Source organism: Fredinandcohnia onubensis (assembly GCF_002734215.1).
Lineage (GTDB): Bacteria > Bacillota > Bacilli > Bacillales > Bacillaceae_L > Ferdinandcohnia > Ferdinandcohnia onubensis.
This window is the reverse complement of record NZ_NSEB01000015.1, coordinates 1-115,343: the sequence shown is the minus strand read 5'-3', so window position 1 is coordinate 115,343 and position 115,343 is coordinate 1. Positions and strand designations below refer to the sequence as shown.

The 115,343-nt window shown below is 37.3% G+C and carries 107 protein-coding genes, 2 pseudogenes and 5 riboswitches (1 of these 114 running past the window's edge); of the genes and pseudogenes, 17 read left to right on the top strand and 92 right to left on the bottom strand.

Annotated elements, in window-relative coordinates; translation table 11 throughout:
• From CKK03_RS18440 to xylA, 4 genes are all read right to left on the bottom strand, one after another.
• Nucleotides 1–1,120, bottom strand: the 5' portion of a protein-coding gene (locus tag CKK03_RS18440; RefSeq protein ID WP_099363992.1) for a PLP-dependent aspartate aminotransferase family protein. 680 nt of this gene lie to the left of the window's left edge; only the first 1,120 of its 1,800 coding nucleotides appear in the window; its start codon is at nt 1,118–1,120; the stop codon falls past the left edge of the window.
• 97 nt (nt 1,121–1,217) lie between these two features.
• Nucleotides 1,218–1,329: riboswitch (SAM riboswitch) on the bottom strand.
• 238 nt (nt 1,330–1,567) lie between these two features.
• A riboswitch (SAM riboswitch) is annotated at nt 1,568–1,673 on the bottom strand.
• A 97-nt stretch (nt 1,674–1,770) separates the two neighbouring features.
• The gene (locus CKK03_RS18435; RefSeq protein ID WP_099363991.1) at nt 1,771–2,754 is read right to left on the bottom strand and encodes an aldo/keto reductase; all 984 of its coding nucleotides are present in this window, start codon (nt 2,752–2,754) and stop codon (nt 1,771–1,773) included.
• Nucleotides 2,755–2,803: 49 nt separating this feature from the next.
• On the bottom strand, nt 2,804–4,303 hold the full coding sequence (gene xylB / locus CKK03_RS18430) for a xylulokinase (protein ID WP_099363990.1): 1,500 nt from the start codon (nt 4,301–4,303) through the stop codon (nt 2,804–2,806).
• 69 nt (nt 4,304–4,372) lie between these two features.
• Entirely contained in the window at nt 4,373–5,695 is a 1,323-nt protein-coding gene (xylA, locus tag CKK03_RS18425) for a xylose isomerase (protein WP_099363989.1), read from the bottom strand.
• 279 nt (nt 5,696–5,974) lie between these two features.
• Between xylA and CKK03_RS18420 the strand changes: the two genes are divergently transcribed.
• Nucleotides 5,975–7,120, top strand: a complete 1,146-nt coding sequence (locus tag CKK03_RS18420) for an ROK family protein (protein ID WP_099363988.1) — start codon at nt 5,975–5,977, stop codon at nt 7,118–7,120.
• Between the two features lie 97 nt (nt 7,121–7,217).
• On the opposite strand, the gene CKK03_RS18415 is transcribed toward CKK03_RS18420, so the two are convergent.
• The 17 genes from CKK03_RS18415 to CKK03_RS18335 form a co-directional block, all read right to left on the bottom strand.
• A complete protein-coding gene (locus tag CKK03_RS18415; protein ID WP_099363987.1) occupies nt 7,218–7,886 on the bottom strand; it encodes a P-II family nitrogen regulator in 669 nt (222 codons plus the stop codon).
• Complete coding sequence (locus CKK03_RS18410) at nt 7,876–9,366, bottom strand: DUF1538 domain-containing protein (RefSeq protein WP_099363986.1); 1,491 nt, start codon at nt 9,364–9,366, stop codon at nt 7,876–7,878. Before CKK03_RS18410 ends, CKK03_RS18415 begins: the two co-directional genes overlap by 11 nt.
• Nucleotides 9,367–9,466: 100 nt before the next feature.
• Entirely contained in the window at nt 9,467–10,030 is a 564-nt protein-coding gene (locus tag CKK03_RS18405) for a tyrosine-type recombinase/integrase (RefSeq protein WP_099363985.1), read from the bottom strand.
• Between the two features lie 198 nt (nt 10,031–10,228).
• A complete protein-coding gene (locus CKK03_RS18400; RefSeq protein ID WP_099363984.1) occupies nt 10,229–10,840 on the bottom strand; it encodes a DUF4352 domain-containing protein in 612 nt (203 codons plus the stop codon).
• Between the two features lie 134 nt (nt 10,841–10,974).
• Nucleotides 10,975–11,661, bottom strand: a complete 687-nt coding sequence (locus tag CKK03_RS18395; protein WP_099363983.1) for a hypothetical protein — start codon at nt 11,659–11,661, stop codon at nt 10,975–10,977.
• Between the two features lie 471 nt (nt 11,662–12,132).
• Nucleotides 12,133–13,305 carry a sulfite reductase subunit alpha gene (locus CKK03_RS18390; RefSeq protein WP_099363982.1) on the bottom strand — a complete coding sequence of 391 codons (1,173 nt, stop codon included), beginning with the start codon at nt 13,303–13,305 and terminating at the stop codon, nt 12,133–12,135.
• Between the two features lie 503 nt (nt 13,306–13,808).
• Nucleotides 13,809–14,630, bottom strand: a complete 822-nt coding sequence (locus CKK03_RS18385; protein ID WP_099363981.1) for an alpha/beta fold hydrolase — start codon at nt 14,628–14,630, stop codon at nt 13,809–13,811.
• A 142-nt stretch (nt 14,631–14,772) separates the two neighbouring features.
• Nucleotides 14,773–16,158 (bottom strand): LLM class flavin-dependent oxidoreductase, encoded by a 1,386-nt coding sequence (locus CKK03_RS18380; RefSeq protein WP_099363980.1) that lies wholly within the window; start codon nt 16,156–16,158, stop codon nt 14,773–14,775.
• Nucleotides 16,159–16,178: 20 nt separating this feature from the next.
• Nucleotides 16,179–16,730 (bottom strand): NADPH-dependent FMN reductase, encoded by a 552-nt coding sequence (ssuE, locus tag CKK03_RS18375; RefSeq protein WP_099363979.1) that lies wholly within the window; start codon nt 16,728–16,730, stop codon nt 16,179–16,181.
• Between the two features lie 183 nt (nt 16,731–16,913).
• Nucleotides 16,914–17,087, bottom strand: a complete 174-nt coding sequence (locus CKK03_RS18370; protein ID WP_099363978.1) for a YezD family protein — start codon at nt 17,085–17,087, stop codon at nt 16,914–16,916.
• Between the two features lie 134 nt (nt 17,088–17,221).
• Nucleotides 17,222–17,321: riboswitch (SAM riboswitch) on the bottom strand.
• Between the two features lie 484 nt (nt 17,322–17,805).
• Entirely contained in the window at nt 17,806–18,321 is a 516-nt protein-coding gene (locus CKK03_RS18365; protein WP_099363977.1) for a hemerythrin domain-containing protein, read from the bottom strand.
• A 368-nt stretch (nt 18,322–18,689) separates the two neighbouring features.
• Nucleotides 18,690–19,538, bottom strand: a complete 849-nt coding sequence (locus CKK03_RS18360; protein ID WP_099363976.1) for a polysaccharide deacetylase family protein — start codon at nt 19,536–19,538, stop codon at nt 18,690–18,692.
• A gap of 8 nt (nt 19,539–19,546) precedes the next feature.
• Nucleotides 19,547–19,990: a poly-beta-1,6-N-acetyl-D-glucosamine biosynthesis protein PgaD gene (locus CKK03_RS18355; protein ID WP_099363975.1), complete on the bottom strand. Its 444-nt coding sequence runs from the start codon at nt 19,988–19,990 to the stop codon at nt 19,547–19,549.
• On the bottom strand, nt 19,954–21,132 hold the full coding sequence (gene pgaC, locus CKK03_RS18350; protein ID WP_245864208.1) for a poly-beta-1,6-N-acetyl-D-glucosamine synthase: 1,179 nt from the start codon (nt 21,130–21,132) through the stop codon (nt 19,954–19,956). The genes CKK03_RS18355 and pgaC overlap by 37 nt, the downstream gene beginning before the upstream one ends.
• Before the next feature lie 191 nt (nt 21,133–21,323).
• The gene (locus CKK03_RS18345; RefSeq protein WP_099363974.1) at nt 21,324–22,190 is read right to left on the bottom strand and encodes an MBL fold metallo-hydrolase; all 867 of its coding nucleotides are present in this window, start codon (nt 22,188–22,190) and stop codon (nt 21,324–21,326) included.
• Nucleotides 22,190–23,611 carry a Na+/H+ antiporter NhaC gene (nhaC, locus tag CKK03_RS18340; RefSeq protein ID WP_099363973.1) on the bottom strand — a complete coding sequence of 474 codons (1,422 nt, stop codon included), beginning with the start codon at nt 23,609–23,611 and terminating at the stop codon, nt 22,190–22,192. The genes CKK03_RS18345 and nhaC overlap by 1 nt, the downstream gene beginning before the upstream one ends.
• A gap of 201 nt (nt 23,612–23,812) precedes the next feature.
• On the bottom strand, nt 23,813–25,240 hold the full coding sequence (locus tag CKK03_RS18335; RefSeq protein WP_099363972.1) for an alanine/glycine:cation symporter family protein: 1,428 nt from the start codon (nt 25,238–25,240) through the stop codon (nt 23,813–23,815).
• A gap of 204 nt (nt 25,241–25,444) precedes the next feature.
• Here CKK03_RS18335 and CKK03_RS18330 point away from each other — a divergent pair, with 204 nt between their 5' ends.
• Nucleotides 25,445–27,142, top strand: a complete 1,698-nt coding sequence (locus tag CKK03_RS18330; RefSeq protein WP_099363971.1) for a choice-of-anchor I family protein — start codon at nt 25,445–25,447, stop codon at nt 27,140–27,142.
• Between the two features lie 124 nt (nt 27,143–27,266).
• Here the strand turns inward: CKK03_RS18330 and CKK03_RS18325 are convergent, their stop codons facing one another.
• The 10 genes from CKK03_RS18325 to CKK03_RS18280 all read right to left on the bottom strand — a co-directional run bounded on the left by CKK03_RS18325 (nt 27,267) and on the right by CKK03_RS18280 (nt 37,964).
• Nucleotides 27,267–28,121 (bottom strand): glycerophosphodiester phosphodiesterase, encoded by an 855-nt coding sequence (locus CKK03_RS18325; RefSeq protein ID WP_099363970.1) that lies wholly within the window; start codon nt 28,119–28,121, stop codon nt 27,267–27,269.
• Between the two features lie 111 nt (nt 28,122–28,232).
• Nucleotides 28,233–29,600, bottom strand: a complete 1,368-nt coding sequence (locus CKK03_RS18320) for an ABC transporter substrate-binding protein (RefSeq protein WP_099363969.1) — start codon at nt 29,598–29,600, stop codon at nt 28,233–28,235.
• Nucleotides 29,601–29,638: 38 nt separating this feature from the next.
• On the bottom strand, nt 29,639–30,454 hold the full coding sequence (locus tag CKK03_RS18315) for a carbohydrate ABC transporter permease (RefSeq protein WP_180271308.1): 816 nt from the start codon (nt 30,452–30,454) through the stop codon (nt 29,639–29,641).
• The gene (locus CKK03_RS18310) at nt 30,451–31,344 is read right to left on the bottom strand and encodes a carbohydrate ABC transporter permease (RefSeq protein WP_245864206.1); all 894 of its coding nucleotides are present in this window, start codon (nt 31,342–31,344) and stop codon (nt 30,451–30,453) included. Before CKK03_RS18310 ends, CKK03_RS18315 begins: the two co-directional genes overlap by 4 nt.
• Before the next feature lie 47 nt (nt 31,345–31,391).
• A complete protein-coding gene (locus tag CKK03_RS18305; protein ID WP_099363967.1) occupies nt 31,392–32,513 on the bottom strand; it encodes an ABC transporter ATP-binding protein in 1,122 nt (373 codons plus the stop codon).
• A 291-nt stretch (nt 32,514–32,804) separates the two neighbouring features.
• On the bottom strand, nt 32,805–34,130 hold the full coding sequence (locus CKK03_RS18300; protein WP_099363966.1) for a TrkH family potassium uptake protein: 1,326 nt from the start codon (nt 34,128–34,130) through the stop codon (nt 32,805–32,807).
• A 34-nt stretch (nt 34,131–34,164) separates the two neighbouring features.
• Entirely contained in the window at nt 34,165–34,842 is a 678-nt protein-coding gene (locus tag CKK03_RS18295) for a potassium channel family protein (protein ID WP_180271307.1), read from the bottom strand.
• Between the two features lie 67 nt (nt 34,843–34,909).
• A riboswitch (cyclic di-AMP (ydaO/yuaA leader) is annotated at nt 34,910–35,056 on the bottom strand.
• Nucleotides 35,057–35,261: 205 nt separating this feature from the next.
• Nucleotides 35,262–35,684 (bottom strand): VOC family protein, encoded by a 423-nt coding sequence (locus tag CKK03_RS18290; RefSeq protein ID WP_099363964.1) that lies wholly within the window; start codon nt 35,682–35,684, stop codon nt 35,262–35,264.
• A gap of 107 nt (nt 35,685–35,791) precedes the next feature.
• Entirely contained in the window at nt 35,792–37,033 is a 1,242-nt protein-coding gene (locus CKK03_RS18285; protein WP_099363963.1) for an MFS transporter, read from the bottom strand.
• Nucleotides 37,034–37,394: 361 nt separating this feature from the next.
• Nucleotides 37,395–37,964, bottom strand: a complete 570-nt coding sequence (locus CKK03_RS18280; protein WP_099363962.1) for a hypothetical protein — start codon at nt 37,962–37,964, stop codon at nt 37,395–37,397.
• Nucleotides 37,965–38,575: 611 nt separating this feature from the next.
• On the opposite strand from CKK03_RS18280, the gene CKK03_RS18275 reads away from it, so the two are divergent.
• The 3 genes from CKK03_RS18275 (at nt 38,576) to CKK03_RS18270 (ending at nt 41,369) form a co-directional block, all read left to right on the top strand.
• Nucleotides 38,576–40,516, top strand: coding sequence for an endonuclease MutS2 (locus CKK03_RS18275; protein ID WP_099363961.1), 1,941 nt, complete (start codon nt 38,576–38,578; stop codon nt 40,514–40,516).
• Between the two features lie 123 nt (nt 40,517–40,639).
• Nucleotides 40,640–40,798, top strand: a complete 159-nt coding sequence (locus tag CKK03_RS23820) for a hypothetical protein (protein WP_180271306.1) — start codon at nt 40,640–40,642, stop codon at nt 40,796–40,798.
• A 136-nt stretch (nt 40,799–40,934) separates the two neighbouring features.
• A complete protein-coding gene (locus CKK03_RS18270; RefSeq protein ID WP_099354411.1) occupies nt 40,935–41,369 on the top strand; it encodes a CBS domain-containing protein in 435 nt (144 codons plus the stop codon).
• Between the two features lie 78 nt (nt 41,370–41,447).
• Here the strand turns inward: CKK03_RS18270 and CKK03_RS24020 are convergent.
• A pseudogene (locus tag CKK03_RS24020) lies at nt 41,448–41,639 on the bottom strand (branched-chain amino acid transporter permease); the annotation flags it as partial.
• Between the two features lie 216 nt (nt 41,640–41,855).
• Here CKK03_RS24020 and CKK03_RS18260 point away from each other — a divergent pair.
• Nucleotides 41,856–42,629 (top strand): SGNH/GDSL hydrolase family protein, encoded by a 774-nt coding sequence (locus CKK03_RS18260; protein ID WP_099363959.1) that lies wholly within the window; start codon nt 41,856–41,858, stop codon nt 42,627–42,629.
• A gap of 379 nt (nt 42,630–43,008) precedes the next feature.
• Nucleotides 43,009–43,734 (top strand): CAP domain-containing protein, encoded by a 726-nt coding sequence (locus CKK03_RS18255; RefSeq protein WP_099363958.1) that lies wholly within the window; start codon nt 43,009–43,011, stop codon nt 43,732–43,734.
• Between the two features lie 172 nt (nt 43,735–43,906).
• On the opposite strand, the gene CKK03_RS18250 is transcribed toward CKK03_RS18255, so the two are convergent.
• From CKK03_RS18250 to CKK03_RS18235, 4 genes are read right to left on the bottom strand one after another with little or no spacing between them, the layout of a single operon-like run.
• Nucleotides 43,907–45,010, bottom strand: coding sequence for a D-TA family PLP-dependent enzyme (locus CKK03_RS18250; protein ID WP_099363957.1), 1,104 nt, complete (start codon nt 45,008–45,010; stop codon nt 43,907–43,909).
• 36 nt (nt 45,011–45,046) lie between these two features.
• A complete protein-coding gene (locus CKK03_RS18245) occupies nt 45,047–46,156 on the bottom strand; it encodes a threonine synthase (RefSeq protein WP_099363956.1) in 1,110 nt (369 codons plus the stop codon).
• Between the two features lie 14 nt (nt 46,157–46,170).
• Nucleotides 46,171–46,548, bottom strand: coding sequence for a RidA family protein (locus CKK03_RS18240; protein WP_099363955.1), 378 nt, complete (start codon nt 46,546–46,548; stop codon nt 46,171–46,173).
• Nucleotides 46,549–46,603: 55 nt separating this feature from the next.
• A complete protein-coding gene (locus CKK03_RS18235; protein ID WP_099363954.1) occupies nt 46,604–47,251 on the bottom strand; it encodes a helix-turn-helix transcriptional regulator in 648 nt (215 codons plus the stop codon).
• Nucleotides 47,252–47,574: 323 nt separating this feature from the next.
• Here CKK03_RS18235 and CKK03_RS18230 point away from each other — a divergent pair, with 323 nt between their 5' ends.
• From CKK03_RS18230 to CKK03_RS18220, 3 genes are all read left to right on the top strand, one after another.
• Nucleotides 47,575–48,795: a dicarboxylate/amino acid:cation symporter gene (locus CKK03_RS18230; RefSeq protein ID WP_099363953.1), complete on the top strand. Its 1,221-nt coding sequence runs from the start codon at nt 47,575–47,577 to the stop codon at nt 48,793–48,795.
• Between the two features lie 80 nt (nt 48,796–48,875).
• Nucleotides 48,876–49,553 (top strand): cysteate racemase, encoded by a 678-nt coding sequence (cuyB, locus tag CKK03_RS18225; RefSeq protein WP_099363952.1) that lies wholly within the window; start codon nt 48,876–48,878, stop codon nt 49,551–49,553.
• 162 nt (nt 49,554–49,715) lie between these two features.
• Nucleotides 49,716–50,075, top strand: a complete 360-nt coding sequence (locus CKK03_RS18220) for a Lin0512 family protein (RefSeq protein ID WP_099363951.1) — start codon at nt 49,716–49,718, stop codon at nt 50,073–50,075.
• Between the two features lie 80 nt (nt 50,076–50,155).
• On the opposite strand, the gene CKK03_RS18215 is transcribed toward CKK03_RS18220, so the two are convergent.
• The 16 genes from CKK03_RS18215 to CKK03_RS18140 form a co-directional block, all read right to left on the bottom strand.
• The gene (locus tag CKK03_RS18215) at nt 50,156–51,685 is read right to left on the bottom strand and encodes a Na+/H+ antiporter NhaC family protein (RefSeq protein WP_099363950.1); all 1,530 of its coding nucleotides are present in this window, start codon (nt 51,683–51,685) and stop codon (nt 50,156–50,158) included.
• A gap of 363 nt (nt 51,686–52,048) precedes the next feature.
• Nucleotides 52,049–53,239 carry a M20 metallopeptidase family protein gene (locus CKK03_RS18210; RefSeq protein ID WP_425432880.1) on the bottom strand — a complete coding sequence of 397 codons (1,191 nt, stop codon included), beginning with the start codon at nt 53,237–53,239 and terminating at the stop codon, nt 52,049–52,051.
• A 39-nt stretch (nt 53,240–53,278) separates the two neighbouring features.
• Nucleotides 53,279–54,475, bottom strand: coding sequence for a hypothetical protein (locus tag CKK03_RS18205; RefSeq protein WP_099363948.1), 1,197 nt, complete (start codon nt 54,473–54,475; stop codon nt 53,279–53,281).
• A gap of 442 nt (nt 54,476–54,917) precedes the next feature.
• Nucleotides 54,918–55,226, bottom strand: a complete 309-nt coding sequence (locus tag CKK03_RS18200; RefSeq protein ID WP_099363947.1) for a hypothetical protein — start codon at nt 55,224–55,226, stop codon at nt 54,918–54,920.
• 677 nt (nt 55,227–55,903) lie between these two features.
• Nucleotides 55,904–56,524 (bottom strand): YdhK family protein, encoded by a 621-nt coding sequence (locus CKK03_RS18195; RefSeq protein WP_099363946.1) that lies wholly within the window; start codon nt 56,522–56,524, stop codon nt 55,904–55,906.
• Nucleotides 56,525–56,671: 147 nt separating this feature from the next.
• Nucleotides 56,672–56,932: a metal-sensitive transcriptional regulator gene (locus CKK03_RS18190; RefSeq protein WP_099363945.1), complete on the bottom strand. Its 261-nt coding sequence runs from the start codon at nt 56,930–56,932 to the stop codon at nt 56,672–56,674.
• Between the two features lie 76 nt (nt 56,933–57,008).
• Nucleotides 57,009–57,239, bottom strand: a complete 231-nt coding sequence (locus CKK03_RS18185) for a rhodanese-like domain-containing protein (RefSeq protein ID WP_245864195.1) — start codon at nt 57,237–57,239, stop codon at nt 57,009–57,011.
• A 129-nt stretch (nt 57,240–57,368) separates the two neighbouring features.
• Entirely contained in the window at nt 57,369–58,145 is a 777-nt protein-coding gene (locus CKK03_RS18180; protein ID WP_099363944.1) for a sulfite exporter TauE/SafE family protein, read from the bottom strand.
• Nucleotides 58,146–58,202: 57 nt separating this feature from the next.
• Nucleotides 58,203–59,330 (bottom strand): MBL fold metallo-hydrolase, encoded by a 1,128-nt coding sequence (locus CKK03_RS18175; RefSeq protein WP_099363943.1) that lies wholly within the window; start codon nt 59,328–59,330, stop codon nt 58,203–58,205.
• A gap of 51 nt (nt 59,331–59,381) precedes the next feature.
• Nucleotides 59,382–59,957, bottom strand: a complete 576-nt coding sequence (locus CKK03_RS18170; protein ID WP_099363942.1) for a sulfurtransferase TusA family protein — start codon at nt 59,955–59,957, stop codon at nt 59,382–59,384.
• Between the two features lie 92 nt (nt 59,958–60,049).
• On the bottom strand, nt 60,050–60,346 hold the full coding sequence (locus tag CKK03_RS18165; protein ID WP_099363941.1) for a rhodanese-like domain-containing protein: 297 nt from the start codon (nt 60,344–60,346) through the stop codon (nt 60,050–60,052).
• Between the two features lie 21 nt (nt 60,347–60,367).
• Nucleotides 60,368–60,727: a rhodanese-like domain-containing protein gene (locus CKK03_RS18160; RefSeq protein WP_099363940.1), complete on the bottom strand. Its 360-nt coding sequence runs from the start codon at nt 60,725–60,727 to the stop codon at nt 60,368–60,370.
• A 39-nt stretch (nt 60,728–60,766) separates the two neighbouring features.
• Nucleotides 60,767–60,994, bottom strand: a complete 228-nt coding sequence (locus CKK03_RS18155) for a sulfurtransferase TusA family protein (protein ID WP_099363939.1) — start codon at nt 60,992–60,994, stop codon at nt 60,767–60,769.
• Between the two features lie 249 nt (nt 60,995–61,243).
• Complete coding sequence (locus CKK03_RS18150) at nt 61,244–62,938, bottom strand: FAD-dependent oxidoreductase (protein ID WP_099363938.1); 1,695 nt, start codon at nt 62,936–62,938, stop codon at nt 61,244–61,246.
• 167 nt (nt 62,939–63,105) lie between these two features.
• A complete protein-coding gene (locus tag CKK03_RS18145) occupies nt 63,106–63,501 on the bottom strand; it encodes a DsrE/DsrF/DrsH-like family protein (protein ID WP_099363937.1) in 396 nt (131 codons plus the stop codon).
• Nucleotides 63,502–63,795: 294 nt separating this feature from the next.
• A complete protein-coding gene (locus tag CKK03_RS18140) occupies nt 63,796–65,013 on the bottom strand; it encodes an amidohydrolase (protein WP_099363936.1) in 1,218 nt (405 codons plus the stop codon).
• Nucleotides 65,014–65,202: 189 nt separating this feature from the next.
• On the opposite strand from CKK03_RS18140, the gene CKK03_RS18135 reads away from it, so the two are divergent.
• On the top strand, nt 65,203–66,402 hold the full coding sequence (locus CKK03_RS18135; RefSeq protein WP_099363935.1) for an iron-containing alcohol dehydrogenase: 1,200 nt from the start codon (nt 65,203–65,205) through the stop codon (nt 66,400–66,402).
• A gap of 177 nt (nt 66,403–66,579) precedes the next feature.
• Here the strand turns inward: CKK03_RS18135 and CKK03_RS18130 are convergent, their stop codons facing one another.
• From CKK03_RS18130 to CKK03_RS18055, 16 genes are all read right to left on the bottom strand, one after another.
• The gene (locus CKK03_RS18130) at nt 66,580–67,581 is read right to left on the bottom strand and encodes a DUF3231 family protein (protein ID WP_099363934.1); all 1,002 of its coding nucleotides are present in this window, start codon (nt 67,579–67,581) and stop codon (nt 66,580–66,582) included.
• On the bottom strand, nt 67,581–68,684 hold the full coding sequence (locus CKK03_RS18125; protein ID WP_099363933.1) for an NAD(P)-binding protein: 1,104 nt from the start codon (nt 68,682–68,684) through the stop codon (nt 67,581–67,583). The genes CKK03_RS18130 and CKK03_RS18125 overlap by 1 nt, the downstream gene beginning before the upstream one ends.
• 270 nt (nt 68,685–68,954) lie before the next feature.
• Nucleotides 68,955–69,587: an FMN-dependent NADH-azoreductase gene (locus CKK03_RS18120; RefSeq protein WP_099363932.1), complete on the bottom strand. Its 633-nt coding sequence runs from the start codon at nt 69,585–69,587 to the stop codon at nt 68,955–68,957.
• Nucleotides 69,588–70,091: 504 nt separating this feature from the next.
• Nucleotides 70,092–70,535 (bottom strand): SRPBCC family protein, encoded by a 444-nt coding sequence (locus tag CKK03_RS18115; protein ID WP_099363931.1) that lies wholly within the window; start codon nt 70,533–70,535, stop codon nt 70,092–70,094.
• A gap of 14 nt (nt 70,536–70,549) precedes the next feature.
• Nucleotides 70,550–71,326 carry an SRPBCC domain-containing protein gene (locus tag CKK03_RS18110; protein WP_099363930.1) on the bottom strand — a complete coding sequence of 259 codons (777 nt, stop codon included), beginning with the start codon at nt 71,324–71,326 and terminating at the stop codon, nt 70,550–70,552.
• Between the two features lie 224 nt (nt 71,327–71,550).
• Nucleotides 71,551–72,321 carry an SDR family NAD(P)-dependent oxidoreductase gene (locus CKK03_RS18105; RefSeq protein WP_099363929.1) on the bottom strand — a complete coding sequence of 257 codons (771 nt, stop codon included), beginning with the start codon at nt 72,319–72,321 and terminating at the stop codon, nt 71,551–71,553.
• 513 nt (nt 72,322–72,834) lie between these two features.
• On the bottom strand, nt 72,835–73,434 hold the full coding sequence (locus tag CKK03_RS18100) for an HAD-IA family hydrolase (protein ID WP_099363928.1): 600 nt from the start codon (nt 73,432–73,434) through the stop codon (nt 72,835–72,837).
• 148 nt (nt 73,435–73,582) lie between these two features.
• Nucleotides 73,583–73,882 carry a hypothetical protein gene (locus CKK03_RS18095; protein ID WP_099363927.1) on the bottom strand — a complete coding sequence of 100 codons (300 nt, stop codon included), beginning with the start codon at nt 73,880–73,882 and terminating at the stop codon, nt 73,583–73,585.
• 193 nt (nt 73,883–74,075) lie between these two features.
• Nucleotides 74,076–74,558, bottom strand: coding sequence for a peptidoglycan recognition protein family protein (locus tag CKK03_RS18090; RefSeq protein WP_425432882.1), 483 nt, complete (start codon nt 74,556–74,558; stop codon nt 74,076–74,078).
• 15 nt (nt 74,559–74,573) lie between these two features.
• Nucleotides 74,574–76,976, bottom strand: a complete 2,403-nt coding sequence (locus CKK03_RS18085; RefSeq protein ID WP_099363925.1) for a tetratricopeptide repeat protein — start codon at nt 76,974–76,976, stop codon at nt 74,574–74,576.
• 242 nt (nt 76,977–77,218) lie between these two features.
• Nucleotides 77,219–81,685 carry a hypothetical protein gene (locus CKK03_RS18080; protein WP_099363924.1) on the bottom strand — a complete coding sequence of 1,489 codons (4,467 nt, stop codon included), beginning with the start codon at nt 81,683–81,685 and terminating at the stop codon, nt 77,219–77,221.
• Nucleotides 81,663–82,409 carry a DUF6063 family protein gene (locus CKK03_RS18075; protein ID WP_099354439.1) on the bottom strand — a complete coding sequence of 249 codons (747 nt, stop codon included), beginning with the start codon at nt 82,407–82,409 and terminating at the stop codon, nt 81,663–81,665. The genes CKK03_RS18080 and CKK03_RS18075 overlap by 23 nt, the downstream gene beginning before the upstream one ends.
• Complete coding sequence (locus CKK03_RS18070; protein ID WP_245864192.1) at nt 82,406–83,920, bottom strand: hypothetical protein; 1,515 nt, start codon at nt 83,918–83,920, stop codon at nt 82,406–82,408. Before CKK03_RS18070 ends, CKK03_RS18075 begins: the two co-directional genes overlap by 4 nt.
• Nucleotides 83,911–84,978 carry a Wadjet anti-phage system protein JetD domain-containing protein gene (locus CKK03_RS18065; protein WP_245864204.1) on the bottom strand — a complete coding sequence of 356 codons (1,068 nt, stop codon included), beginning with the start codon at nt 84,976–84,978 and terminating at the stop codon, nt 83,911–83,913. Before CKK03_RS18065 ends, CKK03_RS18070 begins: the two co-directional genes overlap by 10 nt.
• A 232-nt stretch (nt 84,979–85,210) precedes the next feature.
• Nucleotides 85,211–87,436: an FIMAH domain-containing protein gene (locus CKK03_RS18060; RefSeq protein ID WP_099363921.1), complete on the bottom strand. Its 2,226-nt coding sequence runs from the start codon at nt 87,434–87,436 to the stop codon at nt 85,211–85,213.
• Between the two features lie 397 nt (nt 87,437–87,833).
• Nucleotides 87,834–88,469, bottom strand: a complete 636-nt coding sequence (locus CKK03_RS18055) for a DUF3888 domain-containing protein (protein WP_099364108.1) — start codon at nt 88,467–88,469, stop codon at nt 87,834–87,836.
• Between the two features lie 296 nt (nt 88,470–88,765).
• Between CKK03_RS18055 and CKK03_RS18050 the strand changes: the two genes are divergently transcribed.
• On the top strand, nt 88,766–88,945 hold the full coding sequence (locus CKK03_RS18050) for an aspartyl-phosphate phosphatase Spo0E family protein (protein WP_180271305.1): 180 nt from the start codon (nt 88,766–88,768) through the stop codon (nt 88,943–88,945).
• Between the two features lie 156 nt (nt 88,946–89,101).
• Here the strand turns inward: CKK03_RS18050 and CKK03_RS18045 are convergent, their stop codons facing one another.
• The 9 genes from CKK03_RS18045 to CKK03_RS23800 form a co-directional block, all read right to left on the bottom strand.
• Complete coding sequence (locus CKK03_RS18045) at nt 89,102–89,557, bottom strand: hypothetical protein (protein WP_099363919.1); 456 nt, start codon at nt 89,555–89,557, stop codon at nt 89,102–89,104.
• Nucleotides 89,558–89,775: 218 nt separating this feature from the next.
• The gene (locus CKK03_RS23810; RefSeq protein ID WP_180271304.1) at nt 89,776–89,952 is read right to left on the bottom strand and encodes a hypothetical protein; all 177 of its coding nucleotides are present in this window, start codon (nt 89,950–89,952) and stop codon (nt 89,776–89,778) included.
• Nucleotides 89,953–90,091: 139 nt separating this feature from the next.
• Nucleotides 90,092–90,298: a hypothetical protein gene (locus CKK03_RS18040; protein WP_099363918.1), complete on the bottom strand. Its 207-nt coding sequence runs from the start codon at nt 90,296–90,298 to the stop codon at nt 90,092–90,094.
• A gap of 588 nt (nt 90,299–90,886) precedes the next feature.
• Nucleotides 90,887–91,336, bottom strand: a complete 450-nt coding sequence (locus CKK03_RS18030; protein ID WP_099363916.1) for a GNAT family N-acetyltransferase — start codon at nt 91,334–91,336, stop codon at nt 90,887–90,889.
• Nucleotides 91,337–91,451: 115 nt separating this feature from the next.
• On the bottom strand, nt 91,452–92,018 hold the full coding sequence (locus CKK03_RS18025; protein ID WP_099363915.1) for a DJ-1/PfpI family protein: 567 nt from the start codon (nt 92,016–92,018) through the stop codon (nt 91,452–91,454).
• A 712-nt stretch (nt 92,019–92,730) separates the two neighbouring features.
• Entirely contained in the window at nt 92,731–92,907 is a 177-nt protein-coding gene (locus CKK03_RS23805) for a hypothetical protein (RefSeq protein WP_180271303.1), read from the bottom strand.
• Nucleotides 92,908–92,961: 54 nt separating this feature from the next.
• Complete coding sequence (locus CKK03_RS18015) at nt 92,962–93,150, bottom strand: hypothetical protein (protein WP_099363913.1); 189 nt, start codon at nt 93,148–93,150, stop codon at nt 92,962–92,964.
• Between the two features lie 922 nt (nt 93,151–94,072).
• Nucleotides 94,073–95,080, bottom strand: a complete 1,008-nt coding sequence (locus CKK03_RS18000; RefSeq protein ID WP_099363910.1) for a DUF3231 family protein — start codon at nt 95,078–95,080, stop codon at nt 94,073–94,075.
• 172 nt (nt 95,081–95,252) lie between these two features.
• Nucleotides 95,253–95,393 carry a hypothetical protein gene (locus tag CKK03_RS23800; protein WP_180271302.1) on the bottom strand — a complete coding sequence of 47 codons (141 nt, stop codon included), beginning with the start codon at nt 95,391–95,393 and terminating at the stop codon, nt 95,253–95,255.
• A gap of 362 nt (nt 95,394–95,755) precedes the next feature.
• On the opposite strand from CKK03_RS23800, the gene CKK03_RS17995 reads away from it, so the two are divergent.
• The gene (locus CKK03_RS17995; protein WP_099363909.1) at nt 95,756–96,220 is read left to right on the top strand and encodes a hypothetical protein; all 465 of its coding nucleotides are present in this window, start codon (nt 95,756–95,758) and stop codon (nt 96,218–96,220) included.
• A gap of 143 nt (nt 96,221–96,363) precedes the next feature.
• Here CKK03_RS17995 and CKK03_RS17990 read toward each other — a convergent pair whose 3' ends face one another.
• From CKK03_RS17990 to CKK03_RS17980, 3 genes and pseudogenes are all read right to left on the bottom strand, one after another.
• Nucleotides 96,364–96,735 (bottom strand): hypothetical protein, encoded by a 372-nt coding sequence (locus CKK03_RS17990; RefSeq protein WP_099363908.1) that lies wholly within the window; start codon nt 96,733–96,735, stop codon nt 96,364–96,366.
• Between the two features lie 149 nt (nt 96,736–96,884).
• Nucleotides 96,885–97,292, bottom strand: coding sequence for a GNAT family N-acetyltransferase (locus CKK03_RS17985; protein WP_099363907.1), 408 nt, complete (start codon nt 97,290–97,292; stop codon nt 96,885–96,887).
• Between the two features lie 100 nt (nt 97,293–97,392).
• A pseudogene (locus CKK03_RS17980) lies at nt 97,393–97,514 on the bottom strand (IS1595 family transposase); the annotation flags it as partial.
• 345 nt (nt 97,515–97,859) lie between these two features.
• Between CKK03_RS17980 and CKK03_RS17975 the strand changes: the two are divergent.
• Entirely contained in the window at nt 97,860–98,156 is a 297-nt protein-coding gene (locus CKK03_RS17975; protein ID WP_099363906.1) for a hypothetical protein, read from the top strand.
• A gap of 22 nt (nt 98,157–98,178) precedes the next feature.
• A complete protein-coding gene (gene yidC, locus CKK03_RS17970) occupies nt 98,179–98,970 on the top strand; it encodes a membrane protein insertase YidC (RefSeq protein ID WP_099363905.1) in 792 nt (263 codons plus the stop codon).
• A gap of 103 nt (nt 98,971–99,073) precedes the next feature.
• Here the strand turns inward: yidC and CKK03_RS17965 are convergent, their stop codons facing one another.
• From CKK03_RS17965 to CKK03_RS17910, 12 genes are all read right to left on the bottom strand, one after another.
• Nucleotides 99,074–99,577, bottom strand: coding sequence for a carbonic anhydrase (locus CKK03_RS17965; RefSeq protein WP_099363904.1), 504 nt, complete (start codon nt 99,575–99,577; stop codon nt 99,074–99,076).
• 60 nt (nt 99,578–99,637) lie between these two features.
• The gene (locus tag CKK03_RS17960) at nt 99,638–102,265 is read right to left on the bottom strand and encodes a DUF2309 domain-containing protein (RefSeq protein ID WP_099363903.1); all 2,628 of its coding nucleotides are present in this window, start codon (nt 102,263–102,265) and stop codon (nt 99,638–99,640) included.
• 26 nt (nt 102,266–102,291) lie between these two features.
• A complete protein-coding gene (locus CKK03_RS17955) occupies nt 102,292–103,794 on the bottom strand; it encodes an NADH dehydrogenase subunit 5 (protein ID WP_099363902.1) in 1,503 nt (500 codons plus the stop codon).
• Nucleotides 103,795–103,946: 152 nt separating this feature from the next.
• Nucleotides 103,947–104,312 (bottom strand): Na-translocating system protein MpsC family protein, encoded by a 366-nt coding sequence (locus CKK03_RS17950; RefSeq protein ID WP_099354449.1) that lies wholly within the window; start codon nt 104,310–104,312, stop codon nt 103,947–103,949.
• A 268-nt stretch (nt 104,313–104,580) separates the two neighbouring features.
• A complete protein-coding gene (locus tag CKK03_RS17945; protein ID WP_099363901.1) occupies nt 104,581–105,324 on the bottom strand; it encodes an amino acid ABC transporter ATP-binding protein in 744 nt (247 codons plus the stop codon).
• A gap of 18 nt (nt 105,325–105,342) precedes the next feature.
• Nucleotides 105,343–106,089 carry an amino acid ABC transporter permease gene (locus CKK03_RS17940; RefSeq protein WP_099363900.1) on the bottom strand — a complete coding sequence of 249 codons (747 nt, stop codon included), beginning with the start codon at nt 106,087–106,089 and terminating at the stop codon, nt 105,343–105,345.
• Between the two features lie 65 nt (nt 106,090–106,154).
• Entirely contained in the window at nt 106,155–106,991 is an 837-nt protein-coding gene (locus CKK03_RS17935; RefSeq protein WP_099363899.1) for a transporter substrate-binding domain-containing protein, read from the bottom strand.
• Between the two features lie 99 nt (nt 106,992–107,090).
• A riboswitch (Lysine riboswitch) is annotated at nt 107,091–107,272 on the bottom strand.
• Between the two features lie 150 nt (nt 107,273–107,422).
• Complete coding sequence (locus CKK03_RS17930) at nt 107,423–108,571, bottom strand: UxaA family hydrolase (protein WP_099364107.1); 1,149 nt, start codon at nt 108,569–108,571, stop codon at nt 107,423–107,425.
• A 13-nt stretch (nt 108,572–108,584) separates the two neighbouring features.
• Nucleotides 108,585–108,884 carry a UxaA family hydrolase gene (locus CKK03_RS17925; protein ID WP_099363898.1) on the bottom strand — a complete coding sequence of 100 codons (300 nt, stop codon included), beginning with the start codon at nt 108,882–108,884 and terminating at the stop codon, nt 108,585–108,587.
• Between the two features lie 48 nt (nt 108,885–108,932).
• Nucleotides 108,933–110,201, bottom strand: a complete 1,269-nt coding sequence (larA, locus tag CKK03_RS17920) for a nickel-dependent lactate racemase (protein ID WP_099363897.1) — start codon at nt 110,199–110,201, stop codon at nt 108,933–108,935.
• An 83-nt stretch (nt 110,202–110,284) separates the two neighbouring features.
• Entirely contained in the window at nt 110,285–111,394 is a 1,110-nt protein-coding gene (locus tag CKK03_RS17915; RefSeq protein ID WP_099363896.1) for a 2-keto-3-deoxygluconate permease, read from the bottom strand.
• A complete protein-coding gene (locus CKK03_RS17910) occupies nt 111,372–112,541 on the bottom strand; it encodes a glycerate kinase (RefSeq protein WP_099363895.1) in 1,170 nt (389 codons plus the stop codon). The genes CKK03_RS17915 and CKK03_RS17910 overlap by 23 nt, the downstream gene beginning before the upstream one ends.
• Nucleotides 112,542–112,686: 145 nt before the next feature.
• Between CKK03_RS17910 and CKK03_RS17905 the strand changes: the two genes are divergently transcribed.
• Together CKK03_RS17905 and bcaP are read left to right on the top strand one after the other, a co-directional pair.
• Nucleotides 112,687–113,793: a CdaR family transcriptional regulator gene (locus CKK03_RS17905; RefSeq protein WP_099363894.1), complete on the top strand. Its 1,107-nt coding sequence runs from the start codon at nt 112,687–112,689 to the stop codon at nt 113,791–113,793.
• 114 nt (nt 113,794–113,907) lie between these two features.
• A complete protein-coding gene (gene bcaP / locus CKK03_RS17900) occupies nt 113,908–115,308 on the top strand; it encodes a branched-chain amino acid transporter BcaP (RefSeq protein WP_099363893.1) in 1,401 nt (466 codons plus the stop codon).
• Nucleotides 115,309–115,343 lie beyond the last annotated feature (35 nt).

The window sequence follows — 115,343 nt, the reverse complement described above, 5'->3', positions numbered from 1 at the left end:
CTCCAACATTAGCCACATGCGACCATAACGCAATGTTATTAATGACTTTCTTACCAGTTTCCCTACCGCCTTTAATGCCAAAGTTTACGATAGAACCATATCCAGAACGCAAATATTTAGTAGCTAGTTCATGTGCTGGATGCTCTTCAAGACCAGGGTATGAAACCCAATCAACCGCAGGATGGTCTTTTAAGAATTTTGCAACTTTCAGTGCATTTTCATTATGCTTTTCGATTCTTAGGTGTAATGTTTCAAGACCTTGTATCAATAGGAATGCACTATGTGGGCTTAATGAAGAACCAAAATCTCTTAAAAGCTGAACTCTCAGTTTTGTACTAAATGCTAATGTTCCAAATTCATTCGCATATTTTATTCCGTTATAACTTTGATCTGGCTCTGTAAATCCTGGAAACTTTTCACTGTTCCAATTAAAACGGCCTCCATCAACGACTAACCCACCAATTGTCGTTCCATGTCCACCTATCCACTTTGTTGCGGAGTGAACCACTATGTCAGCACCATATTGGATTGGTTTACAAACATATGGAGAAGCAAATGTATTATCAATAATAAGCGGTACTCCATTTTCATGTGCAATCGCTGATACTGCTTCAATATCTAAAACATGCAAGCTTGGGTTTCCGATCGTTTCAGCAAATACGGCCTTTGTTCTCGGCGTAATCGCTTTTCTAAAATTTTCAGGATCTGTTGGATCGACGAAATGAGTCTTGATTCCATATTTCGGAAGCGTAACCGCGAAAAGATTGTAAGTTCCGCCATATAAATTCGAAGCTGCTACAATTTCGTCTCCTGCTTGTGCAACGTTCATAATGGATAGAGCAATTGCGGCCATTCCTGAAGACGTTGCTACAGCTGCGACACCATCCTCCAACAACGCGATCCGTTTCTCAAGCACATCAACAGTCGGGTTACCGATTCGAGAATAAATATTACCTGACTCATCAAGACTAAATAGGCTTTGAGCATGATCTGTATTATGAAATACGAAAGAACTTGTTTGATAAATCGGCACTGCACGTGAACCAGTTGTCGGATCTGGCGATTGACCACCATGTAAAAGTATCGTTTCATCATCATAAGTATCATATTGTTTTGTCATTGTTTAAACCTCCAAGTTTAATTTTCTACAAGTTTGCTAGATAAGTACTGACTTTATGTAAAAAAAAGGCCCCCTCAAAATAAGAAGAGGGGGCCTCAACTTATCTTTCAGATGCACACGCACCTGCAGGAATTAGCACCTTTTCAAGCTTTCACTTGAAGGTTGCTGGACTTCATCGGGCCTGTTCCCTAAGTCTCTCTGGATAAGATTTTTTATTCAAATGGCGTATTAACGCGTTAATCCTTCAATCATATAAAGTATTATAGAATACTTTATTTTTTCAGTCAATTTATTTTTTAGAAAAATATATCTATTTATAAGATTTTTTCTATTCTATTTAGTTAATTATTGGATACGTGCTACTTCTTCTACCCTAAAACAAAAGCCCCTTCTGATAGACCAGAAGGGGCTCATGAATATACAAACTAATACTCACATTCGTCCACCTTCTCATCTTCGGAATAAAAATACTCCTCTGAACTTGGCACCGGGCATTCAAATGCTGGTTGCCGAGGCTTCGTAGGGTCAGTCCCTCCACCTCTCTTAATAAGAAGAATTGCTTTATTTAACTTTATTAGTAATTTTAAACATTTTAGATAATTTAGTCAACGGTTTTTTTATGAAATGTTTTTTAGGTATGGACCTCAAAGTTAATAGGCACCTCTAATGAAATCTTTTACATTTTCATTGTAGAAGTTCTGGATTTTTTCCTTTTCATCATCAGTAAATGGTTGAGTTTCCAGTGTAGATAAATTGTCTTGAACTTGTTTAATATTTTTAAATCCAGGAATAATACATGTAATCTCTTTATGGTCCAAAATCCAGCGCTGTGCTGCACTAGCCATTGAGTTCCTTCCTTCTGCTATCCACTTTAATTGGTCAGCAAGTTCAACCCCTTTTTTAAAACCAAGTCCGGCAAATGTTTCCCCGACATTAAAAGCCTCACCATTTTCATTATAACGACGGTGATCACCCTCTTCAAAAACATGTTCAGTAGTAAATTTACCAGTGAGCAAACCACTCGCAAGTGGCAATCTTACAAGTAATCCAACGCCTTTCTTATATGCCTCCGGGATTAAAGCTTCCAACGGTTTTTGACGGAACATATTAAAAATAATCTGCAGGCTTTTCACATTTGGGTTCTCCAAGCAAATGATCCCTTCCTCAACTGTCTCCACACTCACACCATAATGTCTGATTTTCCCTTCCCTTTGCAAACGGTCAAGTACTTCAAACACACTGCCATCCTGTAATATCTCTGTAGCTGGACAATGAATTTGATACAAATCTATTACATCTCGCTTTAAACGACGAAGGCTGTCTTCACAGTAGCGGCTTACTTCCTCATAACTATAATTTTGCGGATCAAAAATATCACCCTGACGACAGAATTTTGTGGCAATATGTATACTGTCTCCCTTGCCTTTCGTTGCCTTGGCCAACAACTCTTCACTGTGCCCGTCACCATACACATCGGCTGTATCAAAAAAGTTTACACCTTGATCCATTGCAAATTCCAAAGACCGAAGTGCTTCAGTATCACTCGTTTTCCCCCAAGCACCGCCGATCGCCCAAGTACCAAAGCTCACTTCACTAATTTTTATTCCAGTGTTCCCAAGTTTACGATAATTCAATGATACCTCTCCCTTCAAAAATACCCTACACGAAATTACGGGGGTACTTTTACTTCCTAAATTCTCTCAATTGCTTATTGAGATCCTTTGTTTGTCTGTAGACTTGTTGATACAACGCAAATAATTTTTGATACGCTTCCACATTTTCTGGAATTGGTTCATATGTTTTTGAAGTTTGTAGGAATGTATCTGCACATTCTTTTAGTGATTCAAACCATCCACTGCCATATGCAGCAAGCATAGCTGCTCCCATTCCTGGACCTTGTTCAGATGTTAATTTCTCTATTTTTGCGTTAAAAATATCCGCCTGCATTTGTAGCCAAGTTTCGTTTTTCGCACCGCCGCCAATTGAAATAATGGTATCTATCGTTTTGCCACTATTTCTGAAAATCACAATCGACTCGTTTAAAGAAAATGTAATTCCTTCAAGGACTGCACGAGCAAAATGTTTTTGTTCATGGGCTGTATCAACGCCTATGAAACTACCGCGGATATTTGAATCAGCATGTGGTGTTCTTTCGCCCACAATATAGGGCGTAAATAAAAGACCGTTGCTGCCTGCAGGCACTTCATCGACACCCTCTAAAAATTGATCAAAAGCTTCTTCTTTTGCAAACGTATCCTTGAACCAACTTAGACTGTAACCTGCCGCAAGAGTGACACCCATTGTATAATACGTGTTTTCTTCGCCATGGTTAAAATAGTGAACCTTACCTTCAAAATCAAGGTCATTTCGTTCTTCATAAGACAACACCACACCTGAGGTTCCGATACTACAGAGGGTTTTGCCTTCTGATAAAATTCCTGAACCAATCGCTCCACAAGCATTATCCGCACCGCCAGCAAATACCTTAGTGGCCTTAGAAAGTCCTGTTACCTCAGCAAATTCAGGGATGACCGTACCAACAAAGTCGTGTGACTCCACTAAAGGCGGACAAAATTCCGGCATAAGTCCAAATGCATCTAATACTTCCTGACTCCATTCACGTTTTGCCACATCTAACATCAATGTCCCCGCCGCATCTGAGTACTCCATGTGAATGGCACCTGTAATACGATAACGCAAATAATCCTTAGGAAGCATGTACAGATTAGAGCGTTCGAATATTTGCGGCTCATTTTCTTTTACCCAAAGAATTTTCGGCAATGTAAAACCTTCTAATGCAGGGTTCTTTGTTACTTCCAATAGTTTTTCCTTACCAAAAGTCTCATAGATTTTCTCACATTGCTTTGTCGTTCTTGTATCATTCCATAAAATGGCGTTCCTCAACACCTGATTTTCTTTATCTAGTAAAACGAGTCCATGCATTTGTCCAGAGAAGCTAATTCCTTCAATATCATTTACGTCTCCATCGAATTGAGCAATGAGTTCTTTTAGACCTGCAGTTGTCTTTTCAACCCATTCTTCCGGATTTTGTTCACTATAACCTGATTTCTCAATAATAAGAGGATATGACTTCGATACCTCACCAGCCACTTCTCCGTTTTGATTTACTAGTAAAATTTTTACAGCGCTTGTTCCGAGGTCCACACCGATTATATATTTCATCCGTATCATCCTTTTCTGCAAAAATGTGCTGGAGTAGCATACATCCAGCACATTCTTGGTTTCTATTCATTAAGCATTTAAAGTTTCTAGTAGATATTGGTTGATTAACGCTTTTAAGCGTTCTGTTCTACCTGATGTATTTTTAATTTCAGTTAATCCAAGTGCATATGCTTCTAGCTCTCGGAAGTTGGTTTTTCCTTCTACGATATCTAAGCCAATGCCTTTCGTATAACTGCTATAGCGCTCTTCTACAAAGTTATCAAGCACTTTATCTTCGATTAGTTTGTTAGCCACTTTTAAGCCTACTGCAAAAGCATCCATACCTGCAATATGTGCGTGGAAAAGATCATCTGTATCAAATGAACCTCTTCTTACTTTTGCATCAAAGTTTAGACCACCATTGCCTAGTCCACCATTTTGCAGAATTTCATACATAGCTAATGTGTTTGTATAGAGGTCTGTTGGGAATTCATCTGTATCCCAGCCAAGCAATGTATCCCCTTGGTTTGCATCAACTGAACCAAGCATACCATTAATACGAGCTGTTCTTAACTCATGCTCAAATGTATGACCAGCAAGTGTTGCGTGGTTTGCTTCAATATTGAACTTGAAGTAATCTGTTAGGTCATATTTTTGTAAGAATGCTAGACCTGTAGCTACGTCAAAATCATATTGGTGCTTAGTAGGCTCTTTTGGTTTTGGCTCAATTAAGAATGGAACATTTAATCCAATTTCCTTCGCATAGTCAACGGCCATGTGGAAGAAACGAGCTAAGTTGTCCATCTCAAGCTTCATATCAGTGTTTAAAAGTGTTTCGTAACCTTCACGGCCACCCCAGAAAACATAGTTTTCTGCACCAAGTTCTTTAGCAACTTCTAATCCTTTTTTCACTTTCGCTGCAGAGTAAGCAAATACATCTGCATTTGGAGAAGTCGCAGCACCATGTGTATAACGTGGGTTTGTGAACATATTAGCTGTGTTCCAAAGTAATTTTACTTTGCTATTCTTCATGTAATCTTTAATCATTGCAACAATGACATCAAGATTTTCATTTGTTTCCTTCAATGTACTTCCTTCTGGAGAAACATCAACATCATGGAACGCAAAGAAAGGAACATCTAATTTTTCAAAAAGCTCAAATGATGCTTCAACACGAGCTTTTGCTAAGTCTAACCCCTTAAGGTGATCCCAAGGACGTATTGCAGTCCCTACGCCGAATGGGTCTGTGCCGTTAGCTGTAAATGTGTGCCAGTATGCTACAGAGAATCGAAGAAGTTCCTCCATTGACTTGCCATTAACCTTTTCTTCTGGATTGTAATATTTAAATGCAAAAGGATTTGTTGATTTCGGTCCTTCAAATTGAATTTTATTAATTGATTCAAAATAAGCCATTGGTTATTCCTCCTAGTATTTTTGTAGTTTCATATGTAAGTGCTTTTATTTGATGACAAAAGGTTCAAAGCCTATAATCTTTTCCTACCAAAATTATAGCACCGCTCCCCTTCTTTGTCTATCGAACAAACTAAGTGTATAGATAATATTAAAAATAATCAATCTTTAAAATATAGTCTTAAATCCAAGACCTCAACCAAAACAAGTTTAATCTTAATATACTCATTAGACTAAGCTTTATGATAAAATAAACACACTAACACATAAGGAGTTTAAATCATGGGAACGATGACATGGAATCAACAGGTTGTGAAGAAAAATAATAAAGCACTAGTCTTGCAATTGCTCATGGAAAAAGAGCCGATTTCACGGGCTGACATTGCTCAAATTTCAGGCTTAAATAAAACAACAGTTTCTACATTAGTAACTGAATTATTAGAGGAAGAGCTAATTTTCGAATCAGGTCCAGGGGAGTCAAGCGGCGGGCGTCGCCCTGTTATTCTTCATTTTAATAAGGCAGCTGGGTATGCAATTGGGATAGATATCGGAGTGAACTATGTACTAACGATCCTTACCGATTTAAAAGGAACTATTCTTATTGAAAAGAATTATTCCGTAAATCGTACCACTTACGCGACAATCATGAGCATTGTTCAAGGCATGATTCAGTCGTTAATGGATCAAATGCCTAAGAGTAGGTACGGAATTGTCGGAATCGGTGTTGGCGTTCCTGGAATCGTGAATAATGAAGGCTCCATTCTTCTTGCGCCAAACCTTGGTTGGAGTAATATACAAATTAAAGAAGATCTTGAAAAACTATATAAAGTTCCTGTTATCATTGAAAATGAAGCCAATGCCGGTGCAGTAGGTGAACAGCAATTCGGCGCTGGTCAAGATCACGAAAACATCCTTTATGTCAGTGCTGGAATTGGTATAGGTGTCGGTATCATTGTCAACAAAGAGCTTTATAAAGGAAGAAATGGATTCTCCGGTGAAATGGGACACATGATTATTGATATGAATGGGAAACACTGTAACTGTGGAAGCAGAGGTTGCTGGGAAGCTTATGCATCTGAGCAAGCATTACTTGAAATGGCCGAACCAGGCACCCAGTCATTAGATGAACTAATCCAGTTAGCAGCCAATAACGATGAAATAGCGATAAATCTATTTAAAGAGATAGGAAATTATTTAGGTCTTGGTATTAACAACATCATTAATACATTCAACCCAGAGGAAGTTATCATCGGAAACCGACTAGCACAAGCAAAAGAATGGATTGAAGCACCCATCCAGAATGCAATTGAAAAACACACACTTGCATTCCACCAAACCGACCTGCAACTCCACTTCTCAAAACTAGGAAAATACTCAACCTCCTTAGGCGTATCAGCCTTCGTCGTTGACAACTTTATCAAAGGGTAATGGGACAGAGGGACAGGTCCATCGTCCCATTTTTCCCTTATTTTTACAAAAAAGGTGCCCACCCGACTCTTTAACACGTCAGTGCTGGCACCTCATTTTACTTATAGATTCCGTACGTTTTTTTAACATCTTGTATAAAAATGATTCCATTACCTGGTTCATCGATTTTAATTTTTTTCCTGATTGATTCTACAATTGCATCAGTGCTGTCTGTCTCGGACAAAATCAATACAATCTCTTTTTCCGGTTCTATTTCCATTGAAAATAGTTTACTTGTTTCATGGATTCCAGAACCCCTTGCATTCATGATTGTACCACCCTTAGAACCAGCTTCGACCGCTGCATCGATCACATCTTCCGCATTACCCTTTTCTACAATCACCGTAATCGCATGATACATTGGATTGTCAGCACCTTCCTCTTCTTTAATTTCTCCACTTTTACAGCTACTTGCTCCAACAATATGACCAACAGAAGTCGTAAATGCTATGCCATGATTGGGTTTGGAGAATTTAAATTTTTTATCGAGTTGATCTAGCGCTTGTTCCGCTATCTTACTATTAGAGACCATTAAGACAATTTCTTTTCTAACATCGTTTAAAGCTAAGAATTCTAAGAGGCGATTTTTTATCGTGCCTGTTCCTAACAACACTGTGCCCCCTGATATCCCGTTTTTCTTAGCTGTTTGCATGATTTTACTTCCCATGCCATGATTTACAATAATGCAAATCAGTTCAAAGTCGGCTGATTCAGAATTACCCAACATTCTTCTCCAGTCCTCCTTTTTTTGATTTTAATTTAAATACAAATCCTAACACCTGTAAAGCAATTAATGGTGTTAACGCTACCATCGCAATCATTCCAAATCCATCTATTAGGACATTGGCACCTTCAATTGCCTCTGCTGCACCTTGAATAAACGCCAAGATAAAAGTGGCTGTCATTGGACCAGAGGCAACACCGCCTGAATCAAATGCAATCCCAACGAATAATTTCGGTACGAAATAAGTCATCGCTATAGCAATCATATACCCAGGTAGAAGATAATGCCATAACTGTAATTCGGGAATTAATATCCTCAGTATCGACAACGCGACCGCAATACCAACTCCTATGGATAAAGAAAACATAACCGTCTTTCTCGGTACATACCCACTTGTAACATCTTCTATTTGATGTGTCAACACGTGAACAGCAGGTTCTGCCAATATTGTTACAAGCCCCAAGATAAAAGCTACAATAACAAGATATGCTTTACTGTCTAAAGATGCAATACTGTACCCAACTGCAGTACCGACATCCATAAATCCGGCATTTACTCCAACTAAAAACAGGACAAGTCCGATAAATGTGAATAAGAGCCCCATTAAAATTTTCCGAACTGCTTTCTTAGACTTCTTAAACGAGATTTTTTGAAAGATAAGAAAAAGAAGTAAGATAGGTAGTAACGCAATAATGATTTCAAACGCTATGATTGGAAATTTATGCAAGAAAGGTCCAATAATAGAGCTTGAAACCTCAGAGTCTTCCAAACTTCCTGATATTTTATCCGTTTTAGCAATGATGTTCATGATCATGACAGAGATAATCGCACCTGTAGAAGCAACGGCTACCAGTCCAAAGCTATCTTTTTCAGACGCTTTACTATCCTTTTTTAGCGTAGAAACCCCTAAGGCAAGAGCTAAAATAAACGGAACGGTCAATGCACCAGTCGTTGCTCCTGAAGCGTCAAATGATATGGCTAAAAATTCTGGTGAAGTGAATATGGCGAGTACAAAGATGAGTAAATACAAGATGGATAACAATTTATATAAAGGAAAGTTGTAAACAATTCTTGCAAGACCAACCGCAATTAAAGCACCAATTCCAATTGAAACGATCACAACAAGACTGCTCTTAGAAATTAATCCGGATGTAACAAGATCAACCTGTCCGGCGAGGATATGTAAATCAGGTTCAGCAATTGAGATGAAAAACCCTAGCGCTAATCCAGCTATCACCACAATCCATATTTTATTAGATTTTGTAATACTTGCTCCCATCGACTGGCCAATTGGCGTAATTCCTAGATCGACTCCAAATAAAAAGATAGACAATCCAATAATGATTAAAATCGCTCCAATGATAAAGCGAGTTATTAGTGTCATATCTAAGTGAACCAACGTAAAGTTTAGTATCAAGACGATGGCTGTAATAGGGAGAACCGCATACAAAACTTCTACGAGTTTAGAAACTAAAACATGCAATTTAGATCATTCCTTTCTATTAGATTTGGGTTAACCTGAAAAACTAAAATAATTGATATCTCTTGATTTACAAAAATGACGGTTCATATAAAATTTTGGATTATAGATTAACATCCACTTTTATAATATATTTTTCATTTTTATCAATACCGATATAATGTAACGTTTCTGCAGAGGATTGGTGGCGATAAATTTTTGATAGGATGGAAACGGCTATCCCCTTACGATATGCATGATACCCAAAGGTTTTTCTTAAAGTGTGGGTACCGATTTTCCCTGGAATCCCAACTTCTTTTGCCGCGTGATTAATAATTCGATATGCTTGCTGACGAGTAATCGGCTTATCATGCTTTTTTGATTTAAATAAATAATCACTCTCCTCCAAATCAACTTGGTTTAAATACTTCCTTAATTCTGTTTTCACACTAAGGTTAAGATAGAAATCAGTTATTTCATCTGTGGAAGAACCTTCTATCGAAACAAATTCCTTTATATCCTCCCCATCCCAGATATCACTGACTTTTAAAGAAAGCAATTCACTAACCCTCATCCCGGTGTTGATCCCAAAGACAAAGAACAACAAATCCCGCTGCGAATGTTGACTCAATACTTCCTTCATAACCTTAATATCAGCAACCTTTTTTATAGGTTCAACAAACTCCATAGGATTTTCCTCCAATTACCAATGTTACTTAACCATATTTTAACACCAACTATGTAACACCACAATAAAAAATGGGTCGCAGGGACAGGTCCCTTGTCCCAGGCATATCCCAGATTTTGTGAAATCAGAACTTTTGTATAAAAAAAAGGACCTCCACATAAATGGAAGGCCTTCTTTGCAAAACGAGCTTTATGCCCCTTATTGCAGGGTGATTTCTCCGGTCTCTGTTCCCCAGAAACCGGTTTGTACTTGTAGGACAAGATTTGAAGTACCTGCTGGGATATCAAAAACCACTTTTCCTTTGTTCTCAATGCCGGGGTTCACATCTTGCAGGAAGAAATTATTGTCTTCGTTCGCCCAGATTCCCGCTTCTGAATCCGCTTCGTATGTGATATCCCCAGACATTAACTTAAAAAATGAGGAATCTGTTGTGATCGCTTCTTTTCCTTCATTTTTTACAACTACATCCAAAATAAAAAACTCTCCTGAAGAATTTTTTCCGTACTCACCACCAATATTTGTAGCTGTACTTGTACCGGTCACAGTAAACACAACATCACCAACCATTAAAGGTTGTCCGATACCAACTGTCTGTACCTCTTCTTCGGGTTCCTCTATTTCTACTACTACCTCCTCTTTAACTTCATCTTTTTCGATAGACTTTTCTTTTTTAGGTGTAGTAGAGGCTTGTTCCGTCCCTTCCTCTCCGCCCCCACTAGCAATCGCACCGATTATAATCACAACCAAAATCCAGACCCAAACCTTTTTGTAAAACGGTTTTCTTACTTTCACTTTCTTTTCTTTCGTCATTTTCTAACATCTCCTTATATATAAATGTTCAAATCGATGGAAATTTTTTTAGAGTAGCCCGTATTTTCGCGCAGAAAAGTAGAACTTGCCCAATTGACTTTCTTCAGTCGGCAAATTTAAATAATCTAGGATTTTTACTGATTTATCCTAATATTGTTATCGATTAAATGGTCAAACGTTATTTTTAACATGTCGGGATAATGTCTAGAGAAGAATTCTCCGGTTGTAATGGTAATATCACTTTGGTAAAAGCTTATGAGTTTTGAGATTATGGGGGCTCTTATTTTATCGGGAATAACAAAAAAATCAAATAGCGAAAAATATCCGCCATTTGCTAAGGGGAGAACGATACCTGCAAGAACGTCATTACTGTCTGGTTGTTTAAACCCTTCCTGGGATACAACTACTATTTTATTTTCGCGGTAATCAAAAATATCAAATAAGTGGTATAAACCATCTGATATCATTTCTTCAATATAAAAGAAACTAGGAATTACATATTGCCACTTTAGTAACGTACTTTCTAACAGGGGTTTTTTCCTAAACTTTCTTCTATTCTTATGCAAAAACATCTGGTAAATGGTTTTGTGTTCAGGTAAAAAACCACGTGAACAAAAGACCTTCCACCAATAATAATATGGATAAAAGTATTCTCTTTCTCCCTCGGTAAAAGGAAATTGATCGAAAAATCGTTCTGCTTCTGGAAGAATTATTTTATCGTAGTTTTCAAAGGAGAAAATGAGTATATCCTCAGCAACCTCCATTAACTCTTCATTCACACCTTTTGAGAAAGATACAACATTTTTAGATGGGTTAGCCAAAATGATCTTCCTTCCTATTCACTTTTTATAAACACATTAAAGCATACCACGTCACAATATTCTTAACATGCATAAAACCGGACACCAAAAAATAAAAAATGCACCTCATTTGATAGATTTGTATATTTTCGGAAATTAGAGCATGTGGGATCGTCAGTTCAATTTAGAGTAGTTTTTGGGCAAATTGTTATGAAGTGGTGGGCTAAATCCATGTAGTGGAATTCGATTGAGGCAAAAGAAAAATTCTTAAAAAATGGTTACGTACAGCAAAATGACTTATAAATATTCTTTATCTGTTTGCATAACATACCTCCTCTCAAATCTATTTTTATATATTCGCCAAACCGAACCCATTTCCTTCCTAAAGTAAATATTTTGTCAAAAAATATTTTTTATTGTCGAAGAACTGGAAACAGCACAAACCGTGAAAAAACCCCTCGCCAAGTGCGAAGGGTTTTGTAAACTTGATAATTAATATACGTCGCGTAGGTAACGACCTTGTGTTTTCATTTCTTTTAGGTATGCTTCTGCAGCTTCTCGGTCCACGCTGCCTTCTTTTTCAATGATTGTGAGAAGGGCTTCATTCACATCTTTTGCCATATGTTCTTTATCTCCACAAACATAGAAATAAGCACCGTTGTTAATCCATTCAAATAATTCTTTGCCATGCTCAAGCATTTTATGCTGTACATATACTTTTTGAGTAGAGTCACGTGAGAAAGCAACATCGATTTTTGTCAAGATTCCGTCTTGTTGGTATTTTTCCAATTCGTCTTGATACAAGTAGTCAGTCGCTTTATGCTGATCTCCAAAGAACAACCAAGAACGACCTGTTGCCTTATTTACAGCAAGCTCTTCGATAAATGAACGGAATGGCGCAATCCCTGTTCCAGGACCAACCATGATAATATCTTTATCTAATTCTTCTGGTAAATGGAAGTGTTTATTGATTTGAACAAAGACTGGAAGTGTATCGCCTTCCTGAACTCGTTCCGCACATTGAACAGAGCAAACACCTTTGCGTTCACGACCGTGCGCAGTATAACGCACTGCACCGATTGTTAAATGAACTTCGTCTGGATGTGCCGATAGACTACTCGCAATGGAATAAAGTCTAGGTACCATTTGTCTTAATAATGCAACGATATCTTGGGCAGAAGCCTTCCACGGGCCAAAGTCACGTAGCATATCAAGTAAGTCCCGTCCATCGCAATATTCTTTTATGGCTGCTGTATCTTCCACAAGTTTTTGCAGATCTTCATTATCTGTGAATGCTGCCGCCCCTTGTAATATTTTCTTTGTAAGTAATGTGATGTCTAAATACGTTATCAATGCTTCTTTGAGCGGCATTGTTTCGCCTTTACGACCAACTGTTACAACCTCATCTGCATCCCACTTCATTTCCTCAAGAAGGGTTGCGACTAATTCTGGATCATTTGAGGGAGCAATTCCGAGTGTATCACCAGGAATATAAGAGAATCCTGAACCTTCTAATGATAGTTCAATATGTCTAGTTTCCTTGCTAGAACCTTCCCCATTTAAGTTGATGTTCTTAAGAACTTTTGCTTGAAATGGATTTGTTCTTGAAAATGTTGTAGGAACAGGCTTTTTCGGATCTTTTTCGTTATCTATAGTTCGTTGCATTTTCTAAAAACCTCCAACAGTTATATATATAGTTAGAATAACACATGTACAAGTTATCTTGTGTGCATTTTGACACATTTTCGGCACTTTTTCATTATACTACCAAAAAAGGACGCAGCCCAATATATTCGCTTAGTCTTTACATAACCCCAGTTCTTTAATGCTATATTTTTTGCATAACAGGGTAGCACCCCAAGCATTCGCATTTGTTCGAGTTGAAGCAAAGTGGTTCTTTGATATTATATTGTACCATTAGAAACATTTGTGCATCAGAAGCATTAGAAAATGCAGGATAGGATGTTATTTGAGCTATTTACTACTTGGTGTAAAATATATGTGGTTACTGATACTTCTTAGGACGCATTAGACAAATCCTGTGTCCATAGATGGATTCTTTTAAGTTTGGGACAATGGACCTGTCCCTCCGTCCCAAAAAAAGAGAGCTCAAGGGCTCTCTTTCGATTTAAATGCTAACTTTTAGATTGTGTTCCATTGTCAGATTCTTATTTTTCATGTAGAAAATCTTTAACAATCGCATTAAACTTTTCACCATGCTCCCAAAACATCATGTGGCCACCTAGAATCTTCACTTGAGATTCTGGTGTTAATTGTTCTGTATACTTTATGGCAATATCCGCCCAGTGCTCTGCGACAACCGTTAAGGTAGGAACGGCTTTACTAGCTTGTTTGGCTTCCTCTCGATAATCTGAAAACATACCTGAAGCAAATAAATTACCTGCGATGTAATATGGTGTTTTCAAAGATTGCTCTACTAACCAGGTTAGCTCTTCTATCTCAAGTTCTCTCTGCACCATTACTTGGGTGATATAACTGGTTATGAACTCTCGATGTCCTGTTGTATTTCGTAAGTAACCGTTATAGATTGCTGCAATATCATCTAGCTTGCCTTCAACCCAATCTTCATCATTTACCGATAAAGATTTAGGCGGCATATCCACAAGTATTAAAGATCTAATGTGTTCTGAGCCATTTTGCTTCAAATATTCCCAAACTGTAAAACAACCAAACGACCAGCCTACTAGAGTTGCATTTTTCACATCTAATGCTTGCAGAACGGAAGCCAAATCAGAACCATGTGTGACATAATCATTTCCATGAGGAGTTATCGTTGATCTTCCATGGCTCCTTGGGTCTATTACGATTACCCGATTTGTTTTTGAAAAATACTGAACTTGCTTAATAAAAACCTCTGTCGTGAAAGTAAAACCTGGAACGAAAACAATAGGTTCCCCTTCGCCAACATCTTGTACAAACAATTCGACCCCCGGATCGACTTCAATATATTTCCCCTCATTAGTACTCATCATAACTCCTCCTATATTAAGCTTTTAAACACTATATTCATCTATTCAGATCTAAATTCCTTTTATATCGTGAATCAAAAAATGCCAAATAGAAAAGCCTCCGAAGCGTTTCGAAGACTTAACTGGTACTATTTTTTACAGCTTATTTTACTGCTAGTGCTGGAGTCTTGGAGTATTGCTTTCCAGGATGATGGGCAGGCAACTGGCTCCCTTGACCAAATAGGCTGTCTCTAAGTGTGTCACCTTCGTATTCTTTTCGTACTAGACCCCTTTCTTGTAATACCGGTACAACAAGTTCTATAAAATCTTTAAATGTTCCAGGTGTAATCGCGTAAGCAATGTTAAACCCATCTACTCCGGTATCTTCCACCCAGCTTTCTAAATCATTTGCTACCTGTTCTGGGCTTCCAACAGTAACAGGACCTAGGCCGCCAATTCCAGTATATTTTTTGATCTCATCAATCGTCCAATTTTTATCTGAATCAATTTTTGTAAAGTTCTCAACTGTCGATTGAATCGCGTCGTTTTTAACATACTTAAGATTTTCATCTGGACCATATTCTGAAAAATCGATTCCAGTCCAGCCACCCAAAAGTGCTAATGCTCCTTCATAGCTTACGTGTTTTTGATATTCATTGTATTTTTCTTGCGCTTCTTCTTCTGTTCGACCAACGATTGGCGTAATACAAGCAAGTATTTTTAATTCCTCAGGTGCTCTGCCAGCCTTTTTTGCTTCTTCTCGCAGTTTCTGGACAGAATGCTTTGCTGCATTTTTAGTAGGTGCACCGATGAAGATTAATTCTGCATGTTTACCAGCAAAAGCGCGCCCCTTACTAGAAGTTCCGGCTTGGTAAAGTACTGGTGTTCTTTGTGGTGACGGCTCACAAAGGTGAGCACCTGGAACCTTATAATACTTACCTTCATGGTTGATGTCGTGAACTTTACTTGGATCTGCGAAAATTCGATTCTGTTTGTCTAGTAAAACGGCATCATCCTCCCAACTTCCTTCCCATAATTTATAGCAAACTTCTAAGTATTCATTGGCAATATCATAGCGCTCATCGTGTTTAATTTGATCTTCCAACCCCATATTCACAGCGGCACTTTTTAAATATGAAGTTACAATATTCCAGCCTACACGCCCTTTTGTAATATGATCCAGAGTCGACATCCTGCGAGCAAATGTATATGGATGCTCATGGGTAACAGATGCAGTCACCCCAAATCCTAAATGCTTCGTCACCGCTGACATTAACGGTACAACAAGGGATGGGTCGTTAACAGGCGTTTGTGTACCTTGTCGGATTGCAGCATCTCTAGAACCTTGATACACATCGTATGGCCCTAGTACGTCTGCTAGAAATATAGCATCGAATCTACCCTTTTCTAAAAGCTTTGCAAGTTCAATCCAATACTCGCTGTCTTTATAACGATGAGATTGATCCTCCGGATGCGTCCATAGGCCTGGGGATTGATGTCCCACACAATTCATATCAAACGCATTTAAATAAATTCTTTTCTTAGTCATTTTAAATAGCTCCTCTTCCGTTAGTTTTTTAAGGCAAAATCTTTTTTCTTATTAACCGTTTCGGTAAAGTAATAAAGCTCTTTTTTCAATCTAGCTAACACATTTTCATCTGTTATTGGGTTGACTACTTTTGTTTTATCGATTTGGCAATCTTGGAAGTACACTCCTTGTTGGCTTTGCCCCTTTAATGCAGCCAATAATGGTTTGAGGCTGAACTCGATTGCAAGTAAGTGGGCTGGGCTTCCACCTGTCATGATTGGTAAGACTGTTTTCTGCGCCAACACATCTTGGGGAAGCAAATCTAGGACTGCTTTTAAAACCCCGGTGTAGGCTGCCTTGTATACAGGCGACCCGACAATTACTCCATCAGCCCCTTGAAGGAGTAAAGTCAGTTCCTTAAGTGCAGGACTATCAAACCTCAGATTAAAAACGTCCTCAAATGGAATATCTCTAACAGATACATGTGTGACCGAGAAACCCTCTTGTTTCAGCTTTTTCCCAACATACTGTAGGACTAAATCCGTTCTAGAACTCTCAGACGGACTTCCTGATAAAACTACGATTTCACTCATGTTAATCATCCTTTCGTTTGTGTTTTCTTTGTTCATTTAAATGAGTTTAATTTTGAATATCTATAAAGCATTTCCCTCTCCGCCAAGATAAAAATCAAATAAAAAAAGGCATCTTTATCTAAAACGTCTTATATGGACGCTTTGAAAATAAAGATGCCTTTAGTTGTCTAATCGGCATATTATTTACTTAGTTGTGGTTTGGGTTGATGTAGATTTTTGCAAGGAAAAACGCTTCTTTTCTGTTGCATCGATTTGGGTAATTTCCCCATTGTGAACCGTGATCACAATAGATCCAAAATCCAATTTCTCCAAGGTCGATAAAATATGCTTCACCTTTGATTCATCAAGCTGCGCCATACAACTCCCCCTTGTTCAAGATGTATATGATTCATTGCCATTGGTTGACCAGTATGGCAATCAGTTCTTTGGCCCAAAAACAAAAAGCCCTCTTCATTTAAGAAGAGGGCATACGTGAATAATTTCATACACTCTTCCTATCTTTCAAGCTTTACGCTTGCTGGAATTGGCACAGTACAATTGTCTGTTGCCGAGGCTTCGATGGGCCAGTCCCTCCACCTCTCTGGATAAGAATAAAATGGTAATTTAGTTGTTGATATATAAATTACACGGAATTTTTGTTTCTGTCAATCGATTTCCGTGAAAATTTTTAAAAGGTAGAAATTTTAGTTATTTCGTCATAGTAATTATTATGACTTTAATAGATTTGACGGTAAACATACCTCCAAAATAATGTTTATGCTAGGACTTTTGTATATACTTGGAAAAAGTTAATTCTTAATAGCTCTTTTTGATATGACTATTGGATAAAACTGGTATTTAATGTAATATAAACGCTGCTTATAATACTACTTTTGGATTATTTTGGAAAAAACACATAGCATAAACGCTCTTTTTCTTATGACTTTTGGATGAAACTGGTAATACACGTAGTATAAATACTGTTTATACCATAACTTTTGGAAATCATAGGAAAAACCTGCCTTATATATTGGGTGCAAACCACAAATAAAGACCTCGAATTATTATATAATTCGGGGCCTCCGTTTATGCTATTTTATAAATCTCGAAGCAATCGTTCGAGCTCATCTTTTTCTTCAGCGGACAATATTCTTTCAGCCAATGGAAAAAGCATATTTTCTTCCTTCGCGAAGTGTTGTGTTAAGGTTGCATAAGCTTGGACTGCGTAAACTGTAATAGTTTGCGCATCATATTCGTTGATGTTCGCTCCTGCTTGAGTAGCTTCATCAAGGTAATCCCGTAGATGCTGTTCAGCCTTACGATGATCATATTCCATTGTTTCGATGGTTCGATCTTTATCACCGAGACGACGTTCCATGATTGGGAACAGTACTTCATCCTCACGTTTCGAATGTGCCGTAAGCTCATTATTAAAAGCTGAAACGTGCTTGTATAATTCTGAAAACAATTCAAGTACTTCGGGGCCTGATTCGTATTCTATTTCTTCCGCTATCTCGTAAAAACGGTCCATGTTTGCCCGCAATGACTTGTGCTCATCCTTTAATTGTTGCAGCGGAGGACTAAGCTTCACGTTTGGATCCTCTATTAGCATTCTACTTCATCCTTCCCCCAGCCATTTGTATCTTCCTAAAGCATACGCTAATTTCTCGAAAACTTTAGTGATAGGAATCACTACATGCAAATTCACCCCACATCATGTCCTCAAATACGCTCGTAAGATGATAGATTTAAGAGGCTAATCTACTAACTTAAAATGTAGTTTTTAAGATATTGGACAAAGGTGGTAACTTATCGGACAAGGTTCAAAGTATTTAGGACACAATTCCAAATATATCGGACAAAAATCACAATTTATCGGACTTAACCTACCATTGTGACGACCACACTATAAACCCTTTAATCTCAATACCATAATTGCAAAAAAAGGTGGGACACGGGACCTGTCCCTGTGTCCCACTCTTAATTGATCCATTGCTGGACGATTTCGTCGAATACGGGCTGATTGACGAGAATGCGGTTCATCCAGTAGTTGTCATTTTCGGAAGTGATTGAGCGTGGGGCAAGAATTGATGCCGAACTGTAACCTGATTGTTTGATAGCATCTACAAGATCTGCTCGGCCATTTCCAAATGGATAGGCGAAATCCTTTACCTCCACATTCAATTGTTCTTCAATTGTATCTTTACTAAGTTGAAGGTCTTTTTGGAAATCTCGGTAGTTTCCTTCAAGGAAAAACACTGGGACATCTTCTGAAAAATAATGCATGTCAAAGGTGTGTGAACCAATTGTTGCGAGCCCACTATTTATCATGGTTTGGAGTTGTTCCCATGATGCCATCTCCAAATTGGAGTAATCCTTTCCAACTTGGCCAGCAATGATAAATAAAGTAAAAGGAATATTATTTTCCTTTAAAATAGGAAAGGCATTTTCATAAACAGACACGTCAATATCATCGAAAGAAATCCAAATACATTTTTCAGGAAAAGTTTCTGTTTGCTTTGCCTCCCTTAGTTCATCCGGAGTAACAAAGGTTGCACCTTGCTCTTTTAATTGTTTCATTTGAGTTTCAAACTGCTCTGTGTAGACACTGAATTTCGTTGATTCCTCAGCCTGAGTGGCTAAGCCAATTATGTTATAAAATAAGTTCTCATTCCGAACACGATGATATGTCAAACCTAAGCATCCATCTTTGTCTAGTTCCTCGGGAAACGTCATTGCAGGATCAGTAAAATCCTTTGTAGAAATAAAATAAATAACCCCTCCAACAAGAGCAAAAAACAGAAGGAGAATCAAGAAGTTCTTACTCATTTCATCACCTAAACAAGATCCCGGATTGGATTTTTCTTCAATGTAATGTCTTTTGCATTTTGCAAAGAATCATAGTCTTCTTTACTAATTAAGCCGAGTGCTAAAACCTCTTCTTCAGAGGTTGGTTGCGGATATTTTCTTCTCACCAAATGACTAAACCTTTTTGTATTGTAGTACTTCCACAACCATAGTCCTAAATAACATGCGATAAAAATAGCAAATACTGTATAAATGAATTCTCTAATTTCAATATTTGTTGTTTTAAATAACATCTTCACAACATTTAAATATTCATTATTATTGTTAAAAAGGGCGCTGATAAAAAAGAAGATGACAAATAAACAAAACATCCATATTAAAAGGGAGAAAAAACCTATGATCACTTCATGAACCCAATTGCGTTTTGTTTTAATAATTAATTCACTCTGTTTCCTCTGTCTGGGCTTGTCCAAGTCGCATAACCACCTTTGATTCGAGAATTTATTGCTTTCGGAAACGCAAACACCACAATAACTGCATTTAAAACCCAATAAATGACCGGATACCAAGCTGCCCATAGATAGTACTTCAAAATTCGGTCATATGGAGAATCCACTTTAATTGAAATCCACAATTGAATTAAGCTTAAGAAAATCAGCGAAAATGAAGAAAAGGTGATCCAAATGAATAGCTCTTGAACGCTCGTAGTGGTAACGAAATAGTAGATTGTCACAAAAATCCAAGAGTACGACCATAATAGACTTACCCATTGCTCGATATAAATGGGCCAAATTCTTCGGTGCTTCCAGTTCAGCAATATTCTCCAATGTCTTAGAATTACCTCTTGTCCACCTTGAGCCCATCGAATTCGTTGTTTCCATATCCCTTTAATCGTTTCAGGTACAAGCATCCAGCACAGGGCTCGTGGTTCATATCGGATATCCCAAAACTTCTCCTGAAGCTTCCAAGATACTGAAATATCTTCGGTAATCATATCGCGGTCCCAAAGGCCAACATTTACTAGAGCTTTTTTTCGAAAAGCCACTACCACACCTGATACTGTCATAATTTTACCCAATGTACGCTGGGTTCTTTTTATCGCACCTATAATCGACGCATATTCCACAATTTGCAATCGGCTAAGTAATGTATCACGATTACGTATCCTTGGGTTACCTGTTACAGCTCCTAATCTCTCACCACGATTAAAAAATTGGTGAATCAAATAATAAGGAGCATCAGGGTCCAAAATGGCATCTGAATCAATACAAATTAAATATTCCGCTTTAGAAGCATGAAGGGCAATATGTAAGGCATTGGCTTTCCCCCTATTTTCCTTACAATCAATGACTCGAAGTTCTTGAAAGTGAGGGGCTAATCTATGAAGAATTTCAGCTGTACGATCAGTACTTCCATCATTCACAACAATGATTTCTTTATGCGGATAATTCACTTTTACAATATGTTTAACGGTTTCCTCAATCGTATCTTCCTCGTTATAACACGGGATTAAAATACTAACAAATGGCCACTCAACCTGGTCGAAGTCCACCTTATTCTTTCTTTCCCGGTACCTAAAAAAGAGGCTCGCACCTGCTATCCAAAATAAGGACATAACCAAAGGGTACCAAAAAATAAATTGTGAAAGAGATGCTACCAAACTCTCCATATCATCAACTCTGTTTCCTAAAAAAATAAGTAACTGTAGTCTATGTAATTCCGGATACATTTATAATGGAACAGGTCCACTGCCTAGTTTCTTCCTCCTAATAAAAAAAGTGGGAGGCGATAACCGCGTCCCACACTTCATATTCTAAATTCCATTTCTTCATCTGCAATATAGAAGCCTTTTGCTTCGATTTCTTTTCTTAATGCCCCGCCTTTGTATAATACTGGGTTTGAATGATTAAGATGTGTAAAATAAATTTCCGTTTCTCCTACTAAATCCTGAAGCAACTCCATTGTCTCTGTCATTAGTGGATGGGGAACCTGTCGATAATCACGCCCAATATTCGCTAAATCCTGTGGGGAATGAAATGTGCCATCAAGGAAACAAATGTCCGCCTCTTTCACCGCTTCTCGAATATCAATTTCCCATTCTTCCCATCGATCAATATCTGGAATAAATAAAACCTTTTTATTCGGTCCTTTGATCCAAAAAGCAAACGTCTCAGAAAACTCATTACGATGCGGAACGGTTACCGGAGTCACTGTTACTTCTGAAGAAACATTCACTTGATGTCTATCCTTGATTTCTTGAACAACAATGTTCTCAAGCGCCGTTAGCTGGCTCCAAGGAGCATCTTTTTCCAGTAACTTTTTCATTTTTGACCCTGCCATTACGGGTAATTTTCGGGAATTAATTGCTTCTTTCCCTAAAAACATCAAACCTGGATAATGGCCGATATGAGCATGCGTTAGAAAAATACTGCTCATCAATTTCGATTCCATTCCATATCTCATTTGTAATCGCGCCATTTGTTCCCGCAAATCAGGAGTAGCCTCAATTAAATGCCATTTATTCTCTTCTGGTAATATAATCGCTAATGATGCCGCCGTTCTTTTATACTTTGGATCTTCCATTGCCCTTTTACAATTTTCACAAAAACAATTGGCCTGTGGTAAACCACCATCTTGCGCAGTCCCAACCACACTTAAAATAACTTCACTCACTATACAACTTCCCTTTCTACTTGTGCCAGTTCTTTTTCTTGGCTGTAATCCTTTCTAGCAATCGTCCATCCGGTGAAACCAAACAACAGATTTACTAATGGAACAAGATAAATAAAGAAAGCATACGGGATAAACTCCCATGCACTGACACCTAAAATGCTCGTTGCAAACACCGCTGGAACACTCCAGGGGATAAGGTTAATTCCTACAGTCCCCATGGACTCGACTGTTCTAGAGAGGTTTTTTGTATCAATATTCATATCTTTATACTTTTTAACGAAGGTTCTTGCTGGTAAGATGATTGCCAAAAACTGAGCCCCACTTGCTAGCGCAACAACAAAGGTTGATAAAAGTGTTGAACCAATGAGTGCTCCAGTCGTTTTTACCTTTTTCATCATTTTACCTGTTAGCATTTCAAAGGTTCCCGTTTCTTCTAATATACCACCAAGCGCGGTAGCAATCATAAGCATTCCAACGGTCCCAAGCATCGATGTAAGTCCGCCTCGATTCAACAAGGAGTCAATTTCACCAATCCCCGTTTCAATCTTAAAGCCACTTGTCATAAATTGAACAATTGAACTTACCGAGATTCCTTGAACAACAACAGCTATAACCGCACCTAATAAACCGACACCCATCAATGCTGGTAATGCAGGAGTACGCTTTAGCATTAAAATGATCGTTAATATCGGTAGCAATAATAACAACGGATGAATGACGAACGCTTCGTCTAAGCCAGACATAATGGCTTCAATCGTCCCATTACCAATACTTGTGTTATTAGCAATCTCAAAACTGCCAAACACCCAAAATAACAGAAGAGATACTACAAATGCAGGAATCGTGTCCCAAAGCATGTGTTTAATATGACTAAATAAATCCGTATCTACTAAAGCTGCAGCAATATTGGTCGTATCTGATAAAGGTGAAAGTTTATCCCCTAAATAGGCACCTGAAAGGACAGCCCCTGCAACGAGTGCGGATGAGAATCCCAATCCTTCTCCAATCGCCATGAAGGCTAGTCCTACAGTTGCGATCGAAGTAAAGGATGTTCCTAGAGTAATCGAAACTATACCTGTTATTAACGCAACGAACGGAACAAACCAGGACGGATCTAAAATCGAAACACCATAATAAATCATTGTTGGAATAACACCACTCGCAATCCAAGACCCAATAATCGTCCCGATCACCATTAATATAAACACGGCCGGTAAAGCTCTTGTTACTCCATTTACCATCATTTGTTGAACGTCATTCCAACTCCATCCGCAGCTAATTGCAACGATGGATGCCAAAATCACTCCTACCATTAATGGAAAATTCATTCCTGCATTCCAGATAAAAATAGAGCAAGCTGCAGTAATGATTAAACCTAATAATGGAATGATTGCTTTCCAAATTGTAAGATTTGATTTCACCGTTTCCCCCACCAGTCCATAAAAAATTAACATTTCACTTTAATAGTTTAGAAGATTCTAACGTCGCTTTATCACTTTAAAGCTTTTATGCTTTTAAGCTTTTTACTGCGATAATCATAATTTATTTTGTTTGATTAGTCAATGTCCTTATCTTTGATGTACATAAAAAACGAATTCCATATTCGGAATTCGTTTTAATTATTATTGCAAACGGCTTTTCCCCTCTTCTCCCCAACATTCCACATCTCCCAGGTTTGATACGTTTTTCTTGTAGAATATTGGGTCTTTGCCTTGTTTTCGTTGGACTACATAATCATGAATAACTTGCTTGACTATCTTCCAAAGCAGTAGAATTGCCAGTAAGTTAATGATGGCCATGATTGCCATAAAGAGATCTGCTAAATCCCAGACAATTTGTACTTTTGCAATTGAACCAAATAGCACAAAGACTACAACCAAAATACGGAATAGATTTAAACCAATTTTTGATTCATTAATAAATTCAATATTTGTCTCACCATAATAGTAATTCCCGATAATCGAGCTGAACGCAAACAGAAATACAGCTATAGCTAAAAATATCCCTGCCCAATCGCCTAAATTCTCGGCTAAAGAAACTTGAGTTAAGTTAACAGAAGCAGCGTCGGATTGAAGATACGCATCACTTAGTAATACGATAGCAGCTGTTGCCGTACAAACTAATAATGTATCAATAAAAACCCCTAGGGTTTGAATTAGTCCTTGTTTGACTGGGTGAGTAACAGATGCAGTTGCCGCTGCATTCGGGGCAGAACCCATTCCCGCTTCATTTGAGAATAAACCACGTTTTATCCCGTTCATGATTGCTGCCCCTAGCAACCCAGCAAAGGCTTCTTCCAACCCAAAGGCAGATTTAATGATCAACATCAACACATTGGGGAGCTCTATAATATTTATGATGACAACAAGGAGTGCGATGATGATATACAGAACTGCCATAACTGGAACAATAATTTGAGTGACACTTACAATACGTTTTAAGCCACCAAAGACGATAATACCTGTTATAACCGCAATTATTATTCCCACGACAACCCGATTAGTACCGAAGCTTTCTTCAAACGCAATGGTTATCGTATTGGCTTGTACCGCATTAAACACAAAACCATATGTAAATGTAATAACTACGGCAAAAATAATCCCCATCCACCTTTTATTTAGGCCTTTTTCTATATAATAGGCGGGACCACCACGATACAACCCAGTATCGTGATCCTTGATTTTATATACTTGTGCGAGTGTACTTTCAACTAGTGAAGTTGCACCACCAATTAGCGCAATCATCCACATCCAAAAAATAGCACCAGGTCCCCCAAGGGCAATTGCCGTTGCAACTCCAGCAATATTTCCTGTCCCAATCCGAGAAGCAGCAGAGATTGTAAAAGCCTGAAAAGAAGAGATCCCTTTTTTCCCTGATTCATCTCTTGGAGTTTTTTCCGTAATCACTTTAAACATATCTGAAATTAATCGGAATTGAATAAAACCTGTTTTAAAAGTAAAAAAAAGACCCACTCCAACCAACAATATAATTAATAAATACGAATATAAAAATGTATTAATTTCACCTAATGTACTACCAAACCATTCCATCGATTCCCCTCCTACAGTTATAATTGCTAATCCCTAGATTCCTTATACATTTTTCGGGGATGAGACGTTGCGGTTTGAATTTTTAATAAACAATCAAACAATCCTTTACAATTACTCAATAGTGTTGAAATAATGCTAGGTTACAATTGCTATATCTGTCGAATCACCGGATTTAGATAGAATATGATACGTGGAGGCAATACGATGAAAAGTAATTCAAAGCTCAAAATGTTCAGTAAGGTATTATTAGCAGGTTTTTTGCTTAGTTCAGTAAGCCCAATTAGTGGTAATCCTGTACATGCGAAAACGGATTTTTCAACTCCCAATGAAGTAAATAAAATTGCAGGCTATAGCATAGGGTTAACCAATGAAGATGGTGGCGTTGCTGAAATAGTTAAATATAATGCTGCCAACCAAAAGTTCTATGTTATTAATGGCCATGGACAGACTATTGATATTGTGAGTCTTAAAGATTTAAGATCTACAGACACAGTAGTGGAACTACAAAAAGAAAGATCTATTAATATTGCTGACGTCGTGAACTCCGATACGTTTACATATGGTGACTTAACAAGTATTGATATTAATAGCTCACGTAATGTAATTGTTGCTGCTGTTCAAGATGAGGATTATACAAAAAACGGAAAAATTGTGGTAATGAATCCTGATGGCGAAATTCAAAAAACCTTTGATGCAGGTGTTCAACCTGACATGGTTAAAATAACAGCTAATGGAAAGTACATTTTATCAGCGAACGAAGGCGAACCGCGTGGAGGCCTGCATACGGAAGACCCTGAGGGATCGATTACAATTGTGGAAGTGACTTCAGGAAAAGTTACACATCTTACTTTTGATGATCCAAGTGTGATTGATGATGATGTGCATATTCGTAAGAATGGGACAAAAGTAGATACTAGTAAAGATTTTGAGCCTGAATACATTGCGGTTTCAAAAGATGGTAAGAAAGCATATGTTACCCTTCAAGAGAACAATGCTATTGCGACGATTGATGTTGAAAAAGGCAAAGTTTTATCAGTTAAATCCCTTGGTTATAAAGACCATTCCATGGTAGGGAATGAATTAGATGCAGCTAGGGATGATGAGATCAACATTGAAAAACTTCCGATTTTGGGTGCTTATATGCCAGACGGGATTGCACATGTAACCATCCGTGGCGTCGATTATCTTATTACAGCAAACGAAGGGGATGCAACAGAGTGGCCAGAGGATAAATCAGATTTTATTAATGTTGCAGACTTTAAAGATGTAAAGGAAAAAATTTCGCTAAACACAGATTTATTTAAAGGAATGACAGCAAAAGAAGCACAAGACGCATTTGAGAAAATGAAAGACCCTGAGAATGATTATAGTAAACTTGAAGTACTAACTGATCGTGGAAATGATGCTATTTATACTTTGGGTGGCCGTTCATTCTCGATTTGGAAGGCTGATACAATGGAGCTTGTTTATGATAGTGGAAGTGATTTCGAAAAGATCACTGCACAACGTTTTCCAGGAGAATTTAACTGGTCTAACGACGATGATACCTTTGAAAAGCGAAGTGCCAAAAAGGGACCTGAGCCTGAAGATGTGAAGGTAGGCGTAATTGGAAATCAAGTATATGCATTTGTTGGGCTTGAGAGAATTGGTGGCGTCATGACATATAACATTACCGATCCACAAAATCCTCAGTTTACAGACTATACAAATACTAGAGATTTTTCGCAGGCAATAGCTGGTGATGTGGCACCTGAGGGACTTGAATTTATTGCTCATAATGAAAGTCCTACTGGAAATCCACTTGTTTTAGTAGGTAACGAGGTAAGCGGCACTGTTTCTGTTAATGAAATCCAAGTAAAGCAAGGGAAGCTTAATAAAAACCACCCCATAAAAGATAGATAACTTTTATCAAAAAAATGAGCCTAATTTCTCAATCAATCGAGAAGTCAGGCTTTTTTGATTACTATTGAGAGTCCTTTTGTATAGATAAGTGTGGGACACGGGACCTGTCCCCGTGTCCCATCATTTATACTAATTTCATCATTTCATTTCTAATCCGGATTGCTCTATCAGGATAATCGGTAATGATAGCATTGACTTGCAGGCTAAGTAATTTTTCAATTTCCTTAGGTTCATTGACCGTCCAAACCCTTACCTTATCAAAGAGATGGCGAAAACATTTCTCATTATCTTCATTAACCTTTTTGTTAAGATAATGAACGACTTCTAATGGGAAATACATTGGGAATTGCTTGCTTATTTGTAACACTTGCTGGAACATTTCCCCCTTTGGTAGGAGAATCGATTTGTTTAAGTGAAATGCGTCTAAATCTAATACAGTCATATAATCATCGGGAAGGGAAATGCCTTCATTTAACAACCAGGCTATTTGCGAATTGGGATCTAGCTGCTTAATTCTTAATAGCGAAGGCAAATGGAATGATGAATAGATAATTTCTAGATTCTTTCCATACTGATGAACGATATGTAGGATCTTCTCCTCGATTCCTTCATAAGGTACCAAATACGTTTTTAGCTCGATATTAAGTTCTATTTTGTATGGCGCGAGTAATTCTAGAACCTCTTTAAGAGTGGGAACTTGCTCGTCATCCCAAGCTTCTTCATATTCATGAAAGTGAGTAAACGGTTTTCCAGCGCTGTGTTGTTTGATTTCAGCTAAGGTTAAATCCTTTATCCACCCCGTTCCAGTTGTTGTTCGTTCGAGCGTCTCATCATGGATCACAACAACTTCCCCATCCTTTGTTAAATGGACATCTAATTCCAAACCATCAACACCCTGATCAATCGCTTTTTTTAAACTAAGTAAAGTATTCTCTGGATATGTCCCCTTTGCTCCGCGGTGTCCATAAATTTTTGTCATCGAAAGTCACCCTTTACATACGTTTTTAAAAGTGTATTATCCGTACTCTTCTTATAATACTTTTTGTAAAAAAATGGTGGGACACGGTACCTGTCCCCGTGTCCCAATCATTTATTTTGCTCTTGCTTTGTTTGCCTGTTCGATTGCTTTGTTGAATTGGTCTACTGCAGTCGTATAGGCTTCATCTACGGATCCGCCATTATATACGGATTCAAGGGCTGTTTCCATTACTTTTCTTCCTTGTGGAAGCATATCCATTAAAGCACCTTGAGTTGCAAATGATGATTCAGTTGCTTGTAATTGATCGACTGTTACACGTAATTGTGGTTTTTCCGCATGAGCATCTATGACCAATTGTTCCTCGTACGCATCTGGGTTGATCGCAAAGTAACCTGTACCAACATGCCATTTCGCTTGTACTTCAGGCGTTTGTAAATACTTCATAAATTCCCATGCAGCCTTTGTTTCTACTTCTGGTTTTCCATCAATCATCCAAAGACTTGCTCCACCAATGACTACCCCTTCACGTTCCTTATTTTCAGGGTGTGGAAGGAATGCAATTCCTACTTCAAATGGAGCATTATCGATGACATCTCTGGCACTAGCTGATGATTGTAAGAACATCGCTACATCTCCCGCTAAAAATCCGGCAACCATGTTATCTCCATTCGTGCCATAATTCGCAAATGTACCGTCATCTACCATTCTCTTAACCCATTCAAAAATGGACTTTCCTTCTTCTTCTGTCCAACCAATTTCAGTTGGTGTTTCTGAACGCCCATTGTCATTATTCAGTAATAAAGCTCCTTGATTCGCTAGTAATTGCTCCCATAACCATCCATATGCTTGTAAAGCGAAGCCTTTCATTTCCGGATTTGATTCAGCAATTGCTTTACCAGCAGCTTCTACTTCTTCATAAGTTGCTGGAGGTGTCTCAGGGTCTAATCCAGCAGCAGTAAATGCATCTTTGTTATAATACATAACCGGTGTAGACGAGTTAAAAGGCATTGAATAAAACTTTCCATCTAATGAGTAGTAGTTAATAATGTTCTCTTCTAATCCACTCATATCATATCCATCCGCATCTACTAATTCTTGAATCGGAATAATATTGCCACTATTAATCATCGACATTGTTCCGATTTCGAAGGTTTGAATCATTGTTGGTGCACTATCAGTACCCGCAACAGCATTAAATTTTGTTAATGATTCATCATATGTACCTTGATATTCTGCGTTTACTTGAATTTCCTCTTGTGACTTGTTGAAGTCATCCACAATCGTATTTAATGCTTCTTGGCCTGCACCACCCATAGAGTGCCAAAATGTTACAACCTGTGGACCACTCATTTCTTCAGAATCTGAGCTTTTATCTGAGCCTGATTTTTGGTTGCCATCGCCAGAAGTAGATTCACCTCCAGCACAAGCTGCTAACAGTAAAACCAAACCTATTGCAAGGAACATCATGAATTTTTTCATGTTTCTTCATCTCCTTTATTATATGTTCGAGAAAGCTGTTATTTTACAGCGCCCTCTGTTAAACCTGTTTGTAACTTCTTTTGTCCAAGGAAAAGCAGTATTAACGTTGGGATAATGACAATCACAGCACCTGCCATGATAACACCCCAGTCATTTAACTGTTCTTGTGTTTGTAATTGTTTCAAGCCAATTTGCACCGTACGAACCGTATCGTTCGTAGTTGCAAGAAGTGGCCATAAATACATATTCCAGGATGTTAGAAAACCGTATACCCCTAATGTGACTAAGCTCGTTCTTGATACAGGCAAAACGACAGTTAAGAAAAATTTAAAATCACCAATCCCGGCAATTTGGCTCGCTTCCCTTAATTCTTTAGGAATTTGTTTAAAGTGCTGTCGTAACAAAAATGTTCCAAACGTCGTTGCAAAGAATGGAATAGTTAAGCCTGCGTAGTTATCAAGCCAACCTAGATCACGGATAATGTGAAAGTTTGGAATAATTGACGCCTCAAAAGGAACCATCATTGTTGCAATAAAAATATAAAAAAGAACATCTCTTCCTTTAAACTCTAAAAATACAAAAGCATAGGCTGCTAGACTCGATAACGCCAGTTGTCCAAGCATAATGACAATCGACACTATAAAACTATTAAACAAATACTTGAATAACGGAAAACGTTCAAAAGCAGCAACATAATTATCTGCTGAAAGCTTGGTCGGCATACTAGCAGTTAATATATCTTGGTTCGTCATGAAACTCATGACAATTGCCATAATGGCCGGTCCTGCTATTAAAAGTGCTGAAATGATCAATAACATATAGAAGGTTACTTTTCTTCCCAATGACATCATCATTGATAGTGAACCCTCCTCTCACCCAGCATAAATTGCAGAGCAGTCATTGCTAAAATTAGAATAAATAACACGATTGCCTGTGCACTTGCCGTTCCGAATTGATAATTCACAAATGCCTCTCGGTAAATCGAATAGACGATTAAATTCGTTTCATTTGCTGGGCCACCCTGTGTTAAAATATCGATTTGACCAAACGTTTGGAACGAATTGATAATCGAAACAGTAATCACAAAGAATAATGTCGGTGAAAGCATCGGGAGCGTAATTCTTCTAAACTTATAAAAATACCCTGAACCCTCAATATCCGCACTTTCATATAAAGAAGTCTCAATGGATTGTAAGCCACCTAGCAAAATTAAAAATGTAAAACCTATATTCATCCAAATAGTAGTTATGGCAATAGCGACCATTGCCCATTTCGGATCTGTAAGCCAGCCAATGGATTCAGCACCTAACATGTTGAGGATTTGGTTCAATAACCCCATAGTTGGATTAAATAAGTACAACCAAAATACGGAAGCTGCAGCAACCGATATACCCATCGTTGACGTAAAAACAGTTCGGAAAAAGCCAATCCCTTTTAGTTTTTCATTCGAAATGACGGCTAAAAACAAACTGATTATAATAGTTGCAGGTACCGTATAGATGACAAACAAAAAAGTATTTTTTAAGCTTTTTAATAAAATAGGATCGGAAAACATGAATAAGTAGTTTTCCAAGCCTACAAATACGGTAGTAGCTCCTTTTGCATCTGTTAAAAAGAAGCTTAAATAAATGGTTTTAAACAATGGATAAAACAGAAAAACTCCAAACAAAACAATAGATGGTAATAAAAATAGAACTCCTTTTAATAAACTCGTCATTCGCTTTTGTTTGTTAGCTCTCTTCATTTGAGCAGTATAGTTTTTTTCATTTTCAATGATTGGACTGATCATACTCATATTGCTACAACCTCTTGTTTCTTTCCCAGTTCAGCAGATTTAAGAAGATTTCCAGTGTCACCATCAAAGAATAATATGTATTCTGGCATAATTTGCACAGGAACCATTTGTCCAAAGTGGATGTTCCACTGCCCTGGCCATTTTGCCGTCCATAATTCAGAACCTACATCAAAAGCGATTGATGTTTCATTTCCTAATTGTTCAATATTCACTGCTTCTAAGTATGTAAGATAATTTTCTTTTTCAATGCCCGAGATGAGATGTTCTGGGCGAATACCAACTACGAGATTTCGGTTTCTCGGTATATCCTTCACAATCGTTGGATCAATTGAAATTTTTAATTGATTTTCGATTATTAGTTGTGTCCCATCCTCTGAAATGACAGCCTTTCCTAGATTCATTTTTGGTGAACCAATAAAAGAAGCAACAAATAAATTTTGCGGTTCATTATATAAATTAATAGGTTGACCGACTTGTTGAATCTTCCCGTCATTGAGGACCATAATTCGGTCACCCATTGTCATCGCTTCGACTTGGTCGTGGGTAACATAGATCATGGTTAGCCCCAGACGTTTTTGCAGCCTCCGAATTTGAACTCGCATATTCGCACGAAGCTTAGCATCCAAATTAGATAGCGGCTCGTCCATTAAACATAAAGGGGCTTGGCTTACAACCGAACGTCCAAGTGCAACGCGTTGTCTTTGTCCACCAGAAAGCTCTCTTGGTTTCCGTTTTAGCAATTCGCTTAACCCTAACATTTCGGCAGCTTCTTTCAGCCTTCTTTGCTGTTCTTTTTTATCCACTTTTTTAGCTTTTAACCCAAACAGAATATTTTGCTCAACAGTTAAATGTGGATATAAGGCGTAATTTTGAAAGACCATAGATAAATCTCGATTTTTTGGAGGGAGATGATTCACAACTTCATTGTTAATCTTCAAGATTCCACCAGAAATTTCTTCAAGTCCTGCAATCATCCGAAGCAATGTACTCTTACCAGACCCAGAAGGACCAACAAGTACGAAAAACTCACCTTCCTCTATTGAAACAGTGATGCCATCCAATACATCCTTTTGTTTATCATAGGATTTAGAGATGTCAGTTAACTCAACTCGACTCATGCCCAACCTCCTTTCTAATTACATCAACATTTAACCACAAATCGTGCTATAAAAAAGCGAATTTACTGTTTCCTGACAATCTCTTAAATTTACTTAATAAATTAAACGAATCTTTACACTAAACAGGCCAGATGCACTATTTACAATGGGACACGTGCATTGTTCCAGAACGATGCACACCTCTATTTGTAAAAAAATGGTGGGACATGGAACCTGTCCCCGCGTCCCAAAATAAAAAACCCTGATACAGGAAATTTCTTTCACGGTTCAGGGTCCTTTTAGAGTGTTAATTTATCCAGTTAGAATGTCTCCATTAGGATATTTTATTTTATTGACTTTAGGTTTCGCTAAGGAAAAGGCAAGGGTAAGTGGGCCAATTTTGCCAAAGAACATCATAAATATAATCACTAGTTTTCCGATGAATGAGAGTGAAAATGTTAATCCCATTGACATTCCGACCGTACCAAAAGCAGATACTACTTCAAATAATGAAACCAGAAATGGTGCATTCTCTGAAATCGTTAATATGAACACAGCTCCTAATACAAATAAAAGACTCATAGTTGAGATTGCTAAGGCTTTGATCATCATTGTTCCAGGTAATGTTCTTTTATAAAGAACTACGTCTTGTTTTCCCTTAAGAAACGACAAGGCTCCAAAGATGATAACCAGAAAAGTGGTTACTTTTATTCCTCCACCTGTTGAGGCACTGCCCGCTCCAATAAACATTAAAATAATCATTAAAAAGGCAGTTGATTCATTTATACTTGCAATATCTAAGGTGTTAAACCCTGCAGTTCTTGGTACGACACCCTGAAAGTAAGCTGCCCATAATTTATCTGGCAACGAAGGTAAACCCGCTAATGTTTTCGGATTATTATACTCTAATACAAACACCAGAATTATTGCTACAACGTTAATAATAAAAGTACCAATTATCATAAGTTTGGAGTGGAGACTTAGCTTTTTAAAACGTTTATTATGCCAGACATCCATCAATACAGTAAACCCAATTCCACCTGTAATAAACAGAAAGGTAATTCCAATATTGACTGTTGGATCCCCTGTATAACCCATTAAACTATCTGACCATAATGCAAAACCAGCATTGTTAAACGCAGATATGGAGTGGAAAAAACTATAATATATGCCCTTCCACCATCCATATTCGGGAACCCACTTAATGGATAAAATAAGCAATCCAATAATTTCAATTGAAATTGAAAAGATAAATAAGTTTTTAACTAGTTTAATAACTCCTCCAAGCGAAGTCTGATTTAATGATTGCTGTATAACCATTCTTTCTTTTAACCCAATTTTTTTACCAAGCATCATATAGATTAGTACAGCAAAAGACATAATTCCTAATCCACCAAGTTGAATTAAAGACACAATTATTACCTCACCGAATGTTGTAAACACACTTGGAGTATCCACTACTATCAGTCCTGTCACTGTCATTGCAGAAGTTGCGGTAAATAAAGCATCAATCCAACTAATCGATGTTGTCGTTGCTATAGGCAGTTTTAACAATAGTGAGCCAACTAATATAAAAAACAAAAATATAAAGATTAAAAGTTGGTAAGGAGACAGATTTATATGTTGTATAAATTTCATAGATTTTTCTCCCCAATCCTATAAATCAAGTAAACTACAAGCCTTTTTCTTCAAAACGTTGTAAATCTAAATTACTTCCCATTACAACCAACGTATCACCCTGATGAAGGATATCATTGGGTAAAGGTGAAATATTGATTTGCTCTCCCCTTTTAATCGCTAATATTGTACAACCGTACTTTGCACGAATATTCAATTGAATTAACGATTTATGATTTATTTTCTCAGTGGCTTTTAATTCCAGTATGCTATAGTCTTTTGACAGCTCAATAAAATCAATGATATTTTCAGAATTAAGTTGGTGCGCAACTCTTATTCCCATATCTTGCTCCGGATGAATGACTCGGTCCGCACCAATCTTTTCTAATATTTTGTGGTGGTATGAATTTTGTGCTTTTACCCAAACCACGATCCCCATCTCTTTGAGTAACAAGGTACAATGGATACTTGATTGCATATCTTCTCCTATAGCGACAATGGCAAGGTCAAAGTTTCTTATTCCCAAAGATTTGAGTGTATTTTCATCCGTTACATTTGCAACTACTGCTGTGGTTGAATCATTGATCATATTATTTACTCTGTCTTCGTTAATATCGATTGCTAAAACTTCATTACCTAACATGTTCAATTCCCTACACACTGCACTCCCAAATCGACCTAAGCCAATAACTACGAATTGCTTTTTCAACAACCTCTCCTCTTTTCCTTCCATAACACCAATACAAAAAAGACCATCACAAATAGAATGGTCTTAGGCTGAACCTTTGACCTTTCTCTCGATATGGATACTTTAACGCTTACGAGGTTAGCTGTCGGATTAGGAATTGAGAGTATCCCTTCTTACTCTGTAAGATTCACCCCAAGATAGGCTGACCCTATCAAAAAAATGGTTCCCCCGCTCAAAAATGATTCAGCGAATAAAAGGTGTTCGGATTATTTATTTGAATTAATAATGAGAATTTACTCCCATTTTACTTTGTTGTCAATAATAAATTTTAGACTAAAAAGATATCGTGTTTAGACGTGCCCACCTTGCACTCGACTTCTTACATAAGAAAAAGGCTGTATGTTTAAAATTTACATACAGCCTCTTCAAATCCTTGTAGCATATTCATTTTTTGAACCAATAACCTAGTCCTCAATCTCCCAAGCTGGGTTCCAGACAACTTCCCATAAATGGCCATCCGGATCCTGGAAGTGACCGGAATACCCGCCCCAAAACGTATCATGTGCAGGATCTGTTATTGTAGCACCTGCATTTTGGGCCAGCTCCAATACCTTATCCACTTCTTCTTTACTATTTACATTGTGACCTAATGTAAATTCAGTAGGACTTGCTGGAGTCTTTGTAACCTTTGCCTCATAAGCAATATCCTCTCGTTTCCATATTGCAAGCTTCAAACCAGATTGCAAGTCAAAAAAAGCAACTGCTCCATGCTCAAATTCCTTCCCCACAATACCCTCTGTTGGGAATCCTAATCCATCACGATAAAATTCTAATGCTTTCTCCAAATCATTTACACCTAACGTAATTACGTTGACTCTGGCTTTCATAATTGAATGATGCCTCCTTTTAGGACTGGAGCGACAGGTGTGTCATCACAGTCTCCGCTATCCTATTTGTAAAAAAATGGTAGGACGCGGGACCTGTCCCCTTGTCCCTATGATTCTGCGATTGTAGGCTTTCCTGCTTCAATTAATACTTTGTTTCTGCTCATGAAAATGGCTAGTATAATAATGAATATTCCAGTTCCTAGAAGGAGCCATTCTATTTTGATGATATCTGCAATTGGGCCAAATATAAGCATTCCTAGTGGCATCATTGAGGTTGAAATCATCCCCATCACACCGAACACTCTTCCTAAATAATCTTCTTCTACTTTCTCCTGCAACAAAACGGTTGCGGGTGTATTAAAAATCGGCATGGCGACGCCGAATAAAGCCATGAAGGCAAAATAAACCCAAAAGTTTGGAACAATACCAAGTGCAAATGTGCAGACACCCATGATTACACTAGCAAATCCCAATGTTTTAATTTTGTTTTCGAAGCCTCCCCAGGAAGCGATTATTCCTCCTCCGACCATCATGCCAATGGAGAAGGCGATTTCGATTGCTGATAATCGCCAAACGTCATCACCAAAACTACGCGTAACTTGCAGCGGTGTCAGGAAGGCTGCCGGTGCCATTAACACAAAGAACACTGCAAAGAATAGGAAAAAGCTCTTCAGAAACGTATGGTTATTCACATATTGTAACCCTTGTTTAAAATCACTAAAGTAGCTCGTTGTTTGTTTTTCTGCTGCCTTCTCATGTACAGAAATTTTTAAAGCAAGCAGTGTGATTATTGCAATTGCTGCCGTTATAACATCAATAAAGAAGATCGTTTCAATAGTCGCAAAACCTAATAGTGCGGCACTTACCATTGGAGATACAAACATGATAATAGCCTGAATACTTCCATTCACCCCGTTCACCTTTGTTAATTTATCCTTAGGAACAATTTGCGGTAAAATAGCACCGACTGCAGGCATTTGAATTCCGGTTCCAAAGGCACGGACTGCTGCCATCACAAATAACAGCCAAATTGCATCAAATCCCATATAAAAGAGAATTGCAAGGATTAAAGTTGCAGTGGCAATAAGTCCATCAGCTAAAATGATTAACATTTTGCGGTTATATCGATCCGCCCAAACCCCTGCCACTGGCGACAAAATAAAGGCTGGTATAAAACCACATATAATATATAACGTCATCATCAAACCGGATTCCGTCGTTAACGTTATATGCCACATAATGGCGTATTGAACCAGAGATGATCCAAAGAGGGAAATCGTCTGGCTACTTAAAAAGAGAATAATATTCTTGAACCAATTCTCCTTAAGATTATTTTCTATTGTATTCATTTACTAACAACTCATTTCTATTCAGATTTATTGAACGCTTCACCTACATTCACATACTTCGTGTCACTTATGTCACAGATACTTTTTTAGACAACAAAAAAGAGGGAATCCTCGTCCCCTCTTTTAGATAACCGTAAAATATAGGTTTTCTTAAAAAATGACAGATCAATCCCGTTGCTCTGAACGTAGGCAGAGCTTCAAACGTATTAAATTAACGAGTGAAAAGTGGGAAACGTAATCTGATTGATGCTGTCACAAGGAAAACCTCCATTTCTTTATAATCGATATCATCATAACAAAATCGCATTTTAAATACAATTACTTTTTGGGGGATGTCATGTCAAAAGCAAGAATATTTCACTTAAACTGGGATAATACGAAAAGGAACTGATTTTTTCTCTATATTTTTAGTAGGATAATGAGCTAACTTCCCCTCATATTTCAATCGTAGTAACGAAATAGCCATTAAGTCATTTGGTTCAATAAGTGAAGCTGGTTTTCCAAAATCAATGCTGGTACATTCATTTAGTACAGATGCTACAAACTGAGAACAGAAAAAAGCCCTCTTTCTTTTCAGTGGTCTATTGAACACAACTCCAAATAACCCCAAAAAGTTATAGCGATAAGATTCCTTTTGTGCTTCAATTTCGCTAATATATCGTCTCATCTTTTGGATTTCAGCCTCTGTGACTGTAAAAGAATAGATAACACAATCAGCTTGATTAAATAATCCTTTTTTTATATCCTCTCTTACAAATCCTCCAATAAATGGATTTCTAGCAGTCTTTCTACCAAAACTATATACCTCAGACAATTCAGCATCGAAGGAAATCGAAGCATGATTATATGGTTTTTTCGTATATAGCTTTATCAATCTTGTAAATACTGTCCCCGTATCTGTTAAAAGAATATATACCTTCTTATCTCTCAAAATGATTCTCCCCTTTATTTATCAAAAGCTACCTTATTAATTCCAATATACATACGAAATCTTAAGAAGAGCTTAATCGTTTTCTTAAGAAATTCTTAATTTCTTCCATCATATAAAATGATGTGGATACATTTAACCTGCTAGAGCCTAATTATCTACTAAGTCCTCAGTCTTATTTTTTGTGAAAAAAAGGTGGGACGCGGGACCTGTCCCTCTGTCCCAGACACTTGACTTCGCATACGGGCATAGGTTATAAAGGAAGTGTAAGTAAAAAAATGCCTTAAAATAAAGGGGTATGAGTTTATGTTATCGGTGGTTCTTAACTAATCCATAATTGGATAGCTGGAAGAAGCAAAAAAACGTAGCAAGGCTATGTTTATTTCACTATGGCTTCTTTTGGAAAGTTAAGAACACGCATCATAGCTATGAAAAATGGATCTTGCTATGGCATGTTTGTCATGGTTTTTTTGTGTCTAAAAAACACCAATGACTATAATATGCCTAGGTCTATCTTCAGCCGTCATGAGCGATTTGTTCATGACGGCTTTTTTGATTTAGCCCGTGAACAATTCCTCACGAACTATGTTTTTTATAAAAAGGAGGATTTACCATTGAATCGTCAAACTATGGAAGCATTAGGTTATTATCAAATTTTGAATGAGATCGCACAATTCGCAAGAACAAATCGAGGAAAAGAATCATTACTTTCTTTAAGACCTACACAAAACAAAAAGAAAATCGAGCATTCTTTACATGAAATTTCAGAAGCAATGAACATCCTTGCAATCAGTGGGAGTGTTCCGATACACTCTTTGGATCAAATCGAGCATTATATTGAGCAAGCCAAAAAAGGAATCGCTATAAAAGTAGACCAATTCACTCGGATTGTCTCATTCCTAGACCACTGTCAAAAGTTAAAGCAATTTATGAAAGATAAGGAATATGCCGGTCCAATGGTAAGCATGTACGCTGCATCCATTGGAGATGTATCAGAACTAGAAGCAGAAATTAGTCGCTGTTTGCGCAATGGCCAAGTAGATGATTATGCATCAAGTGATCTTAACTACCTGCGAAGACACCTCGCCACTCAGCAGGAAAAATTAAAAGAAAAAGCACAGTCATTAGTGAAAAGTGGAAGAATTTCTCCTTACTTGCAGGAAACGAATGTTTCAGAACGATCAGGTCGTTATGTGCTAGCGGTAAAAAAGGAATTTAGGAAGAAAATTCAAGGAGCAGTATTAGATACTTCAGCTTCGGGCTCTACCCTTTTTATCGAACCTGTTGAATTAAGCACGCTTCAGGAAGATATTGAGCTCATTAAAATTGCAGAAGAAACTGAGGTAGAGCGTATTTTATATGAACTCACTCAGTTGTTTCTCTCATATGAACATGTGATCCAGGTTGCCATAGAGACCATGCATCATTATGATGTACTTTTCGCCAAAGCTAAGTACAGTCAAAAGATCCAAGCAAACATTCCGACAATCAATGATGAGTTCAGGATCCATCTAAAAGAGGCACGTCATCCGATGCTTGGACAAAATGCCATTCCGCTCACGGTTCCAATCGGAGAACAAGAACGAGCTCTTGTCATTACTGGCCCGAATACAGGAGGAAAAACAGTTACATTAAAAACAGTTGGACTGCTCACATTGATGGCACAATCTGGCCTCCCTATTCCGGCCAAAAAAGGGAGTGAAATTGCCATCTTCCAACATATCTTCGTCGATGTTGGAGATGGCCAAAGCATTGAGCAAAACTTAAGTACGTTTAGCTCGCGAATGGTCAATATTATTGAAATTTTAAAAACCACTAATGATTCGTCACTTGTATTAATTGATGAACTTGGTTCCGGCACTGACCCAAGGGAGGGAATGGCCCTCGCCATCGTTATTTTAGAGCAACTATTTGAAAAAGGGGCTACATTATTTGCGACTACCCATTATAGTGAAATGAAGCGATTTGCTGATGAAACGGAAGGTTTTTTAAATGGTTCCATGGAGTTCGATATCCAAACACTGCAACCAACGTACAGGCTTTTACTTGGGAAGAGTGGGCAAAGCCAAGCGTTTGATATAGCTGCTAAACTTGGGATGCACCCAACACTTATCGAACGTGCCCATAAGAAAGCATATCAACAGGATAAAGATTATCATCTAAACATTGCAGACGACACAATACAATCACCTGCCTATCAAAAGCAAATCATTGTAAATAAGTATGCTCGAAGCAACGTTAAAAAAAGAAAACAAGAGCCACTTGCACCTAAGGTCACGGACTACAATCAAGGTGATAACGTCCTTCTTGTTGCAACAGGTGAAACCGGCATAGTGTACAAAGGACCAAATGACCGTGGAGATTATATTGTGCAAATCAAAGGGGAAAAACGAATTGTTAATTATAAGAGAATTGAGTTAAAGATTGCGGCAGCAGAGCTCTACCCTTCTGACTACGATTTTGACATCATCTTCAAAAGTAAAGAATATCGAAAAATAAAAAAAGACATGAACCGCAAATTCGTAGAAGACAAATGGTTAGAGGAAGATGAGTAATCATGAACTAAAAAGCGTTGATCCTTTCTTGGATTAACGTTTTTTCTATCTCTTGAGATGTTCTACATTCAAAAGGTGTATATAATCTTCAATTGTACACAATCTAAATTTGGAGGTGATAAAATGGACAATCAAAACAATCGACAAAATAACAATCAGAATCGTGACAATAATGATGGTTTTATGAATAGAGTTGGGCAGACGATTGAAAATGTTGTTGACAACATTACAGGCGATAACGATAATAACCAGAATCAACAACAAGGAAAAAATAATCGCTAAGTAGTACATAAATATAACAACAAACAAAAGGGCATGGATTCGATTTTCGACTTGAATCATGCCTTTTATTCATCCCTATACAACCGCCGTCAAAAGAATATTTTCAACAATAAAGAAATATTTGGAGGTAATTGAAATGGCTCAATTAAGAGAAATCATGACATCAAATGTTGTTACAATTAACGAAACACAGTCGGTCCAAGAAGCTGCTGCTTTAATGAGCCAACACAATATCGGGTCTGTTCCAGTAGTAAATAACAACGGACAAATGGTCGGAATTGTTACTGACCGTGATATTACCCTGCGTACGACTGCACAAGGTGAAAGTGCACAAACGCCCGTTTCTCAAGTTATGACTGCTCAGAAAATTGTTCAAGGTACTCCTGACATGGATGTACATGAGGCAGCAAATTTAATGGCTCAGCAACAAATTCGCCGCTTACCAGTCGTTGAAAATGGGCAAGTAACAGGAATGGTTGCCTTAGGCGATTTAGCCGTACAAAATCAATACGCAAACGAGGCCGAACAAGCATTACAAAACATCTCAACCCCATCCGCACCTCAACAATAATGGGACAGAGGGACAGGTCCCTTGTCCCAGAAATGAATATGTAACAAAATTAATGGGACGCGATACCTCGCGTCCCTTAAATACGATTTGAACCAAAACCATGTATACGATTGTTCCACCCGCAATTGAAAGGAACATAATTCTCTTCCAAAAATGAAGCATGGCAACTACAGCAACTGAAATGAATTCTGGTATACCATGAGTTCCTGTTAATATAGTAACATCTTTTAAAAAATAAATGACCAAAAGACCGATAACCGCCGATGGTAAAAAGAATTGTATAGATTACAATTATCTTTTTGTAGCACTGAATTGTGTTTGTTAAAATAATAATAAGCCTATAAGGCATTACTTTTTTCATTAGTATATATCCATGGGACAGAGGGACAGGTTCACTGTCCCAAAAAGAAGATTATTACCGCCCCTTTTGTGAAAAAATGGTGGGACGCGGGACCTGTCCCGTGTCCCTCAGAGAAGGAGAATGATATGAAGAATCGCCCCATTATACAGCTTTCGTATTTTATTTCTATAGTGATTTGTGTGTTGTTGTTCGTTGGGGTTAACGGGACAATTGAAACCTTCATTTTACCTCAGGAAAGTAAAGCAACAATTCAAGAATCTACATCAGTCTACGATTCTTCAGTAATTCAAAAGCTTAACAATAGACAAGCTGTGACTATTGTTGCGTATGGTGATTCAATTACATGGGGGTATGAACGAGATTCTGATACAGGAAGAGTAACTCAAGTAAAGAACCCTTATCCAAAAATTTTAGAATTTGAACTTAGGCAAAAGTTTGGCTATCGTCATATAAAAGTTATTAATAGAGGTCATCCCGGCTGGACATCTATTCAGGCACTTGAGAATATTGAGAAGGAAGTATTTAGCTATCATCCCGATCTAGTCATTTTGATGTTTGGGATAAACGATGCAAGAGGTCATTTAAAATACAGTCCTCATTCTCTCCCTGTCCCTGTCGATCAATATAAAGAAAATAATCAACATTTACTTCGAAAGCTTCAAGAAAAAGGAATCGAAGTGGTTATCAGCTCACCAACTACAATTACTAGTAAAAAAAATAATGCAAATATAAATCAAGTACACTATACAAATGCAATAAAATCCTTAACAGAAGAAGAAAATATTCATTATATTAATGGTTCTGAAATCCCGATTGAAGATAATCTTAAAGACGGAATTCACTTTAAGGCCGAGCAATATAAGCTAATCGCAGAAAAAATAATGTCTGAACTATTTTAGCAATCACGGGAGGTCCCTTGACCCAATTTCCAGAATGTGGTGGGACGCGGGACCTGTCCCCTTGACCCACTTTGGGCGACGCATAATCCTATGTTCCGTTACATTTGTTATTTAATAGTAATTTACGTCATAATACGTGGCTTTTTTCATTCCTGTCAATAGTCTTATTCTAGTATTTTCTACCTTCATTACCAGAGTTATACAAATACTAGATATGAGATTCAATTAGACCAATCTATTAATTTTCAATGATTGTTTGAGTTTAATATAGTAGAAAAGTTTTAAGTTATCGAATGAAGGAAAAGTCTTCCTCAAATATTACAGAATTCACATGCTATGATTGGGATGTATCTTGGTACAAACAAGAGGAGGACTGAATATGAAGAAAACTGTATTATCATTAGTAGTGGCAGGTGCACTATTAGTCACTGGGCCATTAGCTAGTTCCGCGGAGCAAGTAAGTGATTCAAAAAGTGTATATGAAGGTCGTTATGTTGTATCTGTTAACAACTCTACTAATTGGAATGACCTAATTCAAAACTTACTTAAAAAATACTATTCTGGGTACTCTCAAACTCAACCTAAAGTGGAGGCACCTACACAACCAACTAAGGAGCCAACTCAACCCAAAGCTGAAGAACCTGTTCAGGAAAAACCTGTTGTTCAACAACCTGTACAACAGCAGCCATCAGAACAGCCAAAAGAAACTGAGAACCAAGCTGCTTATTCATTAAGTCAGTTTGAGCAAGAAGTTGTAAAACTAACAAATAATGAACGTGCAAAATATGGCTTGCAGCCACTAAAAATTGATTTAAAATTAAGTGAAGTTGCGAGAATCAAATCTACAGATATGAAGAATAAAGGTTACTTCTCACATACAAGCCCAACTTACGGATCACCATTTGATATGATGAAGCAATTCGGTGTTCAATATCGTGCAGCTGGTGAAAATATTGCAATGGGTCAACGTTCACCACAAGAGGTTGTAAATGCATGGATGAACAGTGAAGGCCATCGTAAGAATATCTTAAGCTCAAACTTCACTCATATTGGAGTAGGTCACGCAGAAGGCAATTATTGGACACAAATGTTTATTGGTAAATAAACTCGTTTAGCAAGCTATGCTTTTCTTCCTTATAATAAATGAGCACCCAACGAAATTTCGTTGGGTGCTTTTTTGTGGCACAGTTCACAGGTCCACAGTCACAGGAAAATATTGGTGGGACGCGGGACCTGTCCCTGTGACCCAGTGGTGGAACGTGAGGCCTGTGACCCGGTTATTGCAGTTTTCCTCTGCAGAGGATTGGGATTTGGTCTACGACCTCGTCTCCAGAGATTAGGTAGGCGTGGTCATAGAGGTTGCATACTGGGCATATATGGTTTGGTATGACTTCTAGTGTTTCTCCAATTGCAACTTGATTTCTAAATTCTTCATTATAGATGATTGCATGCTCATCATAAAGCTGGTCAATATGAACGCCATAGTTCTTGATGTAACCTATTCCAGTCGTTGCACATATTCCTTCACTTCGCGACTGCATGGTGAGCCCTTTTGCACCGACATCTGTTATGACGCGTTCATTTGTTGGTTTGCTTATAACGGTTGTAAGGACAGAAGCCGCACATCTAGAGTAAGAACCAATTGCATTTCCTTGTGAAACATCCATGAGGATATAAGTTCCAATACGAAGTTCAGTTATTCCCTCCATTACTCCAAAATCATGCATGAGCGGTGGAGTCGATCCAATGCTAACGGTTTCAAGTTTGCAGCCTAATTCTTCAGCTAAACAAGCAAAATGAAGGGTGCGTTTTTGGGCTTCATTATACAGGCGACGACATTCTTCAAGGTCTTTGGCTTTGTATGTATGGCCATCGTGAGAAAAGATTCCTTTTAAATTCACATGCGCGCAATTTTTAATATATTCTACTAAACTTGTATAATCGCTTTCTTCGATAACGCCTGATCGGTTTTCACCTACTTCAATCTCGATCAGAACTTGCGCTTGCTTTTGACTACCACTAAAGACTTTCTCAATCATTTCACATTGTTCGATGCTGTCGACACCAAATGAAATATCAATTGTTTCAGCAAGCTTTTTGATGCGATTTAATTTGACCTCTCCCACGATTTCGTTTGCAATAAAAATATCATTCAGCCCGTGTTCAGCCATGACTTCTGCTTCGCCGACCTTCGCTACCGTAATACCATTTGCACCTGCCTGTACCTGTAATTTAGCTAGCGCAGGCATTTTATGCGTTTTCGTATGTGGACGAAGATGAACACCATATTGATTAGCACGTGTTTGCATTCTATTAATGTTATCCATCATAATTTCTCGATCAATTAATAAGCTCGGTGTATCTAGTTCATGCTTTTTCATCAAAACCGCTCCTCGCTAATTATAATAGTCAATCTTCTAGTTACTTTTTAGACCCGCTCCACATAAAGGAAAGACTAGTTGTTGGTCTTTTAATTCGGGGTATTTCTCTACATATTGTAAGTACCCGGCATAATTGGCTGCTGAAGTAATTTCAACATAAATTCCTTTTAATGCAAGCTGCTTTCTTGCCTCTACTATACTTTCCTCAGAGACACCGATTATATCTCCACCAGTTTCTCGCACAGCCTGCAAGATTTCTGGCCCTCTTGCCGGTGCTGCAATGGCAATGCCCTCCGCCAAGGTTCCTGAATGTTCAACAGGCTCCACCTTGTTTTTACCTTCAACAAAGGCATTCATAAGAGGTGCACAAACTTCTGCCTGTACAGCAAGAATTTTTGGCATTTTCTCGATTTGTCCATTTGCTAATAGCTCTTGAAAAGCAATATATGCACCCATTAACAATGTTCCATTTCCTACTGGAATAATGAATGCTTCAGGCAATTTGTTATTCATTTGCTCAAATACTTCATACACATACGTTTTCGTTCCTTCCCAAAAGATCGGGTTGTAAATATGGCTTGCATAGAATGATTTTGTCGTTTCAACCATAGATATCGCTGCATTTGCAGTATCTTCTCTCTTTCCAGGAATCTTATGAATAATCGCGCCATGCGCCTCAATCTGGGCTATTTTTTTACTAGAGGTTGATTCCGGAACGAAAATATCACATTGGATTCCTGCCCTTGCTCCATAGGCTGCAATGGCTGTTCCCGCATTACCACTACTGTCTGCTACTACTCTCTTAATGCCAAGCTTTTTCGCCATAGCAATGAGAAGTACAGCGCCACGATCTTTAAAAGACAAAGTAGGCATATAGTAATCTGCTTTCGCGTAGACATTATCATCAATCTTGATGAGTGGAGTCCCTCCTTCCCCTAACGTTATCTCCTGCCATACATCATCCTGTTCAAATGGAAGTGCATCGATATATTTCCAAAGAGAATGATTTCTGGATGAAGAGGTTTCAGTAAAATCTACTGCCTTTTTCTCATATTCAAGGTTTAGTAATCCGCCACAATCGCATTTCCATTTGTTACTATCCAACGGATAAGTTGAATGACATTCAAAGCAGATATAGTTCATCATCAATCTTCCTTTTCTTAATCAATATAGGCTATTGCTTCAAGTTCTATCGAATATCCATAGTGTAGTTGATTAGTAGGAACAACAGCCCGTGCAGGCTTATGATCACCAAAATACTGTTTGTATAGAGTATTAACAGTATCCCATAATGCAATATCTGAAATATAAATCGTGACCTTCATGATGTCCTCTTTTTTTGCACTTGCTGCTTCTAAAACATGGTCTAAGTTGGTTAATACTTGTTTGGTTTCGGCAACAATATTACCGCTAGTTCCCTCTCCTGTAAAAGGATCAACCGGGAGTTGACCTGATATGAAAAGTAAATTCCCCTTTTGTGTTGCAGCGGAATAATGTCCCGGGTTTGGCTTCGCACCGTTAATTGTGATAAATTTCATACTAATAAGCCTCCTTGAGAATAGAGTTTTTATGAATAAATGGTTTTATCCTTAATTACTTTTTTTCTTTAATTTCTTCAATATAGCTGTACACCGTGACTTTTGAGATATTCAACTTCTCAGCAACTCTATCGATTGTTCCACGAATTAAGAAGATCCCTTTTTGTTCCATAAATCGAACCATCTCAACCTTTTCATCACGCCTTAGCTGTTCTACTGGTCTATTGCCAATAATTTTATCAATCAGATCATTAGCTATCTCTTGAATATGATCTGTTTCATTCATATTTTCCTGCTGATAATTTAGGTTCGAAGGCTGGTCCGGGTGTTGAGGAATCAAGCTGCTTAGATAGTTTATATTCTCAGTAATTCGTGTCGTATCAATGTTAATGCAAAGTGCGCCAATTACCTTTTTGTCCTGATTTCTAATTAACAAAGTAGAAGATTTGATTAATCTACCATCATCAGTATGGAAATAATAATTTGCTGAATAATCATTCGTAAAATTTTGGGATAACAACACTTCTGTAATGAGATGATTAAAACTTTGTCCTACATTCCTTCCGGTTACATGGTTGTTAACCGTGTACACAACTGAGCTTTGAGGCACTGTTAAATCATGCAGTACAACTTCGCAATCATTGCCAAATGTTTTAGCAATCACCTCTGCCACTGGAATGTACTGTTCAAGTATAGAATTCATAAACAAATTCCTTTCCATAAGTCTATTCAACTAAAATATATATAAAATTTTATATAAAATCAATATTTTTTTATATATAAAAATCAGTTTTAACGCTTATTTTAGATAATATCAAAAATTTGTATTGACTATTCATATAAATTTTTATATAAAAAGAGTAAGAAGTGTATAAGTTTATATATCTTTTTACGAAAAATGAAAGCGGTACCATGAAGAAAGGAGGAATATAAGGGATTTAGTATCTTTTTTTATCTATGTTTTTCTGAATCTTAAAAATTTATGATTTTAGGGGCGAGGATACTTGTCCCACAAAGGAGGGTCTTATGAGAAAAATTGGGTTGCTTTCACAAATTTTAATTGCTTTTGTAATTGCTATTATTGTTGGTGCTATCGTTGGACCGAGTATTGAGGTTGTTAGACCTCTCGGTGATTTATTCTTACGTATGATCAAATTTATTATCGTTCCTTTAGTTCTAGCTTCTCTTGTAGTGGGTGTTGCTGGTACTGGAGACATCAAAAAAATTGGTCGTATGGGTGGAATCACATTCTTTTATTATATATTAACCACAGCTTTCGCTGTCACCATCGGATTAATTCTTGCAAACATCTTCTCACCAGGTAAGGGCCTTAGTATTAATGCATCTGCGGATAAAGTCGAAGTATCCGAGGCTCCTGGAGTAATTGATACCTTGTTAAATATTATCCCTACAAATCCTATTGCTTCATTAGTAAACGGGGATATGTTACAAATCATCTTCTTTGCCATCTTCCTTGGTCTTGCAATTACAATTTTAGGGGATAAAGCAAAGACGGTTTACAACTTCTTTAATGAACTTGCTGAAATTATGTATAAAATTACTGGTATTGTCATGAAATTAGCTCCAATCGGGGTCTTCGGTTTAATTGCACCAACCGTTGGAGAATATGGAGTTTCAGTACTTCTTCCGCTTTTAAAAGTAATAGTAGTCGTTTATCTCGGATGTATACTTCACGCTGTCATCACTTATTCAACATCTGTTAAACTTTTCGCTAACATGAATCCACTTAAATTTTTTAAAGGAATTGCACCTGCTAGCTTAGTAGCATTCAGCACAACAAGTAGTTCTGGAACTCTGCCAATAACGATTAAAAACAGTGAAGAATACCTTGGTGTTTCTAGAAAAGTAAGTAGCTTCGTTCTTCCGTTGGGGGCCACCATTAATATGGATGGAACTGCGTTATATCAAGGGGTATGCGTTTTATTCATCGCACAGTTTTTTGGATATGATCTTTCTTTTGCTCAACAGTTAACCATTGTCCTAACTGCTACTCTTGCTTCAATCGGTACAGCAGGTGTACCAGGGGCTGGTTTGATCATGCTTACGATGGTCGTTACTTCAGTTGGACTTCCAGTAGAAGGTATTGCTCTGATTGCCGGTATTGATAGAATCTTAGATATGATTCGTACTTCTGTAAATGTCACAGGGGATGCTTCCGCTGCTGTTGTAGTAAATGCGATTGAGGAAAAGCGAGACTTGAAAATATCAAATCAAGTAAGCGTATAGTGCCATAAAGTTAGAATACGGTTGTTGGAGATTTGAATGAGTAAATCTTCAACGACCGATTTTTATAAGGCGGGGATCACATGACAAAAACACTAGGTATAATGGGCGGAATGGGGCCGCTTGCCACTGTTGATTTGATGAATAAAATTATTCGATTAACGCCTGCCCAAAGAGACCAAGATCACATTCATATGATTGTTGATAATTACCCACAAATACCGGATCGTACCGAAGCTATAATGGGTAAGGGTGCGAACCCCTTATCTTTTATGATCGAATCCGCAAAAAGATTAGAAGCAGCAGGTGCAGATTTCATTGCAATAGCCTGCAATACTGCCCACTATTATTTGGATGACATCCAAAATTCAGTCAACATCCCGATTATGAACATGCCTAAAGAAACTGTAAGATTCATTGACAAAGCAGGCTTTAAAACCATTGCATTATTAGCGACCGATGGGACACTCTCATCTAATCTATACCAAGAGTCCCTTCGTGAAGGTGGATTTGCTGTTGTGGAACCAGACCCAGTTACACAAGAGAGCATTATGGAAGGAATTTATTCTGTAAAAAGTGGCGATCTAAACAAAGGTAAAAAGTTATTCCTACATGCGTCGAAAACAGTAATCGAACAAGGTGCGGAGGCAATTATCGCAGCATGTACCGAAATCCCGCTCGTGTTAACTGAAATAGACGGTATTAAGCTAATAGATCCAACACAAATCTTAGCAAATAAAATCGTAGAAATCAGTATATAGACCAATAACATGAAATGTACAACAAAACCACCCTTCGCACTACTTGTCTCATAACTTTTTTAGTAAGATAATGGGACAAAGGGACAGGTCCCGTGTCCCACCTTCAAAAGTTGGTAGGACACTGGGGCCTTTTCCCAAACATAATAAAGAGGTGTGTATTTGATGGAGCAATTAATGTTTATTGAAACTGGAATGGGAATTGATGTTCATGGCCAGAACATTACGAAGGCAGCCGTTCGAGCTGTGAAAAATGCGATTCATTTCAATTCAATGCCTGGAATTCGGTCTGTTCTACCGGGCAATAGTTTAGACAATATGGTCGTAAACGTGAAGTTAGCGGTCCCTTGTGATAAAGAGGCACTGGATATCGAGGCGGTTAAAGAGAGTATACCGTTTGGAAAAGTGTCAGTGGAAGTTATGGACGGTGGAATGCTAACAACAAGCGGCATCGTCATTGAGGAAAAAGGCGATCAAAACGATTTAATGTACATAGTAGTGGCTTCAGTCGAAGTTGGGTACTAATGGGACAGAGGGACAGGTTCACTGTCCCAACCTCCCCCAAAAAGTGGGACAAGGGACCTGTCCCCGCGACCCACTCTCACTTATATTCCAACTTCTTCACTTACACCGTACTTCCTTTTGTGATTCTTAGATAATAGAAAAATAGTAATAATGAGTAAGGCCAAGATTAATAGTAAAGTTAAAACACTACCTGTAATACCGGCAACAATATACCCGATAAAGGCAATCGATGCATTAAGGAGTGCATATGGTAATTGTGTTTTCACGTGGTCAATATGGTCAGCACCCGCTCCTGTAGACGAAAGAATGGTCGTATCAGAAATTGGTGAGCTATGGTCCCCCATTATTCCACCCGAAAGAACAGCCCCGATACAAACTAATAAATGCGCATCTAATGTAACGGCCATAGGAATAGCGATTGGTAGCATAATAGCATAAGTTCCCCATGAAGATCCTGAAGCTAAAGACATTAACACACCGACTAAGAATAATAGGGCTGGGATAATGAATGCAGGCACATTTCCATTCATTGCTTCCACAATAAAGTTTGCAGTACCCATTTCCTTCATGACTTTTCCAAGAGACCAAGCCAGGATTAGTGTAACGGCAACATAAACCATCTTTTGCATCCCAGTTGTATAGATAGTAAAAATATCACTAAATTTCTTCAATTTATATACAAGCATTAAAATGATAATCGTAATTGCGGCAAACAAATATGCTGTACTTAAGGCAACTCTAAAATCATTTCCTGGTACTGGCTCAAATGGGAAGCCATACGAAATCAATAAACCAAAAAGAGTAACAAATAATACTAAAAGAGGCAACCAAACCAATATTGCATGTCGGTGTTCTGTTCCTTCTTCACTATTCTCTACTCTTCTTAATGGCTTAGATGTTGGCCAGTATAGTTCACCAGTAGTTTGAACTCTGTACTCAGCTTTTGCCATTGGCCCAAAATCTAATTTAGTAAGAGCGACTAGAGGGACCATTACAACAGCTAATATCGCATAAAACTGAAAAGGAATTACCTGAACCAGGGTAGAAAATTCAGATGTAGTAATATTTAAAGCTTCATATTCCTTTTGAATAAGACCCATAATGTATACGCCCCATCCGATAAAAGGAATTAATACTGCAACAGGTGAGGAGGTTGAATCAATAATCCAAGCGAGCTTTTCTCTTGAAATTTTCGCCTTATCAAAGATTTTTTCAAATACAGGGCCAACAATTAGCGGTGTACCCAGATCAGAGAAGAAAATGATAATTCCTCCGAACCAAGCAGAAATCTGCGCTTTAGCCTTAGTATTAATAAATTTAATCGTATTTGCTGCAAGTGCAGCTCCACCGCCGGACTTTTCCATAAGTCCTACAAATCCGCCAATAAAAAATAATAATACGATAATAGCTGCATTGTAGCCATCTGCTGCAAGTGGGAAAAAGTAATTCCCTATTGTCTCTGTTGTTGCCACAAGAGGATTTCCTCCGACAAGAATGAGCACTCCGATAAAAGCACCAAAGAACAGAGACACTACTACATTTCTAGTTATAACCGCAAGAATGATTGCAATAATAGGTGGGAGTATTGATATCCAGCCCAAGTGTTCCATAAACATATCCCCTTCTAATAAATAAACTATTGTATTGCATAAATATAAAAGGATAAATTTTTAGATTTTATCCTAGTACTTGATTATAAAGAACACTTCTATGAAATGCAATAAACTATTTAAATATAATATTTATAAATATACATTTTGCTATTATACTTATAAAAAAAAAAGTTGATGTGACCCTTCTAATACGGTCAAATCAGGTCAATCACATCAACTTATTTAAAAGGTTATTATTTTCGCAATCAAATTTTACTCAAGAAAAAAACGAAGAGATCACCTCTTCGTTTTCTTGATATTAGCGTGATGTATAACCAGCATGGATTCAATAAAATTGATCCAACAGGGAGTTCCCTCCTATTATTTGTTTAGGTATGCCCACGCGTATTGGGCGTATAGTTCTGCCCCGGTGACCATAGCATCTTCGTCGATGTTGAATTTGCCGTGGTGGTGTGCCCATTGAGTGTCTTTTTCTGGATTTCCTGATCCAACTAAAGCAAAGCAACCTGGTACTTCATCAAGGTAGAAACTGAAGTCTTCCCCGCCCATTGTTGGTTTTTCATCATAAAGGGCTTCTTCACCAAATGCCTCAGTGGCTACTTGTTGTACAAGCTTTGCACTTTCCTCACCGTTAATAACCGCCTGCGTGCCACGAATATAGTCTACTTCAGCGCTTGCCCCGTAAATTGACGCAACCTGTTCTGCATATACACGAAGCTGCTTTTCAATATGATCACGGATTTCAGGATCAAAACAGCGAACGGTTCCTTCAATAACCGCATTTTCAGCAATCACATTAAAGCGCGTTCCCACTGTCATTTTTCCAACCGTTAATACAGCTGGTTTTTGAGGGTCGATCGTTCTTGAAACAACAGATTGAACATTCATCACAAAGGATGAGGCAACAATTGCGGCATCGATGCAATCCTGCGGAATTGCCCCATGTCCCCCTCTTCCCTTGAATTTCACAGTAAAAATATCTGCTGATGCGAACGAAGGCCCAGGGTTGCAGGACACTTTATTAGTTGGCATTTGTGACCAAATATGCATTCCAAATACATTATCCACTCCCTCAACCGCTCCTTGTTTCACCATTTCTAAAGCTCCTGTTGCCACTTCTTCAGCCGGTTGGAAAATCAAGCGGACATTACCATGCAGTTCCTCTTTGATGTCATTCAATGCTTTCGCAGCAATGAGAAGCATTGCAGTGTGAGAATCATGGCCACATGCATGCATTTTGCCTTTCGTTTTAGAGGCATATGGCAAATCCGAATTTAATTCTTCAACGGATAAAGCGTCCATATCCGCTCTCAATGCTACATTTTTTCCCGGCTTGCCGCCCTTTATTTCTCCGATCACACCTGTAGGATTTGTTTTATGATTCTCGATTCCTAACTCATCGAGATATTGCGCAACGAATGCTGAAGTATTGTACTCTTCCCAAGACAATTCAGGCTCACTATGCAATTTTCGACGGATAGCTGTCAATTCTTCACTATAGTCCGCAATTGCCTGTTTTATTTGATCATTTACCAAGATGTTCAACTCCATTTATATCATTTGTTGTGCGTTAAAAAAGCTTGTTAAACTTTATAATAAAGATACAAAAGTTCCGGCTAGAATTACAGAAACGATCGTAACTGTGATAAATCCACCGACCAGCATTGGCGGTAACATATGACTTGTTAATACTTCTCTTTCTTTTTCATCCTTTGTTAATGAGTTAATAACTTCATTTGTAATAATATAATCAGCTGGGAATCCGTATAGGGCTGTTAGTGATACAGCAAATGCCATGTGTTTGCTGACCTTTAGCAACTTACCTGCAATGAATGAAAAGATATACATCCCGATCACCCCTAATACAATACATCCGATAAGCGGTGTTAAAATCTCAAACATCATGCTAGGTGTTGCATGCTTTAATCCATCAAAAATGAAAAGCATTAACCCCATAATCGCTAAACCAAATCCATTTGCCTTTTGTAATGAATGTGTTTCAAGGAAACCAACACTCTTTCCGATAACCCCGAAGAGTAAGCAAAGCACAAGCGCATTAACATTCACGATCGGTGCTAATAAAGTTGAAGCTAAATAAGCAAGGTAACCCACAACTGCTAATCTCAAAAACTTGAAATACTCTGTATTATATTTTTCTGGAATTTTATCAATCCACTTAACCTTTGGAGCAGTTTCAGAAGTTGCCGCAACTTCTGCTTTTACTTCTTCTACTTTTGAAAGCTGACCATTGCGATATTGCTGTAATAGTTTCTTACCTTCCTTTTTTAATACAATTGATGTTATCGGGTATCCTGCAAAACCTTGCATCACATAGATTACAATCGCAAAAACAGATAAACTCGTAAGTCCTGCATTTGCAGCCCCTTCTGACATGATTAATGCCGAAACTAGACCTCCAACTAATGGTGGAATGGCTACAATGACTGTTTGCACTCCAAAAATAAGTGTTCCAATTCCAAAAAGAATCGCGATAATTCCTAGAATACCAGATAAAGCTATTAAAATAGTTTTCCACTGTGCTATTAATTCTTTAAGTGATAATAATGTTCCCATGTTGACAATCAATAGATACATCAACATCGTTGCTACTACAGATGGTATACCTGCTAATGCGACAATGTCTTGCGGAAAAAACGTCCAATACCCTATTAAAAATAGGACCGCACACACAAACACGGATGGTATCCATGCTTTTGTTTTTATAGAAATAAAGTCTCCGATAAACAGTATGATAAGTAAAAGAACGAAAGCTAGCATTTGAGACATTATAAGTTCAACCCCTTTTTGTGTTAATTGTTAATATTTTTTAAATATAATAACATCTTAACGAATGAAATGAAAGATTTTTTCGAAAATAGTTGCAATATCAAGCGATTGATAACTTATAAGTCTTTTATATTTTGTAATTATTGGACATATTTGCTATTTTAATATATATTTTACAAATCCTATCCATACATCTTAGATAAATAAAAAGGGCTGTTCTAAAAGTCATGGCACTGACTTTCGGAACAACCCTGTTATCTTTTATGAAATATAATTAATTGTGCAGAGCAAAAAGATTGAAATGGCAAAAGGACTGTCCTTACATTCATTTTTCAATGACTCGGACAGTCCCTTAATTGTATATTAAAAGCAAAATTAACAAAAACAATTATTAAGGCACTTAACTAAAGTAACTTACGAAGGCGATCATTATTGCGCTAAATTATCCTCCAATCAATAAGAAACCAGAAAATGCATTTATCGTATCTTTCCTCTGTAATCTTATATATTCTTTATAAGTTATTTCCTGTTTTGCAAACTTAACCCCATTGGAATTAGGTTCTACATAATAAACGGTGCCATCATTGTCCTGTAGAATTACCGTATTTATAAAACCTGATTCGTTTCCATCTTTCTGGTTATAATTAATTTCCGAGCGTTTAACACCTATAAATTTATATAGTGAATGCTCCTGTATCTTTTCACAAAATTCATTAGCTTGTAACTCAACAAAGTTATTTGATACACACACATTAATCACCCCGCTTTACATACTAAAACGCACCTTATAAAGCTATATTAAATTTATTATATTACTGTAGATTAGTTAATGATACTACCTTTACCCAACATCGAGAGTGCCTATTTTCAAATGCACCTTATCTTTTTAATAGCTGAAAAGTATAAGTAAAAAATTTGCAGTATCTGTGGATTTTCACATGTCCTGTTTATAATATCTGATGAAGGACTTTACGGGTTCGGGCTCCGCTCCTTCGGGACTTCATCCAACCGATGAAGGACTCTACGACCTCGGGCTCTCCTCGTCCGGGACTTCATCACCTAGATGAAGGACTTTACGACCTCGGGCTCTCCTCGTCCGGGACTTCATCCGCCTTATGAAGGACTTTACGGCCTCGGGCTCCACTCGTTCGGGACTTCATACACTCGATGAAGGACTTTACCGAATTGGGCTCCTCTCATTCGTGACTTCATCCGCCTGATGAAGGACTTTACAACCTTGGGCTGACCCCGTTCGGGTCTTCATTCACCTGATGAAGGACTTTACGAGCTTAGGCTCCACCCGTTCGGGACTTCATCAGCAATTAGAGAAATAGACTAAATCTATTATGCTAAAGCCCCCTATTTCTCTACAAAAAAGAGATTGGTTCATCGCCAATCTCTTAAATATGAACTTAATTTTAAAGTTCATTATTCAACAGGTGAAAGCTCATCTTCTATTAACCACTTATGATTTTTTACCTTTTCTCCTGTTTTTGTATCTGTGAAATCCACCATATAAACAGTTGTTTGTTTAGCGGTATCAATTGTTGCCTTAGCACCTTTCATACCTTCCATATGATCCGCAGTTAATACAACTTCATCACCTGGTTTATACGGTTTTTCACCTGCATTTTCAATTTCTTCATGAACCACCCATTTATGATTTTTTACTGGTTCTCCACCATTTGTTGGAGTATATGTAACCGAATAGACTGTTGTATTAAAGGCGCCTGAAACTGTTGCTTCTGCACCATTCATCCCTGGCATATGATCTGCATGCATGATCACTTTACTACCAACTGGATAGGTAGGATTTTCTGCCTCCGCCAAACCTTCTGGAACTTCACCAGAGCCTGAGTGATTCATGTCTGAATGATCCATTTCTCCATTAGAATCAGATTCTTCGTTGCCCATATCCATATTTTCATGAGTGTCAGATTCTGTATCTGTGTTTTCATTTGGTGAGGTTGCTTCATTACCTGCACATGATGCTAAAAGGAAAACCAACAATAATGCAGCTAATCCTAACAATCTTTTTTTATTTTTCATCATTACCATCCTTTCAAACTTATTTAACGTCCATATTAAATTATCAATAAAATGTGCAGATTTTATGCAAACATCATAGGACTAATTTAGTATTTTTATACCAAAATTCCTTTTATTTTAGTAAAAAAAAAGACCCATCCAGGTCTTTTATCTACTTCTAACAAGCAGTTCCACTGCTTCTTTAACTAATTCCTCTGTATTTTCCCCCTTTTCATCTGCATTACGTACACATGAAACGAGGTTTGAACTTACAATGACACCAATTGTACGATCGATTGCAGTCCTAGATGCAGACAATTGAGTTATTACATCCTTACAATCTTTTTCTTCTTCCATCATACGTAAAATGCCGCGTAATTGTCCTTCGATACGTTTAATTCGATTTTTTACCTTTTCATCATATTCCATGAAAAGACCCCCTCTCTTCCAGGTTTAATGTAACGTTATGTGACCGCATATTTACAGCAAAATTTACGAGAATCGATTATTGATATCCACTTACTCGAAATCCTTTACGTCTTAAAATTCGTATGGCAACATTTTTCTCAAGTCTTGTTGATACCACGACATGAACCTTTTTATCAGGTATTTCATAACAATACCTTGCCAAATAGGCGACAGGAATATTAATAGAATTCTCGATTACATCTTTGTATGAAATATTATAGTCTCTTACATCTATAACCTCAATATTCGTTAAGTCAACTTTTAACATATCTTCACAGTGTATTCCCGATTATAGGAAAGTATCTTTTGTATAGTTCCCCATACTATAAATAGTAGCAAAAGACTAAATAAAATCAAATGCATACAAACCTCCTTCCTAAAAGGTTGGAATCACTATCTATAAAATATCCATCCAAATCTTCACTGCAGTTACAACGATTAAGATGGCCAGGATAATTTGTAACGCCTTTGTGTTCATCTTCTTCCCTGTGATTGCACCAAGCGGTGATGCAATTAAACTTGCCACAATCATAATTACTGCTGGGACATATTCTATTTGTCCTGTCGTGATTTTACCTACAGTAGAACCAATTGATGAAATAAATGTAATCGCAAGTGAAGAGGCGATTGTCATTCTGGTTGGAATTTTTAAGACAACGAGCATAATCGGCACCAGTAAAAATGCGCCGGCTGCTCCAACTATTCCAGCACCTAACCCTACGATAAAGGCAAGCGCAGCAGCTAGCCACTTATTAAACGTCACTTGATCAAACGGAACATCGTCCACATTCTTTTTCGGAATAAACATCATGATCGAAGCAATTAACGCTAACACACCATAGACAACGTTTATATCACCTTCTGACATAAATTTAGACCCAAATCCCCCAACAAAACTACCGACCAAAATACTAATCCCCATATAGAGAATAAGTGTTTTATTTAAATAACCGCCCTTACGATAAGCCCAGACACCACCGATGGTCGCAAAAAACACTTGAACAGCACTGATACCTGATACCTCATGGGCACTGAAAGCTGCTAATCCAAATAAAGGTGGAATATATAATAGCATTGGATATTTAATGATAGATCCGCCGATTCCTAACATTCCAGAGATATATGAACCAATAAAGCCAATTAAAAAGATTGTAATAATAAATGCAAAATCCATCGTATTACCCCTCTCTATATAAAAGGGAACCCACTAATGGTTCCCTCGTAATATTCATTAACGTACCGCACAACGGTTTGGTCCGATTTCCATTTCACGTTGTTTTTCTTCATCAGGAGAAACTTTCCCCATGTTTGTTTCACGAATTTCTTGATATGCATTTGGTTGTGGTGGTAGATTTTCTGTTACGATTCTTCTAAACTCTGCTTCGTCCGTAATATTTAGACCATGGTTTTTCGCAAATAGTGTTCCAAGTTTTTCAGATACACTTCCATCTTCATTTAATTCGTCAATAATCATGAAGTGAGCAGGTAAAACCACTAGTTCATCAGATAATTCTCTGTAACGGTTATAAAGCGTTTCTCTTAGATCTCCTACCCAATCTTGTGCTAAACCAGCAAGGTCTGGTCGACCGATTGAATCGATGAATAGAATATCACCAGAAAGTAAGAATTTTTCATCCACAACGAAAGAAGTAGAACCAATTGTGTGACCTGGAGAATACAAGGCATGAATATTGATTGTCGTATTACCAATTGTCACTTCTTGACCACCTTCTAGAGCTGCGTATTCAAACGTTACTTCTGTAGCATCTTTAGGTGGTAACCAGTAAGTAGCATTTGTGCTTTGAGCGATTTTTCTTCCTCCAGAAATATGGTCAGCATGTAAGTGAGTATCAAATACATGTGTGATTTTTGCACCTTTGTTATCTGCAAAATCAAGGAAAATATCAGTCATACGAGTTGCATCGATAATCGCTGCTTCACCGTTTGATACAACCATGTATGAAAGACAACCTTTTCCGATACGAACGAATTGATAGATTTCTCCACCATCTTTTAAATCGCCTACTTTAACTGGCTCTAAATGTTCACTCCACGCCTTCATACCACCTTTTAGGTATGAAACTGTAAGTCCAGCTTCAGAAAGCATATCGGCTACCATGACAGATGAACCTTCTTTTGCACAAACCACTAAAACTTCCTTATTTTTCGGCAGCTTTTCAAGGATTTCCTCAACCCCGTCTAGTAATTCAAAGTAAGGAATGTTTAAATAGTCGAAGTTTTCACCTTCAATTTTCCAATCGTTAAAATCACTTTCATTACGAACGTCTAAGATAAACAATGTTTCTTTATCGAACACTTTTTTCGTAACATCTTTTGCAGTCATTACGTTCACAGTCATTTTTTAAATTACCCCCCATGGTATATTTTTGTTTAAAAAAATTTATATTTTTTATTTTGTAATACTTGTTGTGTTACCTATCCAATTGCTCATTCCAGGAACGACATTTTTTACGTTCATAAATCCATTTTCAGTTAACTTTTGTGATGCTAAGTCACTTCGGCTACCTGTACGGCAAATCACATAAATCTCTTTCTCTTTATTTAATTCATCGAATCTATCTTCTAATTCTCCTAATGGTATAGAGATTGCTTCCGGAATATGATTAAATGCAAATTCAGCAGCTTCACGAACGTCAAGAACAAGAATTTCCTTTCCTGAAGCAATAGTAGCCTCAAGATCTTCGTTTGAAACCACATCAGGATGTTTCTTTTCTACAACTTCATCCCCGCTAGCTTTACGTATATAATGTCTAAGTACTTCGCCCTCTTCAAGCGTACCAAGGTATTGATGTCCCGTACTCTCAGCCCACGCTTTAAGATCTGCTTTTGAACCCTTATCAGTTGCTTGGACCTCTAGAATCTGACCGCCCTCTAGATTATTTATTGCTTTTTTCGTTTTCACGATTGGCATTGGGCATGCTAAACCTTTTGCATCTAACACAGAGTTTGTTTTTAATGATTCCATCTTTATTCCTTCCTCCCGATTATTCGTCAAGTAGACTATATGTCATGATATCTATCACCTTTACCCACGAAGGTATTATTACATCAAAAAGATTATTCTACTTTACCTTCCCAAGCGAGCATGCCGCCTTCCATGTTGATCACCTTGAACCCTTGGCCCTCAAGGAATTGAGATGCTCTTCCACTTCTACCACCTGAACGACAAACCATTACATACTCCTTTGACTTATCTAGTTCATGCATACGGAATTCAATTAAACCTAATGGGATATTCACTGCTCCAGGAATTTTACCTTCTTTCACTTCGTCCACTTCACGTACATCAATAATATTTAATGTTTTTCCTTCTGTTAAAATTTCTTCAACTTCTTTTGCAGTTAACTGTTTCATGGTTATTCCTCAAAAAATAGATTATCTCCAGGCGCTTACTCCGCCTTTAACATTTGTAATATTCTTAAAGCCCATTTTCTTAAGTTGTTTACTCGCTTTTTGACTTCTCATGCCACTTTGGCAAATGACAACAACCTCTTTTTCCTTTGAAAGTTCAGTTGCTTTTTGACCAAGCTGATGAAGAGGCATATTTTTAAATCCGTTAATATGGAATCCTTTGTACTCTCCAGGAGTACGAACATCAATAAATTGTTTATCTTTGTTTTTAAGTTCATTCTTTAATTCAGTTGTGGTTATATTTCGAACACCTTTAGTTGGTATCAAACGTTGTACGATAAAAATAGCAATTAGGGCAATTAGAATGTAATTGATATAATCCATTTTTTCAGCCTCCCGCTTTGTTAGGAAATTTTATTTATGTTACCCTTTTTTAATATAAAACTTTAATACTCCATCTTCTTCTTTTGAATCAAGTATTTCGTGTCCAGTAGATGAAGCCCAAGCAGATAGATCATTTTTTGCTCCTTTGTCAGTTGCAAGTACTTCTAGGACTTGACCTGACTCTAATCCGTCAATTGCTTTCTTTGTTTTCACGATTGGCATTGGACATGCTAAACCTTTGGCATCTAAAACTTGATCAATATTCATATTACATACCTCCAAGTATTTTGTTTTTTACCGTTACCCCCACGGGTATAATGTTATCGAAAATAAAAATGGGCGTCAACCCAATTTTTCGTATCAAATAACAATGATCACAAGACTTATAATATACCCCATAAGGTATATTGTCAACACCTTATTAGACATTTATTTATTTATGCGCAACCACTTTTTTAATAGAAAGATAGGGTTTAGAATATCCTAAATCCCTACCATTCAATTTTAGAGTGGAGATTATTTAAAATTATACTCAGTTACTATTTTATCTCGACCTGTAACTATATCATTAAAGTATTCATAAAGATTAACACCTAAATAGGATCCCGAAATATTGTATACATTCTCATATTCTAAATGCTGTAAGGCCATTACCATATTATAACTTCTTTGACCTGAACGACAGTGAATATAGACTGGTTGATCTTTTGGAATTTCATCTAACCTGTTCCTGAATTCACTTAATGGGATGTTGACTGCATTATTAAAATGGCCAGCTCTATATTCACCTTTTTCTCGAGCATCCACAATAAACGCATTGATTTCAACTAATTCTCGCACTTGCGAAACTTTTACTTCTTTATATCTTCCTTGAAGTAGATTTAAACCAACTAAAGCTGCGTGATTTACGACATCCTTAGCCGTGCCAAGCATTGGAGAATAGGTCAGTTCAAGATCCTTCAGATCTTCCAGTGTTCCGTTCATCGTTATCATAGTTGCAATGACGTCGATTCGTTTATCTACATTTCCTTTTCCGATTGCTTGTGCACCCAGAATTCGACCTGTTGGGTATTCAAAAATTAATTTAAAGTGCATTGGGTTACTATTTGGCATTAGTCCTACTTTATCCCCTGGCATGAGATAAACATAGTCATACTGAATTCCTGCTTGTTCAGCTACTTTCGCATTTATTCCAGTAGAAGCAGCATTTAAATCAAAAAGATGGATCGATGATGACCCAATTACCCCTATATTCTTACTTGGAATTCCGTACATATGGTCAGCGGCCGCTCTTGCTTGCTTCTGAGCCGGGCCAGCTAATGCTAAACGTGTTGGCTTGCGCAATAAACGATGGTACACTTCTATCGCATCACCAACAGCATAAATATCTTTATCACTTGTTACATAATTGTGATCAACCTTAATTGCACCCGTTTCACCAATCTCAAGACCCGCTTCTGTTGCCAGACTAGTTTCAGGTCTTACACCAATTGCTAATACAACTGCCTGTGCCTCAATTTTTTTACCTGAATTGGTTGTGATGAATCCATCACCTATTTGGGCTAATCCATCATCTAGAACAAGGTTTACACCGTGATCTGCCATTTCTTTATGAAGGATTTGTGCCATATCGTAATCAAAAGGTGCCATAACTTGATTAGCAAACTCAACTAAAGTGACATTATAGTCGGCTAATTTTAGGTTTTCAGCAACCTCTACTCCGATAAAGCCACCGCCAATAACTGCAATATCTTTAATTCCGTTTTGCTTAATATATTGATTAATTCTCTCGATATCCACCACATTACGGACCGTAAAAACATTCGAATTGTTAATCCCTTCGATGTTTGGACGAATTGGTTTCGCCCCAGGAGAAAGGACTAATTTATCATACTTTTCTTCATAGGTTGTATCCTTCATTATATCTTTTACCGTGATCGTTTTCTTATCACGGTTTATTTGGATAACCTCTTGATGAACCCTAGCCTCAATATTGTAACGATTTTTAAATATATCAGGAGACATTAAAACTAGTTTTTCACTATCTTCGACAATACCGCTTAAGTGATAAGGTAGCGAACAGTTCGAAAAAGATACGTGAGGACCCTTTTCAAACATGATAACCTCTGCACTTTCATCTAATCTTCTAACTCTCGCAGCAACAGAGGCACCACCAGCGACTCCACCAACAACTAATACTCTTTTTGACATAGATATGATCCCTCCGTGTTTAATTTACTACCTATATCTTACCTGAAAATCCTGTGATTATTTAGTTGAAGAATGAAGAATACATCCTCAACCCTCATTTACCCCCTATGGGTATATTAATACGTTTTTTTTGCAGTGAGGAATTCCTCACTACAAGTAGTAAATCATTAGAAAGTTAATGTTGGTGACGCATCTTTTGCGTATTCTAGGAACGTTACGGCTCCTCCAACCTCAATACCATCAACGAAATCTTCTTTAGTTAGTCCCATAACATCCATTGTCATTTGGCAAGCAATGAACTTCACACCTAATTCTTGTGCCATTTCAACTAATGCTGGAATACTTGGTACATTTGCTTTAGAGAAACCTTCAGCAAAATGTTCTTTCCCAACTGGCATTTCTAAAGCATGCATTCCTTGTTTATGGATTAGATTTAAACCTTCAAAAGTGAAAAAAATTGCAACCTCTTTATCCGAAGCCGCCGCTGCTGTTGCGATATTAAATACCTTATAAGCGTCAAACATTCCACCGTTTGCTGCAATAATTGCTACTTTATTTGACATATTATATTCCTCCAATAACATTTTTTATTATATTCGCTCCACTCGGTTCACCCAGTAGAACGAAGTATATACTTTTTAAAAACGCCTCATTAAATACCCCATTAGGTATACAAATGATTAAAAAAATAGTCGTAATTAAAAATCACTACATGTGCAATAATATACCCCGCAGGGTAAAAAGTCAACCCATCCTTCTAAAGATTTTTTTGAGGAACAAACTCCCGAAACAAAGAGCCAGTGCCCCAGTGATTTTAGCACTGGAGCCTGGCCCTTATTTTTGATGGCGTACAACAATCAACTTGTTAAGCCACCTGCAACGATATTTCCTTTATAGAAAACTGCTTTTCTTTCGGAGCGTCTAGCAATCGTTTCTGCCGAACAGCTTGAATCAACTAAAATCATATTCGCTTCTACTCCTGGTTTTGGCCAAATTTGATTTCCCTCTCGATCTAATGGTGTAGTTCCGCCCGTGATAAAACGTAAAGCCTGGGAGAGCGCAACCTCATTCGTCCAGCGGTATTTTTCAAGTAACCGTCCTGCTCTCTCAAGAATATCCCCATTCCCTGTTGGCCACCATGAATCAAAGATATTATCGTTTCCAACAGCCACATCAACCCCACATTCAGCAAGAAGATCGACAGGGACTCCTCTACCAATCGGAAGACTCGTAATGATTGAAATACCCGCGTCTTTTAAAATATATGCCATTTCACGCGCTTCTTCTTTTGAGACATCACCTAATCCAAAGGCATGACTCACCGCAACTCTTCCTTCCCAACCGGCTTGCTTTGTTAAATACGCTAGGCGTTTCATGGTGAAGGTACCCAAATGCCCAGGATCATGTAGATGTAAATCAATATCAACATTTCCTTCAACAGCTATATCGAATAACTGTACCAATGATTCCTCAATATTATTATCCACTGTCGCTGGGTCTACAGAGCCTACTATTCCTGCACCGCTTCTTACCGCTTCCCTCATTAATTGTACGGTTCCATTCTTAAGCAACCCGTGCTGTGCGAACGCTACAACCTCTGAACTTACTTTATTGGCATATGTTTCAAGTGCCTGATTAACACCCACTAGATTTTGGAGCTGTACCTCTGGGTAGATATCAACATGCGTTCTCACATGCGTAGCGCCTGCAGATAATAAGACATCTAACAATCTTTGAGCTCGAGACTTTGTACTGGAAGGCATCGAAGCTAAAATATTCTTTTCAATTTCACATCGCTCTGTTACACCTGCAGCAGGGGTACATGCCTTCCATTTTTCACCCATATACGTTTTATCCAAGTGAACATGCTTTTCGACGAATGAAGGAAGCAGTAGCAACCCCATTCCATCCTTAACTTTTCCATCACCCGGTATAGGCTCATTTGAGTCTACAATCCTACTAATTTTCCCATCTTCAATAACTAGATGCTTTATCTCCGTTTCTGTGCCCGTTACGATTCCACTTTCTTTTTTATAACCCGTTTCTAATCGTACGTTTTTTAACCAGTAACTCATTATTTAATGATCTCCTCTCAAAAACTAAGATATGTATGTATTCATATTACTAAATCCTTGGACAGAGAGATAGGTTCAATGGGAAAGGGACCTGTCCCCGTGACCCACTCTTGACATAATTATCCTATGTGGAGTTATATAGTTAGTAGAGTGCTTATTTCCTATTTTAGTAAAAAGTGAGGTCTTGAGATGTATAAACTGTACTGCCGTACGTTTCAACGTTCTATGAAATTTGCTTCATTCATTCTTCCGTGGCGAAAACCTGAATTACTAGAGGGTGAAAATAGTTTAATGAAGCTACCCCATTTGATCAAAAGTCTTGGAATCAAAAGCGTTTTAATCGTTACTGATGCAGGAATTACCTCGATAGGATTGATGGATTCATTTCTTCAGGGGTTACGCGAGGAAGGCGTGGGCTTCTTTATTTATGACAAAACAGTCCCAAATCCAACAATTGATAACATCGAGGAAGCTCTTCAACTATACCATGAGAATCACTGCCAAGGGATTGTTGCTTTTGGAGGAGGTTCGCCAATGGACTGTGCAAAAGGAGTGGGAGCGCGGGTGGCTAAACCAGGTAAAAGTATTCCTCAAATGAAGGGGATATTTAAAGTCATGAAAAAGCTACCACCACTGTTTGCCATACCGACCACAGCTGGTACTGGTAGTGAAGCAACTCTAGCTGCAGTGGTCTCTAATAGCAAGACACATGAAAAATATGCGATTATGGATACATCTCTCATCCCCCATTATGCGGTCCTGGACCCTTTACTTACTGTTAAACTTCCGCCACATATTACGGCGGCTACAGGAATTGATGCACTAACACATGCGGTAGAAGCCTATATTGGCAAAAGTAATACGAATGAAACGATCGAATGCAGCAGAAAAGCTGTAAAACTGATTTTTGAAAACCTTTATGAAGCCTATTCGAATGGATCAAATATTACAGCGCGAAAAAATATGCAAACAGCCGCTTACTTAGCAGGAATTGCTTTTACCCGTGCTTATGTAGGCAATGTCCATGCTATTGCACACACTCTTGGAGGCTTTTATGCCGTGCCTCATGGCCTTGCAAACGCCATTGTTTTACCTTATGTATTAGAGTATTACGGAGATTCGGTACATAAACCTTTAGCAGAACTGGCCGATTTGATCGGCCTTAGCGAATTAAGTGATTCCGAAGAAAAGAAGGCAAAAAAATTTATTGAAGCCATAAAAAAGCTTAGTGAAGATATGAAGATACCTAAAAAGGTAAGTCGAATTGTAGAAGGTGATATCCCGCTGATGGTTGTGCGGGCTTTAAAAGAAGCAAACCCTCTTTACCCAGTGCCGATCATACTTTCAGAAAAAGAAATGACTGAGCTTTACCAATTGATTAAAGAATAGTGAGTATTAGGATTTGACACTAAATCTAATGGAAGTCTCTCTGGCCTGTTCCTCGGTGCAGTACTCCTATCATACACTAGGGAGCAGGCCACCTATCTTACGATTTTCAAATTAGGTTCATTTTTTATGTATTTCTTTATTGTCGAATAGTTACGACATAGCGGATAAGGCAAAATCCTAGTGTGTGATGGCTCCAGGTACTTTTTCCAACCACTCTTTTTCAATTAAGAATTTGGTAACCTTTTCTGAGAAAATGCCAGCTTTACCAATCTGTGTTGAATATGCAGTAAGTAAATCGTGCTTCATAACAGAGCCAAGTGAAAAACCATATTGGGATATAAGAGCCCCAAATAATCCAGCCATATGACAAATCATAATTCGATCAGAGAATAGTCTCTTTTTGGAATCGGTTATTTCAGATACATAGCTAGGTGGTACTGGTAATTCATTTTTCTTTAAAATTTCAATCAGTGCATCCAGTTGTTTCTTTACAACAGTGACTCCCTTTTGAAGAAGTTTAACGACTTCCTCTGATTCAGAAGTTTGAGCAAATCCGGTAAAAAGAGTTTCCATCATAACAAGGAGCTCCATTATTGAATAAAAGTTGGCTATTTCCATACTATTCAGTGGTCTTATATCACCTACCCATCCATTTAGATAACTGTTTTTTTGAATATCTTCTGGTAATGTCGGTGCAGGTAATGATGGTGTTCTCCAATATATTCCCTTTGTTAAGAGGAGATCGACAAGCCTATCATTTAATTGAGCACAAGATTGTAAACAATCCTTCTGGTATTTACGTATATCGTCTCTGGTAGATAACGCTAACGACCTTGAATGAAATTCTAGACCAAGACGAGTCGCTTTATGCAGGTAATAGACCATGAACCGATCAGAAAATAGGGGCGGCGAGTTTTCATTAATATCTGTTGTAGAGAAACCTACTGGGATTGGATAGCCCTCTCTACTAATGAATACTCTTCTCTCATTAAGCATTTGAGAGGTATCTTTAAGCGCAAGACTAAATAAAGCCTTCATGTCCATGTCTTTTGAATGTTCCCTGAAAATGGTTAAGTACCACTTTGACATTTCATTAATTGAATACCCAGTCCATAGATAGCCGAGTTCAGCAGCTGTAAGGGGTATTGATTTCGGGTTATCCATTAAGGGGTCGCTCATTAGGAGGTCACTCCTTTTTTCATTTTAATATAGGGTCGTAGGAAATGGCTTGCAACTTTAAGCGGGTTAATGGTTTTTGACAACAATATCTTTTCTCCCCAATTTCCCTGTAACAATCGAACGATTCGATCTATTCCTTCATTGGACAATTGCTCCATTGCACGCCTTAACACGAGGCCATCTTCATAGCTTTGGCGAAGGGGCTCCATTAATTCTTCATAGTTTCCGTTTCCACATAAATCATAGGCAGCATTAACGCCACTTATAATAGAGGCATACTGACCAAAACCCATAAAAGGCATCATTGTGCCAAAATTATTCCCAACGTAAAATGTATTCCCTATTCGAGGGGACATACAGATTCCCATTAAATATTTGGTAATTTGAAACTCATCCGTGATCGGTAATTCTTGCTTTAGCTGAGACTGTACCCTTCGGTAAAAGTTATCCCAAAGGTTATCGATATTTACATTTGCGTTTTCAGGGAAATCCGGTATAGCTAACGAAATATTCGCTTCTGTTTCTGAATATGGAATTAGAAAGCAATACCCGTATGGTGAAAAGTCGTAATTAATCCATTCCATTACTGTATACCGATCAAAAGACCCTTCAACTGTAGCACCCTTTATTGATACCGATAAATCTTCTCGAAAATTTTTTACCTTTTTTGCGTAAGCTCCATCACCCGTTGCCAAAACGACATGAGTATATTCCTGTTGTAATTGTTCATATGTTTTTTCAGAGTTGTAATGGATAGGTGAGTTAATTTGTTGTACTAATTGTGACTCAAAAGAATCTACTTCTCTGCCGCGAACATTTATGAAGCCAAGATGCCCCTCAATTACTGCTTTTTCACTTTTTGAGAAAAGCACCATTTTCTGAATGCTTGATAAAGGTTTAAGATAGATCCCATAATCATTCGACAATGAAGCGATACAATCCTGAACAGGTCGGGTGAAAATATCCATCAAGACCTCCCCGTTAACAAATCGATCGCCTACTTTGTCCCTTTTCTCAACAATCGTTGGGGTAATTCCGTTCCTTTCAAGGGTTATTGCACATGCCAACCCCGAAAGTCCAGCGCCCATAATAGCGATTTCCATTTTAATAAACTTCCTCCTAAAATGGCTACAGTACGAGCATTCCCTGTAAGTAAATAATAGATGTATCCATTTTTTCCAAATAACTGGATATTACTAAATAAAAACCAAATCATATCAATGTTACAATCAATCGCTATCCTTGCTGCAGACACTAAAAGCCGCAGAAACCCTAATTGGAATCTGCGGCTATTTAAATTCATTTTAAATTAACTGTGTTTAAAAAGATGCTTGGCCAGATGTTTTTGTCAGGGCCAGGTACTAGTTACCGGATTAAACCAATACTGCTGATAATTTTTTTGCAACAGCTTCTACATTTTCTAAGCCTTCAGCTACAATCTTTTCAGCTTGATCTGGTGCTGCTGCATGACCTTCAATAATGACTTCATCCTTGATTTCCATGCCGAATACGCCACCAACAACGTTTTTAATGTAAGTAGCAGCCATTTCAAGTGGCGCACTTTCAGGTGTTGAGTAAATACCACCACGAGCACTTAGAACTACAGCTTTCTTGTCAGTCAATAATGGAACTAATTGACCATTTTCATCATATTTGAATGAGTAACCTGCTTGGTACACATAGTCAATGAATGTTTGTAATTTAGCTGGGATTGTTAAGTTCCATAGAGGGAATACGAATACCACTACGTCTGCTGCAGTTAAAGCATCCATTGCTTTTTGTTTTGCAGCTAAAATACGTTGCTCTACGTCTGTCATTTCTTCGCCAGATTCTAATTTACCAAAAGCATTGAATAAATCTTGACCAAGGTAAGGCATGTCTTCTGCAAAAACATCATAAGTTGTTACATTTAGACCTTCAATGTTATTCATGAAAGTCTCATACATTTTACTTGAAACAGCTTCTGAAGCTGGACGGTTATTTGCTTTTACTACTAATATATTCATTATATGAAAGTCTCCTTTATTATCTTAAAGTTGATTATCTCGAATTAATGGTATATTGAAATACGACTTAAGTCAACTCAATACACGTAATTCACAAATATTGGAACCTTTGACCTATAATGAATGCTAGTTCTTTGGTATGAAATTTTATTATTAGCAGTAAATTATATAAATATAATATTTTTTTGAAAAAGCTGTAGAATTTAGCTCTATTAAAAAATTAAGCAGATACTTTTATTTGCTTTGCAGGATTCTTGTTGAAAACACTTCACAATTTTTATTAAAATTTTATCGATGAGTTACTTCCCTCTCTATCGATACATTTATTTTAAGGTGCTCGTTTTTCGCTTTCTTTGACGCAGGTCAAATTTTTGTGTAATCACCCAGGAGATTGGACAGAAAAAAGCCCCGAATGAACAAATTCAGGGCTCTTTTAGCTATGGAATGGTTTGACGAGAAGTTATAATCTGGGGTTACAACGTTAATATGAATTTCTTAGTCTTTTCATAGGGATTGTCGCTCAAGATTAGCTTTGATTTTTTTCAAATCCTTAATGTTTGCTCTCCTCATCATAACTGGCATGAAAAGGGACATGAATTTATTGAACCCTTTTGGGTTACCTTTATTCTGTAATATCATTCGAGTATGATTTTCGTCGATTGCTTGAAATGTATAAATTGTCTCCATTGGAAATGGACCATTTGCTGTTTTCATTGCAAATTTCTTCTGGGGAATAAATTCAACAATTTCATACACATACGCTAGCTCCCGTCCAAGAAAACTTGCCTTAAAAGCAATTTGGGAGCCTAGTCTTAATGGCTTTGGCGTCTTCCACTCTACTGAATTTATATTTACATACCATTCAGGTGCATGATCGGGATTTGTAGCATATTCTGATACCTTTGAAATTGGACAATTTATTGTAATTTCTGTTACTACATTTACCATCTTGGCCTCCTACTTCATTTCGTTTCAACGTAATTTTTTAGTAAAGTTCCCAGTAGGTATTTCCAGCCTTTGGAATGCTCCTCTTCCCAATGCTCTTGTATTACACCAGAAGCTGTATGAGAAAGTTGAAGCAAAGTTCCTCCCTCTTTCTCTAGGAGACGGTACGTATAGGCACTGTTTACAGCTCCTTGCATACCAAGGTGACCATGCAATCGAATTTCTTCCGGAACATTTACATAATACACATTCCCCCAGATTGCTCCTTCATTTTCACCCCATTTTTCAATAAATTGGCCTCCAGGGACGGGATCAAATGTAAGGTGAGATTTTACTCCTTTTGGAGCTATACGGAATTCCCACCAATCTTCTACTTGCTCGGTTAATGCCGTGAATACTTTTTCACGTGGTGCATCGATAAATAATTCCTGTTCAATACGAAAAACCTTTGAAGGTTCCATCTTATCATTTCCTCCTTTTTCATGTACCGCCATCCGTAAATTTAGTAATGAGTTCGCCGTGGATTCCATATATTTCTCAACCCAGCGGTTATGCATTTCTTGAAGTGGGACTGCATTAAGGAAGTTCCTTTTATTTCTCCCTTCACGCCGTACCAAAACCAAATTCCCTTCCTCTAGAATCTTTAAGTGTTTCATAATGGCATACCTAGTTACATCCGGAAAGTAGTCGTTTAGCTCTCCCGTCGTTTTTGGTGAAACCTTGAGAATATCTAAAATTTCCCTTCGGATCGGATGTCCTAATGCTTTAAAAACACTTGAGAGTTCTTCACCCATTCCATCGATCCTTTCATACTTTTTAATAAGTGACTAAAAGGTCACATATTTTTCATGTGACCTTATGGTAACACATCAGTTAACGCCTGTCAAAAATACATAGAAAATTAAACATAGTTAAGGAAATTAAAATCAATATACACTCTCGAATGAAAATATAAAAACTTGATTCAGGGTATGAATCAAGTTTTGTCATTTATTATCAAATTATCTACAGTTTTTAATCAAACATTATACAAAGCACCATCGACTGTGAATGAAGATGAGCTTACATAAGAAGATTCGTCAGAAAGGAGGAATGCAATTACATTAGCAACCTCTTCTGGTTCACCGTATCGTTTCATTGGGACTGCATCGTTATAAGCTGCTTGCGCTGCTTCTGCTGCACCTGGTGCAACATTTGATTCAATTTTACGCATCATTTGTGTATTAATTACACCTGGGTTCACAGTATTAACACGAACATTAAATGGTGCTGCTTCTAAAGCCGCAACTTTATTAATACCCATTACAGCATGTTTTGATGAGTTATATAAGACCATGCTTGGTGAACCAATTAATCCAGCTACTGATGAAGTATTAACAATTGCACCAGACTTTTGTTCTTTCATTACTGGTAATACATATTTAAGACCAAAGAATACCCCTTTTACGTTAATACCGTAAACAAAATCAAAATCTTTCTCAGTAACTTCTTCAAGTGATTTAGCAGGACCTTCAACACCTGCATTATTTACAAAGCCATCAATGCGTCCAAATTTTGAAACTGTTTGTTCAACATAATTTTTAACATTTTCTTCATTAGAAACATCAGCTTTTACCACTAAACTATTCTCTTCTGTTAAACCAAGCTCAGCTTGAACAGTTTTAATTGCGTCCTCATTTAAATCTACTAATACAACTTTTGCTTGTGCGTTCGCTAATTTCCGTACAACTTCTTTCCCGATACCGCCTGCTGCACCTGTAACTATAACTACTTTACCTTCAAAATTCATTCTTAACCTCTCCTTATTTATTCAGACTAGCTACTAAATAATCTCGAATTTAATTATCTTGAATGCAAGATATGTTAATATTGTAATCCTACAATTAAGATAAATCAAAGAATACGCTTAGCCTGCCCCCAGACACGCTAACGCTGATGAGAGTCAGGCCCATTGCTATATACAAAAATAGTTATTCCTTATCAATTGGGGAGAAAATATCATCTTGATATGTATCAACATACATATTACCATTTGCTGAAAGTACGGCATATACCACATCATGCTTTGTTAGATTACGCTTTTTTAATTCCGCCTCTTCTTGTTCCAATTAGTAATAGAACGAAAGAAGTAATGGACCTTAAAATTACTTCAATATGTTCAGGCATTTTACCACCCCGATTTTAATCCATCATCAGTCTTAGGTTAGCCATGAGTTTCGTTTTTTATAAACTTATAAAAACAGGGCCTGTCCCACAGCACGCTAACGCTTTTCTACAGGGGTCAGCCCTTGAAATGCTTTTTTTATAGATAGGGTAGGACGTTCGTTCTGAAGTCCGCATAGTTTTCAATGTGAAAGTCCGCCTCAATATCCGGATTTTCAAAGGCAACGGTTTTAATTCCTAATTCTCGAGCAGGAATTAAATCTAACTCACGATCACCGATCACTAAATCAATGGGATAATCCTTGATTACATGTTGATATGACGCTGCATGTGGTTTCCGCGCAAAGCCCTCTTCCTCGACGGAAACAACCACCTTAAAATAATGTAACAGATTAAATTTTTCCAAGAGGAACAGAGTAGACTCCTTGTCGCGGTGTGTAACGATAAAGTTGCTATCCGCAATTTGTAAAACCTCTTCTAGTTGTTCAAACGGACGGCTGTCAAAAGAGTATTGATTATAAAGCTTGATGTATTCCTCTCGCTTGCTTTCATCAATTCCATAATGTTGAAAGGCCACTTTTGAGTTGACCTTTAACCATTTTAAAACCTCGCTCGGATCCAAATCCTTGCCGCTTAAATGGATAAAACCCTTGACCAGTGCTGGATAGGTGTTAAACATTGTTCCGTCAAAATCCCATAGTATATTAATGTGAATCCCTCTCTCTTTTACATAGTACATACCATTATAGGAATGATGCTCATGAAAATAAAGTTATATGTATAAGGAGCTGTCCGAAAAGTCTCCTATAAACCATCAACGGGTTTCAAAAGTATGCATAAAAAAAGAAACTCGTCCGGAATGTAATTGAACAAGTTTCTTCAGATTCTTATTTTATAGGAGATAGAGATCTTTTTAATGCTTCTAATTCCTCTTTGAGTCGCTGATTTTCAGATTCAAGGTCTTGAGAGACATTTGATGTAGTCTTTTCAAGAGGTAGTAGATTAACTTCATACCAGCACTTTCCATCTGGCGATTCCGTCGTGTCACACTTTTTCATACTAGCTTTTGGAAACTTTTTTAACACATAGTCTGCTTCTTCTTGGGATAACCTTAACTCCCGAAAATATACATCATTGGCAAATGAATTCGTCAGGAACTCATTAAATGTTTCTTCTTTTGGTATCATCCTTTTTCCTCCAATCCGCTACTAACTCTACTCTATATATTCTTTACTCAGGTTGGACCATCGATTTTTACCAGTTTACTACCCAAAGTCTATCATTTTTTAATTCTGTATCGATTACCAGCACTATGGTAATCTATTTCATTCTATGCTCGTCCGACTCTTTCTATGTTTAATTTGACAAGAAAACCCCTAGCTAAGCTTTTGAGACTCCTACTTGTGCGTTTTCCAGCAACTTCCGAAATTCATTCATGTTAAATAACGTTCCAGGACAGGTTGTATAGTCGAAGCCCTCAAGTTCTCGGTGCCCAAGAACATCCTTCGGTTGAAGGAGGTATTGTTCCATAAAATAGTGACAAATATCAATTAAAGATGTAATCTGTGCGCTTGTAGGATACTCAATATCAAAATCACCTGTTGCACAGATGCCAAGAGTTTTCCGATTATATCCGTACGTATGGGCACCCACATGGAGTCCTCTGCCTTCGAAAATGGTTCCATCTTTTTCAATGAAATAGTTATAACCGATGCCGCTCCAGCCTCTATCATTTTGATGAAATTGGTGTGTTTTTTCTAGTGTAAAATCAACTCTTGACGTATGATGAATGATCAATTTTTCAATTTTCTCTAATTCCTCAAACGGTTCCTTAAAATGAAAGTTGTTGGGCTTAATCGTAATCATGCTGCTCACCTACTAAAAGTTAAATTTCAATTGATCATAATCAAGCTTGTCTTCTTGTAATAACTGGTTCATTTCCTGGCTATAGCGATAGTTTAAATTATCCTCGCTTAGGGTCTCTACGCTGACCATTCTATTTTTTATTTCAAGGCACTTGTTCATATTATCAATGCTTTTGATGTCGTTTTTTAAGAGCTTAAATGTTATCGACATGTTATGCAATACTTTTGATACTTCTAGACTTTCTTCTCCTAGTCGACTGTTAAAAATGTCATAGGAATTTTGAAGGAATTCAAGTGCTTCATCATAATGACCAAAAGCCGTTTTCGTAATAGCAAATACATTTAATGCCTTTGCATAATTGATTGGGTTAAAATTCTCGTCATTCTTTACAATGTCCATAACCTTGTTGGAAAATTCATAGGCCATATCGTATTGATGCAATTCATGATAACAGCTAATTAAGTTCATCATGCTGGTTGAAATGTTACCATAATCTGATTTATTCAGTGTTTCATAGATTTTAAGTGCTTTTCCATAATACTCTAATGCTTTTTCATAATCCTTCTTATTCTGATAAAGCATAGCTAGTCCATTAGAAGAATATGCTAGACCGATTAAATTGGATGAATCACAATATTGTTCTCGTAACGAAAAGGCCTTTAAATGAAGTTCTTCCGCTTCTTGATTTCGTCCCATTCGTTGATACAGAGTGGCTAAGCCAAAATAAGATTTTGCGATCATTAATTTATCATCAGGAAATTTCTGTTCACGTAGCTCCAGAGCTTCCTTAAATAATGGCTCTGCTTTCTTGTAATCCCGATTTTCATGCATATAGACAAAAGCAATATCATAGAGAATAACACCTAAATATTTATGAGCCTCGCTATTGGAACTGTTCTCTAAGAATGTTTTTAACTGGTTTAATAGAGGCAATGTTAAATAATTTGCTTTACTATTTAAAAAGACAATATCGTAATCCCTAAACCAATCAATAAAGGACGACTGTGAAACTTCTCCTTGATCCATTAAAAGAAAGCCTTGGTGAAATGCTTGATTAATGATTTTGCCAGCGTAATGCGTATCGTTTCTTACCAGTTTTTTTGATAGTTTTTCTTTATAATAATCAAATAAAAAGGATCTACCTTTTACTACTTTTTGAGGCGGTTGATAGTCAATTAGACTATCTCGCATTAATCGATGCATATCCCATATACTACCATCCAGTGTTGTAATAAATGAAAATCGAGTCAAATTATAATGATCATCCTCATTCATTTGGATTCGAAAATTATTCATTAACGCCCCAAATGTTTCAATGCCCCAACCAGTCGTAAGTGCTAATAATTCTAACGCCTGTTTTTCAGGTACTAAAAGATATCTAATAAATCTTTCAAATAATTGGACTGGCGTTTTTAATCCATTAAAATCGGATACAATTGGAACGCGATTAGTTGATATAGTATCATAGGTATCAATTGATAGTTTAATAGAATAGGGGTGCCCCTCGGAATTTCGATAAATTTCAGCTTGAATACCTTCATCAAAAACTTGGTGTTTTCGTAAGAGTTCTTTTGTTTCTGCTTCTGATAATGCATCAAGTGGCACTTGGCCAATATAAAGATTCCATACTTCTTCATAACGTCCCCAATCAATAGGTTCTCGGCCAAATACTACCCAAAACACATTAGGAAGTTGTCTCACCAAATCTCGTATCCATCCATCTACCCCAAAATCATAAGCCTTCATTCTCTGATCCGTCCATAAAGATTCATATGTATCAATAAAAATGACGAATTTATGATCTGATTTCATTAAGTATTTTTCCAAGTCTTCTGCAAAAATGAACGGTAATAGTTTAAGTAGTTTATGTTCTGGTAAGGATTCGAATTTGCGAATCTTCATCATATCTTCTTTTGATAGATAATTTACTAATCGTTTTGAGATCGTATTAATCAGTCTCGTCCCAATCGATACATACGTGTTATCTGCTACTATATTAACAAAATCCGCTAACCAGGTACCTTTTTCAATAAAAGGCAATGTCTTTTCATTTATGGTAACAGCATTGTTTGTTTTTTCCATGTAGATGATGTAGGCAGCATCAAATAGTGTAAACTGCACACCATACTTTTTGCCAATTTCTGTTCTTAAATAGACAAGTGCCTTTTCTACCTGTTGAAGTTCGTTGGTTTCAAAGTCGATATAAGTGGATTCCGCTTCGGACCCATTCTCCAATTTCTTCATTATTTCCTTACGCAATTCCGTTTTCCCAATACCTCCGACCCCGTAATAGGAAAGGATCTTATACTCATTCCACTGTTTGCTCTCCAAGGAATCAAAAAACAAATCTAATTCTTTTTGACGACCGGTATATGTATCTTCTTCTTCCAATAGTTCAAGTAAATCGATTTTCATTATTTTACCTCTCCAACCAGGATCTCTATACTCTTCTAAACACCGCTGAGTACTTTTTCATGGGTATATTCTATCATTCCTTCTGCTTTTATTGGTAGAATTAACCTAAAAAAATACAAATCTAACTAATTATGATAAAAAAGAATCCATTTTGAAAAAGATTGATCAAAATGGATTCTTTCTTTGTGCCCCCTGGCGGTCAAGGCAATAATGAGATATTCCTCTATTAATTTTTAACTGCTCTATTGACCTACTTTCTCACCCTGATAGATCCGAAACGCTGGAACAATCGTGTCGGAAACAATTTCTTTTCCATTTTCACGAATGAAATCAAGTTTGTAATAGGCATCGAATCTTTGGCTGATCTCCGTTTTCACCAACTCTGGTGGAGTAACGACGATAAATTGGAATTTCAGCTTCTCTGCAACGGCGAAAATTGGGTCAAGAACATGGGCCGATGCAGCTTGTCCAAATGGATTATCACACACTAACGGAACCCAGCTCTGGTCCGTTTCGCTCTTAACTGATAATAACATCATCATCATGACCATACGGGCTGAAAGTTTTTGTCCTCCGCTCCCATCGGATTTCGTCTTCGAGCCTTGATTAATCGTCTGCCATGTCGAGTAATGCTCTCTTTGCGGTTTTCCGTACATAAAGGCATTATCTGTTCTCATATTATAGACGAGCAACTCCGGATATCGATTCCGAAGAGAGACAAATAAAATTTGCTCATCACTAATGAGCTCTTTTATTTCTTGGTCTAACACTCGATTCTGGTCATCAATCATATCAAACTGCTTCGTAATTTTGTTAATAGACGATACGAAATGTTGTTTCAATAATGGCTCGACGTCCTCTGGCCGTTTTGGTAAAATATCCTCTTTTAGCTGAACAAGGGGGAATGAACCTCGTTCATTTTTCAGCTTCATTTTTGCAACCATCGAACGGATCGCCTCTGAAATACTCATCACCTTCATACTGGCACGACTTGCCCAGAAGTTTTGAGCCTTCTCCGCCCTTTCCTTGTCACGTTCTAATTGTTCCAAACCGCTTTGTGAAAAAAGTTTCATATTCTTTACAACGCTTTGGATATGGGTATAGTACCTAGTATCCAAATGATCTAGTGTCGTTAATACCTCATTTTTGAAGCGAATCTCCCAATCCTTGCCTTCAATCGTCAGTTTTAAATTACGCAACGATTGCTCAATTTTCGCTTGCTTCTCCTGGCCTTCCTCCTGAATGACCTGATGCTCATCACACCATGCTAAGATACACGCTTTTCCCTGGCTCTTAATTTTTTCTATCTCATCATTTGTGAATATTGTTGCTTCTTCCTTGAGGATAACAGATAAGGTTAATAAATCCCCTTCATAGCCAGTTATTTTGGTTTCTGTTTCTTTTTGAAGCTTTTCAGTCTGTTTAATCTCATCTTTTGTTTTCTTCGTTTGGTCTTTTATTTCGATTTCTTTTATCTTTAAGTCAAGGTCTTCCCATTCTTCTGGCTGTTTTTCAAGCTTTGTAACTTTTTTCCCTGCCTTGGCACGCTGTTCCTTCTCATGCTCCAGGGTCGTTTCTGCTTTCGTTACAGCAGTCCCCTGTTCACGTTCTTCCTTTTCTGCTCGTTTTGCTTCCTTCTGTGCTGTTTGTAGCATTGTTTCTAATATACTAATCGGTTCATTTGGCTCCGGTGCTTCATTCCAATTCTGTCCGATTGCAGTTAGTTTTTTCTCTAATTTCTTTTGCTGCTTTTGCTCTGATTCTTTCTTAGCCTGAATAATAAGTAATTCCCTGGCCTGCTCTTCCTTTGATTTTTGAAGCTGTTTAAGTTCATCCATGCTTCCATTTATCTCTTCTAATAGATGAGGAGATAGACGGGGAATCTCCTCACTTTGGTCTGCTTTTTCATCAGAAGGAAAAGTCGCTCCATTTATAAAATTGGCAATCTCTTTTATATTTTGTTCCGTTTTTAGCTTCCATTCCAAATAGGTTTGGTTCCACTGGGATTCTAGGCCAACAATCATTTCATGCTCTTTACCGATTTCCTGTTGTTTGACAACGAGTGTTTTCTTTTGTTTCTCCTTCTCCAACTTCACCCGTTTGTTTTCCTCGTGGATGGCTCTTTCCCGTTCAAAATCCTCTAACACTTCTACATCCTTTGAAAGCTTGTCTATCTTTCTTAAAGCTTTCTCCAGTTGCTCCTTCAGCTGGAGTTGTAGTTCCTTTTCTTTTTCGGTTTGTTTCGTGATGTCCTGTAATTTTACTTTTTTCAATTGAATCGTATGCAGTTCTTGATTGATTGCCTTTTCCATATCAATAGAAAGATCGCTTGATAGAAATCGATCGATTTCTTTTAAAATCCTACGAAGTGAGTTTTCTGTTTTTTCGATTTCAATGAGGGTATCTTTCTTTTCTTCTATGTTTTTCGCAATCTTGATTTTCCAATTGGTAAATTGATTTTTATCTGTTAGTAGCTCTCTTTCTGTACCATTAATCATCACAAAAGGTGCATGAGCATTTTCGTTTCCGTTCATATCCTCACGTAAAAAAATCGGAACTGGACTGTTAAACAATCTTACTGAAAGAACCTGCTGATTTATTTTTTGCCATTGATGCTGGTTGACGACTAATCCATAGGGAAGAAATGGGTAAGCAATGAGGTGATTTGCCATTTCCTCGGTACTTAATGACTGGAGAAATTGCGAACCATAAAACACATCAATGCCTGTTTTTTCATCAATCCATTCCTTTAATTCCTTCACATCCTTATTAGCAATCCAAAAAGGTTCATCATTTAAGGAATGGTCGAGCTGAGATTCCCAAAGCTCTTTTTTTATTAGCTCCCCTTCTTGTCGATTTTGTCCGAGCATTTCTTCAATCTGCATCGAATAATTCGATAACAAAGAGTTTGTAAATGGGAGCGATATATCAGTCAACAGCCCATGGAGCTTATCGTATAGCTTTGTTTCCTTCTGCTTCTGAACTTCATTTGCTGCCTTTAATTCTTCCCATTTTTCTTCTGAATACTGAATCGATTGAACAAGCGTTCCATGTGTCTCAGCAAGCTGATTTTGTCTGTCACTCGATGCTTTTTCCTCAGCTTTTAGCTCTATGAGTCTAGTCTTTTTCTCCTCTTTTTGTTTCATCAAACTTTCGATGAAACCCTTTAAATCATAGGTTAAGCGGTCGCCATATTCTTCAATAAGTGCCTCTTCCTTCGTCTCAAATGCATGAATTTGAGTATAGAGGAAATCAATTTCCGTAGAAACTTGAGCAATTTCTGTTGTCATTTGTTTATCCTGCCTAGAAAGCTCCATCCCTTTTTTCTTTAAGAACTTTTGATAGCCAAAATGTTGTTTCACAGCTTCTTGTAATTTTTGAAAGGCTTGCTCCCACTCCACTGCTACTTCCTTTTTAATTTCATCCATTCTTTGATTCACTTGCTCTAGGCCACTATTTTGCTCCAGTGTTGCAATCTGCTGTGAAAGAGAGCGGATGGTTTGTTCGAATTCATGCCACTCTTTCAAAAGAAGTTGAAAAGCGAGCTCATCTTTTCGTTGTTGCTTTTCTACAACTACACCTTCTAGGGTTGTATGTTTCTTCTTTTCTTCTTCTACCTTCTTTTCCCAATCTAGAACCTCTTGATGGGCTTTGGCATACTCCAAATTGTCCTTTTGAAAGCGTAAATCCTCTTGCTTTTCCGTTAATTTTTCCATTTCCTTCTCTAAATTGAGCTGTGTTTCTTCTTCCGTTTGCTTTAAATGCTCTAAAGCTCCGAGAAATTGTCTACCTACTTTAATGCTTTCTTCCACAATTTCCTTATGTTCGATTCCTTTTGCTAGGTGCTCTTCAAATGGGACAATATCCTCTAGGAACTCCTTGTGGGCTTGTTCTCTTTTTAATAGGATTGGCAGGTCCTTAGCGATGCTTGCCTGACTTTTGAAGATTTCCACGAGATCGTTCTTTTGATGCTCGGTTCGATGTAACACCTGACTAACCGTTGGAATGATTCTTTTTTGGAATAAGGAATGGTCATCCTCCGCTCCTTCAAAATATTTTCCAACTCCACCTTCATCTTTATTGATATCCTTCATAATATCCCAGTCTTTACGGTTAATCCCATATGTATCTAGGATACGAAAATGCTTCTTCGTATCTCGGTAAACATCATAGCCATTCCATTTTAAATAATCCTTTAATTCTTCTGTGTCCGCCACCGCATCATTTTCATAGAGCGGAATATGCTCAAGGGCTGCTACTTCGTTCCGTTCAAATTCTCTTGTATAAAAGGTAATATTCGGAAGGATTTTCGCTTCTTGCTCCAATGACTTTCTTTCATTTTCACCCTCATCACTCATGGAAATCCGTTGTTCTGCTGAGAACATGCCTCCAGTGATTAAATGCCTTCGGTCAGACCCATCTAATTCCCACTCCATGGCGACATGAAACGTATAAGGAATAAATTGCTCTTTATTATTAAAAAAGAACTGCTGATAATATCGATTATTTTGCTTACCCCATGATGTGCCTGGCTTTATGATTTGAAAGATTGTTTGCAAAAACACCCCTTTCCCACCACCATTCATCATCGCAATGAGTCCATTTGATGAGGACTTCTCATTATGGAAGTTGAAGGTAGTATCCTTATATTGCTTTTGCATGCCATCATACTTAAGGCCAACAATTCTAATTCGATGAATTTTCGGCATGCTCATCCTCCTCTGTTGTCATTAATTTTTTAAACATTTCATAACGGTCATAATCGTGATATAGGTATTCAATACGCTCAAATAGCTCATTCTTTGGAATCACCTTTGGAACATCGTCCCGGTCTAGAATAACAATCAAACCTTCCGTCTCTAATAACCGCATACTACTCGCAATTAAACCAATTCTCGTACGGCGATTGCCTTTCTTCATTCTATAATCGTCTGTGTCAACCTCCATGTACTTCCATGTGGTTACAGCTTCCTTCATATCAATTCGTTCTTCTTCACCAAAACGAGGGTTCCCTTTCAGAAGGCTATCCCAATTCATCATAAGGTCGTTGACTTGACGTTCTAATGCGTAATAGCTAATACCTTCCCGCTTTGTACGAACTTTAGCAGCTTGGTTCCGGTCGATGCTTGCTAAAAAGGACATAATAATGATGCTCATAAGATGAAAGTGTTTTTTCGTTTCGACTTGCCGATGTTTATCTTTCATATGCGTAAAATTAGTAGCAAAGACAGATCCGGTAGGCTGGACAACCAAGTGAATGCGCTTTGGTGCTTCAATAATATATGTACCTGATTCATCTGCCAATAAAAGGACCGTTTGCCTTACTTCCGGATCAAAATACGTTTGAAAATGCTCGCTGTTTTCGTCAATTACTTTATCTTTTAAGAGAGTAAAATAAACAGTCGATGCTTTTTTGATTGTTTCTGTGTTCATCGCTTCTCCTCCTGTACACAAATTTTAAAAGGGGTTATTTTCATACGATGCCAAAGGAGGGGTTCCGCTCGATGATCAAATATTGTATAAATCTTCATACCCTCAAACATTTGAAATTGGGGATATTCCTTCATTAACTTAAAAAGAAGGATTTCCCTTTCATCACCTAATGACTCTTCTTTCCGATGGATGACTTGAATTTTCAGTGGCTTTTTATCAAACATCATCCATAAATCAATTGTTTCAGATTCCTCTAACCACAAATCCTGCACCTCTAATGGTAAATCCGCTAGATCCGCTAGAGAAAACTCACGGTGTGTTTGTAAATATTGAAAAACATAGCTCCAAGCCTTAATAACAGAATCCCAGTTCGTCACGCGCTGAGTTGTGATGGTTTCTTTTGGTGCCTCTTCTTCAACTACATCAGGTTGAGGATTTTCATCGAATTCTTGTTCACCCCAAATCCAATCAAGAGGCAAAATAAACTCATTCTTCGGCGAAAATAAAGGAGAGAGAACATTTTCAATTTCATCAAAGCGATTAAAGCCTTCCTTCATGAACCAATTTTCATAAAAATGCTCTCGAAATGAAACGAGGCTGTTTTCCCAAAACAAGGAAGGGTTTTCTACTTTCAGCTTCATCTCATAGGAAATATTTTGAATAACGAGCTTTGCAAACCGATCATGCAATTGCCTTGTATGGCCAATTTTTTCTTGGAGAAGAATCAGTTCCTTCTGTATATAATCATCTTCCTCGTTCCGTCGTTTCGTTTTTTCAATCATACTTGTAATCGTACGGAAATGATTTTTTTCTTCTTCAAATTGGTTTTCGATTTCTTCTCGGTTGTCAGCCCTTTGCCATTCCTCTTCAATTAAGAGAATCTTGGGATTGTTAATCATTTCCTTTTGAAAAGAATACTCCCTTGCCATTAAGCGGTTCACTCGTGAAATGAGGTGGTCGAGGTTTCGAGTAGCCTTCCTGAAATTTCCATTTTTAATAAGTTGCATACTATAGAGCTGCTCAATGGTAATCGAGAATTCCTCTGCCATTTCTCGGCTCATAAAGATCATTTCTTGAGCAATCTCTGTGAGCTTATAAACAATGGAGCTGCCTATCTCTAAATTCGTATAGAGTTCATCCATTGTGACATATCGGAAAGTTTGCGTCTCCCATGAACCTCTTATTTCATCGTAATAAAGTGCTTCAAATGGTTTACTAAACTCTTCTTTTCCTTGATATAGAAGCCCGCTCGTAATCCGATCGATTTGCTTTTCGTCCGCTAAGAGCTTCATCTCCTTAATTGTATCTTCCACCATATACTTAATATCAGATTTACGTCTATTGTCATCATCATTTAATTCTCGGTAAAAGATGGTAAGGAGTACCTGCATAAGAATGGTCTGGATATGAGGTTTTAGCTCCCCTATATCCATTCCCCTTCCAAGCTCAAACAGTGGATTTAATCGTTGCATTCTCTGAGCAAATCCTTCCCATGACTCGTTCACATCCATCTCCTCCATGTTTCGCTTGTTAGTACTTCCTGTGGAATCCGTTTATTTTCCTCCCATAATTGGAGTAATAGTGCTTGCTCCTCCTCAGTAAACCATTGAAAAAATGCATCACGGTATTTAAGGTTTTGTGATTGCCCTTGTTTTTGGTCATTCCTTTGTTCGAAACAATCGAGCATTTTGCGGTAAATTTTTAAGGCCGGCTGAATCGAGCAATCCGGATATTTTTCAATCAACCTGATAAAGATCCCGTACCCTGCTGCATCTAAATCCCCTGCATAATAAAATAAATACGGCTTTGACGGAAACATTCGAAAGAAATAGGAGAAACTACGTTCAATTTTCGTTCCTTCACCATAAATAATTAATTCCGGTTCATAATCTAGCAGATTAGCTTCCAATAGCTTAATGGATGTATGAAAGAATGATAGATTTTCAACAAGGAGAACCCTTCGAATATCCTGTATTTCTTTCCCCTGCTTCATCCAAAAGACAAAAGGCTCCCCGTAATTCACCATTTTCAGCTGGTCTTCTGTAACTCCAATTCTCGCTAAAAAGCCTTTTCCCTCGGGAAAACTAACAGCGTCTAGTAAAAACTTTTCATGCCCAAAGAGTTCCAGGCTTCTTTCCTCAACGGATACCACTTCCCGCTCTGGAACAGACTTTAAAAATGTATATACATTTTGGATTCGCATCCATTCCTCTTTCGTTTGCCATTCGGGATGATGCTCATAATAGGAAAAATCAAATATATCGCTTAATTTCATCATTTCGAGACGATCCCATTTGTCTTCCTGTATCTTAATATTCACCCAGTAATATAAGGAAAGTGACGGTGTTCTTCCATTATGTTGTTTATTTAGAATTGGAGTCAGTACCCCTTCAGTTTGCAATGCTTCAATTGATTGATAGAACAATGAATACCCGTCCATATCAAAATAGTCATCTAAGAGCCTCCGTAGCTGAAGCTCTAAATCATTTATATTAATCTTCTTTTTCTGCTTCGGGTGCTGAATATCCTCGATAAACCCTCTCACCCTTGCTTCAATGATATTGATCATACTCACCTACTTGTATCTTCTTATTACCAAAGAATAAAACCTATTTATCCAAAAAAGGGATATCTATTTATTATAAACTAGTTATTTAAAAGGAGGTAAATGGATTTTTCCTCCAATATCTTCATGCCTTCCATTGTCAAATTTTAATTGTTTATCATATTGTTCAATATAATAAAAAAACCATCCTAACGGTTATGCTTATGGCATATCGCAGTTAGGATGGTTCTGCTTTTTATATTTCGATTGATTCAAGGATTCTTTGCAATTTAATAGATATATGTTCGGCTATATCTGTTTCTTTAGCATTCTCAAATTGCTTGATCGCATCTTGTAAATGTTTTAAAGCTTGTTCTTGTCTACCCATGCCCCGATGATGAATGGATGAAGTTAACGAGTTAGACAATTGCATACTTAATGAGTTTGTAATCTCTCCCTTACTTGCATGCTTTTTAATGAATTTCAGTGCAGATTCTAATGTTTCTGCTACTTCAATTTTCATTAGATTGGCTTTGTCGGCATAATAAATATTTCCATCATCACCAATGGTCATTAACTCAGTTTCAGAAAGTGTTTCATGCTCCAATGAATCAGGGTCAATGACAGTTAGTTGGCCAGCAAGAGTTGTGTACATAAGTCCGTCCTCACTCCAGCGGATATGAATTGGTCTCCATCTGCCAAAATCTTTAATTTCAGGATAGACACTTTTGCTCTTCACAATTTCTAAGCTTTCCGGATCCATTGCAAAGATTGTTCCACCCGCTGCTGACCATAATAATCCGTCAGGTCCCAGACTCATTCCACTAATCAGCTTCGGTTTAACTGTAACACCTGGTATTTCCGGAACAAACTCCGTAATTTTTTCACCTTTTTCTATATCCCATACGAATATTTTAGCTGCAGGCTCAGTTGGGTCTATTCCTAATCCCCCAGCAACGGTCGTCGAACCATATAGCTTTCCATTTACTTCTTCCAACCCTGCAATAGCTTGATTATGGACAACATTTTCATACACGACTGGATCTTTTGCACCGGTGGGATCAAGTACTGTTAATGAACCTCCCAAATGGCCATAATCCGGTATGGTACCAATATATAATTGATCGTTGACTGCAGACATTATAAATGGTCGGTCCTGATTAGGAATATCATAAATTTGTTTAGCAGAGAGTGCTGGGTTCGTAGGATCCATTTCAAAAATGGTAGCACCTGGATAAACCCCAAAATACATTTTGTTGCCAAGGGGTACCATACCTTCTGCTTGCCCCAAGGTGAAATTTTTGTACTCATTTGTTTCGGGATTATACACTGCACCCTTTCCTCCTGGATAACCGCTTAAATATAAATTACCCTCGGGACCTTTCTCTAACGTTTGTATAGGAATTGGATTACCGACAATTGGATATTGAATGGTTTTTACTTTTTTGGTCTGTAAATTAAAATAACTGACTTGGCCACCAAATTGAACGGTAACTAATGATTGTCCAGGTAAGTCAGGATCATTTTCAACTTCAACCCACGTTGTATTTCGTAAAAAGGTTCCAAACACGACTCCTGTATCAACCGCTTCTAGGGTATCCAGGTCTACCTCCTTTAATCTACTACCTTGCAAGAAGTAGACTTTATTGCTTCCTGGAAGGCCATGAATCAGGCGTAACCCTTTATTGTTTGTATAGTATTTGTCACTCCATTGGCCTGTTTCTGTATCATAAAAGAGAAGTGTATTACTACCACCGCCAACACCCGCAATGATATACTTTCCTGCTGCGTCTAATTGCCAAACACTGCTTCCAGGTACAACATGATCTGGTACCTCTATTGATTCATACTCACCTGATTCCACATTTAATTTCACGATCCGATTGTCAACACCGATACCTACATATAAGTAACCATTGTGATATGCCGTGGATCGCGAGTAGCTCTGTCCCGGAGCAACAGAACCATAGTCCTTCATCTCTCCGGTATTTGGATCATATCTGCCGGCTTTTGCATTCGGGTACGAACCAAAATAAACCCGACCTTTTTCATCATAAGATAAACCGTATACGACAGTTTCTCCTATACTCCCAACATTTTTTACTTCTTGTGTGTCAGGGGAATATTCATAAAGATACCCATTGCCACCAATATAGACGTTGCCATTCGGCACGGTTATATGTGTCCAAACTGCCGAAGTTCCTTCTAAAGGATATGTCCTAACTACTTCCTGACTTTCAAGGTCGATTACCTGAAAAATTGCGGGGTCTCCGCTGGCAGTTGTGTACATCATATCTCGTCCATTTTCAGTGCCATAGGTAGAATCATAGATTGCGATACTTTGGATAGTAGACCCCAAATTTATAGGTTCTTTAAATCTTTTTTCTACTTCTGCATGAACGGGCAAACTATAGAGTAGAGAAGAAACAATTAACACACCTACAGCTAATAAAATTCCAAACCACTTTGTAAACGTTCTCATTTTATTCGCTCCTTTTTATTAAAGTTTTTATTATATGTCGGTTACTAAGATCCCTCCCTCTTTTTGGTATATTTTAAGGGTAACAAATCTAAAATTATGTGGATATGACGATAAATAGCCCAAAAATAAGACAGGAATATAGTCTTAGGAAAATATTCGAAACATGAAGACTCAACGTCTTTTTATAATTCTTATGAACCACTACCAAATAACTGGTATGAATTACTTTACTTTCTTGATAATGGTAACGGATATAATTATCAATTGATACTTAATTTTAGGTTCTTTTAAAGTTTAATGTTGATATTAATTATAAAAATGGAACCTCCACAAATTAGGAAGTTCCATTTTATAAAATGGCTTGTTTGACTAACGCACCCTTTAGTTGAACAAGGATTTATCGTAATTTTAACTTAGTCCACTTTTCTTCTGGAATGTCTCTATGCCTGTAATCAGAAACTTTAATCTCATTCCCTTTTATCTGAAAGGTAATAGTTTCTTCACCATATGGAGGGTTATGAGCACCTTCAAAGGTTTGAACTTGAACTGTCACATAATAAACATTCTCCGATTCATCTTTCTTGATATTAATAATTTTCTCAAACCCTCGATACCAAAGTTTTGGTTCGTAATACTCTTCAACTGCTTTACTAATTGGTTCGATTAACCGTTCAATTAAAACTTCTTTCAAGAGTGTTTTAGGTACAGGTATTCTGTCTATATTCTTTCTTTTTATATCAACAATTTCCCACATACCAGACGGTCGTTTTTCAACTTGATAGAGAACATTGGTACCATCTTTTTTCCATAGGTGAACATAACCTTTATTTCCTTTTGTATAAAAACGAGGTTCATCGATCCATTCTTGTTCTAATTGAATAACCAATAGGTACAATTGCATTAGTGGTGTTATTTTATCTCCTAATTGGTTAAGACTCACTAAGGATTCATATGTATAACCCGTTAAATCAATATTAAATTCATCATCTGTAATCTTAATTTGTTCAGTTGCTCGGGCTATTGTGGGCAACATAATGCACAAAATAATAGTCGAAATAATTAACTTTATAGCAATCACCTCTGATATATTTTGTGTTATTTATAGGAGTTTTATTTTCTTCACTAAACTGCTTCGTTTGTTCAATAAGGAATTCAACAAAAAAGGTGTTTAATCCTTCTTAGATCAACGCACCCGATAGTTTAAGTACAACTGTTCACAATCATTTTATTGTATAGAACCTATAACAATTATATTTTCTAATACATAATAGCCATGCATTAACGGCACAATGTATAATGTTTAGAATTTATAATATAGTTGGTGCAAAAATGAATGAGAAATTTGATAAAGAGAAAGAACTTTGGAATAAAATCCAGCTACTTCGTGAAGAAATGGTTCGAACAGCTTACAATAAGAATTTAGATTTTCTTGATGAAGAAGTATTATCATTGAGCCAAGCTTTAAACAAACTTTTAAATGAATATGAAAAATTATTACACGGAAAATAAGGAAATTATCACCTCTAGAATGTGAATACATCCTACCCCGTAGCATCCCCGCCGCTCACGTAAGTAAAAAGCGACTGTTCCTATTGAACAATCGCTACCCGTTAGTTGAAGAAGAAAAAGAAGATGCCTAAGTAATTGCCGTTTCTAACCTTCAAATTATTGAATAACGACATTCCCAACGTATTGAGCATTTCCACTATCCGCATTTATGTCAATCACAATCATATACTCACCTTTTTCTTCTGGTAAGTAGAAGTCTTGGCTGTTTTTTTGATATTCTAAATCAATTTTTTTGTCTTCTTGCCAAACTGAAACACTTATTCTATTTGGATTAAAATCCCCATCTTCAAGGGTTATAGCAACTAACTCTCCTGCATTAAAGTATATTACATCTTGTTTTTTTGCGAATGATTGAATATCCTTCGTTTCTTTATTGTACTTTTCATCATAATTCCAATCTATGTTTGCTTCTGCTAAATCTTCTTGGGAGTTAATACCATTTGGAGTAAACACTGAAACAGTTGGTGGAGAAAAATCATATTCTTCTCCAATACATCCTGTTAATAAAAAGACGCAAAACAAACCTGCAATCAACTTGAAGAATGTATTCACATATCTTCACTCCTTCACGTTTTTTGACTATTAATTCATTATAATTTTAAACATTGACACTAATAAAATTTAAATGATTTTCCTGTCCTTGTCCAACTAAACTGCATCGTTAGTGTAATAACTTCTACTAAAATAGGCACTTCTCCTTCTCGTAGGATAGTACCCGATACTTTAATAAACTATTTTATTTTAATTTACTAATCCAGTAAGCAACTCAACTATTCTTTATTAAAATAATCAAATAAACTCGTTGAAATTCCACTAAGATTCTCGCTAATGCCTCCCAATAAGCTAGGGATCTGACTAACCCATAAAGCAATAATAGATGTACTTATTGCTATAACAACAAGAGAGAGCACTTTTATCAACTCTAAGGTCTGATTATCGAATTTCACTTTTATACCCCCATTATTTGTTCCTGAACGAAAAAATTTAGAGAGCCTAATTAGAAAATCAGGCTCTCTAATATATTGTGCACTTTAAAAACATATCCTTCTTATTAAACTAAACTGCTTCGTTAATTCAAGACAGATCTTATTTTTTGATGCCTTTAACTGAAGGTCTTTCAATACCATCTTTTCTTCTTTTCTTATCGATGTAAACCCAAGAATAATAAAATGTCCAGAACACTAAGGCGATTAATATTGCATAATGTTTTTGACCTGTTGGTAGGTAAAACAATAAAAGAAGACCTATAAGAACAAATGGTGGTAAAAGTATCGCATATTTTTTCCAGTGCATTCTCTCACTCCTTCATTTATAGTAAGACAAAACAAAAATTATAAAACCTTGTTCAACATTCGCACCCTTTAGTTGAAATACAATACCTCACAAAGTTATATTTTGATTGTATTTGGATGGGTTTATTTGAATTAGAGAGTGTCACAATTAGCTACTTTTCTTCCTTTCTTCTATGTGTAATGTAATAAACAATAAAAGAAAAATGATTCCTAAAACAAGTGGGAAAAAGGTTAATATCCAAGATAATGTAGATATTTCTCCACTTCCAATTGGACCAACTTTTGGGGTCTTTATTTGATATATAGTGAAAATAAATAACGATATATTGAAAATTGAAGCTATCAAAAACACATTTTTTCTCACTTTTCCTCACCTCTAATGAAAAACATATGTAAATAATTCTCCAAAATAGAATGGATTTCCTTTTATTTATTCAAACATGCTTTGTTAGTTTAATACCTTCAACAAAAAGGTACGTAACCCCTCTTGGGTAAACGTACCCGTAAAATCTTCTTCCACTAAACTGCTCCAATAGTTGAAGAAGCGACAGCCTGTTCTGCTATCGCACCCGTTACTTCAATAAGAAAATTATAATTTCTTTTCAAAAAAGGTTAAGGATAGTTGTTCATTTACTATTACTTCTTTAATGTTTTGAAATCCATTCTTTTTATAAAAACTAACTGCTGGAATATTTTTAGAACCTGTCGCTACTTTTAGTGTTTCAACCTGGAACTTAGTTTCAATGAAATTTAAAAGCATCTGTGCGATTCCTTTTCTAAAATGGTTTGGATGTATGATTAACCTATGTATATCGACATCATCACAGTCTACTTTTATAGATATTACTCCGCATAATACTTCATTTTCATAATAACCAAAGAATGTTTCTCCACAATGTTGCAATGTATAAACTGTATCCTTTAATGGTGGTATTTCATATGAACCAATTATTTCAGCCTCTACCTTATATGATGGTATTTGAATGTTTAAAACATCTTCAGCGTTTTTACTATTACTAATGTCAATTATTTTAATCAAGGATACCCCTCGTTCTGTTATTTTCTTCTCCTACAAAACTGCTTCGTTAGTTCAATAAATTCAACAAAAAGGTGCGGAATCCTTCTTGGATCACGCACCCGTTAGCTTAATAACATTACTTTGTAAAAGATAAGCCCTTTCCAACAGGTTGAATTGAATTTATTACTGCTTCTCCTACTTTCTTACTTACCAATCTTTCAATTATCCATCCAACTAAATCTTGTGCGGCTAAGCAACCAGCCGCAGTTGCGATATTATTTTCAACAATAAAAGATTCTTCAACAACGTTAACATTAAATTTTTCTAATTCCTTTTTCGCTGTTGGGTAAGTGGTTGCAGTCATACCTTCTAATAAACCAAGAGCTCCTAAAATAAGTGCTCCAGAACACATAGAACCTACTAACTGTTTCGATGGATTTATTTTTAGTCTTTTAAGATAATTTTCATCTTTATATAATCTCCTCGTTCCTGGACCACTGGCAAATAAAATTGCATCTGCATTTCTTAGCTCATCAATAGACGAATGGATTGGAACTTGAAGACCAGTAACCGAGCTATGAGTTTCTTTAGTTCCATAAATTTGAACATTCCATCCAGGATGTTTGACACGATTTAATATGTCCCAGGGTAAAAATACATCAATATCCGTAAAATCATCAAATGCAACAATAGCGATTTCCATTAAATCCTCTCCCTCTCCTTATAAAATTCAAATTTTTGTTAAACTAACCTGCCCCGTTAGTACAACAAGAAAAAGCTGCCCTTATGACAGCTTTGATCTTCAACTATTGCACCCCTTAGTAGAGGAACTTATTAGTTATTGATATGGGTCTTTTAGGAGTAATGAAAAATTGTAATAAGCATTCAATACCTCATCATTTAATGGATGATAAAATTCTTGTTCTTTTAACGGTAAAATACCCTCACCCTCCAACTTCTTTAAATAGCCCTCAAATCCTATATCAACTGCCCGAAGATATTTTTTTAGGTTAAATTTATAGTAGTTAATTATCCGACTTTGTGGAGGCAAATTATCTATATGCTCGACAGTTAGATTGATACCGTCAGTAGAATAATTATAATATTCACCATTCCCGTGGCAATATAATCGTTCTTCTTTAATTTCACCCTTATAAAGTTTTGAAAGTTTATAAAAAAATTCTGGTAATGCTACAAAAGCAACACCTGATTTAAAACTAAAATTTTGTTCTTCGTTTGAAACATCAATTTGAACATCACCACTTTCAAAAAAGATATTAACAAAACATTTATAATCCGTTTTAATAAAACCTCCCCCTTTATTAAACTTATCCTGCTCCGATAGCCTATTAACTTCAACAAAAAAGGCCGTTAATCCTTCTTGATCAACGCACCCGATAGTTGAATAAGCTATGTTACTTTTTTGTAGAGGAACGTTCTCTTAGAAGTGATGAGATAATGCTTAGTTCCTGATATATTAGAAATAAAAATCCGATAACAACAGCTATAAAAAATCCCCAATTGCCGACCGAAATTTTCCCAACAATACAAAAGACAAAAAACACAATAATGGATGGCAAATATTTTTTCATCATTTTCCCCCTTAAAATAAACTTTTTAGAACTATCGCACCCGTTAGTTGAAAATCATTTTTTAGTGTTATTTAGTCTATTAACTTCCATAATTAAACAAACCAATAAACCAGAAATCACTCCGAAATAAATTGCATAAAGGACTGTTACATCTGGTGCATTCATTGCACTTGCTATAATCAAAGCACTAATAAAACCGAGTAATCCTCCAACAACAATTCCAACCATAATTCTAATTGCCATAAAAACCAAACCTCCCTAAGTTTATTGAACTAAACTGCTTCGTTAGTTTGAGTACATTTTTTCACATACCTAATATTGCTATCCATGCCCTGTTAAACAATTATTTGTTGAAAAGACTTTGATTCTTTTTGTTTAGTTTTCTATAAGCGATAAATAATAAGATTAAATATAAAACGTAGCCTACAATTGTAACTGCTATATTTAATATCAGTGGAATAGTAACTTGCAAAGTATCAATAAAAGATTCAGTGTACCATTTGTTAATACTAAGCAAGGAAATTAAACTTAGGAAGAACAAGGTAAAGAAACCTATTCTGTGGTTTTTGTATTTTGTTGTAATAATAAATCCAACTAGACCACAAATTAAAGCGGAGATTATTAAAACATTTATGTATGTATTATTAAGAGTCTCTATATCCAAAGATATTTGCTCCTTTCTTTTCCTTATTTAACATTGCTGCTCCGTTAGCTTAATAACTTCAACAAAAAGGTGCTTTATCCTTCTTGGATTAACGCACCCTTAGTGAAGTAATATACTGCAAATCTCATTTGTTTTTTCCTATAACTCTAATTAGCCACCAGATTAAAAGTATAAAAGGGATAAGAAGCAAGTATGGGATAATTGTGGTAATAACAGTAATAAATGTGGTCATTTATCAGTCTCCTTTCAGAAATATTAGCGTTCTAATATGTATTATTCTGGAAGGATGTTAATTACCCCTTCTTAAACTAAACTGCCATGTTAGCTCAACAAGAAAAAAGCTGCACAGGAATTGCAGCTGGCTCTTTAACTCTTGTAACCGTTAATTTAAGTGAATTATTTCACAAAATGTCTAGAAGGAAATTACTTAAGTCCCAATGCAATAAAATAAGCCCTTTCTGTTTTTATGCAGAAGGACTTGAAAATGGATTATTATTGATTCTATTTTTTTATTAATTCATCCCTATCAGGAGCCATAGGAGGCTGTTCTAGCCACCCATTTTTAATCATTATATTAGCTCCATCCTCAGCATACAGAGCTATTTCAGCAGTAAGCTTTACATAATTCAGACCTATATCCCTTCTAGGGCTCATTGCCATACTAGTACCATAAAATCCAATACTTAGGGCAATAAGGGATGTAGTATAGAACATCATAAGTTTGTCAGAAAAAGTATAAGCTGTAGACTCAGTTACATCTGAATCCCATGACATAGGTACTGGAAGGTAATTCTCTCTAAGGATAGCTCCAAAAACATCACAATGCTTTTTTGCAATTTCTACACCTCTAAATAAAAACTTGGCTACCTCTTTTGACTGTGCAACTTGACTAAATCCCATTAAGGTTGCAACTCCAAAAGCATTTCTTTGAAAGTTAACATAGAGGTTTAATATTTCTGTACCTACTAAGGGTCTCTTTTCTCCAATAAAGCCTTTAAGGAAATTTTGTTTTTTAACAAAATCAATATCATCTGGTATAGGTAAATAAGGAGACCTGATATAAAGACCTTTAGATAATAAAAGCTCTTTTACCTCTCTAAGAAAATTTGTTAATTGTGAAATACACTCACTAAAATGACTGTAAACATCTGCTCTAACTGATACTGACAGATACATACTGTATCCTTGCAGAGCAATTTGTGCTGCTTGATGGAGGTAATTCAAAAAATATGTGTCTGAATACAACCTAGGAGCATTTTTATTTACTTCCTCACTATATTTAAATCCATAAGGTATTGGATACTTTTCTTTGTTGAAAATCTCAGTTAATGTTTTAAGATTTCCTTGAGCAATTTCAAAAGCATGTTTGACTAATGCTTTAATCTTTTCATCCTCAACCATGGTTAAAAAGTATTTAAAATGACAAGAAATGGCAGTATCATTAATATAGGATGTCCAAATAGCCGTTATCTCTGCTGATGTAAGATGTACATGATTGCCTTCCTCCATAATAAACCTCCATCTACCAAACAATCCTTTTTTGTACAATATTCCCTAATTTTTTAACAATATGTAAATAAAAAAGCCTACTGCTTTCTACAATGTTAAATGTGCAGTAGGCTGTTCTTTCTTTTTCAACTAAACTGCCCCTTAAACAAAGGAGTGTTTTAATTTCATAATTTCACCGAACTGCGACGTTACTTCCTTCTGTTTTTGCACACTTCTTATGCGCAAAATCCTTATCCAAAAATGTTTTTACAACTACTGTTTCTTCACTGTCCACATCTACTTCTTTGTTACAGATACAACAGCGATAAATCATAACTGTACCTATCCTACCTTCGCACTATTTTAATTAACATTCATTGAAAATACATGTTTAATCGATTATTCTAAAATTATAAGTTCTTGGGCATTTGATTTCGGTCACTTAGTCCAAGGACTTCTTTATTTTCATATTTCTCATCAATGTCGCTTTTTAGTTCTGCTTCGACATAAGATCTTTGTTTTTCTCATTAAACTATCCTGCCCGTTAGCTTAATAAGAGTCTTCCTCAATTGCTTTCCTTAAATTGTGATGAATTCATATATATATATTGTCCATAATAAACTACATAATCGACCTATATAGAATGAGCTAAGTAATTTTAAGAGTCCTTGAATTTTAAGTTTTTGGAGGTTTCTTATGAAACAAATAAACATTAAATTTTTTATAATTTTTGTTTTGTTTTTATCCGGCTGCAATATTAAAGAAGCTACACCTGAGGTTGTTGAAGATTCTGAGTATATTAATTCGATATCCTCCTTTCACTTTTCGCATAAGGAAGTTGCAGTAAAAGCATCACGAGCTACTATTTACTTCCTCAATACCCAAAACGGAAAAGATGAATATAAAACTGCACTGGAGGAGTTAAAGGAATCGACCAAGCAAGTGGAAACCCTCCCTATTCCAACAGATGAATCAGAACTTAAGGCTTTTGATGACATTTATAGAAATGCAATCTTGCAGTTACCCGATTCCTTGGAATCCATTGTAAACTATAAAGAATCAGGTGATCGGACTTCGTTGGATGCAGCGATTAATAAGCAAACCCAGTTAGGTGCTGACATTGATTTTGCTGCCCAGCAGATTTTTGCTAGAAGGAGATAGCTAGTCAGGGAGAAGTCCCTGGCTTTAGTTTTATTTAAGATTTCTTAATAGAAATAGGAGGTGGATTTATTGACACTTTTGAGCTGAATACCCATATCTAATATTTTGTTTCATTCAAAAAGTGGCTAAAATCTTTGATATTTTTAATTTACTAAAAGCTCACTTATTTTTCTTCCCCATTTGTACACCTCATCATAGACATTATTATTTTTACATTTACCTCTTGTTGAACTAAACTGCCCCGTTTGTTCAATAAGGAACTCAACAAAAAGGGTGGTTAATCTTCTTGGATCAACGCACCCGATAGTTGAATTAAGGTGGTCATTATTTATTTGAATTTCAATTGGTGGATGTAGTTCTCCATCATCGAACCTATAATCTAAAAGTGTAATTTTAAAAATGAAATTAATAACCATAAAAGTAAGGAGTAAAGCTATGACAATGGAAGTCCAAAAAGCACCTTTAATAATTAACCTAAAAATTTTTGACCCAACAATCATATCTCCCCAATACACATTTCAACCCCCTTTTTCAGTTATCTTTTAATGTCATCATATATCCCTTTTTCTAAACTAACCTGCCTCGTTTGTTCAATAAGGAATTCAACAAAAAGGGTGGTTAATCCTTATTGGATCAACGCACCCGTTAAAGAAAAAAGTTAAATCTATCTATTTATATTTTTTGACATACCAATGGTAAATTTTTTTAACCCAAAGGTTTCATAATATGGTTCCAAACTTTCCACACACATTAGTTGAGGAATTACCCGATTTTGATCACAATGGTGAATTATTCGATTCACCATTTCTTTGCCGATTCCTTCGGACTGATAGCTTGGTAGAACACATAATCCACAAACTACTCCAGTAATTACACCATCTGAAATAACACGTCCCATACCCACTAATTGTTTTTCATCAAATGCGTAAATGGCGTACCAACTTTGATTGCACATTCGTTCCAAATCATTACTTGTTAATTTAAGTGAATTCCATCCTAAAGATTCATATAGGGTTAGTAATTGGTCAAAGTTAATGGGGGGTTCTGTCGTATAATTTATATATTTCACCATATAGTTACCTCCTGAATTTTTTTCTCATTGCTCCGTTAGTTCAATAACTTCTATTATAATAGGCGATAATCCTTCTTGGATAACGCACCCGTTTACTTAGTAGAACAGTTCCTGTCGAGGAAGTTGCAGTATGAGCGTCAATTAAATACCTCGTAGTCGGTGTTTTTCTGCTGGAATGAGTCTTTGAATGGCTTTAAGAATATCAGTTGCTCTCACGGTCATCACCACTTTTATATAGTTTTTACAGAACGTAAATTCCTATTTATCGAATATCAACAACAGCCTTTAACATAACCTAATTTTTAAAAATTACAGATACATTGACAGTGACAGTTAAATAAGTAGTGAATAATAGTTTAGGGCACCAAAATACGACTCTAAATCAAACTCGTTCTGTGGTGCCCTCACTTACCCATTTTGATTGTACGAGAGTACGTTTTTATGAAGGAGTCTTTCCCCTACTTTCTCTCCATTCTCCCTCTCACTTCCATAATTTAATTTTGTGAGATTAACTGTATTCATGTATAGTAAAAGTATTCGCTAACGAAATTGAGAGGTGAGAATCCTTTGTTGTTTGATTTATTTTTACTTGATCCGGAATTATATACTCATATGGCACTTAACGTTAGTATTTGTATAGGGCTAACGTTACTGATGCTGACTACACAAAGTGTTCATATTGGTTTTGGTTCACCGTTTTCCAATTTTACAGATAAAGAGAATGGTGAAGATAAGTGCTTTGATGGTAACAGGAGTCTTTTAATTCAGTACTTTATCTCGAGGAGAATTACAAAGTCGATCCGTCATAAAATGGCTACAAGTGATGATTCTGATGGTGTTGTTTCCTTCTATCTTAACAGTTAAGTCTAACTTTTTAGGAGGAAACATGAAACAGAATCACACTTTTACTAAACTCATTGTCCTATTATCTATCCTCACTGCATTCCTTTCTGGATGTGGAATTCAGTCAAGTGAGGGTAATGAAGGGTTTTTCCACATTTTTTTAGTGGAACCTATAACAAAACTCATAAATTTTATCGCAAATACGTTTGATGGTAGTTACGGAGTGGCTATTATTATTGTCACTATTTTAATTCGATTGATTATGATGCCATCCATGTTAAAACAGTATAAAAATCAATCGGTGATGAAAGAAAAGATGGGGTTACTTAAGCCAGAAATGGAAAAGATTCAGGAAAAGATCACAGCTGAAACAGATCCGAAAAAGAAGCAAGAGTTGCAACGAGAATTGATGGGGCTTTATCGAAAGCATGGAATTAACCCGCTTAATATGGGCTGTTTGCCTCTTCTGATTCAAATGCCTATATTAACTGGACTATATTATGCCATTCGTGGGTCAGCAGAAATCACTCACCACACTTTTTTATGGTTTAGTCTAGGACAACCTGATTTACTGTTAACCATTATTGCGGGTGTAATTTATTACACTCAATTTAGAATCTCACAGTTAAATATGGCGCAAAGCCAACAACAACAAATGAAATTTATGGGATTATTATCACCCATCATGATTGTTGTCATTTCATATAATGCTCCAGCTGCACTGCCACTTTACTGGACAGTAGGCGGTATTTTTCTGACAATCCAGTCATTTATTGGTTATCGACTTTATCGAAACCAAAAGCTTGAGCCGGCCGTTGAACATAAACAAATGTAAACAAATAAAGAATAGGGCCTGGCCCCGCGGTAGCACTACTTTCCGCAGGGGCCGGGCCCTTTTAATTTCTATTAGAAGGTATCGTAATTGCCTAATTAAGGTCTTAGTGTTGATTAACTGCTGCGACTTCTACATTTTTATTTACCACTAAGCTATGAATTTTAACATTTGGTGGTACCAATGGATGATGGCGAATTTTTTCAACACTCTTTTTGATACTTTCCCCGACATTTCTACTTCCCTCTAACCACTCGCTTACACTACCATCAACAAAATCTGGTTTCACATTTTTAAAAAGATAATCCACTGTTTTTAGCTTATCATTCATATTTTTATTTACTGATGTCAATTTCAGTTGGCTTTGGGCATCATCTAAAACGTTCCTCTTGCCAGTAGTACCAACTACAAATATCTCCTCAACATTTTCCTGATAGATGGCAAGGATGATTGATCTCATTATTTCTCCAAAAGGGTGAGAAATGATTGGGCCATAGCTTTGTATCATTAACATATTTTCAGGTTGGACGTTCGTCTCTTCTTGTAGAATAGGCTCCAATCCAGATTCCATGTCCGTTATAAATAATGTTTTTTTTCTTGTTTTATCCATACAGCACACCCTTTCATATTGATAAATTGTTTAAAGACAGTAGTTTCATAAATTTCAATTTTAATAGTTTTCCCAATCGCATTGGGGAGTAATGCATGCAAGCCTAACCCATCCATTTTGGACTTTTTGATTAAACACATCATCATTTTCTAATAATCTTTTCACATACTCTCTCGGTGCTTGAATGACGATTTGCAAACGAAGAGGAGCGTGATAAGCCTCTTCATCGGACTTCATCACAGACTGCCAAGGAAGTCCGGTTAATAAATCACTTGCAACACCTTGCATGACACCGAGTCCTGAGGTTATCGTTTGTGTTCCTTTATTCCCACTCCCATAGAAGTGAGGTGCAACGGTAGATGCATAATACTGTAAATTAATCCATTGGGCTACGGTTCCGGGCCCAGCAATGATGCTTGCGAGAATCTCTCCATCGTGATCCTGCTCCCAATCATAATTATGAAGAAAAACTCTTCCTTCTAAATCACAATGATGGGTCAGCTCTCTCTTTCCTATAATAAAAGCTGCATTACGAGCCAACCCCCATTCAGGACGTACTTCACTCCAATCTTCTGCAATCCGATGAGCCTCTGCCTTTGGATTTTTACAATAAGTGTCGATAGTTGGTAATTGTGATATACATTCTGCATTTGCTTGATGACTTACGCTAGGTAAGACTTCCTCAATACGATCAAACGATTCCTGAGCTCGCCTTGATAATTTGGGAACATAAATCCATTTCAGTTCATTCACAGTTGTATTATGCTCAGCTGCAACGAACACCGTTTCATCTGGAATTTCAATGCCCTCAGTTAAAAGTGCGTTTCTTACCTCTGACAAGTTGCACAAATTTGCAAGAACCCGAGCATTGAACGCTCCTGATGCTCCACCGCAAGCACCACAATCAAGAGAAGCTGCGTACGGATTGTTTGTACTTTGACTTCCGTGTCCACAAATCACAATTAATGGTGCGATGTTTTTAGTCAGCCCCATCATCTTAAGTGTTTGACGAACATAATTAACTTGATCTTCCTTAGAAAAACCGACTGAAATCTCAGATTCATTGTTCCGAACAGAATGAAGTGTGAGATTTGTTTCTGGTTTCCGTATCCATGATTCCCGAAGATTACGTATGAAATGTGCCGCTTTTCGGGGTAAAAAACTACGGCCTAGCGTTTGAATCATAAGCCATGGCGCACTTACCTCTGGTAAAAGTAAGCTTGGAAGTGCATTCTGTTTCATCGTTTTAAACGTATACGTTACAGAGTCTAACGCTTGTTTACGTTGTTGGTATTGTGTTAGTTCATTTGTATCCGATCTTTCTTCAATCTTTTGTTTTGGTTTATTCATGACGGGCAATGAGGCATGGGTATGTTTACAATCAAGTTCACGTGTTTCAATTGGTAATCCGAAGAAACCAGCGACACCAAATGTTTCAAAAGGCCCTTCTTTCTCTAAATAACGTCTAAAGGTTTCAGAACGGACATCTATACAAAATGCAAATTGGGCTAATGCAGGATTTGTTTCATTGTTTACTTGTTGGTTAGCAACGATTTTCTTTTTCAATTGCTCTGTATATGTTTGTTCCCAAGCCTCAAGCCACAATTTTTTTCGAATCTTTTCATTAAACGTGTAGGCAAATGTCAAATATTCTTCTTGTTGTGTAGTAGACATCCTCAACCATTTCTCAATTGTTAGCCCACCATACTGAATCCAGGCTTCTATAAGTGAATCAAGTTGAACTTTTTTCTCTACGCTATTTATGTGCAAAGGCAGGTAAGGTTTCACTAGAACCCATTCCATCGAAATTCGAACGGCTAAATATTCTACTAAAAGTGATTGTTCGTGTTGAGATTGTTGAGAACGCCAAAGCATCATGCCTGCCCAACCAGGCAAAGATAGCAAATGTCCTTCAAGGTAATTTTGCATCTCTGGTCGAGGAATTTTAAATGCAGATAATACGACTTCCAACGCCGTCTCTGCATCTTGTGGCCAATTTCTAAACATTTTGCGTTGGTTTTTACGTAATGCAGGGTCATGCTGTATAAGTCTTTGCCAGGTTCGATAAAATCCCTCTTTATGCTTCGGCATTGACCAGCCTGCCTGAGATTCATCGAGATATAACTTACACCATTTAATCACATGATGATCTAGCACTTCCGTTAAATGCCCACCATTCTTGTGCTCTATATACATGCTTAAGGGCTGCATTGGAATATTCTCGGTAAGCTCTATATTTCGCTTTCTTGTATTCTCTGAAAATTTTTCTACCTCTGGTGATGAAGAAGGATTTTCAGACATCGAATCCAATTCTAGAGAAACTCGGCAAAAACGTTCAGCCTCTTTCCGAGGGATTTTAAGAAAATGTGAGTTTAGCCAATGCTGCAAGCCCATTTCTAAAAAACCTTCATCAATTTCCCCGCGATTTTTAGCCGATTGGATCATTGAAGTACTAGGGTATATTTCTACATTTCGGGTGTTTTTTAACCAGTTAGCAACATCTTCAAACTTTAAATCTTCCAGTCCCACCCAGGGATGACGAGCCGCAAATGTTGAAATCGGTCCAAGTGGTGCTATTACTCTACTTGCTGAAGAAACTAACGTTTTTATATCAATCACTGTATCGATTTCTTTTTCTTGAACCATTTGTATGTTTATTTCTTTTTGTAATGTAGAGGATACCGTCACACCAACAACCTCCTTATGAAAGTAATTTATTTAAGATAGCTTGGATGACTTTCGGTAGACTTCGCTTCACCTTCGCCAAACTTTATTAACCAAAGAAAAAGCACGGTGAAAAAGGGAGAAGTAGGATAACGAGAAGCGAGCGCGCCAATTACACTACCAAGTATCAATAGACAAACGACAATGAACACGATTGGCATAGGTAGTTGAAGACTTTGAAAAACGGGTGTGTGTAACCATTCTTTGAAAAAGCCATGTAAAAGAAAGTAGACTGTTGCTGATCCGCCCAAAAAGAAAAGACCGGCCAATCTATCAATTTTCCCTTTACAAAAAACAACCAACTGCATCCAAGCAAATGATAAGGACCACCCTACTATCAAAGCAGTCACAATGTCATATGGCCCACTAGACGACATCCTCCAATAAGCAATCCCCGTAAGTAAACCTAATCCATAACCAGCGAAAATCCATAATATGGACGATCTTTTAGTCACATTAGAAGAGACTTCAATCCGGCGTATTGCCGAACCAGCCTGTAAAAAAAGAGTAGCCTTAAAAATGCCATGTAATATAAGGTGAATAATGGCTGCTGAATAAGCACCTAATGCACATTGAATCAGCATAAAACCCATCTGAGCAATTGTAGAACCTACCAATTGACGTTTATAATCAACCTGTACCAAACTTATTCCACTACCGATTAAGACAGAATTAATGGAGAGGACGAGTAAAATAATCTGAGCTTTATCCCCATTAAACAACGGTGAGAATCGTGTTAGGATAATTCCGCCTGCATTTACAATTCCAGCATGCATGATTGCAGAAACGGGTGTAGGAGCAACAACAGATTCTATTAACCATTTTTGAAATGGCCATTGAGCTGCTGGAATGATGACAGCCAAAACCAACAATAGATTTATTCCTGTCTTTTCCCATGTACCTATATGTGTCAGACTTTCATTAGTCAAGATGAGAGATAGCTTCCAGCTGCCTGTAATTTGAGAAAGCCAAATGATCGCAAATAGGAGAGCCAACCAACTACCTGCAAATACCTGAACAGAAAGTCTTGTTGCTACTCTCGTTACCTTCCACTCCCTCTTTAGACTTATAAGAATCGTTAACCCTATAAGAGTGATTCCCCAACAACCTACCATCAATCGAAGGTCATCACTTAACCAGGATACAGAAGCAGTACTTGTAATGAGTGTGAAGAATGCAAAGTATTTCCGGTAAGAACGATCTCCTTGTAAATACCTTACAGAAAAGCGTTGGATGACAATACCTATCGTAAGAACAAAACATGCCATAAGCCAAGCTAAAGAATCCAAGTGCAAGGGGCCAACATTGTGATTCATATTGTTCATTAAAAGAATCAATAATGACACCAAAGCAGGCAATGAAATGATCCCTATGTGTACCCGCACATAACCCAAGGGTACCCGTTTAGTTAAGAATACGAATCCACTTACCACAGATAAAAAAAGTGCGATAAAAAATAAGGTAAGTAGTATGGATATGCTATTCGAAATCATAAAACTTCCCTCCGTCAAAAATGGACCGAACTAAAATAGTAAAAATAAAGCTATTAAATAAAAAAACCGAGAGCTAGTACCAGCAGTAGTAACCACTGATACTAGTTCTCGGTTTATTTTTAACTGACTCATAAAGTCTTTTAAAAATCTCCCTAAACTAATTCTTTCTCTAGATCATTAAACAACTTAAATACGATAACTCGTTCTCCAGTACGAGTACTTAAATCAGTATGAAAGCTTTTAACTTCTTCTCCAGTTATGGATAAGATGATTTCTTTTAAACCATCTAAACCAGATTCAACTAACCCGGACCGAGTATGTTTAATTGATAGCATGCCATCCTTTGTTTGACAAACAGCATATTCCGCAGGAGTTAATATACCTTGTAAATAAACGATTATCATATCACGGAGAATATCTGTTTTAACGGAAACAGATCCACGACCCAGAAAATCCTTTTCCCAATGAGTAATCGCTTTGCTAATTTCTGCTTCGATAGACCCTTTTGTTTTTTTCAAGAAACTTCCCCCTAAACAAAAAATCGGTATATTTCCAGACTATTCCCTCTAAGTCTAAAAATATACCGATTTGTCTTATTCTGTACTTCTAAATACAAAAAGATTGCTTCTTCATTCTACCAATTCTACATTAATAAAATGCTAAAGCTCTTTATTATAATTCAGAAGGTAAATAATATCACTCGGTTATTAATCTAAGTAATAATTTAATTGAAAAAGTGCAACTTGTCAATATTAAATTGACAGATGATTGATTCTATTTGTTTTTTTAATAGGCTTGTACGATTGTACGTTTTAGGAATTCCCTCGTACGAGCTTGGGTTGGGTTATTGAAGATGTGCTCTGGACTTCCTTCTTCAGCAATAACACCCTTATCCATAAATACGACTCGATCCGATACTTCTTTTGCAAATTCCATTTCGTGCGTTACGATTAACATCGTAAGACCTGACTCAGCAAGTTCCTTCATGACTTTTAGGACTTCTCCTACCATTTCTGGATCAAGTGCTGATGTTGGCTCATCAAATAACATGACATCTGGTTCCATCGAAAGTGCTCTTGCAATCGCTACACGTTGCTTTTGCCCACCAGATAATTGCTTTGGCTTGGCGTTAATGTATTTATCCATGCCAACAACCTTCAAGTATTTCATCGCTACTCTTTCCGCTTCTTCCTTCGTGCGTTTCAATACTTTTAGTTGCCCTACTACACAATTGCTTAGGACATTATGATTATTGAATAAATTAAATTGTTGGAAGACCATTCCTAAATGTCTTCGGTAGGTAGCGACATCATGCTTGTTATCCAAAATATTTTCACCTTGATAGATAATTTGCCCGCCGCTAGGTCTTTCTAATAGATTAACACAACGAAGAAGAGTTGATTTACCAGATCCGGAGGAACCGATGATGGAGACAACTTCTCCTTTATTCACCGAGAAATCAATATCTCTTAGTACTTCATGAGTGCCAAAGGATTTGCTTAAGTGTTGAATATCAATAATCTTTTCCATATTCTCTCCTCCTTCTTCCTATTGTTGTTGATTAACTTGTATGGGGCGGTCGTTCCCAATCATCGTATAGTTATCAGAGCCATCTAATTTTCTTTCAAAGTATAGTAGAATTCTTGTAACAATAAAGGTCATCACAAAATAAATCATACATGCTACGAAAAACGATTCAAAATATCTAAAATTATTGCCTGATATTGATTTTGTCACGAAATATAATTCTGTAACTGAAATCACATTCAGAACGGAGGTATCTTTAATATTAATCACAAATTGATTACCTGTTGCAGGTAGAATATTACGTATAACTTGTGGCAATACAACGTTCCACATCGTTTGGAAATGATTCATTCCAATCGCATGTGCTGCTTCAAACTGTCCCTTATCAATCGATACAATCCCACCACGAACATACTCAGCCATATAAGCGCCTGTATTAATCGAGACAACAATGATCGCTGCAACAAAAACATTCATATCTATCCCAAATGCTAACGCAGAACCATAATATATAACCATCGCTTGTACAATCATCGGTGTTCCACGGAAGAATTCAATATAGATGGAGAGGATGGCATTAATGACTTTTAAAAATACTTTGTTCACTCCACGTTCGGGCATTGGTATTGTACGGACAACTCCTGCCAGCAATCCAATCATTGCCCCAAAGATCGTCCCGATAAGAGCGATCAAAAGTGTTAAACCCGCACCACGAAGGAACATTGGCCAGTTTTCGATGATAATTTTAATGACCCACTCAAAACTCATTGTTTCTCCTCCTTTGCCCTATAAAACCGACTGCATGTTGATATACAGTCGGTTCCCTGTATTTTTTATTCTGCTGCTGGTTGATTTTGAATAGCCGAATCCATAATGCTTGTACGTTCTTCTTCTGAAATACCTGTTAAAATTTCATTTATTTTTTCTGTTAATTCGCTGCCCTTTTGAAGTCCGACAGCAATTGCTGTATCATCTTCTGATGTTTCAAATCCTTCTTCAAATTCAACCATTACAAAGTTCTCATTAGCAGATGAAGCACTAATACCCTCTGGACGTTCAGAAACGTAACCATCAATCATTCCTGACTCAAGTGCTACTCGCATTGCTGGGAAGTTGTCCATCGCCGTTTTCTTTTCGACACCTTCAATTTGGTCGATTACTGTATAGTGGAATGTATTTAATTGAGCCGTAATTTTTGCTCCGTTAAAGTCTTGTATAGAAGTAGCACCTTCATAAGTGCTTCCTTTTTTCACAACCATAACTAAATTCGACGTATAGTAATTATCCGAAAAGTCGATAGTTTCTTTTCGTTCTGCTGTTGGTGACATACCAGCTATGATTGCATCAATTTTACCTGATGTTAAAGCTGGCACAAGACCATCCCACTCTGTTTTAACAATCACTAATTCTTTACCTAAACCTTCAGCTACTTTTTTTGCAATTTCCACATCATATCCACCTGCATACTCTGCAGAACCATTTATTTTTACTGCACCATTGGAATCATCGTTTTGTGTCCAGTTAAACGGTGCATATCCAGCTTCAAGACCTACCTTAAAAGTATTATCTTTTGATGACCCAGAATCCGAACTAGTACTTGTTCCACACCCCGTTAATAATAGAATGCTAGAAATTAGTAATACAAGAAATAATGGTAATTTGCTTCTCATGCTGTTTCTCCTCCATATTTTTATAAATTTCGACAAAAAAACGACCTGAGATATACTCAGGTCGCAGTAAGTTTGCCCTAAGGTCCTCTCTTTTATCTCAAATGAGATAGCACAACTCAATAAACTGGCGGTTTATTGAGACAGTCCTGCAGCTCTTAACTACAGACCCAGCATGTAATACTGAGGGTATTACAAACTTCGGCGACATTTCCTTCTCCTTAGCATCACTGTTTCCTCAAACTCCACTAAAGACTGTTAAATATCGCGCCTCTACCTCACTAGTAAAAGTGAGGCCTTATTAAATTGTGTTTTTATACTACAATACTATCTATCTATTCGTCAACCACTATTCATTAGTAATATCTAGTAATTCGCACTAGCCAGAAACTATCCGCGACATGAAAACACATAAATCGTCATAGAACATAACACTAAAAGGTTGGTCCGATTCTCCAAATACCAAAGTCGTTTTGCTTCAAAATTTCAGATTTTGTTAGTTTACCAGACGAGACGGATTTAATTTCATCAAAAATAGATTGTCCAACAGATTGAACCGTTTCTTTTCCTTCAATAATGGTCCCAGCATTCAAATCCATATTATCTCTCATACTATTAAACATGGGTGTATTCGTTGAAATTTTAATAACAGGAGCAATTGGCGATCCCGTCGGTGTACCACGACCAGTTGTAAAGAGGACTACCTGTGCACCTCCTGCGACCATTCCTGTAAGCTGTTCAATGTCCTGCCCTGGAGTATCCATCCAGACAAGCCCTTTTTTAGTTGGAATGTCTGCATAGTCAATTAGTTCTTGAAGCGGACTTGTTCCAGACTTTGTAGCTGCTCCGAGTGACTTTTCCTCAAGTGAACTTAGCCCACCAGCGATATTTCCAGGCGTAGGATTACCTGTCCGGATATCAATCCCCATCATGAGCGCTCGACCTTCTGCCTGCTTAATCTTTTCATATACTCTTTCTACGGTACGATCATCAACTGCTCGGTTAGCAAGTAAATGTTCGGCACCGATTAATTCTGTAGTTTCTGCAAGGATTGCAGTTCCACCTGCTTTTACAATTAAATCACTCACATGGCCAACTGCAGGGTTTGCAGATAGACCTGAGCATGCATCCGAACCACCGCATTCCGTTCCAATGATCAATTCACTGACATGACAAGGCTCTCTCATAATTGCAGAGGCATCCTGAACCATCTTTGCTGCAACTTTGGCTGCGTTAGCGATCGTTTGCAAGGTACCTCCATTTTCTTGAATGGAAACAGTCTCAACCGGCTTTCCGCTTTTAGCAATCTCTTCTGCGACACTTCTTGCTTGATGTGTTTCACAACCTAAGCCTAGCACGACTACACCATACACATTTGGATTAAGGCCTACACCAACATAGGTTCGAAAGGTTTGATCATAATCCACTCCAACCTGTGTACAGCCATGTTGATGAATAAAACTTACAGTCCCATGCACAAGCTGGGTAACTTGGTATGCAGCTTGTGTCGCACAGGTGATAGTTGGGAGAATCAACACATGATTACGAACCCCAACTTTTCCATCTGGACGTCTATACCCCATAAAATATTCTTGATTATCCACTTATATCCCCCCTACCACGTGTTCCTTCGAGATTGTGTACATGGACATGCTCTCCTATCTCAATATCACATGAAGCAACACCTATGATTTCACCATATTTATAAATCTTTTCACCTTTTTTAATAGAATCAACGGCAAATTTGTGCCCAAAGGGAATTGAGTGTAAGAGTTTTACATCAATTTTCCTATCACCATACGAAGCAGTAACAAAGATTTTAGCCTCTAGATCTACTAAAACGGTTGCAACATTATCTCTCTCATTCATTAATACAGCCGAAAAACTTTGAGACATGACTCAGCCCTCCTCTATTTTAAAAGATGTTAATCTCATTAGATTTTTTTAATCCTCAGAATCGACATACGGAATCGTTAATGGCCCTAACGGTAGTACCGCTACAGACATGTCTTCTCCATACTTTTCTTTAAGCTGTTCTAACGTTTGTTCAATATTATGTGTTGGCTTCAACATTGCCTGTGTCACTTGTTCATCTGTAAGTAGTGAATACACATACACATCCGCCCATACTTGAATAACAGCCTGCTTTTGCACTTGCCACTGGTCAAATGTTTTAAACTCTGGGTCATTGATCATATCTAGGATTTCTTGTGGAGACTTGGCCATTTTTAAGATATCTCCGTAATTCCCATGGCTTGGAAGCCCATCTGAACATTCTGAAGCGATAATGATCGCTCCCCCTTTTTTCACAATTTTATGAGCAGCACTCATACCTTTTACGGCCTGGTACAGATTCTGATCGAGTGGATAGCCAGAATTTGATGTTATGACGACATCAAAGCGCTGTTCACATTTCGTCATTGCGTGTTCTTTTGCATACGCACAACCTTTGTCATGGGCAGCAATTAATTCCCCAGCAAACACATTTGTAATCTGCTTATCACGATTCAAAGTGACATTCAGCATAAAATGTGGTTTACACATCATGTTAATTTCCCTTGTCATCTCCTGAAGAGGGTTTTTCACCATATTTCCCCATGTTGCTAACGGATCACCAATCATTCTTGCATTATGGAAGGTCATTATCGTTTCAATCCCTGCAATCCCTGGCATGATTCCTTTTGGTCCGCCTGAAAAGCCAGCAAAAAAGTGTGGCTCGATAAAACCCGTTACGATTCGAAAATCTGCTTCCACATATTCTTTGTTTAAATAAACGTCACAACCAAATTTACTATCCCCTACTTTGACAAGTGTTTCCTTATCATGACAATGGTTATTAATAATCCGAATGTTATCAACAACCCATTGACCTAGCATTTGAACGAACTCTTCCTCCGTTTGATCACGATGCGTTCCCGTTCCATTAATAATCACAAAGTTTTCAAGCGGAACATGGTTTAATTCCTTAATTAAAGCCGGAACAAGTTTTTCATTAGGCGTTGGCCGTGTGATGTCACTAATGACGATAGCTACTTTATCGGTTGCTTTCACCATTTCTGCTAATGGTGGTGATCCAATTGGATTTTTGAGGGCCTCTTGTAATGCTCCCATTTCATCCTCTAGACCTGAGGGATTTTGTGGTTCTAAAATAAGAGCATTGTCCGGTACATTAATTGTTAAATTGTCTTTTCCGTAAAGTAATGTTGTTTGCATTTTTTTCTCCTTTTTAACTCATGATGTTTTTTAATAAATAACCACCCCTAGCCTCTTAAATGGCCAGGGGTGGAGCTTGTTTTTTATACTGGTACTCCAGGGTCTTTTGGCGCTCCGGGATTTTCCAGTTTCGCATCAATGCCTTTACTTCTTTGGTATTTATCCATTAGTATAACAGCGATTGGACAAAGAATGGCCGTCGTTAATACAGATATTGATATTTGCATCGTAGCTATGTTCGCAATATCCTGATAGGCTTGAGCTTCAGCAGCACTCATCATACCAGAACCAGCTGCAACAGTCGCAGCCGCTGCAATAGCTGCCGGCGTACCTACAGCATTACCCGCCGTAGACGCTTCAGCCACCGGGGCAATTTGACTTTTCTCTCTAAACAGCTTAAACACGAGAATACCCGTTAACCCTGTTAATACGGTTGTCATAATTCCTAGAAGTAATCCAGCGCCAACAACGCTAGGGTTGAAGAATGTCATAAAGTTCATTCCTGCACCAAGTGCAAATGCAAAGAATGGAACCGGTAAGATTTCTCCTGGAGCCAAAAATTCACGAATTTCAGGGTCAAGATTCCCTAGAAGCATTCCTAGAGCAATAGGTAATAATACTGCGATAAAAGAAATGATTGGGAATTTGGAACCTAATAGGCCCAGTGACATTAATGTAAAAAACGGCCCATCGTTTAATGATAGGACAGATACAGCACCTACATCCGACCTGTTTCCATATTGACCTGTTAGGGCTGCATACATCCCACCGTTTCCATTTGTCATTGCAGCAATGATTGCCAATGTCGATAAACCAAGTAAACCATTCATTGGGTCAAAAAAGTATCCAAACAATAGTCCAACAGCAAGCCCAGTTAAATATTTTGATGTTGTCAGCAAAACTCCTTTTTTCAAAGCAACCCCACCGACTCTAAGATTCATCTGGCTACCTGCGCAAAATAGGAATAATGCAATTAATGTTAATGCACCATTTTTAAATAATTGTTCAGAGAATCCACCAATCCGTAAAAACTCATAATGACCATCGGCAGTTGGAGCAACCCCCAAAGATTTTAAAGCATCCATAACTGCTGGAATGTGCATTTGATCGACTGTATTAAATAACGCCCCCAGCATCAAAGGTACAACCATTAATCCACCTGGTACTTTCTCAATTGTTTGCTTGATTTTCATTCCCATTTACCCCCTCTTTATTGAAAAAATATGTGCGGCTTACCTGCTCAGCTGTAAGTTCTAACAATTCTTTTGACTCTATCATCGCTTCGTCTAAGCTCATTGGACGATTAATAATGCTAAAAACCCCAATGATTCCATATTGATATAAGGTTTGAATTCTTTCACCTATGGAGCCCGCGATAATGATCGTTGGAATATTAAGCTTCTTTGCTGTTTGAGCCACCCCCATGGGAGTTTTTCCATAAGCTGTTTGAAAATCCACCTGCCCTTCCCCAGTAATGACAAGGTCAGCCCCTTTAAGATTTTCTTCAAGCTTGGAGTATTCAATAACGACATCTACCCCTCTTTTCATAGTGGATGGAAAAAACGCTTGAAAGGCTCCTCCAATTCCTCCCGCAGCCCCAGCTCCCGGTCTTTCATGCAACCGGATCCCCGTTACTTGTTCCACTACATTGCCCCAATGAGTAAGGTTTTCGTCCAGGACTCGAACCATTTCATCTGTAGCTCCTTTTTGTGGTCCAAACACATGAGAAGCTCCCTTTTCACCTACAAGTGGATTTTCCACATCAGAGGCAATTAAAAAGTAACTTTCTTGGATTCGTTTATCAAAATGATCCATAAGTACTTCATGTATTTGATTTAAGGCACCGCCACCAAAACCAATTTCCTTTCCAGATTTGTCTAGAATTTGCATACCAAGAGCCTGTAGCATCCCAACACCACCATCATTTGTGGCGGATCCACCGATGGCTAAGACAAAATTTCGATAACCTTTGTCAAGCGCTTTCTTAATTAATTCCCCTGTGCCAAATGTCGTTGCAGTAAGAGGGTCACGCTCAGAACGACTAATTAAATCCAACCCGGATGCACTAGCCATTTCTATAATGCATGTCTCGTTATCACCTAGCACCCCGTAAGATGCTTCGATTGGTTTACCAAGGGGACCTGTTACAGTCACTGAAACTTTATGTCCTTTCGTCGAAGAAACGAGATTCTCCATCGTTCCTTCTCCCCCATCCGCCACAGGTATTAACTTTGTTTCTGCATTCGGATAGGCATTTTTTATTCCCTTTTCAATTGATATGGCCGCTTCCATTGCAGTTACACTGCCCTTAAAGGAATCTGGCGCAATTATGATCTTTATTTTGTATCCCCCCTACGCAAACGCTTACAATATTCTGTTTATTTAATTATAATGTACTTGCATCAATTCTTCTTTATATGTAGAATACAAATAATTATATAAATTTGAATGATTTTTTGTATTCAATAACTAAGAGGAGAATTAAATGATTACTAGGGAAATTGCTGAGATGTTAGTAAAAGAAACTTCGAAGGTCATGAACCTGAATATCAATATCATGGATGAAGAAGGAGTTATTATTGCAACGAGTGACCCCTCTCGTCTAGATTGGATCCACGAAGGTGCATTAGAAGTTGTTAAAACTGGAAAGGCACTTGAAATTACATCAGAAAATCAAGGCCAACTTCGTGGCACACAGCAAGGAATTAATTTACCGATTCATTTTCATGGTGAGGTTGTCGGAGTCATCGGAATTACAGGGGAACCCCACATAATAGGAGACCGTGGAGGCCTTGTTAAAATGATGGCTGAATTAATGATTAAGCAAGCTTACATGGCTTCCCAAACGGAATGGCGCCAAAAAACGAAAGAAACGATTATCGAAGAACTTTTGAAGGAGAAACCGAACACAATTAATATTGAACGCTGGCTTAGCCTACTTAATATGAAGCTTACTGGTCCTTTCGTCGTTAGCTTAATTGAGATAGTTGATTATTCTCTTTCAAGTCACTTGCTTATCAAAAATACAGAAGAAGCGGTTGGAAAAGAAGAAGTGTTGGCAGGATTTATTCATGGCAATAAATTGTTGCTACTATTAACTCGGGTCACTCACGAAGGTGCAAAAAAGAAGTTAACTTCCCTTTGTAAAGAATTTGAAAAAATGAAGGTTCACGTTCGTTTAGCATTTTCTCCACTCATTCACCACCTTCTACAGATTAATCAGGGTTATCATGAATGTGAAATTGCCTTAGCCATCAGTAAACCTGAACAAAGAATCATTTCATATACCGACATTGAACCGAAGGCACTCGTTCACCAAATTGATCCAAAGCTAGCAAAACAGTTTTCCGAAAGAATACTAGAAAGCAAGGGTGACCTTATCAATCATTTTGATACGCTTCAAGCATTCTTTGACTCGAATTTAAATATAAAGGAAACTGCGAAAAAACTTTACATTCATCGCAATACTCTCATTTACCGTCTTAACAAAATAAAAACAGAAAGCGGCTATGACCCACAAAACTTTCATGATGCCTTTCTATTGCAAATGGTCATTTGGCTACATAATGGAACTTGCTCTCCCCCGCAGTGAAAGGTGGAGAGCTTTTATAATTCGACAAAAATATTGGTAATTCGACAAAAACGATTGACCTTTTATTCATATACATATAGAATTTGTACATATTTTCAAAAAATGAGGGTTAGCATGAAAAATATATTATTCAGGAAAAAAGATCTCGGAGAGTTATTGAAAAAAAACGGAGATATCCAGCTACCGCAAACATTAGGTGCCTTTGATTTAATGCTACTTGGAGTGGGTGCCATTGTAGGAACGGGTATATTCATTCTTCCTGGGACAGTAGCCGCGGGGCACGCAGGACCAGGTATCGTTTTTTCATTTATTATTGCTGCGATAGTCTGCGCATTGGCAGCTTTGTGCTATTCAGAATTTTCCTCATCCGTACCAGTAACGGGTAGTGCATATACGTATGTTTACGTTGTATTTGGAGAAGTAGTCGCTTGGTTAGTTGGATGGGCTTTACTATTGGAATATGGCCTAGCCGTTGCAGCAGTTGCAACTGGTTGGTCTGCATATTTAAGTGCTTTATTAGAAGGTTTTAATATTACCATTCCAAAAGCCATTTCAGGTTCTTTTAATCCAGCAGATGGAACATATATAAATATACCTGCTATAGTCATTATATTTGCTACTGCTTATTTATTAACACTCGGAATAAGAGAATCTACAAAGATTAATATGATTATGGTATTTATTAAAGTAGGTGTTATTCTCTTATTTATTGGAGTAGGTATTTTTTATGTAGAGCCTGCTAATTGGCAACCATTCTTGCCCTTCGGAATGAATGGCGTGATAAGTGGGGCAGCCCTTGTTTTCTTTGCTTATCTTGGGTTCGATGCTGTTTCATCAGCTGCTGAAGAGGTAAAGAACCCACAACGTAATATGCCAATAGGAATTATTGGTTCGTTATTTATTTGTACAATTCTTTATGGAGCTGTTTCCCTTGTTTTGACTGGGATGGTTTCTTACACAAAGCTGAATGTAAGTGATCCAGTTAGCTACGTGATGCAAATCGTTCATCAAGATTGGGTGGCTGGTGTTATTTCACTTGGGGCTGTTGTCGGGATGATGACAGTGATACTCGTTATGTCATACGGAGGAACTAGACTTCTTTACGCGTTTGGCCGTGATGGATTGCTGCCGAAAAGTATGTATGAACTTAGTAAAAAACATAAAACACCCGTTAAAAACACATGGGTATTTGCAGCAATTGTAGCTTTTTGTGCCGGCTTCATTCCGTTATCAAAGCTAGCAGAACTAGTAAATATGGGAACATTACTTGCATTTACAGTTGTCTCAATTGGTATTCTTTACTTAAGAAAAAATAAGAGTCTCCCATCCAATGGGTTTAAAGTACCGTTCTATCCATTCTTACCGATTCTTTCATTCTTATTATGTTTATTCTTAATGACCCAGCTCTCTGTCTTTACTTGGATTGCATGTGGTGTTTGGTTTTTATTTGGATTACTTTTCTATTTTGTCTATGGTAAAAAACATAGCGTAATGAATAAAGATAAGGAAAGATAAGAAGTGAGGCTGGGACATAACTAGCTTCGAATAGT

Excerpts from the sequence above, each read along its gene's own strand:
- CKK03_RS18420 (WP_099363988.1), top strand. The coding sequence starts at position 5,975 with ATGGGAACGATGACATGGAATCAACAGGTTGTGAAGAAAAATAATAAA.
- CKK03_RS18270 (WP_099354411.1), top strand. The coding sequence starts at position 40,935 with ATGGCTCAATTAAGAGAAATCATGACATCAAATGTTGTTACAATTAAC.
- CKK03_RS18150 (WP_099363938.1), bottom strand. The coding sequence starts at position 62,938 with ATGTCAAAAAGAGTATTAGTTGTTGGTGGAGTCGCTGGTGGTGCCTCT.
- CKK03_RS17905 (WP_099363894.1), top strand. The coding sequence starts at position 112,687 with ATGATTACTAGGGAAATTGCTGAGATGTTAGTAAAAGAAACTTCGAAG.
- CKK03_RS18145 (WP_099363937.1), bottom strand. The coding sequence starts at position 63,501 with ATGTCAAATAAAGTAGCAATTATTGCAGCAAACGGTGGAATGTTTGAC.
- CKK03_RS18170 (WP_099363942.1), bottom strand. The coding sequence starts at position 59,957 with ATGGAATCATTAAAAACAAACTCTGTGTTAGATGCAAAAGGTTTAGCA.
- CKK03_RS18325 (WP_099363970.1), bottom strand. The coding sequence starts at position 28,121 with ATGACAAAAATTTATGGACACCGCGGAGCAAAGGGGACATATCCAGAG.
- yidC (WP_099363905.1), top strand. The coding sequence starts at position 98,179 with ATGAAACAGAATCACACTTTTACTAAACTCATTGTCCTATTATCTATC.
- CKK03_RS23820 (WP_180271306.1), top strand. The coding sequence starts at position 40,640 with ATGGACAATCAAAACAATCGACAAAATAACAATCAGAATCGTGACAAT.
- CKK03_RS18100 (WP_099363928.1), bottom strand. The coding sequence starts at position 73,434 with ATGTACTATGTAAAAGAGAGAGGGATTCACATTAATATACTATGGGAT.
- CKK03_RS18210 (WP_425432880.1), bottom strand. The coding sequence starts at position 53,239 with ATGGAGTTGAACATCTTGGTAAATGATCAAATAAAACAGGCAATTGCG.
- CKK03_RS17930 (WP_099364107.1), bottom strand. The coding sequence starts at position 108,571 with ATGGGGTATAGACGTCCAGATGGAAAAGTTGGGGTTCGTAATCATGTG.
- CKK03_RS17925 (WP_099363898.1), bottom strand. The coding sequence starts at position 108,884 with ATGTCTCAAAGTTTTTCGGCTGTATTAATGAATGAGAGAGATAATGTT.
- CKK03_RS18025 (WP_099363915.1), bottom strand. The coding sequence starts at position 92,018 with ATGGAAATCGCTATTGTTGCATTTGATGATTTTACGGATATTGATGTA.
- CKK03_RS18160 (WP_099363940.1), bottom strand. The coding sequence starts at position 60,727 with ATGGATTATATCAATTACATTCTAATTGCCCTAATTGCTATTTTTATC.
- CKK03_RS18300 (WP_099363966.1), bottom strand. The coding sequence starts at position 34,130 with ATGAAATTTATACAACATATAAATCTGTCTCCTTACCAACTTTTAATC.
- CKK03_RS18405 (WP_099363985.1), bottom strand. The coding sequence starts at position 10,030 with ATGGAGTTTGTTGAACCTATAAAAAAGGTTGCTGATATTAAGGTTATG.
- CKK03_RS18050 (WP_180271305.1), top strand. The coding sequence starts at position 88,766 with ATGAATGAGAAATTTGATAAAGAGAAAGAACTTTGGAATAAAATCCAG.
- CKK03_RS18285 (WP_099363963.1), bottom strand. The coding sequence starts at position 37,033 with ATGAATACAATAGAAAATAATCTTAAGGAGAATTGGTTCAAGAATATT.
- CKK03_RS18040 (WP_099363918.1), bottom strand. The coding sequence starts at position 90,298 with ATGCACTGGAAAAAATATGCGATACTTTTACCACCATTTGTTCTTATA.
- CKK03_RS18085 (WP_099363925.1), bottom strand. The coding sequence starts at position 76,976 with ATGAAAATCGATTTACTTGAACTATTGGAAGAAGAAGATACATATACC.
- CKK03_RS18180 (WP_099363944.1), bottom strand. The coding sequence starts at position 58,145 with ATGGATTTTGCATTTATTATTACAATCTTTTTAATTGGCTTTATTGGT.
- CKK03_RS18120 (WP_099363932.1), bottom strand. The coding sequence starts at position 69,587 with ATGAATATATTAGTAGTAAAAGCAAATAACCGTCCAGCTTCAGAAGCT.
- CKK03_RS18165 (WP_099363941.1), bottom strand. The coding sequence starts at position 60,346 with ATGAAACAGTTAACTGCAAAAGAAGTTGAAGAAATTTTAACAGAAGGA.
- CKK03_RS18015 (WP_099363913.1), bottom strand. The coding sequence starts at position 93,150 with ATGGCAATTAGAATTATGGTTGGAATTGTTGTTGGAGGATTACTCGGT.
- CKK03_RS18055 (WP_099364108.1), bottom strand. The coding sequence starts at position 88,469 with ATGTTGCCCACAATAGCCCGAGCAACTGAACAAATTAAGATTACAGAT.
- CKK03_RS18065 (WP_245864204.1), bottom strand. The coding sequence starts at position 84,978 with ATGATCAATATCATTGAAGCAAGGGTGAGAGGGTTTATCGAGGATATT.
- CKK03_RS23800 (WP_180271302.1), bottom strand. The coding sequence starts at position 95,393 with ATGATTTATCGCTGTTGTATCTGTAACAAAGAAGTAGATGTGGACAGT.
- CKK03_RS18235 (WP_099363954.1), bottom strand. The coding sequence starts at position 47,251 with ATGAATTCTATACTTGAACAGTACATTCCAGTGGCAGAGGTGATTGCT.
- CKK03_RS18215 (WP_099363950.1), bottom strand. The coding sequence starts at position 51,685 with ATGGAACACTTGGGCTGGATATCAATACTCCCACCTATTATTGCAATC.
- CKK03_RS18075 (WP_099354439.1), bottom strand. The coding sequence starts at position 82,409 with ATGAACACAGAAACAATCAAAAAAGCATCGACTGTTTATTTTACTCTC.
- CKK03_RS18245 (WP_099363956.1), bottom strand. The coding sequence starts at position 46,156 with ATGATGAACTATATCTGCTTTGAATGTCATTCAACTTATCCGTTGGAT.
- xylA (WP_099363989.1), bottom strand. The coding sequence starts at position 5,695 with ATGGCTTATTTTGAATCAATTAATAAAATTCAATTTGAAGGACCGAAA.
- cuyB (WP_099363952.1), top strand. The coding sequence starts at position 48,876 with ATGACAAAAACACTAGGTATAATGGGCGGAATGGGGCCGCTTGCCACT.
- CKK03_RS17915 (WP_099363896.1), bottom strand. The coding sequence starts at position 111,394 with ATGAAAATCAAGCAAACAATTGAGAAAGTACCAGGTGGATTAATGGTT.
- CKK03_RS18370 (WP_099363978.1), bottom strand. The coding sequence starts at position 17,087 with ATGGCGCAGCTTGATGAATCAAAGGTGAAGCATATTTTATCGACCTTG.
- CKK03_RS18330 (WP_099363971.1), top strand. The coding sequence starts at position 25,445 with ATGAAAAGTAATTCAAAGCTCAAAATGTTCAGTAAGGTATTATTAGCA.
- pgaC (WP_245864208.1), bottom strand. The coding sequence starts at position 21,132 with ATGTCCTTATTTTGGATAGCAGGTGCGAGCCTCTTTTTTAGGTACCGG.
- CKK03_RS18310 (WP_245864206.1), bottom strand. The coding sequence starts at position 31,344 with ATGAAGAGAGCTAACAAACAAAAGCGAATGACGAGTTTATTAAAAGGA.
- CKK03_RS18190 (WP_099363945.1), bottom strand. The coding sequence starts at position 56,932 with ATGGAATATGATGAAAAGGTAAAAAATCGAATTAAACGTATCGAAGGA.
- CKK03_RS23805 (WP_180271303.1), bottom strand. The coding sequence starts at position 92,907 with ATGAAAAAATATTTGCCATCCATTATTGTGTTTTTTGTCTTTTGTATT.
- CKK03_RS17935 (WP_099363899.1), bottom strand. The coding sequence starts at position 106,991 with ATGAGAAGCAAATTACCATTATTTCTTGTATTACTAATTTCTAGCATT.
- CKK03_RS18380 (WP_099363980.1), bottom strand. The coding sequence starts at position 16,158 with ATGACTAAGAAAAGAATTTATTTAAATGCGTTTGATATGAATTGTGTG.
- CKK03_RS18070 (WP_245864192.1), bottom strand. The coding sequence starts at position 83,920 with ATGGATGTGAACGAGTCATGGGAAGGATTTGCTCAGAGAATGCAACGA.
- CKK03_RS18175 (WP_099363943.1), bottom strand. The coding sequence starts at position 59,330 with ATGACTGTGAACGTAATGACTGCAAAAGATGTTACGAAAAAAGTGTTC.
- xylB (WP_099363990.1), bottom strand. The coding sequence starts at position 4,303 with ATGAAATATATAATCGGTGTGGACCTCGGAACAAGCGCTGTAAAAATT.
- CKK03_RS18415 (WP_099363987.1), bottom strand. The coding sequence starts at position 7,886 with ATGTTGGGTAATTCTGAATCAGCCGACTTTGAACTGATTTGCATTATT.
- CKK03_RS18365 (WP_099363977.1), bottom strand. The coding sequence starts at position 18,321 with ATGCTAATAGAGGATCCAAACGTGAAGCTTAGTCCTCCGCTGCAACAA.
- CKK03_RS18400 (WP_099363984.1), bottom strand. The coding sequence starts at position 10,840 with ATGACGAAAGAAAAGAAAGTGAAAGTAAGAAAACCGTTTTACAAAAAG.
- CKK03_RS18360 (WP_099363976.1), bottom strand. The coding sequence starts at position 19,538 with ATGAGTAAGAACTTCTTGATTCTCCTTCTGTTTTTTGCTCTTGTTGGA.
- CKK03_RS18290 (WP_099363964.1), bottom strand. The coding sequence starts at position 35,684 with ATGAAAGCCAGAGTCAACGTAATTACGTTAGGTGTAAATGATTTGGAG.
- CKK03_RS18135 (WP_099363935.1), top strand. The coding sequence starts at position 65,203 with ATGTATAAACTGTACTGCCGTACGTTTCAACGTTCTATGAAATTTGCT.
- ssuE (WP_099363979.1), bottom strand. The coding sequence starts at position 16,730 with ATGAGTGAAATCGTAGTTTTATCAGGAAGTCCGTCTGAGAGTTCTAGA.
- CKK03_RS18105 (WP_099363929.1), bottom strand. The coding sequence starts at position 72,321 with ATGAATTTTGAAGGTAAAGTAGTTATAGTTACAGGTGCAGCAGGCGGT.
- CKK03_RS18185 (WP_245864195.1), bottom strand. The coding sequence starts at position 57,239 with ATGTTAAAAGTTGACTTAACGAATATTGAGGTTATAGATGTAAGAGAC.
- CKK03_RS18130 (WP_099363934.1), bottom strand. The coding sequence starts at position 67,581 with ATGAGCGACCCCTTAATGGATAACCCGAAATCAATACCCCTTACAGCT.
- CKK03_RS18000 (WP_099363910.1), bottom strand. The coding sequence starts at position 95,080 with ATGGAGGAAGGCAATCATGTACATCTTACATCAGCAGAGATAACGGCT.
- CKK03_RS18125 (WP_099363933.1), bottom strand. The coding sequence starts at position 68,684 with ATGGAAATCGCTATTATGGGCGCTGGACTTTCGGGGTTGGCATGTGCA.
- CKK03_RS18220 (WP_099363951.1), top strand. The coding sequence starts at position 49,716 with ATGGAGCAATTAATGTTTATTGAAACTGGAATGGGAATTGATGTTCAT.
- CKK03_RS18260 (WP_099363959.1), top strand. The coding sequence starts at position 41,856 with ATGAAGAATCGCCCCATTATACAGCTTTCGTATTTTATTTCTATAGTG.
- CKK03_RS18230 (WP_099363953.1), top strand. The coding sequence starts at position 47,575 with ATGAGAAAAATTGGGTTGCTTTCACAAATTTTAATTGCTTTTGTAATT.
- CKK03_RS18250 (WP_099363957.1), bottom strand. The coding sequence starts at position 45,010 with ATGAAAAAGCATGAACTAGATACACCGAGCTTATTAATTGATCGAGAA.
- CKK03_RS18205 (WP_099363948.1), bottom strand. The coding sequence starts at position 54,475 with ATGTCTCAAATGCTAGCTTTCGTTCTTTTACTTATCATACTGTTTATC.
- CKK03_RS18080 (WP_099363924.1), bottom strand. The coding sequence starts at position 81,685 with ATGCCGAAAATTCATCGAATTAGAATTGTTGGCCTTAAGTATGATGGC.
- CKK03_RS17945 (WP_099363901.1), bottom strand. The coding sequence starts at position 105,324 with ATGGAAAAGATTATTGATATTCAACACTTAAGCAAATCCTTTGGCACT.
- CKK03_RS17995 (WP_099363909.1), top strand. The coding sequence starts at position 95,756 with ATGAAACAAATAAACATTAAATTTTTTATAATTTTTGTTTTGTTTTTA.
- larA (WP_099363897.1), bottom strand. The coding sequence starts at position 110,201 with ATGCAAACAACATTACTTTACGGAAAAGACAATTTAACAATTAATGTA.
- CKK03_RS18295 (WP_180271307.1), bottom strand. The coding sequence starts at position 34,842 with ATGGAAGGAAAAGAGGAGAGGTTGTTGAAAAAGCAATTCGTAGTTATT.
- CKK03_RS18390 (WP_099363982.1), bottom strand. The coding sequence starts at position 13,305 with ATGCAACGAACTATAGATAACGAAAAAGATCCGAAAAAGCCTGTTCCT.
- CKK03_RS17965 (WP_099363904.1), bottom strand. The coding sequence starts at position 99,577 with ATGGATAAAACAAGAAAAAAAACATTATTTATAACGGACATGGAATCT.
- CKK03_RS18320 (WP_099363969.1), bottom strand. The coding sequence starts at position 29,600 with ATGAAAAAATTCATGATGTTCCTTGCAATAGGTTTGGTTTTACTGTTA.
- bcaP (WP_099363893.1), top strand. The coding sequence starts at position 113,908 with ATGAAAAATATATTATTCAGGAAAAAAGATCTCGGAGAGTTATTGAAA.
- CKK03_RS18110 (WP_099363930.1), bottom strand. The coding sequence starts at position 71,326 with ATGGGTGAAGAACTCTCAAGTGTTTTTAAAGCATTAGGACATCCGATC.
- CKK03_RS17955 (WP_099363902.1), bottom strand. The coding sequence starts at position 103,794 with ATGATTTCGAATAGCATATCCATACTACTTACCTTATTTTTTATCGCA.
- CKK03_RS17985 (WP_099363907.1), bottom strand. The coding sequence starts at position 97,292 with ATGGTGAAATATATAAATTATACGACAGAACCCCCCATTAACTTTGAC.
- CKK03_RS18315 (WP_180271308.1), bottom strand. The coding sequence starts at position 30,454 with ATGATGATGTCATTGGGAAGAAAAGTAACCTTCTATATGTTATTGATC.
- CKK03_RS17940 (WP_099363900.1), bottom strand. The coding sequence starts at position 106,089 with ATGAGTTTTGAGTGGGTCATTAAAATTATCATCGAAAACTGGCCAATG.
- CKK03_RS18060 (WP_099363921.1), bottom strand. The coding sequence starts at position 87,436 with ATGAGAACGTTTACAAAGTGGTTTGGAATTTTATTAGCTGTAGGTGTG.
- CKK03_RS18255 (WP_099363958.1), top strand. The coding sequence starts at position 43,009 with ATGAAGAAAACTGTATTATCATTAGTAGTGGCAGGTGCACTATTAGTC.
- CKK03_RS18195 (WP_099363946.1), bottom strand. The coding sequence starts at position 56,524 with ATGAAAAATAAAAAAAGATTGTTAGGATTAGCTGCATTATTGTTGGTT.
- CKK03_RS18240 (WP_099363955.1), bottom strand. The coding sequence starts at position 46,548 with ATGAAATTTATCACAATTAACGGTGCGAAGCCAAACCCGGGACATTAT.
- CKK03_RS18095 (WP_099363927.1), bottom strand. The coding sequence starts at position 73,882 with ATGATACCAAAAGAAGAAACATTTAATGAGTTCCTGACGAATTCATTT.
- CKK03_RS18385 (WP_099363981.1), bottom strand. The coding sequence starts at position 14,630 with ATGAGTACTAATGAGGGGAAATATATTGAAGTCGATCCGGGGGTCGAA.
- CKK03_RS18115 (WP_099363931.1), bottom strand. The coding sequence starts at position 70,535 with ATGGTAAATGTAGTAACAGAAATTACAATAAATTGTCCAATTTCAAAG.
- CKK03_RS18305 (WP_099363967.1), bottom strand. The coding sequence starts at position 32,513 with ATGAGTCGAGTTGAGTTAACTGACATCTCTAAATCCTATGATAAACAA.
- CKK03_RS18335 (WP_099363972.1), bottom strand. The coding sequence starts at position 25,240 with ATGGAATGGTTTGGTAGTACATTAGGTGAAATTAATACATTTTTATAT.
- CKK03_RS18155 (WP_099363939.1), bottom strand. The coding sequence starts at position 60,994 with ATGAATATTGATCAAGTTTTAGATGCCAAAGGTTTAGCATGTCCAATG.
- CKK03_RS18140 (WP_099363936.1), bottom strand. The coding sequence starts at position 65,013 with ATGAGTTACTGGTTAAAAAACGTACGATTAGAAACGGGTTATAAAAAA.